The organism is Nocardia altamirensis NBRC 108246 (genome assembly GCF_001612685.1).
Classification (GTDB): Bacteria; Actinomycetota; Actinomycetes; order Mycobacteriales; family Mycobacteriaceae; genus Nocardia; species Nocardia altamirensis.
In genome coordinates this window covers 1-114,199 of the sequence record NZ_BDAY01000041.1, presented here as the reverse complement: position 1 = coordinate 114,199, position 114,199 = coordinate 1, and the positions used below count along the sequence as shown (strand labels likewise).

Here is a 114,199-nt window from a genome sequence, read left to right as displayed (position 1 = left end):
TGTACTCGGATCAAGAGTCGCAAGGCTATTCGGAGCAGCCGGAGGCACCGGCCTATCCTGCTCCGGCACCGTATTCGAATCAGCCTGGTGCGCAGGGGTACCCGGACGCGCAGGGGTACCCGCACGGCGCGCAGGCCTACTCGGAGCAGCCGGAAACCCAGGCCTACGCCGACCCGCAGGCTTACTCGGAACATCCAGGGGCGCAGGCGTACTCGAACGACCAGTCGTACGTCGACGGCCCGGCTTATTCAGACCCGCAGCAGTACGCGACGCGGCGCTTCCCGGATGGACCCGCGGCACCGCCGCAAGCCGACGACTATCCGCCCGATCACTCGGCCACTCAGGTCTATTCGGCCCCCGGTGGCTACTCGCCGCCGGACGCCTCGGCGAATCCGACCGAATTCCTCGGCCCCGCCGCGTATTCCGCGCAGGGCGGCCATGCGCGCGCCGATCATCCGCGGCAGAGCAACTACGCCAGCCAGCGCGACTATCAGGATCAGGGCTACGCGCAGGAGCAGGGTTACCAGGATCAGGGCTACGCGGACGACGACTACTACTACGACGACCCCGACGATCCGTACGCGCCGACCGCCGACCGGTCGAGCAAGACCCGCTCGATCGTGCTGCCGCTGCTCGCCGCGGTGGCGATGATCGTGGTGATCGGCGTGGTCGGCGCCATCGGCTGGCAGGTGTTCAGCTCGCGCAACGTCGCGCCGACGGCGGATCGCCAGTCCGCCGCGCCGCCGCTGCCCGCGAGCCCGCAGGCCGCGCCGCCGCCGGCCACTGCGTCCGCGTCGTCGACGACGCCGCCGGTCACCTCCACTCCGGGTAAGCCGAAGCCAGTCACCTTGCCCGCAGGCGCGAAGGCCTGCGGCCAGGGCGATGCGGTACCCGGTGCTTTCACCCAGTCCGCCACCGGCTCGGCCGCGACGAGTTGTGCGTTCGCCGAGGAAGTTCGGCGCGCGTACGCCGCGGTGAGCACGGCGGGTTCGCGGGAAACGCCGCGCTCGGTGGTGGCGACCAGTCCGGTCACCGGCCGGTCCTACACGATGAATTGCGCCAGCGAAGGGCAGCTCGTCACGTGCAGTGGCGGCGATAACGCGGTGGTTTATGTTTATTGATCGAATCCGTCCGGCTCGTGTCCGAAAAGCAATGGGCTGTGCGGCGTTAGCGGTATTTCTGGTGGCCGGGTGCGGCACCGGTACGGACAAGTCCGACGAGGAACAGACCAGCATCACCCAGGCCGCGTCGCACGCGGATCAAAAGGGCCTGTCCATCACCGTGCCGGGCACCCTGGCGGCGAGCGTGGTCGAGTTGCAGGCCGCTGCCCGTGGACATTTCGGCATGGCGATCATGCCGGTCGGCGGCGACCAGGCGATCACGTTCGGCGACTGGACCACCGGCCCGGCCTGGTCGACCATGAAGGTGCCGTTGACGATTGCCGCGCTGCGCCGCAATCCCGGCACCTCGACCTATGCCGCGCAGGCCGCGATCACCGCCTCTGACAATGTCGCCGCCGACACGCTCTGGCAATCGCTCGGCAGCAATCAAGAGGCCGCCCAGGCCGTGCAGGAGGTGCTGCGCGAGGGTGGCGACACCAAGACCACCGTGCCCGCCACCAGGGCGCGGCCCGAGCATTCGGCCTTCGGCCAGGCGGAGTGGTCACTGGCCGAACAGGTTCGGTTCGCCTCGCGGCTGCCGTGCCTGCCGCAGTCCGGGCCTGTCGTCAACCTGATGGAAGAGGTCCAGCCGAGCCAGCGCTGGGGGCTCGGGGTGTTCTCCGGCGCCGAATTCAAGGGTGGCTGGGGCCCGGACGCCTCCGGTAAGTACCTGGTTCGCCAGTTCGGGTTGCTCTCGACGCCGAACGGACAGATCGCGGTCGCCTTTGCCGCGCAGGCGGACTCCGGTGCGTTCTCCGAAGGCATGACACTGCTGGACAAGCTGGCCGGTGCTATTTCCCAGCACCTCGGCGAGCTCGCTGGCGGCAAGTGTCCGGCCTGATCCAGCACACTGGACCGGGTAACGACTACCCCTGAAATTCCCGACATATCGCATGTAGGTCGCCGGGCCTACCGCTGCGGTGTGCCGGGGTCGCGCACGTGAGGTGGAGGTATCGGGGTGAACGGACCGCCGACGAGGATCGGGACTCGATTCGGTCGCTACCAGCTGCGCTCGCTGCTGGGCCGGGGCGGTATGGGCGAGGTCTACGAGGCATACGACACGGAGAAGGACCGGGTGGTCGCGGTCAAGCTGTTGCCGACCCATCTGGCCAAAGATCCGATGTTCCAACAGCGGTTCCGCCACGAGTCGCAGGCGGCCGCTCGGCTGGCCGAGCCGCACGTCATCCCGATCCACGACTGGGGCGAGATCGACGGCGTGCTCTACATCGACATGCGGCTGGTGCGCGGGCACGACCTGCGCTCGGTGCTGCGCGGGGCCGGGCCGCTGAGCCCGCTGCGCGCCATCGGCATCATCGAGCAGATCGCCGCCGCGCTGGATGCCGCGCACGCCGAAGGGCTGGTGCACCGCGACGTCAAGCCCGCCAACATCCTGGTCACCGCGTCGGATTTCGCGTACTTGGCCGACTTCGGCATCGCCAGGTCGACCAGGGACACCGAGGTGACCGGCACCGGTGCCGCCGCCGTCGGTTCCTACAGCTACATCGCGCCGGAACGGTTCGAGCACGGCCCGGTCACCGGCACCGCGGACGTCTATTCGCTAGCCTGCGTCCTCTACGAATGCCTCACCGGCATGCAACCTTTCCCGGCCAACGCGATGAGTGTGCTGATCCACTCGCATCTTTCGATGCCGCCGCCGCGACCGAGCGCCAAGCGCGCAGGCGTGCCCGCCGCGCTGGACGAGGTGGTCGTGCGCGGCATGGCGAAGGAACCCACCGCGCGTTACGCGACCGCGGGCGGGCTCGCCTCGGCCGCGCGTTCGGCCCTCACCGGGCGCGCCGTCGTCGCGGTGACCGAGTTGCCGACCGATCAGATGATGCGGCCGAAAGCGCCGCCCACCATTGTGTTTCCGGCGCTCGGGCCGGATCGGCTCAGCCCGAATGCGCTCCCGACCGACGCGGTGCCTCGGCAATCGAAGTCGGAACCGGTGCGGCGGGAGCCCCATCGGGTCGGTGCCGACGCGATGGTGACCGGGCAGGTCGGGTCGGGTCCGAGTGTTGGCGGCAGCAGCCATCCCGGCCCCGTCCGCGAGACCACCGGTGGCGGCGTGCGCGAGGAATCGCACCCCGGTGCCGTCCCACCACGCGGCAGCGGCCGAGTCCTGCCGCCGGGGGAGTCGAGCCGCGCCGTGGACGAGCAGGCCGATGGGCGCAAAACCACTCAGCGCGAGTCTGCTCCCGCGGCGCCCGCGACCGCGTCAGCTCGTCCCAAACGACAGGGCAGGCGATTTCTGATGGCCGGTGCCGTCGTCCTGGTCGCGCTCGCGGCGGGTGTCGGGTGGACGATGCGGGATCAACTGCGTGATCAATTCAGCAGCAGCGGCCCCGCCCCGACGACGCTTGCACCGGTGCCGCCCAACGCGGTCGGATGCGAGATCAAATACCCACCGGTCGGTCGCTTCGTGTACTCCGCGATCGGCAACTCAGCCACCACATGTGGGTTCGCCGAGGAGGTCCGAAAGTCCTACGGCCAAGAACCCGAAGCCGACGGCACCCGCAAGGTCGACGCCGTCAGTCCGAGAACACAGCAGACCTACACCTTGGACTGCACCACCCGCGACGGTCTCGTCACCTGCCACGGCGGAGAGAACGCGCTGGTCTACATCTATTGAGCCATCGAGTTCACCCGGGCTTTCCGGGGGTGGGACTGCCGCGCGATGTCCGAAAGGGCAAGATAGCGGCCATGCGCATCGGAGTGTTGACCGGAGGCGGCGACTGCCCAGGGCTGAACGCGGTGATCCGTGCCGTCGTTCGCACCGCGAACGGCCGCTACGGCGACGCGATCGTCGGATTCGAGGACGGTTGGCGTGGTCTGTTGGAGGATCGCAAGATTCAGATCCACAACGACGACCGCACCGACCGGCTGCTCACCAAGGGCGGCACCATCCTCGGCACCGCACGCACCAATCCCGATGTGCTGCGCGCCGGACTCGGCCGGATCAAACGGACGCTGGACGACAACGGCATCGACGCGCTGATCCCGATCGGCGGCGAGGGCACGCTCACCGCGGCCAGCTGGCTGTCCGACGAAGGGGTTCCGGTCGTCGGCGTGCCGAAGACCATCGACAACGACATCGACTGCACCGACGTCACTTTCGGCCATGACACGGCGCTGAGCATCGCCAGCGAGGCGATCGACCGGCTGCACACCACCGCGGAATCGCATCAGCGCGTCATGCTGGTCGAGGTGATGGGCCGCCACGCAGGCTGGATCGCGGTGAACGCGGGCATGGCGGCGGGTGCGCACCTCACCCTGGTGCCCGAGGTGCCCTTCGACGTGGACGCGGTGTGCGCGTTGATCAAGCGCCGCTTCCAACGCGGCGACAAGCATTTCATCTGCGTAGTCGCCGAAGGTTCCCATCCCGCACCGGATTCCGGCTTCGCGCTGCGCGAAGGCGGCATCGACGAATTCGGCCACGAGCGCTTCACCGGCGTCGCCCAGCAACTCGGCGCCGAGATCGAACGCCGGATCGGCAAGGAGGTCCGCACCACGGTCCTCGGCCACGTCCAACGCGGCGGCAGCCCAACCCCTTACGACCGCGTCCTCGCCACCCGCTTCGGTCTGCACGCCGCCGAGGCGGTGCACGCAGGCCAGTTCGGCCAGATGGTCGCCTTGCACGGCGCCGCCATCAACCTCGTCCCGCTGTCCGAGGCCACCAAACAACTCAAGCGGGTCCCCGACGAGCGCTACCGCGAGGCAGAAGCCTTCTTCGGCTAGCCATCGGCTCGGAGAGGAAATCCGCACCGAGCCGGTACGTCTCGTTGACCAGACAGGTGTCCAATTGGTCGGCGGTACTGTTGATCTCATGCGCAGTCATCGGGTCGGAGCGCTGGCGTTGTTCGTCATCGCCGTGCTTGTCGCAGGATGCTCGTCGGATTCGAACCCGCCCGAGCCGACGACCGGGGATTGGCATGGGACGCTGGAGATTCCCGGGGAGCCACTCGAGATCGGGGTGACCTTCTCCGGCCAGGATGCGGGCACCATCGACATACCGTTGCAAGGGGTGAACGCGGCCCCGTTGAAGGACGTGCAGTCCAGCCGCAACGGGGTGTCCTTCGGGATTCCCGACGTGCCGGGTGCGGCGAAGTTCGACGGCCGCTACGACCAAGCCAGCGACCGGATCGCCGGCGACTTCGTCCAGAGCGGACAGACTTTCAAGGTCACGTTGCAGCGCGGCAAGGTCACCCCGCTGAACCGTCCGCAGGAACCGAAACCGCCGTTCCCGTACCAGTCCGAGGATGTCACCTACCGCAGCGGTGACCTCACCATCGCGGGCACGCTGACCAAACCCAGTGGCACCGGCCGCTTCCCCGCCGTGCTGCTGATCACCGGAAGCGGCCCGCAGAACCGCGACGAGGAACTGTTCGGCCACAAGCCTTTTCTGCTGATCGCGGACACGTTGACGCGGGCGGGTTACGCCGTGCTGCGCACCGACGACCGCGGCGTCGGCGGCACCGGCGGCAAGCTGGACGACGCGAACTACACCGACCTGGCCAACGACGCGGCGGCAGGCGTCGGCTTCCTGCGTGGTCGCCAGGATGTCGACCCGGCCCGGGTCGGCCTGTTCGGCCACAGCGAAGGCGGTTACCTTGCGCCACTGGTGGCTTCGCGGCCGGACAGCGGCGTCGCCTTCGCGATACTGATGGCAGGCCCTGGCGTGTCCGGCGCCGAGGTGATCGTCGAGCAGACCCGCGTGATCCTCACCGCGAACGGCGCACCTCCCGAAGAGGTGGAGAAACAGGTGCGTGACGCCGCCGAACTGTCGGCCCTGTTGACGGCGGGCGACCTGGCGGGTGCGAAGGTGTTGGCGCGCAAAGCGAACGAAGCCTTGCCGCCCGATGAGCGCAAACCGGACGCCGAAGTCGACGCGACGATCACGCCGTATCTCGCCGCGCTCACCGCCTACGATCCGGCGCCCGCGCTGTCGGCGCTGCGCATTCCGGTGCTCGCGTTCTTCGGCGGCAAGGACCTCCAGGTGCCGCCCGCGCAGAGCGAACAGCCGATGCGCGACCACCTCGCCGCCGACCCCGACGCCACCGTCCACGTCATCCCCGGCGTCAACCATTTGATGCAGCCCACCGACACCGGCAAGCCCGACGAATACGCCACCATCGAGACGACCATTTCCCCTGAGGTGCTCAGCTACGTCACGGGCTGGTTGGTCGCGCACATCCCGCCGAAGTAGGTGCTGACGCCCACTGCGGCGCCGATCGATGGCTTACATAGACTGTGCAGCATGAGTGCACCCACAGTCGACTTGATGGATTACTCCGATGTCATCGCCCGGTTCGAGCCGGTGCTCGGCATGGAGGTTCACGTCGAACTGTCCACCACAACCAAGATGTTCTGTGGCTGCCCGACCGAGTTCGGCGCGGACGCGAACACCCAGGTGTGCCCGGTGTGCCTCGGTCTGCCCGGCTCGCTGCCGGTGGTGAACGAGAAGGCCGTGGAATCGGCGATCCGCATCGGGCTCGCGCTGAACTGTTCGATCACCCCGTGGGGACGGTTCGCCCGCAAGAACTACTTCTACCCCGATCAGCCGAAGAACTACCAGATCAGCCAGTACGACGAGCCGATCGCCACCAACGGTCACCTCGATGTGCTGCTCGACGACGGCAGCACCTTCCGGGTGGAGATCGAGCGCGCGCACATGGAAGAGGACACCGGCAAGTCCACCCACGTCGGCGGCGCGACCGGTCGCATCCACGGTGCAAGCCATTCGCTGCTCGACTACAACCGCGCGGGCGTTCCGCTGGTCGAGATCGTCACCAAGCCGATCACCGGCGCGGGGGAGCGCGCGCCCGAGGTGGCCCGCGCGTACGTGACCGCGCTGCGTGAGGTGCTGCGGTCGCTCGACGTTTCCGACGTCAAGATGGAGCAGGGCTCGCTGCGCTGCGACGCCAACGTGTCGCTGATGCCGATCGGCGCCAAGGAGTTCGGGACGCGCACCGAGACCAAGAACGTCAACTCGCTCAAGAGCGTCGAGGTCGCCGTCCGGTTCGAGATGCGCCGCCAGGCCGCGGTGCTCGCCGACGGCGGCACCATCGTGCAGGAGACCCGCCACTTCCACGAGTCCGACGGCAGCACCTCGTCGGGCCGCATCAAGGAGACCTCCGAGGACTACCGCTACTTCCCCGAGCCCGATCTGGAACCCGTTGCGCCCGCGGCGGAATGGGTCGAGGAGCTGCGCGGCACCATTCCGGAGTACCCGTGGCTGCGCCGGGCCCGCATCCAGTCCGACTGGGGCCTGTCCGACGAGGTGATGCGCGACCTCGTCAACGCGGGCGCGCTCGATCTCATCATCGCGACCGTCGACGCGGGCGCCCCGGCCAACGAGGCGCGCTCCTGGTGGGTCGCCTTCCTCACCGAAAAGGCCAAGGAGCGCGAGGTTTCGCTGGCGGAGCTGCCGATCACGCCCGCTCAGGTGGCCGAGGTGATCAACCTGGTCGAGGCGAAGACGGTCAACAACAAGGTCGCCAAGCAGGTCGTCGAATTCGTGCTGGCAGGCGAGGGCAGCCCCGCCGCGATCGTCGAGGCCAAGGGCCTCGGCATGGTCAGCGACGACAGCGCCCTGCAGGCCGAAGTCGAAAAGGCGCTTGCGGCCAACCCCGACATCGCGGAGAAGATCCGCTCCGGCAAGGTGCAGGCCGCAGGCAAGATCGTCGGCGACGTCATGAAGGCAACCCGCGGGCAGGCCGACGCCGCCCGGGTCCGCGAACTGGTCATCGCCGCCTGCAGCTGAATTAGCCCTGCCGAGTAGCAGATTCGGTAGTCGCTAGGCACAGCAAAAGGGCCGACTCCGTGGAGTCGGCCCTTTGTGCGCGGCCTAGTCGGGGCCGCCGCCACCTGCCTGCGGCGGCGGGATGCGCACCACGCGATCGTCATTGGGTCCCGGCTGGCCGTCGGTCTTGTTGACGGTGGCCACCCAGATGCTGCCGTCCGGGCCTGCCGTCGCGCCGCCGAGCTGACCGTATTTGTCCTGCGCGGTCAGGGTCGGAGCCGAGGTGACGGCGTGCGTCTTCTCGTCGGCCGCGGCGATGGCCAGTGCCTTGGTTCTGGTCAAGGCGATCGCGACGCCGTCGGTCGCGGCGGCACAGCCCGCGACGCCCGGTCGATCGGGCCAGGTCCACGCGGTGGTCACCGAGCCGTCGCTGCCGAGGCGCTGCAGCCGATCCTCGACCGGGGTGCGGTCGGTGATCCAGATGCTGTCCCTGCTGTCCCGGCAGACATCACCGGCGATGCCGATGCCGGAGACGGCGACCTCCGCGGTCGCGCCCGGTGACGGGGAATTCACCCGCAGCAGCTTGCCCGCCAGCGAGGAGGCCGAGCTCGCGGCGCCTGGATCGCCTGCGTCGCCGGTGAGCACCAGCATCTGGTCGGCGGTGGCGAAGTCGATGGCGCCGTGATTTCCGGTGGGACCCTTCGGGATTCCGGTCAGAATCGCCTTCGGCGGGCCGCCCTGCGCGATCCGGACCACCCGGTTGTCGCTCGGCGTGGTGATGTAGGCGTACATCAGCCCGTCCTCGCGGAAGGTCGGCGAGAGCGCGATGTCGCTGAGTCCACCGTCGCCGGAACCGTCGACATCGATCCTGGTGATCTCGACGGGCGGCATTTCGGGCACCACCTTCATGATCCGTCCGGTGCGCCGCTCGGCGACCAGCGCGCCGTCGCCGACCGCGACCAGCCCGCCGGTCGTGTCCAGGCACGTCGCCACCACCGCCGGGTCGGGGTCGATGCACGGCCCGCTCGGTCTGGTCGTCGACGTCGGCGATTGGGACGGTTTCTTCGGGTCGATGTTCGCCCCACGCAGCGTCGGTTCCGGCGTGAACGGGCTCGACGCGGAATCGTCGAACCGCGCGCACCCACCGACCAGCACGGACCCGAGCAGCACGCTCGCAGCAACGCGACCAACGACAACCAACCTCATAGCACAGACGTTACGGAAATAGCTTCGCGTCCGCCCGTCCCGGGGGGCGCTAGTCGCCCGCTCGGCAAAATCCGGCGGCCCCACGCCGCAAGGTTTGCGGCCCGTTGGGGGGCCGCGCAGCATAGGGTATTGGCCGTGACCGAGAAGCCGAAAGACACAACCGAACCCTCGGCGGCGCAACGTTCGACGCCGACCATGGCCGAGCAGTCGGCGGTGTCGTCCACCGGTCGAGGTGTGAGCGAGCGTAGCGAGCGAACCGACAACACAGCGTCCACTGGTCGCGGCGCAGCCGAGCGCCAGCGAGGCGCAGCCGTGAGTAGCCCGTTCGATTCGCCGACCGAGCAGTTCCCCCGGCTCGGCAAGGACGTGCCGCGCACGGATGATGAACTCGGCCTCGATCCGGGGCCCGATGTGCCGTCCGTCGGCGCGGACACCCCGACGTATGCCTACGCCAGCATCCCGCCCGCCGCGAACGCGCCGAGCGATACCGGCCGGTTGCGCCGCCGCAACGGCGAGAGTCGGCGCGGCACACTGGATCTGGGTCTGTTCCTGCTGCGGCTGATCGTCGGCGGCACCTTCATCTACCACGGCCTGCAGAAGCTGACCGGCTGGTTCCACGGCCCCGGCCTCGACGGCACCCGCGACATGATGGACAACGGCGGCTGGGATCACCCCACCCTGTCGGCCATCCTGGTCACCGTCGGCGAACTCGGCGGCGGTGCCTTACTGGTCCTCGGCCTGGCCACGCCGTTGGCCGCCGGCGCGGTTCTCGCGGTCATCCTGGACGCGTGGGCATGGAAGCAGGGCATGATCCCCGGTTTCCAATACAACGCGGGCGTGAAGTCCGGCGTCGAGCTCGACAGCATCCTGGCCGGGGCCGCCGCCGTCATCATTCTCACCGGCCCTGGTCGTTTGGCGTTCGACCGCAACCGCGGCTGGGCGACTCGCCCGTTCGCCGGTTCGTTCGTCGTCCTGCTGCTTGCCGTAGCGGCGGCCGTCGGCGCCTACTGGTACCTGCACGGCGGCAACCCCTTTACGGGCATCGGCCCGTTCGACTAAACCTCAGTCCGAACCACGGCGCCTCTCGAATATCGAGGGGCGCCGTTCGTCTGTCGATCCCGGAACCAACAGCGCCGCAATCTCATCGGACGTTCGACGAGTGGCACCTCGCGGCCGTGTAGTTGAGGAGGGTTGGGCGACAACGACAACGGCGCCTCTCCTGGGAGAGGCGCCGTCGGTCAGATCAGGTCAGCGTGGTTTACGGCACGTGCCGGACTGCGCCCTTGTCGGCGGAGGTGGCAAGTGCGGCGTAGGCACGCAGCGCCGTGGTGACGGGCCGCTCACGGTTGACCGGCTGCCACGGGCGTTCGGCCGCTTCCATTTTGGCGCGGCGTTCGGCGAGGACCGCGTCGTCGACCAGCACCTCGAGCGCACGGGTGCTGACGTCGATGCGGATCTGATCACCGTTCTCGATCAGTCCGATGGTGCCGCCGCTGGCCGCCTCGGGCGAGATGTGGCCGATGGACAGGCCGGAGGTGCCGCCGGAGAAGCGACCGTCGGTGATCAGCGCGCACTGTTTTCCGAGGCCCGCGCCCTTCAGGAATGCGGTGGGGTGCAACATTTCCTGCATGCCTGGCCCACCCGCCGGGCCCTCGTAGCGGACGACGAGCACGTCGCCGGGCTTGATCTGCTTGTTGAGGATCGCCGACACGGCCTCCTCCTGCGATTCCACGACGAGCGCAGGCCCCTGGAAGGTGAACAGCTCCTCGTCGATGCCCGCCGTCTTGAGCACGGCGCCGTCGGGAGCGATGTTGCCGCGCAACACGACAAGCCCGCCCTCCGCGGTGTACGCGTGCTCGATATCGCGGATGCAGCCGCCCTCCGCGTCGGTGTCGAGCGAGGACCAGCGGTTCTCGGTGGAGAACGGCTCGACCGTGCGCACCCCGCCCGGCGCGGCGTGGAACAGCTCGATGGCTTCCTCGGAGGCCTTGCCGGAGCGGATATCCCAGGTGTCGAGCCACTCGTCGAAGCTGCGCGTGTGCACGGTGCTCACGTCGGTCTCCAGCAGACCGCCACGGCGCAGCTCGCCGAGGATGGCGGGGATGCCACCGGCCCGGTGCACGTCCTCCATGTGGTAATCGGAGTTCGGCGACACCTTCGACAGCGTCGGCACCCGGCGGCTGGTCTCCTCGATCGTGTGCAGATCGAAGTCGACCTCGCCCTCCTGCGCGGCGGCCAGGGTGTGCAGCACGGTGTTGGTCGAGCCGCCCATCGCGACGTCGAGCGCCATCGCGTTGCGGAAAGCCTTGGCGTTGGCGACATTCCGCGGCAGCACCGATGCATCGTCGTCGCGGTACCAGCGGTTGGCGATGTCGACGACCACGGTGCCTGCCCGCTCGAACAGCGCGCGCCGCGCCGCATGGGTGGCCAGCGTGGAACCGTTGCCTGGCAGGGCAAGTCCGAGCGCCTCGGTGAGGCAGTTCATCGAGTTCGCGGTGAACATGCCAGAACACGAACCGCACGTCGGGCAGGCGGATCGCTCGACCTCACTCAGACCCTCTTCGGAGACAGCCTGATTCGCGCTCGCCGAGATGGCGGTGATCAGGTCGGTCGGCGCCTGCGCGACACCGCCGACCACAACGGCCTTGCCTGCCTCCATCGGACCGCCGGACACGAACACCGTCGGGATGTTCAGTCGCATAGCGGCATTCAGCATGCCCGGGGTGATCTTGTCGCAGTTGGAGATGCACACCAGCGCGTCGGCGGTGTGCGCGTTCACCATGTATTCGACGGAGTCGGCGATGATCTCGCGCGACGGCAGCGAGTAGAGCATGCCGCCGTGGCCCATCGCGATGCCGTCGTCGACGGCGATGGTGTGGAATTCCCGTGGTACGCCGCCCGCGGCGCGCACCGCCTCGGCAACGATGTCGCCGACGTTCTTCAAGTGCACGTGGCCGGGCACGAACTGGGTGTAGGAGTTCGAGATGGCGACGATCGGCTTGCCGAAGTCGGAGTCCGTCATGCCGGTGGCGCGCCAGAGTGCGCGGGCGCCTGCGGCATTGCGGCCGATGGTGGTGGTGCGTGAACGAAGCGGTGGCATTGATGGTCCTAAGTCTGGTCGCGGGGGGCTGAGGTGCGACTGTCAGTCCGTGGTGCTCGGGTGTCGCCGCGAGTGGTGGTCGTCGACGCAGACGGTGTCGCCGGAGGTGCCGGACCGTCGGGCCCGCGGGGGAGCGCATCGGATTCGGTTGTCCGACACGTCACCGCATGAGCCGACAACATCCTACCGTCGGCAATTGTTCCGTTTGCTGGCGCGTGCGCTACTCCGCGCTGCCCTTTTCGCCGTTGTCCGCGGTATCGGTGGCACCGTCGTCGGTCGCCTCGCGCTGTTGTGCGGTGTCTTGGGCCGCAGTCTCGTCCTTCTTGGCGCTCGCCGGTTTGTCCTGTGCGGGCACCGCATACGGATCCGGAATGCGCCCGTGCGACGCCGCCGCTAAATCGCGCACCCGGTCATAACTCACCGCCGGCAATTTCACCTCGGTCCCGTCGATCAGATCGGCGCGCACGTATCCACGCTTCGGGATACGGACCCCCTTCAACTGAGACCAGTCCAGATGCCGCGACCCGAACATCGTCCGCAAATCCAATCCGCTCTCGGAGACCGTCGTCTGCGTCCGCCACACCCACACACCGACCAGTACGGGAATCAGCAGCAACCACCACAGCCCGGCGGGCCAGCCGACGAACGCGAAGAACACGCACATCAGAAGGACGAACACGCCTAGGAAGGCCAGGCGTGGGATGCGGATCACACGGGGGGCCGACACGCTACCCGTGTCCGATCCCGCGGTGGCGGTATGGGACGATTTAGCCGGTGGCACGGACTGATGCGGTGATGACACACCACCATCCTCGCATCCTGGTGAACGGACACAAGCAACCGCACTGTCCCACATAATGGGACGCCACGAGTCAGCTGTTTGACTCATCGGTTCACGCCCGCTTAACGTCATGCGCGTGAATCGAAACGAGCTTCTCGTAATCGGCCGGCGCGTCCAGCGTTGAGCCTGACTATCTGAGTCGAATACGTCAGCTCGCGTTGCGACGCGCCACCCTCGAACAGCCATGGCTGTCGGGGGCTTTTTTGTGTTCGGACGAAATGTCCGGCATGGCACGTCGCAAGGACACCGCATGCCAGACACAAATCCGGGGTCAGAACGACAAGCAGTGAGGAACAAGACGGTGAGTGCACCTACCGCACGGCCCGGGCCATCGGCCCGTAGGCCAGCGCCCTCGGCGAATCAGCCGAGCACGCAGGCCGGCAGTTCGACGACAGCGGCCAACCGCCGCCAGGTCCCGCCCGAGCGGGTCACCGGCGCGCAGTCGGTCGTCCGTTCGCTCGAAGAGCTCGGCGTCGACACGGTATTCGGCATTCCCGGCGGCGCGATTCTCCCGGTCTACGACCCGCTGTTCGACTCGACCAAGGTCCGCCACGTGCTGGTCCGCCACGAGCAGGGCGCCGGTCACGCGGCGACCGGCTATGCCCAGGCCACCGGCAAGGTCGGCGTCTGCATGGCGACCTCGGGGCCGGGCGCGACCAACCTGGTGACCCCGATCGCGGACGCGCAGATGGACTCGGTGCCGATCGTCGCGATCACCGGCCAGGTCGGCCGCGGCCTGATCGGCACGGACGCCTTCCAGGAAGCCGACATCTCCGGCATCACCATGCCGATCACCAAGCACAACTTCCTCATCACCGAGGGCATCGACATCCCGCGCATCATCGCCGAGGCCTTCTACCTGGCCGCCAGCGGTCGCCCCGGCGCCGTGCTCGTCGACATCCCGAAGGACGTGCTGCAGATGCAGACGACCTTCAGCTGGCCGCCGGAGATGCGGCTGCCCGGCTACCGTCCGGTGACCAAGCCGCACGGCAAGCAGGTGCGTGAAGCAGCGCGGATGATCTTGGAGAGCAAGTCGCCGGTGCTCTATGTCGGCGGCGGCGTGATCAAGGCCGACGCCTCGCCCGAGCTGCTCGAACTGGCCGAGCTGACCGGCATCCCCGTCGTCACCACGCTGATGGCGCGCGGTGCGTTCCCGGACAGTCACCAGCTCAACATGGGCATGCCAGGCATGCACGGCACCGTCGGAGCCGTTGCGGCACTGCAGCGTTCGGACCTGCTGATCACCCTCGGCGCCCGCTTCGACGACCGGGTCACCGGCCAGCTCGACTCGTTCGCACCCGACGCCAGGGTGATCCACGCCGATATCGACCCGGCCGAGATCGGCAAGAACCGGCACGCGGACGTCCCGATCGTCGGCGACTGCCGCGAGGTCATCATCGAGCTGATCGAGACGCTGAAGGCCGACCCGGCCATCAAGTCGCCGCTGCTCGACCTCACCGAATGGTGGAAGTACCTGGACGGTGTCCGCAAGAGCTATCCGCTCGGCTGGACCGCGCCCAAGGACGGTTCGCTCTCGCCCGAGTTCGTCATCGAGGCGCTCGGCCGGCTGGCCGGACCCGACGCGATCTACTGTGCCGGCGTCGGCCAGCACCAGATGTGGGCCGCGCAGTTCATCAAGTACGAAAAGCCGCGCACCTGGCTGAATTCCGGCGGCCTCGGCACCATGGGCTACGCCGTCCCCGCCGCGATGGGCGCCAAGATGGGTGCGCCGGACAAAGAGGTGTGGGCGGTCGACGGTGACGGCTGCTTCCAGATGACCAACCAGGAACTGGCCACCTGTGCCGTCGAAGGCGTGCCGATCAAGGTCGCGCTGATCAACAACGGCAACCTCGGCATGGTCCGCCAGTGGCAGACCCTGTTCTACGAGGAGCGCTACTCCAACACCGATCTCGGCACGCACACCCTGCGCATCCCCGACTTCGTGAAGCTCGCGGAAGCCCTTGGCTGCCACGGCATCCGGGTCGAGCGCGAGGAGGACGTGGAGGCCGCGATCCGCGAGGCGCAGTCCATCGACAACCGTCCCGTGGTGATCGACTTCATCGTCGGCAAGGACGCTCAGGTGTGGCCGATGGTCGCCGCGGGCACCAGCAACGACGAGATCATGGCCGCCCACGGCATCCGCCCGCTGTTCGACGACGACGAGGCGGCTTCCGAGCCCGCGGTCATCCACGAGGCGATGGTGCACGACAAGAGCAAGGGGTCCGACCAGTGAGCACAACCCACACCCTGAGTGTGCTTGTCGAGGACAAGCCGGGCGTGCTGGCACGGGTCGCGGCGCTGTTCTCCCGCCGCGGCTTCAACATCGAATCGCTCGCGGTCGGCGGCACCGAGATCCCCGAGATCTCCCGGATGACCATCGTCGTCACCGTCGAGGACCTGCCGCTCGAGCAGGTCACCAAGCAGCTCAACAAGCTGATCAACGTCATCAAGATCGTCGAGCAGGACTCCGACACCTCGGTGGCCCGCGAACTGATCCTGGTCAAGGTCCGCGCCGACGCCAGCGTGCGGACCCAGGTGATCGAGGCGGTTACGCTCTTCCGGGCGAAAGTGATCGACGTCTCCCCGGACGCGCTCACCGTCGAGGCGACCGGAACCCGGTCCAAGCTCGACGCGCTGCTGCGCATGCTGGAACCGTACGGAATCCGGGAGATCGTGCAGTCCGGTGTCGTCGCGGTCGGCCGCGGGCCCAAGTCGATCACGGCGACTCGCTGAATCGCGTAATCGCTTCCAACTAAACAACTTTGACCTAAGCACAGTATCCAGAAGGGAACCAACCAGTGGCAGTCGAGATGTTCTATGACGACGACGCCGACCTGTCGATCATCCAGGGCCGCAAGGTCGCGGTGATCGGCTACGGCAGCCAGGGCCACGCGCACTCGCTGAGCCTGCGCGACTCCGGCGTCGAGGTCAGGGTCGGCCTCGCTGAGGGTTCGAAGTCGCGGCCGAAGGCAGAAGAGGCGGGCCTGACCGTCGGTACGCCCGCCGAGGTTTCGGCGTGGGCCGACGTGATCATGGTGCTCGCGCCCGACACCGCGCAGGCGTCGATCTTCACCAACGACATCGAGCCCAACCTGAAGGACGGCGACGCGCTGTTCTTCGGCCACGGCCTCAACATCCACTTCGGTCTGATCAAGGCGCCCGCCTTCATCACCGTCGCGATGGTCGCGCCGAAGGGCCCCGGCCACCTGGTGCGCCGTCAGTTCGTCGACGGCAAGGGTGTTCCCGCCCTGATCGCCGTCGACCAGGACCCGAAGGGTGAGGGCCAGGCGCTGGCGCTGTCCTACGCCAAGGCGATCGGTGGCGCGCGGGCAGGCGTCATCAAGACCACCTTCAAGGAAGAGACCGAGACCGACCTGTTCGGCGAGCAGGCCGTGCTCTGTGGTGGCACCGAAGAGCTGGTCAAGACCGGTTTCGAGGTCATGGTCGAGGCAGGCTACGCGCCCGAGATGGCGTACTTCGAGGTGCTGCACGAGCTCAAGCTCATCGTCGACCTGATGTACGAGGGTGGCATCGCCCGGATGAACTACTCGGTCTCCGACACCGCCGAATTCGGTGGCTACCTGTCGGGCCCGCGGGTCATCGACGCCGACACCAAGAAGCGCATGCAGGACATCCTCAAGGACATCCAGGACGGCTCCTTCGTCAAGCGCCTCGTCGCCAACGTCGAAGGCGGCAACAAGGAGCTCGAGGCCCTGCGCAAGGCCAACGCCGAGCACCCCATCGAGGTCACCGGCGCCAAGCTCCGCGGCCTGATGAGCTGGGTCGACCGCCCCATCACCGAAACTGCCTGAGTTTCATACAGACTGCGGCCCGGCACCTTTCGGTGCCGGGCCGCAGTCGTGCCGGAGTAGCCCGACACCTGGAAAGTGCCGGGCCGTCAGGTTTTAGCTGCTGCCGAACAGCCCACTCGGCCGGTCGTGGCGGAACCGCCAGAACGGGTCGTCGTAGCGGCGATCGAACGAGTCGTCGTCGCAGTACCAGTCCCGGAACAAGAAGTCGTCGCAGTCGCGATCGTGGTTCGGGCGGTGGTGATTCGGCCGGTCATGGTTCGGCCGGTCGCGGTTGCGGCGGTCGTGGTTCGGCCGGTCGCTGACATCGGTGACGCCAGGAATGCCGAGGTTCGTGTCCGCCGAGGCGGGAATGGCCAACGCCGTCAAGGGCATAACGACGATCGCACCCGCGACGGCCGCTCGGGCCAGCACGCGGCGTGCAGTCGTGGACTTGGGTGTGGAGAACAACATGGATCCTTTCACTCTGCGGTGAACAGTTCGTTCACCATCCCCCGCTGCGGTCCGCTCACGGTGTGGCGCACAGCGATCGCCTGCGACACCCGCGAACAGGTCGGGATCGTTCGTGTCGCCGCCGCCTCGCGAAGCGCCCCCGGCAAACCCTGCGGAGCACGACCACACGGCTCCACCCTCGCGCATTTCGCCCGAAACGTCACGGGCGCTATCCCCACCGCCGAAAATTTCACTCTCGGGTACTAGGGGTACACCCCGAGCCGTGACGAGTGGCACACCACGGAGAGGTCTTCTCGCACTTTGCCGCAGCCAGGTGCCACTCGTGGTCAGGCAGGTTTTTGTGCGCCCTCGCGCGTGCGTTTGCGGTCGTGCCAGTCCACTACGAGGGGTGCGCCGACGCCGTGGAGGACGACGCTGCCGACGACGACGACCAGGGTGGTGCCGATGACGAGGTAGGCGTCATTTTCCTGCTGAAGTTTGTTGAATGCGATGAGCGCGAACACGATCGACGCCACGCCGCGCGGACCGAACAAACCGAGTAGCAGCCGTTCGTGCCGCGTGAAGTTCGAGCCGAGCATCGAGATCGCCACCGGAATGCTGCGAACCAGCGTCAGTGCGAGCAGCCCATACAGCAGGACCTGCCAGCTGAGCCACGACAAGCTCGCCGCAGCGACATTGCCGACCGCGAACCACATGGCCAGGCTGCAGAATTCGGTGACGTCCTCGGTCAGTTCCAGCGGCTCACCGGGAACCTCCCGCCGCATTTCGCGGTAGGCGACGCCGGCGAGGAACGCCGCGACGAAACCGTTGCCGTCGAGCCAGACCGCAAGACTGAAGGTCAGTACCGGTACTGCCAGCGTTCCGATGCGGACGGCGCGACCGTCCGTCCACCCCTTGCTGACCGCCAGGTACATGAAGTATCCGGCGGCCGCGCCGATCGGTACGCCGACGAGCACCGATTTCAACACGGCAGGCACCGCCTGCCCGAGCGCATGCATGGCCTGATCCGAGCGTGCGCTGGTCTCCGCGGCCGCCAACGCGAACAGGAAGATCGGTGCCACCAGCCCGTCGTTGAACCCGCTTTCCACATTGAGCGCATGCCGAACCCGTTCGGGCACACGGGGATCCCGGACCAGCGTCTGGGTGGGCACCAGATCGATCGGCACTACGATGCAGGCGATCACCAGGATCAACGGCCACGGACTGCCCGGCAGCAGCACGCCGCCGAGCAGCACCGCCGCAACCAAACTCAACGGGAAGGCGAGGAACAACAGCCGCATGACGCCGGTCTTGCGCTCGGCCAAGCCATTCCGGACCTCGGTGGCGTCGCTGAACAGGAACAGAGCGAGCAAGAACTCGACGATCCGCAGCGCCGCATCGGTGTTGATCGCCGCGGCCAGCCAGTGATCGCTGGTCCAGCCGATCAGCATGCCGACCACCACCATCGCGAGCGGTGCGGTCACCTTCCAGCGGACCATCGACTTCGACAGGCACGACCACACCAGGATGACGGTCATGGTCGCGGCGATCGCGATAAGCATGAGTGGTCCGATCCCTCAGGGGCGCAAGATGAGTCGGATCGGATCGCCCTCCTTGCGGACGAGTCTGTCGACCACCTCGGCCGCCTCGGCCAACGGGAACGTCCCGCTGATCGAGCGCGAAAGGTCGAGGCGGCCACCCTCGGTCAGCCGCACCAGCTCGGGGACGTGCGTGACTTCGGAACCGTAGTGGCCGCGAATCTGTTGCTGGGCAACCACGAACGGCGCGCTCTGCGTGACGGTCAGCGGTGCGTTGACGATGCCGACGAGAACCAGCCTGCCCTGGTAGGCCAGCACGCGGACCACTTGCTCGCGTACGGCAGGCACACCGGCGAAGTCGAACGCGACGGCGATGCCTTTGCCCTCGGTGGCCGCGCGGATCTTTTTCCGCAGCTCGGGGTCGGCGGCGTCGAGCACCAGGTCGGCGCCGAACTCGGCGGCGCGGGCGCGGGCGGCGGCATTCGGGTCGACCGCGATGATCGGGTAGGCGCCGACCGTGCGCAGCAACTGCACCGCGTGCGCGCCGAGCCCGCCGACACCCCACACGCCGACCGCCTGTGCGGGCTTGACCTCGCCGGTGACCGTGATCGCGGCCCACGGCGTCGAGACCGCGTCCGGGATGATCGCCGCCTGCTCGAACGACAAGCTGTCCGGTATCCGGAGCACGGTGCCCGCGGTCGCCAGCGCGTATTCGGCCCAGCCGCCGTCGTAGTCGACGCCCCGGGTGTAGATCACGCCGTCGCGTTCCTCGCCCGCTTGGAGCACGACCCGGTCGCCGACGGCGAGACCGGCGACGTCGGTGCCCAGTTCAGCGACCGTTCCCGCGACCTCGTGGCCGAGCGTGACGGTGTCGCCCTGCAGGAGGCTCGGCTGGATGCTGCCGTCGATGAGGTGCACGTCGGACAGGCACACCCCGGCCGCCTCGACCTTGATCAGGACCTCACCCTGGCCGGGGACCGGCTTGGGGACCTGCGCCATGGACAGGGTGTGCGACGGGATATGCAGGCGAGCGGCGAGCATCGTTTCCATGTGAGTCCTCCGCGGTGCTCGAGGTCGGTGTCGAAGCCGTGCGGGTCGGGCTTCCCAGGCACGTTATCAGCAAGCCTTCGGCGTACTCGGGATGGAAACTCGCCGTATGCGGTCGTGTGCGGCGAAACACTGGCGGTGGTCTGTCGCTCTGAATCGTGCCGCAGCCTGCTCGCTAATCCACCTTGCGTGACCCGCCTTCGATGTTGTCCGGGTCGATGTGCCAGCTCTTCACCCAGCGCGGGTGGATGCGAAGGATGTCGCGGGAGAACCACTCCGGCGCGACCGGCGGTACGTCGACGGTCAACGTCTCCACCACGCCGCGGATCTCGATGCCACGACCCCAGCCCGGCTTCAGTGCCCCCGGCTCGTCCGGCGTCATGTCATCGATGAGCAGGCTGACCTTCGGGTTGCCGAGGATGTTCCGATAGCGTTGCGTCGCAGTGTGATTCGGCCCGCCGATATCGATCGTGTCGTCGTCGTTGAGACGGAAGCCGAGCGGAACGACTTGTGGCCCGCCCACAGCCGAAACAGTGGCCAGTCTGGCGAGTCGCTGGCCGGCGAGATAGGTGCGTTCGACGTCGGTGAAGATCATGCCTCGACCGTAGAACCTCGAGTGCGGTTCAGATCAAGCCCGCGATCTCGCGTGGTCCTAGACTGTCTACTGATGAGTAAGTTCTTCGGCTCCGTCGACGAGGTGGCCCGGCGGCTCACCGATGCCGGCTACCTCCCGTCCACCGACATCGCCACCGCCGTGTACCTCGCAGGTCACCTCGGCAAGCCCCTCCTGATCGAGGGGCCAGCAGGCGTCGGCAAGACCGAGCTGGCCAAGGCCGTCGCCGCCGCGGCCACCGCCGACCTCATTCGCCTGCAGTGCTACGAGGGCATCGACGAGGCACGCGCCCTCTACGAGTGGAACCACGCCAAACAACTGCTCCGCATCACCACCGAGCGCGAAGGCTGGAACGACACCCGCGACCACGTCTTCACCGAGGAATTCCTCCTGGAGCGCCCGCTGCTCGCCGCCATCCGCAACCCGAACCCCACCGTGCTGCTCATCGACGAACTCGACAAGGCCGACGTCGAACTCGAAGGTCTGCTGCTCGAGGTGCTCGGCGACTATCAGGTGAGCATTCCCGAACTCGGCACCATCACCGCGGTCCGCAAGCCGTTCGTCCTCGTCACCTCCAATGCCAACCGTGAGCTGTCCGAGGCATTGAAGCGCCGCTGCCTGTACCTCCACATCGACTATCCGACAGCCGAATTGGAACGGGCCATCGTTCGCATGAAGGTGCCGGAGCTCGATGAAGCGTTGGGTGAACCGGTGGTCAGGGTCGTCGGCGCGTTACGTGAACTCTCGCTGCGCAAATCGCCGTCCATCGCCGAAACCGTTGACTGGGCAAAGACTTTGGTTGCGCTCGGGACGCGCAACCTTTCCAACAGCGTTATCCGCTCCACCCTCGGTGTGCTTTTGAAATACCAAGCCGACCACCGTATTGCGGCCGAACGGTTGGGGTTGTCGGAGTCGCCGAACGATGAAGGTACGGCGAGATGAGTACGGGTCGGCTCGCTTCTGCCGCGGCACAAGCCGGCAGCATCTCGGCCGCATCCTCTAGCAGGAGCGTCGATGAGCAGGCCACATCATGACCCCGCCGTCGCAACCGCCCGAGGCGATGACCGACCGCCTCGTCGAGTTCGTCACGCTGCTTCGCGATCACGGCATCACCGCTGGCCCCAGCGAAACCATCGACGCCGCGGAAGCCATGCTCGCGCTCGGGCTTTCCGATCGAAATCGCCTGCGCTCCGGCATGGCCGCCTGCCTCTTGCGCCGAAACGGTCAACGCGCCGTCTTCGACCAACTCTTCGACCTCTACTTCCTGACCACAGAGCAGCCGCAAGCCGCGACCCCGGCAACCCCGGAATCCATTGAGTCGCTTCGCGATCGCCTGGCGGACGCACTCTCCGCGGACGACCCCGGCGCCACCGCCGACCTCGCCCGCCAAGCCCTGACCGAGCTCGGCGCATACGGGGGAGCAGGCTCCGGCCAATCGACCACCCCCGTCACCACCGCCTCCGGCGCAGGCTGGTCCTCCTACCTGACTCTGAAAACCCTTCGCCCAGAAGACCTCATCGACCGCATCGTCGCAGGCATGCGCCCCACCGGCGAACTCGATGCCACCGTCAACACCATCGAAGCCAACCGCCGCCTCGCGGGCTTCCGCACCGCCCTGCAAACCGAAGCCCGCCTCCGCTCCGCCCAACTCCGCGGCACCGAATACATCGCCCGCCGAGGCGTCCAATCCAGCACCGACCAGGTCGACTTCCTGGGCGCCCGCGAACAAGACCTAGCCGAAATGCGCCGCCTAGTACACCCTTTGGCCCGCAAACTAGCCACCCGCCTAGCCGCCCGCCGCCGCAAATCCGTCCGCGGCCACATCGACATGCGCCGCACCCTCCGCCGCTCCATGGCCACCGGCGGCGTCCCCATCGACCCCGTCCTCCGCTCCCGCAAACACGGCCGCCCCGACCTGGTAGTCCTAGCCGACCTCTCCGGCTCGGTAGCGGGCTTCGCCGAATTCACCCTCCAACTGATCCAAGCCCTCCAAGACCAATTCACCAAGGTCCGCGGCTTCGGCTTCGTCGACACCTGCGACGAAATCACCGACTTCTTCACCCCCGGCGAACCCCCCGCCCCCGGCACCGCCGCCCGAATAGTCCGCGACACCAACGTAGCCCGCTACGGCAGCTCCAACTACGGCGAATCCCTCCAAGGTTTCACCGACACCTACCTAGACGCCATCGGCCCCCGCACCTCCCTCCTCATCCTCGGCGACGCCCGCACCAACCGCACCGCCCCCAACCTCCCTGCCCTCCAATCAATGTGCGCCCGAGCCAAACACGCCTACTGGCTCAACCCAGAACCCTCCCCCTCCTGGACCACCGGCGACTCCGCCGCCACCGTCTACGCCGACCACATCACCATGCACGAATGCCGCAACGTCAAACAGTTGACCGAGGTAATCTCCCGCCTCCTCCCCACATGATGTGGATTCAGCCAATACTTCGTCCCGCAAGGGGATGTGAACGGCTTTCGGGGAGTTGAACCCACAGCTACGAGCCTTTTGGTGCAGTTGCTCCAGCGGATCAACTCACAGCAGTCGCCTCTTCTGTACCCCATAGCGAATATTGATTTTGCGTATTGCTGACAGCAGCAGGCACTTTCTTCACTCGACGCTTTGGTTGGGCCGGATCCGCAGCCTTGCGGTCACGACTGCGCGTCTCTGTTCCGAGTGACTCCATACCTTTCCGGTCACGCTCTTTTGCTGCCTTCAGCACGTCGATGATCGACTCGCCCACTGCCTTCGCTACTGGTGGCGGGAACGCGTTGCCCACCTGGCGGTACTGCGCCGTCTTTCCGCCGTAGAAGTCCCATTCGAGCGGGAAGCCTTGAATGATAGCGGCCTGACGGACGGTGAGCATTGGTCCATCGGGGCCGAAGAGATCCCGACCTTCGCTCTGCTTCTCAGCACAGGTCTTGATGTCGTTGGCGACGCCCATACCTGAGACACCCAGCTGCTTCCACGCGGTTTTTGCTCTACTCGGTCCTAGATCGGCGCCGCCATGCTTCTTTGATCCACCCACGAGTGTGGGCGCGATACCTCCGCCCTTGCCCTTGAGCTCAGCATCGCGATCGTGAGCCTTCTTGCGCCACTGTTCGAAAGCTGCGTGAGCTCGCTCCGAGTGAACCCCGTCGAAGTAGGGTTCGAAGCGCTCACGCATCGACGGTTCAAGGCTTTCCAGAACGCTGACAGGGTTCTTGTGTGTTGCCACAGGCCATTTGTATTCGAGGCCTTCGATCACTTCTTTGCGAAATGCGACCAGGATGGCACGAGGCCTCAGTTGCGGCACACCGAAGTTGGCCGCCTCCAAGATGTCCCATTTGCATACCTTGTAGTCGAGGCGTTCGAGCTCCTTCTCGATCCAGCCGCGGTAGTCCGAGAACTTCGGATCCATGAGACCCCGGACGTTCTCGATCATTACTGCGCGCGGCTCAAGGATCTTGACCAGTTCCAACATTCGAGGGAACAGGTCGCGCTCATCGTGTTTACCGAGCTGCTTTCCTGCGTGCGAGAACGGCGGGCATGGCACGCCGCCGGCCAGCAGATCCAGCCCACGCTGTCGTAGTAACGCAGAGCTCTTGGTCATGACCTTGGCGTTATAGGGATCGAAGTCGTTGACGTCGGCACCGAGGATGTCGCAGTGCTCTCTCTCCCACGCCCACAGCCGGTGGTCTTTGATGTTGAGTCCGAGGGTCTTGACTGCATATTGGTCGATTTCGACCAGCGCCAAATGACCGAATCCTGCCTGGTGCAGGCCGACTGCCTGCCCGCCGGCGCCGGCGCAGATCTCGATCGATGTGAACTCGGGCTGCTTCGTCGCCCTCTTCGATGTACCCCGAGTCATGTCCTCGACCCATCACCGCGCAACAACACGCTCACCATATGATCCGCCATCTCTTCGCCTGTGAGGCTCCGTTTCCTCGCCCAACTCTCTATGACGCGAAGGTCGGTCACGCTGATGCCTTTCGGTACGGAGGGCAAGGTCGAGTGGTGGTGTGTGCGGGAGTATCTTTCCGTACTACACCCGCCTGCCTCGAACTGGGACAGATGTGACTGAGGGACGATCGGACGACGCCAGAAGTAGAGCTCACGAACGTGGCCTCTATCCTGCTCCTCTCAACGAGGGGCGCTCCCGCAACATGCGAGCCAACCGCCGAACCGGCACCAAACCGGAGATTGTGCTGCGGAGTGCACTGCACCGGCTGGGCTACAGGTATCGCAAGGACTTCAGACTCGACCTCGGCTCGATGAAGGTCCGACCTGACATCGTCTTCACTGCCCGCAAGGTGGCGGTCTTCGTGGACGGCTGCTTCTGGCATGTCTGTCCGGAGCACGGCCGTCAGCCTACGACTAACGAATGGTATTGGGCGCCAAAGCTTCGCAGGAACATCGAACGCGATCGCGCCGCGGATGTTGCGTTGGTTGAGGCGGGTTGGCGCGTGGTCCGTCTGTGGGAGCACGAACCCCTCGATGCCGCAATCGGCACAGTGGTGAGAGTCCTCGAGGACAGAACCGAACATGTGAGCGATCCTATTGGACGACCCTGACATGGCGCCGCCGACGCTCCGATTTCGACTGAAGTGCCTGGACGCACACCTGAAGGTTGCTGCTCCCGAACATCGTTAGCGTACCAACGGCAGCTTGTAGCACGACGAACCACGCTTCTGCCCATCCACCGAACGGCAGAGCTCCATCAGGGCGGCCGATAGCCATTGCCATGTCCGATATGCGAGCTATGCTTCGACGACACATCCGGATGCTGGGGAGACATACGATGTCAAGCAGTCAACTGCCGCTCGAATATGCGGGCGAAGATCACGACGCGGAGCTCGACGCCGTTCAATTCGAGCTGTACCGGCTTGATCCGACCGGTGACAGGATCGCCAGGGTCCTTCGGGACACGCTGGATCAACTGTACGACGGTCAGCGGACGGGGCGATGGAACTTCTCGCAGCTTTTCAAGACAGAGAAGACGCATATGGGGACGTTGGTTGAGATCAATCTGCAGCGTGAATTTGAATTCGAAGATGGCGATGCCACCGATTATAGAATTGCGGGAATTGAAGTTGACTGCAAGTACTCGATGAAGTACGGCGGGTGGACCTTGCCGCCCGAAGTAGTCGGTCATATTGCGTTGTTAATCACGGCAGATGATGATCGCGCAACCTGGCATGCGGGACTGGTGAGAGTCAAGGAATCGTACCTCAATCTAGGGCGAAACCGTGATGCTAAGACGACACTTTCCTCGGTAGGTCGAGTGCAAGTGCGTGAGCTGTGGCCGGATGTCAGGTTCTTGGCGCCGAACATCTATATTGAGCTGGATGAGATCACACGAAACCGTATATTCTCGGCTCGGGCGCGATTCGGCAACAGGCATGGTCAGGCCCGCACTAATGAATTGTTTCGATCGGTCCATGGAAGGATTATCAGACGAGCAGAAGTTGCGACAGTGGCGCAACAGGACGATTTTATGAAACGCGCTCGATCAAATGGTGGATCGCGAACTGCTTTGCAATCCGATGGAATCGTTATACTCGGGCACAAAGAACGGAAAGTAGCTGCACAGTTGGGTTTGCCGGTTCCGCGTAATGGGGAGTTTGTTGCGGCTCGTGTGATACCGGCTCGGGCTGATAGAAACGATCCTGTGTCTGAGATCGCCGGTACGATGTGGTCCGTAGCTCGACCCGGCGACCCCACGGTCGCTGCGCCTCCGATGTAATGTGGCTGGTACTGGGCAGGAATAGGTTCGCTGTAGCTAATTCTCCTCATTTACTGCGGATAGACATGCGGATATTGTCAATCAATCATTCGTGCTAATACCCATTTATGCAAGTCGTCGATTAGCTCCTTGTACGAACTGATGCTAGCCAGGCTACCGCCATAGCTTCTACCATGTGCGGTATCGTTTCTGATTTTTATCAAGGTTCCAAGAGACGTACGATTGTTTTCGAGGTCGAGGAGCTGTCCCAGCTCGCTCACCCACTTGTCTCCAAATCTTTCAATTAGTTTCTCCAAGGCGCCTGGATTGAGATTCGGTGCATTTCTAAAGAAGGATAGCGTGAACTCGCGCGCGGCACTGTTTGAAGAGTCGGAAACGTAGGCGCATATTGCTTGATGGAGGAGCTGCTCCAAATAGCCGGATAGTCTTATGCAGATATACAAGTGTAGGTCTTGTTGGAGGGCAATGGGAATGTCGTGGAGAGAATCTGTGTACCGTTGGTAGGTTGCATCAAGTGCTGATTTCATACGATGAATCTCTACACGTGCAGTTTCTCTGCTAGTCGGCATGCTTCACCCTGTGAAAACCTGCAGTACCGAAGTCAATCTATCGCGCACACTGGACCTGTGTGAGGTGCTCTTTTGGGTACTTTCGATATATAGAGGGTCCAGTTCCAGTCTCTGCATTGCGTCGGCGACTCGAAGTGCGTCGAGGGAAGAATCTCGGCGAATGGCGAGAGTCAGACCTGCGAGAATGGAATCTGCTCGCGCTGCATTTATTGTCCTACTTCGTTTCAATGCGTCTTTCCCGTTTGCCTCAACAAGTAGACGGCATGCGGTAGCGAATTCGCTTATTTCTCGTGCCTGAATGCCTTCCGGCATCGTTGTATTCTCGTCGAGGAAATTGCTCATGAATGTGGCCATTGGAGGAGTGAAAGCTACGGCTCCCGCCTCCCCAATTTCTTGGATCTTTTCTGCAACTTGCTTCAGAGAGAGGTATCGCAGTATTAACTCCTGATCCCCGAGGTCGCGATGACGGGGACCGAAAAGTACGCGCCAGTTAGGATCGCTGTTCAGAGTGCGTACTAGTTCTGTGGCATCGCCAGGGAAGATGGCCACGCGTATTTGCTGGTCTTTGAGCTTGGTTCCGCCACTGTTAATTCTTTCGAATAGCGTATATATGGCGATCTTTCCGGCGTCGCCAACCGGAAGAGTAACAGTTGCTTGGATTAGTGCATTATTAAGAACTCGCCTATCGGTCCCCTCAAGGGTTTCGTAGCTCTTACCCTTGAAAGGGGGAGCTGCATATTCCAGTATGAACTCCCGAGAGCCACCCTTTGGGTTTTCTATCACGCCATCATAGAATGCGGCAAGTGTCGTCAGGCGCTGCTGACCATCGAGCACAAGGTATTGACGAGTGGCCAATTCGACCAGAAATATGCCCGGGACCGGGTATCCGAGAAGTACTGACTCTATAAAGCGGTCCATTTGGCGTTTTGTCCATACGAAATCTCGCTGGAACCCGAAATAGCCAGTGCTGCGGTTCTCGGGTTCTTCAGGGTCAAATCGGGGTACAATAAGCTCTTTGCGCCCAAAACGTCTCACCAGTCCTTCGACGTCAAAATCTACACCGAAATATCGCAGGGACTCTTCGGCGGATGGCGGGCCTAGAACAACCTCATCTTCATCCGTCTCGGGATCAAGTACTGGTGTCTCGTTTTCTTCGATGTTTGGGCTGGAGTCATCCAACGCTAGCGCCCTTTCTGGTTGTAGGCTACTTAGTCTTTCGGACAATCCAGGACCAGTCAAGCGAGGGCCCCGCACCGACGGTGAATGTTCTTCTACGATGGCATGATGCGAGCTTTCAATTCGCGCCATGCGCTTGTTCGCCACGAGTTGGCCAACTAACACGTGTGCCATGCTATGAAAGAGAAGTAGTTCAGTTTACGATGGTTGATCATGTTGGACGGTGATCAGGCGACAGCCTTCGCAGACCTGCCGACTGCAGATCTACATGTCGAGCGGCGCTACCTCGGTGGGACTCGGGGGACCAGCGGAGACGATCCGCTCGCTCGCCTCTTGCCCGTTGGGAATCAAGGTGGATTTCGCTACAAGGGTTCGGTGCGCAACGATTCGGTGAAACTGGCTGTGCTGTACACCAGCGGTGAAGAGCTCACGTGGCCAGACAGTCTCGACCCGGAGACCGGCATTTTCACCTACTTCGGTGACAACCGAAGGCCGGGAACCGAGCTGCACGATACGACACGTGCTGGGAACTTGCTGTTGCGCAATGCTTTCGAGCGCGCACACGGCTCAGCGGACGATCGTCTCAGAGTCCCGCCGTTCCTGTACTTCGAGAAGTCCGTACCGGGACGAGCTGTTCGGTTCCGCGGTCTGCTTGCTCCTGGCGCGGCGACGCTGACATCGGATGCGGACCTTTCCGCGATTTGGCGTAACGCCTCCGGCTCGCGATTCCAGAACTACCGCGCGTTCTTTACTGTGCTTGATGTTGGTGTCGTGCCGCGGGATTGGCTGGACGCGGTTCTGAGTGGAGCGCCCACCATCTCGGCTGGATGTCCCGAACCGTGGCGAGATTGGGTGGAAGGCCGTGTCTATCGTGCGCTCGTAGCCCCGCCGACGGTCACGATTCGAAGCAAGGCGGACCAGCTGCCCAGCGACCCCACTGGGCGGGCGATCCTGCAGACCATTCGCGACTACTTCAGCACCAGGCCAACAGATTTCGAAGCCTGTGCCGTCGAGGTCTGGCGCCTCATGGCGCCATCGACCGGTAGCTGTACGGTGACGTCGCCGAGTCGAGACGGCGGGCGTGACGCTATCGGTCAGTACCTACTTGGTCCTAATGCGGACAAGGTCTCGGTCGAGTTCGCGCTCGAAGCGAAGTGTTACGGCCAAGACAGCGGTGTCGGTGTTAGGGAGATGAGTCGCTTGATCTCCAGGATTCGACATCGACAGTTTGGGGTGTTCGTGACACTGTCGTACTTCAATCGGCAGGTATACGACGAGGTGCGGACCGATGGCCATCCGATAGCGATGGTATGCGGCAGGGACGTCGTGGATGTGTTGCGTGACAACGGCTTCAGTGATCGGGCTGCCGTTCAAGCATGGCTCAACAGCCGGTTTCCGGGTGTGACGGATTGATAGTCTGGAGGCCTGCACGGTTGAAGGACGAAGTCCCGCAGTAGCTGGCAATGAGCGGTGTGATCGCTTGGTGACAGTTGTTCGAACGGCCAGGGTTCATCTGCAAGCATCTTGTTTCTGACGATTGTTCACCGTCGTCGAGCGGCCACGTAGCTCACGTTCGATTGGGGACACGGGTGGTACCGCGGGATGTGTCAGACCTATGTCATAGCTTGTGTCCAAGTGGTTCGGACGAACAGAACCTCTGGTCTGAGTGGTTGGTCAAATGAGCACAAGCATCAATGGGGTCGAGGTCGCGCGGTTCTTCGCATCGGGAGGTGACGCAAGGAGACTACTGGACCGGTGGAAGAGTCGGGAGGGACTCGAGTTCGTCGCCGAGCAAGTCCTTGGCCACGTGAGCTCAACTGTGCACACGATCGGTTCTGATGAGATTGCGCAACTGTCGACTACTCATCCTCTCGGCAAGATAGGTCCAGAAGTTGGCTACGCGATTGCACTCATCAAGAACTGGTACCCGGACTTCGCCTTCACTCACTTGTTCCATTTCTGCCTGGAGGAGCTAGGCAGGATCTTCAGTATCGATGAGTTCCGCGAATGGAGCAGTACGGGCGCCGCGCGGGCATGGCTCTGGGAGCCTGCTCAAGTGATGCTTCAGCGGGCAGAAGCTCAAGGGCACTCCCGCGACGCAGCTCGTGACGCGATGCAATGGCGTATCGGCCTGTTCTACTACTCCTTCTTGCGCGAGATCTACGCGGTTGCATCCCTTCGCGAACGTGGACTGTCTATGCTCAGTCACCCTCTGGCTGACGCTTTGTTCCGGGTTGATACGTGGTGCGGCAATACCGTTGTCGAGCTGTTCATCAGCAACAGTGAGTTCAAGAGTGGTAGCAGGGGTAGGAAGAAGACGCCCGCGGACTTCCTTCGCCCTGGTCAGCCTCAGTTCCGCTTCGTACGTCTAGAGATGGAGAAGCGTCACGTTTGGGGGCAAGTGCATCTCCCCAGTGCGGAGGAGATCGATCGGTGCGCGCAGGCGATCCGGGCGAGTCGCTTGGCCTGACGGATCTGGGCTAGCAGCCTACTCGCCGGGCGTTGCCGAATGTCGCCGAACGTTGCCGGACGTGCGCCAGGCATGCTACAAATCTCTGGCTGGTGAGTCCTCTGCCGACATGGACTCGAGCATGATATTGCGCGTTATGCAATCGATGTGGATTGAAGGAGTGAGATGACGACTGATCGACCTTTGTCATCAGGACGACGTGTGGCGGCGTTCATTGCGAGTGTCGGAGAGGGAAACCGCTTTACGAAGATGGAGCTGTTCGAGGCCGTCCCAGGCGTCGCCCAAGCAGATCGCCGGATGCGGGATCTGCGGGAAATGGGCTGGCAGATCGACAACTACAAGATCAATCCCAACCTGTCGCCGGATCAGTATCTGCTACGGAAGGTGGGAATCCGTATAGATCGAGGAGAGAGGCGTCCTGCGACCGCGCGTCGCGGCATTACAGGGGCGAAACGTCGCCGCATCCTCGAACGTGACGGCCGAGCATGCCAGGTCTGCGGCATTGCGGCTGGCCATGCATTCCCCGATGAACCGAGCCGAACCGCGACACTGACAATCGGGCATGTGATTCCCAGGGAGCGTGGAGGGTCGGATAACGACGAGAACCTTCGGGCGGAATGCCAGCGGTGTAACGATGAGGCTCGTGATGTCACAGTTAACCCGCCGGACCCCGAGGAGGTGTTCACTGCGGCTCGAAATGTGAAGGGCGGTCTGAAGAAAAAGGCTGAGCTCTATGGATGGATGCTGGCGGGGCGGCGCGAGCTCGGCGACGTAGAGCGCATCTTTCTCGACTGGTCAAAGCTTCCTATCGAGCAGCGGCGAGACGTAAGGGACAGGCTTGGGCTGGAAGTAGTTAAGGACTCCACCAAGTGATCTCCGAAGCATCGTCAGGCGGACGGCTCCGAGTCGCTCCTCCATCTACTCCGATGATCAGTGGCAATCTTTGATATTTGAGCGAGTCGCGGAAGTCGCGGCTCCGGCGGCTCCGGCTAGCGGCGGACTTCGGTGATTTGGACTGGCCGGCGTTCGGCGCGAGAGAGTTCGCAGGCTTCGGCAACATAGAAGGCTTCGAGGGCATCGGCTGGACTGCAGGGGTTTTCGAGGGTGCCGGTGACTACGGAGACGAAGGCGACTAGTTCTTCGGTGTAGGCGTTGCGGAAGCGGTCCATGAAGCCGGGGTAGGCGGGGTAGGGGGAGGTGGGGTAGTCGGGTTCGACGGAGGTGAGGGGGGAGCGGTCGTCGAGGCCGACGATGGCGTTGGCTTTGGAGCCCAACGCTTCGAGGCGGACGTCGTATCCTGAACCGTTGTAGCGGGTGAGGGAGACGGTGGCGAGGGTGTTGTCGTCCAGGCGGAGCGATACTGCGGCGGTGTCGACGTCGCCGGCGTCGACGAAGAACCGTTCTCCTCGGTTCGCGCCGGTCGTGTAGACCTCGACCACCTCGCGGCCGGTGACCCAGCGGATGATGTCGAAATCGTGGACGCCGCAGTCGCGGAAGATGCCGCCGGAGCGAGGGATGTATTCGGCGGGCGGGGGAGCCGGGTCGAGGGTGGTCGCTCGGAGCGTGTGCAGCCAACCGAGCGAGCCGGAGGCGACGGCAGCGCGGGCAGCGCGATACCCCGCGTCGAAGCGGCGTTGGAAGCCGATTTGTACTGGCACCGAAGAGGATTGGATGTGGTCGAGGACGGCGAGTGTGCCGTCGATGTCGGCAGCCACCGGCTTTTCGCAGAAGACGGGCAGGCCGGCGTCCACCGCCCGAATGATCAGTTCGGGATGCGAGTCGGTGGCGGTGGCGATGATGATGCCGTCGAGGTCCGCGGCGAACAGCGCATCGAGGTCGGGTGCGAATTCGACCTCGAGTTTGGTGGCGGTGGTGCGGGCGCGTTCGGCATCAGCGTCGGCGACGATGACGTTGGCGACGTTGGGGAGGTTTTTGAGGGTTTCGGCGTGGGCGGTGCCGATGCGGCCGGTGCCTGCCAGGCCCAGGGTGACGGCTTTGTGGGATGTCATCGGGTCTCCTCCTGGTGAAAAAGCTACTTGTGGTGGGGATTTCACGTGTGCGCGCGGTCAGTTGCGCGGGGCGCCGGTCGTCGCGCGGACGACGAGGGAAGGTTCGAGGCGGCGCCGGATGGGGTCGGTGCGGTCTTCGCGGAGGCGTTCGACCAGTGCGTCGATAGCCAAGCGGCCCATCTGGATTCGGGGCTGGTCGATGGTGGTGAGGGAGACGTGACGCAGGGCGGCGAGTGAGGTGTTGTCGTAGCCGACTATCGAAACGTCTTCCGGTACGCGCAGACCCACTTCTTCCAGTGCGGACATGGCGCCGACGGCGTTGAAGTCGTTGCCGCATACCAGCGCGGTGGGGAAGTTGTTGCGGGTGAAGAGGTTGAGGAGCTTCTGCACCGCGGCCATGCCAGCGGAGTCGGTGTGCTCGCTCGGGATGATCATGGGCTCCAACGCATGTCGCTCCATGGCGGCCCGGTAGCCCTTGCGGCGGGGCGCGGAGGTGAAGGCGGCGCCGCCGTCGAGGTGCACGATCCGCCGATGGCCGAGGGACACCAGGTGATCGACGGCCAGGCCTGCGCCGACTTCGCCGTCGTCGTTGACGGTGTCGACCTCGGTGATCGTGGACGACCGGGAGACCAGCACGACCGGAGCCTGTTGTGCCGCATCGCGAATCGCGGCGGCGGGCAGGATCGGGGAGAGCAGGATGACGCCGCCTGGACGGAAGGACAGCAGGCTTTCGAGGGCGGTGCGTTCGCGGGCGGCGCTGCGGCGGCCGGTGTTGAGGATGAGTTCGAGGCCGGATTCCTGTGCGGCCGTGTCCATTCCCTCGACGACGTCGGCGAAGAAGGCGTTGCGCAGGTCGGAGACCATGACGCCGACGATGTTGGAGGTTCGGCTGGCCAGCGAGCGCGCCATGATGTGCGGCTGGTAGCCGAGGTCTTTGGCGGCCTCGAGCACGGCGCGGCGGCGATGGTCGCTCACCTTGGGTGAGTTGCGCATGACGAGGGAGACGAGGGCGCGGGAGACGCCTGCGCGTTCGGCGACGTCTTCCATGGTCGGTCGCCCCATGTCGCCTCCGTTCCGCGTTCGTCGATCTGTGCCGTGTCGGACGTTACAAGGTTGGCGCGCGCTAATCAATAGAGCGCTCTAATCAGACATTGTCCCGATAGGAGTTTCCGAAGTTTTGCCTGGAAAACGGCATATTACCTGGTAGTAGCCATATATCCAGCAAAGGACAACCTCTTGACACACTATGACCCACGTTACATAGTTGGAGCGCTCCAATCGCTTGGAGCGCTCCAACTCGACATCGAAGGTCGGAGAAGTCCTGATGACCGAACCGCTCTACCCGCCGCTCGATTCGCTTCGCATCGCGGCCGCACCAATCTCCTGGGGAGTCTGCGAAGTTCCCGGCTGGGGTCACGTACTCGACGCACACACCGTGCTGTCGGAGATGGCCGCGCTCGGCCTCTCCGCGACCGAGCTCGGACCGCCCGGCTATCTGCCGCGCGACCCGGACGAGTTGCGCGCGCTGTTGGGGACGTTCGGGATCGGCTCGGTGGGCGGCTTCCTGGCGATGGTGCTGCATGCTGAGCCGGAAGCCGCGCTGGCCGAGGCGAAAGAGGCCGCCGCGCTGTACGCCGCGACCGGCGGTGATGTGCTGGTGCTTGCGGCCGCCACCGGACTCGCCGGATATGACGCGCGTCCACAACTCAGCGACACCGAATGGCGCACCCTGATCGACACCGCGGCCGCGATCCGCGACATCGCCGAGACATTCGGCTTGCGCACGGTGCTGCACCCGCATGTCGGCACGCAGGTGGAGAGCGAGGCGGAAGTCGAACGCTTCCTTGCCGATTCGGATCTCGACCTCTGCTTGGACACCGGACACCTGCTGATCGGCGGCACCGACCCGGTGCGGCTGGCCGAGCGACACTCCGCCCGGATCGGGCACATCCACCTCAAAGACGTGCGCAGCGCGCTCGCCGACGAAGTGCGCGGCGGCAGGCTGGAATACAGCGAGGCGGTGCGCCGCGGGTTGTATGTGCCGCTTGGCGAGGGGGATGTCGACATCGCCGCGCTGGTGCAGTGCATGAACGCCGCAGGCTACCGCGGATGGTATGTGATGGAGCAGGACACCGCGCTGCAGCCAACCGACTCAGCAGAGTTGCCGAGTCGCAACACCGAACGCAGCCTGCGTCACCTGGCCGGTCTCGCACCGGCCGCCGCACGAAACTAGTTGGGAAGTGATGACAACGATGTCTCTTCGACCTCAACGCGGGACAAGGTGGCGTCGGCTGCTGCCTTGGCTCGCCGTTGCCGCCGTCCTCACCGCATGTAGCGGGCCGGGAGCGGACGCGCCCGCACCGACGGAATCCCCGGTTGCCGCAGGCAAATTGAGTTCAGTCGCCGTCGTGACGCACGGCAGCCCTGGTGACGCCTTCTGGAACGTCGTCAAGAACGGCGCCGAGGCGGCGGGCAAGGACCTCGGCGTCCGGGTCGAGTACAACTCGTCCGGTGATCCCGGCCAGCAGGCGAAGCTGATCGACAACGCGGTGGCGCAGGGCGTCGACGGGCTTGTCGTCTCGATGGCCAACCCGGACGCACTGCGGGTGTCGATCGAAAAGGCGATCAGGGCAGGCATTCCGGTGGTGACCATCAACTCCGGCGAGGACGAGAGCGTCAAGCTGCACGCCGTCGGCCATGTCGGACAGAGCGAGGGACTGGCCGGTCAGGCCGCAGGCAAGCGGCTCGCCGCGGCGAAGAAGACCAAGATGCTCTGCGTCATCCACGAAGCCGGAAACATCGGCGCCAACCAGCGTTGTGAAGGCGCGAGTAAGGCTTTCGGCAACGCGACCACGCTGCAGGTGGACATCAACAACCCGACCGACGCCCAGTCCAGGATCAAGGGCGCCCTGGAAGCCGACCGTTCCATCGACGCGGTGCTCACCCTCAACTCGCAGGTCGCGGCGCGGGCCGTGGACGCCGTGCAGGAATCCCGTTCCGCCGCAACGGTTGCGACCTTCGACCTCAACACGGATGTCGTCGACGCCATCCGCGCGGGCAAGCTGCTGTTCGCGGTCGACCAGCAGCAGTACCAGCAGGGCTATCTGCCGGTGGTGCTGTTGCAGGCCTATCGGACGAACCTGAACACCGTCGGTGGTGGCATGCCGGTGCAGACAGGTCCGGCCTTCGTCGACAAGAGCAACGTCGATGCCGTCGCCGCGCTCGTCGCGCAGGGCACGCGCTGAGGTCAGGAGTGGATGAAATGACTGTTACCACAAAGACACCCGAGGCCGCGCCGGCCTCGCAGCCGGAAGGGCCGACGCTGTGGCAGCGCATGGTCGTCCGGCCGGAGATCGGTGCCGCGCTCGGCGCGCTGCTCGTTTTCGTGTTCTTCTCGATCATCACCGACCGCTTCCTGAGCCCGCTTGGCGTCGCGACGTGGCTGGACGATTCGTCAACGCTCGGCATCATGGCGGTCGCGGTGGCACTGCTGATGATCGGCGGTGAATTCGACCTGTCGGCCGGTGTGATGACCGCGTCGACCGCGCTGGTCACCGCGCTGCTCGCGGTGCACGCGGGCTGGAACGTCTGGTTCGCGCTGCTGGCCTCGCTGGTGCTCGCGCTGGCGGTCGGCGCGTTCAACGGGTGGCTCGTGATGCGCACGGGCTTGCCGAGTTTCATCGTCACGCTCGGCACTTTCCTTGCGCTGCAGGGCCTGAACCTCGGCGTGACCCGCCTGGTCACCGGAACCGTTCAGGTGTCGGGCATTCGGAGCGCGGACGGCTACAACTCGGCAGGCTGGGTGTTCGCCTCGACTTTGAACATCGGTGACGCCCGTATCCAGGCCTCGGTCATCTGGTGGATCGTGCTGACGATCATCGCGGCGATCGTCCTGGTGCGCACCAGGTTCGGCAACTGGATCTTCGCGGTGGGCGGCGCGCTGCCGAACGCACGGGCCGTCGGCGTGCCCGCGGACCGGACGAAGATCGTGCTCTTCATGACCACGGCCTTCGCCGGTTGGGTCGTCGGCTCCTGCGGCATCTTGCGGTTCACCAGCGTGCAGGCGAATCAGGGTGTCGGACTGGAGCTGCACTACATCATTGCCGCCGTCGTCGGTGGCTGCCTGCTGACCGGTGGCTTCGGGTCGGCGATCGGCGCGGCGATCGGTGCGCTGATCTTCGGTATGGCACGGCAGGGCATCGTGTTCGCGCGCTGGGACAGCGACTGGTTCATGCTGTTCCTCGGCGTGTTGCTGCTCGCCGCGGTGCTGGTCAACAACAGATTCCAGAAGCGAGCCGAAAGGGTACGCCGATGAGCACAGCGTCGCAGAGCGATTCGACGAGTGGCGGCCGGGCGGCGAGTGGACAAATCCCACTCATCGAGGCCATCGGCGTCGGCAAGAGTTACGGCGGAGTCGTTGCGCTACAAGACGTGTCGACCGTGGTGAACGCGGGCCAGGTCACGTGCATCCTCGGCGACAACGGCGCGGGCAAGTCGACTCTCATCAAGATCTTGGCGGGCGTGCACCAGCACGATCGCGGTGAACTGAAGATCGACGGCCAGCCGGTCCGATTGTCTTCGCCGCGTGCGGCTTTGGACCACGGCATTGCGACGGTCTATCAAGACCTTGCGGTGGTGCCGCTGATGAGCGTCTGGCGCAACTTCGTCCTCGGCTCGGAGCCGACGGTCGGCTTCGGACCGCTCCGCCTGCTCGACCGCGCCAAGGGCCGCGAGATCGCCCGGCAAGGGCTGGTGGACATGGGCATTGATATCCGCGACATGGAGCAGCCGGTCGGCACGCTGTCCGGCGGCCAGCGCCAGTGCGTCGCCATCGCGCGTGCGGTGCACTACGGCGCCAAGGTGCTGATCTTGGACGAGCCGACCGCCGCACTCGGCGTGAAGCAGGCCGGTGTGGTGCTGAAATACGTGGTGCAGGCGCGTGATCGCGGCCTCGGGGTCATTCTGATCACCCACAACCCACACCACGCCTTCCCGGTCGGTGACCGCTTCCTGTTGCTCAAGCGCGGCACGATGCTCGGTTCGTACGAGAAGTCGGAGATCGACCTGCCCGAGCTCACCAGGCAGATGGCGGGCGGCGCCGAGCTCGACGCATTGCAGCACGAGCTACAGCGGGTGGTGTCGTGATCGGCTCCCGCGCACTGACTCTCCGACCACATCGACGATCAAGCCCATGGAAGCGACGAGAGGCGTTGCGATGACCGACGTGGAAGCGCTGACGATCGGCCGGGTCGGTGTCGATCTGTACCCGCAGCAGAGCGGCGTCGGGCTCGCCGACGTCGAGTCGTTCGCGAAGTCCCTCGGCGGCACCGCAACCAATGTCGCGGTGGCGGCCGCCCGGCTCGGCCGCCGCAGCGCGGTGCTGACCAAGGTCGGCCCGGACGGCTTCGGCGACTACGTGCGAACAGCGTTGGCGGACTTCGGTGTTGACGCGCAGTTCGTGACCACCGCGCCGGATCTGCTGACGCCCGTGGTCTTCTGTGAACTGAACCCACCCGCCGATCCGCCACTGCTGTTCTACCGGGCGCCGATCGCACCCGACCTCACCCTCACCGAGGACGAGGTCCCGTGGGATCTGGTGGATGCGGTTCCGCTGCTGTGGGTTACGGGCACGGGGGTGAGCGCGGAGCCAGGTCGCGCCACCCAGCGCACCATCCTCGAACGCCGGGCCAGGCGCGGACACACCGTGCTCGATCTCGACTACCGGCCGATGTTCTGGCCGGATGTCGAGACCGCCCGCGCCGAGATCGGCTGGATGGTCGATCACGTCAACGTCGTCGTCGGCAACCGCACCGAGGTCCAAGTAGCGGTCGGCACCGCCGATCCCGACGAGGCCGCCGATCGGCTGCTGGCGCGCGGGGTGCGCCTCGCGGTGATCAAGCGCGGCGCCGAGGGTGTTCTCGTCGCCACCGAATACGAACGCTGGACGGTCCCGCCGTGCCGCGTCGACGTGGTCTGCGGGCTCGGCGCCGGTGACGGATTCGGCGGCGCGCTGATCCACGGCCTGCTGTCGGACTGGGAGCCGCACCGCATCGCCACCTACGCCAATGCCGCAGGCGCGCTGGTGGCGTCCCGGCTGGCCTGCGCGGACGCGATGCCGACGGATGCCGAGATCGAGGAATTGCTGTGTCGCTGAAGCGAAGAGCGAACGCGAAACTGGAGGAGCTGGTGCAGGTGGAGGAGCGGGTGCAATGGGAGGTACGACGGTGTATTTGACCGACGAACGCTGGCGTGAACTACTGCGTGTCCGCGCGACGGACCCGGCTGCGGTCGAGCGGGCATACGCGAAACGCGTGCGCCGCCCGAACCTGTTGGCGGACAAGCAGACCCTGTTCCTGGTCGCCGCGGACCACCCGGCCCGCGGCGCCCTCGGCGTCGGCTCCGACCTGACCGCGATGGCGGACCGCCGCACCCTGCTGGAGCGGCTGCTGATCGCGCTGGCCCACCCGGACGTGGACGGTGTCCTCGGCTCACCCGACGTGGTCGAGGAGCTGCTGCTGCTGGACGCGCTGGACGACAAGGTCGTCATCGGCTCGATGAACCGCGGCGGCCTGGCGGGCGCCGAATGGGAGATCGATGACCGCTTCACCGGCTACGACGCGGACTCCCTCGCACGTTTCCGCCTGGACGGCGGCAAAATGCTGCTGCGCCTGGTCGATTCCGACGCGGGCACGGTCCCGACCCTGCAGGCCTGCGCGCAAGCGGTCTCCGAACTCGCGGCCAACGGCTTGATGGCGATGGTCGAACCTTTGCCGTATCACCGCGACGAATCCGGCACCCTGGTCATGAGCAAGGACGCGCCGTCGCTGTCCCGCGCTATCACGGTGGCCTCCGGCCTCGGCGTCACGTCTGCCTATACGTGGCTGAAAATCCCAGCCCCACAAGATATTTCCGTCCTCGACGCGACGACGCTGCCGGTCGTGGTACTCGGCGGTGCACCTTCCGGCGACCCGACAGCCGACCTCGCGTTCTGGGACGGCGCCCTCGGCCACGAGGTGGTTCGCGGCCTGGTCGTCGGCCGCACCCTGCTCTATCCGCCGGACGGCGACGTCGCCGCCGCAGTGGATGCTGCGGCCAAGATGCTGAGCGAGGCTCGATGAGCCGGCGCGACACACCTGCCCAGGACGGGTCCCGATGAAACTGCACCGACCACACGGAAGCCTTCGCGAGCACGATGATCCGATCCGGCTCACCCCGGAGGACGCGGGATGGACCTACACCGGCTTGCGGGTACTGACCCTGCGGGCCGGAACATCCCGGACCATCCACACCGGCGAGTTCGAAGCCTTCGTCCTGCCCCTCGCCGGAGCATGCGCGGTCCGCGTGGACGGCATGACCTTCGAATTGTCCGGCCGGGACTCGGTATTCACCCGCGTCACCGACTTCGCCTACGTCCCTCGCGACGCCGAGGTCGAGCTCACCGCGACCGGCGACCTGGAACTCGCCCTCCCCATGGCCCGTTGCACGAACCGCCTCGCCCCCAAATACGGCCCCGCCGATCAGATTCCGGTCGACACCCGAGGCGCGGGCCGAGCCACCCGCCAGGTCACCAACTTCGGCGTCCCCGGCGTCTGGGACCACGCCGACAAACTCAACGCCTGCGAGCTGATCACCCCGGACGGCAACTGGTCTTCCTACCCGCCGCACAAGCACGACACGGCGAGCGACTGCGAGGTCGTCAACGAGGAGATCTACTACTTCCGTATCGCGGGCCGCGACGGAATCACCCCGTCCCGCGAGGGTTTCGGCATGCACCGGACCTACACCGCCGACGGCACGCTCGACGAGAACGTCGCGGTGCGCGACGGCGACGTCTTCCTGGTCCCGCAGGGCTATCACGGACCGTGCATCGCCGCACCGGGCTACCCGATGTATTACCTCAACGTGCTTGCGGGCCCCGCGCCGGAGCGCTCGATGGCCTTCTGCGATGACCCGGCGCACAGTTGGGTGCGCGGCAGCTGGGACGGCGAAACTCCCGATCCGCGTTGCCCGGTCACCAATCACGAAGGACGGATCGGATGAAACTGACCGCGGCGCAGGCGCTGGTGGCCTGGCTGATCGCCCAGCGCTCGGAGACCATCGACGGCCGCGAAGTGCCGTTGTTCCCTGCTGTTTTCGGCATCTTCGGGCACGGCAACGTGCTCGGTCTCGGCACCGCCCTGCAGGAGCGGCGCGACGAGATCCCGGTCTGGCGTGGGCATACCGAGCAGGGCATGGCGTTGGCCGCCGTCGGGTACGCGAAGGCGACTCATCGACGACAGGTCGGCGTCGCCACCTCCTCGATCGGCCCCGGCGCGCTGAACATGGTGACCGCCGCCGGCGTCGCACACGCGAATCGCCTTCCGCTGCTGCTGCTTCCGGGTGACACCTTCACTACCCGCGCCCCCGACCCGGTGCTCCAGCAGGTCGAGCATTTCGGTGACGCGACCGCAACGGTCAACGACGCGTTCCGCGCGGTGAGCCGCTACTTCGACCGGATCACTCGCCCGGAACAGCTGATTTCCACACTCCCACAAGCAGTTCGAGTGCTCACCGACCCGGCCGAGGCAGGCCCGGTGACCCTGGCCCTGCCGCAGGATGTGCAGGCCGAGACCTACGATTTCCCGGACGCGCTGTTCGAGCCGGTAGTCCACCGTGTCCTGCGCCCCAGGCCGGACAAGCGTTCTCTCGAAGACGCCGCCGCGGCACTGCGCACCTCCATCAGGCCGCTACTGGTGCTCGGCGGCGGCGTCCGCTATTCCGGCGCGGGCCGGACGGTCTTGGAATTCGCTGAACGCCACGGCATTCCGGTTGTCGAGACCACGGCGGGCCGCACCCTGGTACCGCACGAACACCCGCTCAACGCAGGCCCGCTCGGCGTCACCGGCTCGACATCGGCGAACACGATGGCCGCCGAAGCCGACCTGGTGCTCGCGGTCGGCACCCGACTGCAAGACTTCACCACCGCCTCGTGGACCGTCTTTCCCGCCGACGTTCGCCTGATCACCATCAACACCGCACGATTCGACGCGGTCAAACACGGCGCTCTCGCGATAGTCGGCGACGCCGACGCAACAATCCACGACCTGACCGACCACCTCCCGCCATGGCGAGCCGACCCCGAATGGACCGCCCGGGCCTCGGCCCAGCGCAGCACCTGGGACGCGCACATCGACAAACTGCGCGCCCACACCCCGGGCACTCCCACGTACGCCCAGGTCGTCGGCGTCGTCAATGACCTCAGCGGGCCGAACGACTACGTGATGACCGCCTCGGGCGGCATGCCCGGCGAACTCATCGGCGGCTGGCGCGCCACCGGTGGCGCGCCGACCATGGACGTCGAATACGGATTCTCCTGCATGGGTTATGAACTCGCAGGCGCCTGGGGCGCGGCCATGGCCCACACCGACGGCCTGGTCACCACGATGCTCGGCGACGGCTCCTATCTGATGCTGAACTCCGAACTGTTCTCGGCGGCCTTCGCCGGTCACCCGTTCGTCGCGGTGGTCTGCGACAACGACGGCTACGCGGTGATCGCGCGCCTGCAAGAAGGCCAAGGTGGTGCGCCGCTCAACAACTTCTACGCCGACTGCCGCACCACCCACCCCGAGCCGCCTCGGGTGGACTTCGCCGCCAGCGCCCGCGCGCTCGGCTGCGCCGTCGTCACCGCCACCGACCTCGACGAGGTGCGCGAGGCCTACGCTCGCGCGCGGGACCTCGCGATCCGTGAGTCCCGGCCCGCCGTGCTTGTGGTGCGCACCCAGCCGTCGTCCTGGACGGAGGCCGGCGCCTGGTGGGAGGTCGGCGTCCCCGCACACCTGTCCGGCCGCACCGGCTACGACGAGGCGAAGCCGCGACAGGTGCGCTACCTCGGGCGCGACCGTCGATAGAAAACCAGGGCTGCGCGTCCCGCCGGAAAGTCGTAGGATGACTTAGTGCGCTGGTAGCGATGGCCATGCGGCACAAGCCAACTGGTAGCGGTCGAGCAGCAGCGAGCGCCTCGCCGAGAAGGAGAACGCCCGTGCGGACCGAGGCGAGCAGGGCGGTCCGATGACAACCGACCGCGGCGATCACGCCGCGCTCGCGCTGTGGGCGGCCGCGTGCGCGGAGCACGTGCTCCCGCTGTTCGAACGTGAGCGGCCCGACGACGCACGACCGCGCGCGGCGATCGAGGCCGTTCGGGCCTGGGCGCGCGGCGAGCTGAGCGTGGGGGAAGCGCGGATGGCGGCCTTCGACGCACACGAGTCGGCTCGGCTGGAAAAAGACGCGAGCGCCTACGCCGCGCGCTCGGCCGGGCACGCGGCGTCCACCGCCCACCTGTGCGCGCACGCGGTGCACGCGGCGACCTATGCGGTGAAGGCGGCGCAGGCTTATTCGTCGGAGGGGGAGCGCGAGCGCGCTTGGCAAGAATCCCAGCTGTCTGAACGTCTGTTTCGGGTGGTTTTCCCGGATCAGCGCCTGTCAGAGCATGGGAGGTGAGGTTCGAAGCCCCCGGCAAGCGTTGGCTTGCTCACAGTTGGCGGGGCTATTGGTGGCTGAATTCGTCGGATCATGGCATCGTTGATCTACGAGACCAGGGCATTCCATTTGCCAGAATCTGGCTCGTCTACAGAAGGTATGAAATGGCTCAGGGTGTAGTTAAGTGGTTCAACAGCGAGAAGGGCTTCGGCTTCATCGCGCAAGACGGCGGAGGCCCCGACGTCTTCGTGCACTACTCGGCCGTTAGCGGCTCGGGTTTCCGGTCCCTCGACGAGGGGCAGCGCGTGGAGTTCGAGATCGGCCAGGGCCAGAAGGGCCCGCAGGCGCAGGACGTTCGCGTCCTCTGATCTGGATCGCTCCCAAGCTTTCTTGGAAAGCCCCACACCGGCATGGTGCGGGGCTTTTCCCGTTTCCGGGGACTATGCGGTGCGGGTGAAGCGCAGGTGGGTGACCGAGGGGGAGCGGACCACCGACGAGACCGCGTAGCCGGGCAGCGTGCCGAGGTCGTCGTAGAGGCGGGCGCCGCCGCCGAGCAGGAGCGGCACGACGGCCAGGTGCATCTCGTCCACCAATCCCGCGAGCAGAAACTGCCGCACCGCGGCCGCGCCGCCGCCGAGCCGGACATCCTTGCCGTCCGCGGCCTTGAATGCCTGCTGCAGCACCGCCTCTGGAGTGTCGTTCACGAAGTGGAACGTGGTGCCGCCCTTCATCGGCAGTGACGGCCGCGCATGGTGGGTCAACACGAACGTGTCGTGGTGGTAGGGCGGGTTGTCGCCCCACCAGCCCTGCCATTCCTCGTCCTGCCACGGCCCACGGATCGGACCGAACATGTTGCGGCCCATGATGGTTGCGCCGAACCCGACGTTGCCCGCGGCCATGAAGTCGTCGTCGACGCCGGTCGCGCCGCCGTCGGTGCCCACGTATCCGTGCCAGGTCTTCGTCGCGAAACACCACTCGTGCAGGCTTTCACCGCCTTCGCCGAGCGGGTTGTCCGGACCTTGGTTCGGGCCTGCGACGTAGCCGTCCAGTGAGATCGACAAGTTGCGGACGAGGAGTTTCGACATGATGGTGTCCTTTTCTCTACTGCTTGCATTTTGCAATCGCTTGCGCGTCAGATTAGGGGCAACTGGTTGTATATTGCAAGCAGTAGGCGGAAGTTCTCGCGAAGAAGGAGCGGTGGATGCGCGACCATGGACGTTCGGGTTGCCCGATCAACGCGACGATCGAGGTGATCGGCGATCGGTGGACGCTGCTGGTGCTGCGTGACGTGATGTTCGGCAATCACCGCTACTTCCGTGAGCTGCTCGCCGGATCGGAAGAGGGGATCGCCACGAACATCCTGTCCGACCGGCTCAAGCGGCTGGTCGCCGCCGGACTGCTGAGCAGGGAAGACACCAGGCCCGGCCAAAAGGCGGAGTACCGGCTGACCGAACCTGCCATTCAACTGGTGCCGATCATGGCGGCGCTCGGCTCGTGGGGGCTGCGGCATCGGCCGACCACCAAGCGGCTGCGAGTGCGGGCGGAGTTGCTCGAGGCGGGCGGACCCGAATTGTGGGCGGAGTTCATGGACGAACTCCGCGAGTCCCACCTCGGCATCCCCCGCCCCGACCCGGATCGGCCGACGGCCACCGAGCAGCTGGCGCAGGCCTATGCGGCGGCCGTCGCCGAGTGACTAGGCCTGGCAGGCCTCGTCACGGAAGAACTCCGCGGTCCGCGCCCTCGCATAGTCCAGGTCTTGCTCAGCGGTCTTCGGGAAAGCGTCTGCGGCGATGGCGAATTCGGCCTTCAGAAACGTGACGATCGGGGCAGGCACTGTCCCGCTGCCCATTTCGCGGGTCCGCGACTTGAGCTCGGTCAACTCGGCAACGGCCGCAACGAGATCCGAGGGCAGCTCGCACTGGGCAAGCAGTGTCGGCAGGTGCATCGGGGCAACCGCAACACCGGGATGCTCCCGCAGCCAGCGCAAGGCCATGGCCGGACGCAGCGAATAGAACACCTTCTTCAGTGATCGGTTGCGGTCGAACAACTCCCACTGCTTCGCGCCGAGATGCAGGTAGTGCCGCGCCACCCGGTTGCGGTCGGCGACCTCATCGGCCAACGCGCGCAAGTCATCTCGGAACCGCGGGTCGCCGCGGTACACGATCGGCGACATCAGCCACTCGATGAGCACGGCGTTGCCCGCGACCAGCAGCCGCAACGCCTTGGCGAGGTCCCAGCCGTTGACGTCGAGCAGGCCGGTCAACGGCGTCTCGATCACGTCGCGGGTGCGCCACGGCGACAGGTAGGTGTCCAGGCTCGCGACGTAGACGAACCGGCAGTCGTAATCCGAATCGGGTGACGGGAAACCCCAAGCCCGGCTGCCGCTTTCGATGGCGAGCCGCACCGAGACACGTTCGTCTCGCTCGATCCGATCCAACTCGTCGTCGATGGACCCGACCACGGTCGGGTCCATCGAGGCGGGGATGGCGCGCAGGGACATGACGGCGATGCTATGCGCCCGAAGTGCGTCGCCGCATCCCGTTTTCGGCCTATCCCCGCTGTTCAGGTGCGCGGCCGACGGCGCCGATGGCCAGCGCGACGAGCACGAGCGCGCCGCCGAGCCACATCGCCGAGGTGACGCCGAACGCGTCCGCCGTTCGCCCACCGAGCAACGCGCCCACCGCGATCGCGGCGTTGAAGACGCCCGCATACAGCGAGGACGCGCCCTCACGCGCATCGGGCGCGGCGACGAACACCCAATTCTGGGTAGTGACCGAGACGCCGCCGTAGGACAGGCCCCACACCACCATCAACGTCACGGCCAGCCAGAGCGAACCGCCGAGCGCCGGAATCAGCAGCACGGCAACGGCCAACGGCGCGCTGATCGTCAGCAGCGTCCGGCGCGGGTTGCGCACTGCCATCGAGCCCGCACCGAAATTGCCGAGGACACCGGCGATTCCGTACACCAGCAGCACGGTGCCGATGGTGCTCGCGCCGACGCCGGTCACCTTCTCCAGCAGTGGACGGATGTAGGTGTAGGCGGCGAAATGCCCGGTCACCAGGAACGCGACCACCAGCAGCGCGGTGCGGAAGCGGGGCTCCCGCGTCAATCCGAGAACCGCGCGCAGCGGTGCGGCCCGCGTGGCGCTCAGTGTCGGCAGCAATACCCCGAGTGCGATCAGCACCACCAGCGCGAGGCCGGCCGCGATGAGGAATGCGGCACGCCACCCGACGAGCGCGCCGATGTAAGTCCCTGCGGGAATGCCGATCACCGAGGCCACCGCGACGCCGCTGAACACCAGCGCGGTCGCGGCGCCGACCGACTTCGCAGGCACGAGGCGCGCCGCCAGGCTCGGCGCGATCGCCCACACCCCGCCGATCCCGATGCCGACCAGCACCCTGGCCCCCATCATCACGGCGAAGGTGGGCGCCCATGCCGCGCCGACATTCCCGAGGATCAACACCGCGAGCAGCCCGCACAACACGACCCTGCGGTCGATGCGCCCCAGCGCGGCGGTCAGCAGCGGCGCGGAGAGCGCGGCGACCAGCCCGGCGACCGTCATGGACAGCCCCGCCGCGCCCTCGGTGACCCGCAACGCGTCGCCGATCGGGGTGAGCAACCCGACCGGCAGCATCTCCGAGGTGACGACCGTGAATGTCGCCCCCGTCACAGCGCCGACGCCGAGCCATCCGCGCAGCGTCGAACCCTGTTCCGCCGGTGGAGTATCCGTGATTGCGCGCACCTGAGTCATGACTCGAGTCAAGTGATCGACAAGCGTGGAAACAACGGTGAAGCTCTCATCGTTCTATGAGCTGGACTCATCTACGGTGGAGGAAGCAATGGGCAGCCTTGAGGTGCGTGAGCTGGAGGCATTCCTCGTACTGGCGGAGGAACTGCACTTCGGGCGCGCTGGCGAACGGCTGTTCGTGTCGCAGAGCCGGGTGAGTCAGTTGCTGAGTGCGTTGGAGCGGCGGGTCGGTGGTCGGCTCGTCGAGCGAACCAGTCGCAAGGTCGCGCTCACGCCGCTCGGCCAGGACTTCGTGGCGAAGTTGGAGCCCGCGTATGCGGCGCTGCGCGCGACGGTGGACGGCGTGCAGGCCGCCGCGCGCGGGATGGACGGTGCGCTGCGCATCGGTGTGCAGGGCTCGCCGAGCGGGCTGCTGACCGACGCCTGTCTGCTGTTCGATCGCCGATTCCCCTACAGCGCTGCGGAATTGGTCGAGATTCCGCTGTCCGATCCGTTCGGTCCCGTGCACCGCGGCGAGGTCGACATCGTGGTCGTGCTGCTGCCGATGGGGGAGAGCGATCTCGTACTGGGACAGGTCTTTTCGGAGCAGCCACAGCTGCTTGCGGTGCACAGCTCGCATCCGCTGGCACGACGGGCCAGCGCGTCGCCGGAGGACCTCGCCGAGGTCTCGTTGATCGGCGTGCGCGGGCCTGCGCCGGAGTACTGGCGGCGGGCACAGGCACTGGACGTGACTCCGGCAGGCCTGCCGATCCCTGCGGGGCCTGACGTCGGCACGCTGGAGGAAGGGATCGGGTTGGTCGCGGCCGATCGGGGCGCGATGCTGCTGTGCCATCCGACTGCCCACTTCCATGAGCGGCCCGAGGTCACCTTCGTCCCGGTGACCGGGCTTGCGCACTCACGGCTCGGCTTGGTGTGGCATCGCAACCGCGAGACCGCGCAGGTGCGTGCGTTCTCGCAGGCGGTCGCCGCGGTCGCTTGACCGCTCTTGCCTGGAATGGCGGGCGCTATTGTCCGCCAGCTTTTCTCGCTGCCGATCTATTGGTTATTCGGCGGTTGACCGGGGTATTCATGTATCTCACCCTGGTATTTGTCCATGCGATGTTATGAGGAATTCGAGCGCTCCGGGCTGGGTTATTCAGCCCCGTCTTGCATGTCTCATATGTCCGGAGCCAGGCAGCGTGATCACGTTTCTCAACCTGCCCTCAAGCATTTCTTAGACGATCTTTATGTTTGCCGAGCGGACACCTTGCGTGCGGGGTCTGCGAAGGCGAACGTGATGGTCAAGACCTCGACTCTCAGGGCTTATGCGCCAAATGGTCATCTGACCAGGTGTTCTTCGTGATATGACTGTAACCTACGTCACTAAATGGCAGAATTTCGTAACCGCTTTTGCTCGAGCGCCGATGTGCCTTGTGTCAGCCAGTACGACTGGATTGTCTTTCAACGAAGAGGTATTTCAATGATCCCCGTTATCATCGACACCGGCAGCGCTGCCTTCAACGGCTTCCTGGACACCTTCGGTGCCGCTCTCCACGGAATCGTCAACACCCTGTGGACGGGATCCTTCGGCGGCCGCTGAATTAACGTGATGGTCGATTGATCGACCAGGATTCGCGCCGATCGCGCGCGATCCGGAGAGGGCCCCGCACCCGAGTGGTGTGGGGCCCTCCGCGTTGGCGGGGGCCGCGCTCGGCACACCGGACGCGCCCGCTCCCGCGCGACTGACGACGCCCGCCTACCGGGTGGTAGGTAGCGCCGAAATCGCGCCCACTAAGCTGATCGGCGGTAATTACCGACCCCTTTCCCCAGGAGTACTCCACAGTGAGCCAAGGCCGTCCTGTTGTCCTGATCGCCGACAAGCTTGCCCAGTCGACCGTCGACGCGCTCGGTGACGGAGTCGAGGTTCGGTGGGTCGACGGTCCCGACCGTCCCGCTCTGCTCGCCGCCGTGCCCGACGCCGACGCACTACTCGTGCGCTCCGCGACGACGGTCGATGCCGAGGTCCTGGAAGCGGGCAAGAACCTGAAGATCGTCGCGCGGGCAGGCGTCGGCCTCGACAACGTCGATGTGCCCGCGGCCACCGAGCGCGGCGTCATGGTCGTCAACGCGCCCACCTCCAACATCCACACCGCCGCCGAGCACGCCGTCACGCTGCTGCTCGCCGCCGCGCGCCAGATCCCGGCCGCCGACGCCACCCTGCGTGAACACACCTGGCAGCGCAGCAAGTTCAACGGTGTCGAGATCTTCGGCAAGACCGTCGGCGTGGTCGGCCTCGGCCGCATCGGCCAGCTGTTCGCCGCGCGCCTCGCCGCCTTCGAAACCAAGATCGTCGCGTACGACCCCTACGTGTCGCCCGCCCGCGCCGCGCAGCTCGGCATCGAGCTGCTCTCCCTCGACGAACTGCTCGAGCGCGCCGACCTGATCTCGGTGCACCTGCCGAAAACGCCGGAGACCAAGGGCATCATCGGCAAAGAAGCCATCGCCAAGACCAAGCCCGGCGTCATCATCGTCAACGCCGCGCGCGGCGGACTCGTCGACGAGCAGGCGCTGGCCGACGCCATCACCTCCGGCCACGTGCGGGCGGCGGGCCTCGACGTGTTCGCGACCGAACCATGCACCGACAGCCCGCTTTTCGACCTGCCGCAGGTCGTGGTGACCCCGCACCTCGGCGCGTCCACCGCCGAGGCGCAGGACCGGGCAGGCACCGATGTCGCCAAGTCCGTATTGCTCGCGCTCGCCGGTGAATTCGTGCCGGGCGCGGTGAACGTCACTGGCGGCAGCGTCGACGACGATGTCGCCCCGTGGCTGGACATCGTGCGCAAGCAGGGTGCACTGCTCGGTGCGCTGTCCAACGAGCTGCCGGTCAGCGTCGAGGTGCTGGTGCGCGGCGAGCTGGCCGCGCACGACGTTGCGGTGCTGGAACTTTCGGCGCTGCGCGGCGTCTTCTCCGCGCTGGTCGAGGACCAGGTCACCTTCGTCAACGCGCCCGCGCTCGCCAAGGACCGCGGCATCACCGCCACCGTGAACACGGTGCCGGAGAGCCCGAGCCACCGCAGCGTCGTCGACCTGCGCGCCGTGTTCGGCGACGGCCGCACCCTGAATGTCGCTGGCACGCTGACCGAACCGTCGCAGGTGCAGAAGATCGTCAACATCAACGGCCGCAACTACGACATGCGCGCCGAGGGCGTGAACGTCGCCGTGCTGAACTACGAAGACAAGCCCGGCGCGCTCGGCAAGATCGGCACCAAGCTCGGCGAGGTCGGGATCGACATCCTTGCCGCCCAGCTGAGCCAGGACGTCGACAAAGAAGGCGCGACGGTGATCCTGCGCGTCAACAGCGACGTCCCCGCCGACGTGCAGTCCGCGCTCGCCGAATCCGTCGGCGCCGCCAAGGTTGTCGTCGTCGACCTGTTCTGATCGCGTTCGCCGGATGCGACCCGTTCGGGCGCATCCGGCGTTGAACAACGGAGCATCGCAATGAAGCTTGCTGTCATCCCCGGCGACGGTATCGGGCCCGAGGTCATCGCCGAGGCGCTCAAGGTGCTCGACGTGGTCGTGCCCGGCGTCGAGAAGACGGAGTACGACCTCGGCGCCAAGCGCTATCACGCGACCGGCGAGATCCTGCCGGAATCCGTGCTGCCGGAGTTGAAGCAGCACGACGCGATCCTGCTCGGCGCGATCGGTGACCCGTCGGTGCCGAGCGGTGTGCTCGAGCGCGGGCTGCTGCTGCGTACCAGGTTCGCGCTGGATCATCACGTGAATCTGCGGCCGTCCAAGCTGTTTCCCGGCGTCGTCAGCCCGCTGGCAGGCACCCCGGACATCGACTTCGTCGTGGTTCGCGAAGGCACCGAGGGTCCGTACACCGGCACCGGTGGCGCGATCCGGGTCGAGACACCGCACGAGGTGGCGACCGAGGTCAGCACCAACACCCGCTTCGGCATCGAGCGGGTGGTGCGCTACGCCTTCGCGAAGGCACAGGCGCGGCGCAAGCACCTGACGCTGGTGCACAAGACCAACGTGCTCACCTTCGCCGGTTCGCTGTGGCAGCGCACCGTCGACGAGGTCGCCGCCGAATTCCCGGATGTGGCAACGGCTTACCAGCACATCGATGCGGCGACCATTCATATGGTGAACGATCCGGGCCGGTTCGACGTGATCGTCACCGACAACCTGTTCGGCGACATCATCACCGACCTCGCCGCCGCCGTCAGCGGTGGTATCGGCCTGGCCGCCAGCGGGAACATCGATGCGTCCGGCGTCAACCCGAGCATGTTCGAGCCGGTGCACGGCAGTGCCCCCGACATCGCGGGGCAGTCCAAGGCGGACCCGACCGCCGCGATTCTCTCGGTCTCGTTGCTGCTCAACCATCTCGGCAACGCCGAGGCCGCAGGCCGCATCGAGTCCGCCGTCGCGAAGGACCTCGCCGCCCGCTCGGGTGCCGCGTCGACGGTGGAGGTCGGCGACCGTATCGCCGCCATCGTCTGATCCGATCACCTCGCCAAGCCCCGTGTCCGACGGTTGTCCGGATACGGGGCTTGCGCTTTTTCTCGTGAAAGCTGGTGTGCTGCTGGGAAGGCGGGTCAGGCCTTGCCGCGTTGGCGAGTCGGTCGCTGGCTGATGCCGACGGCACGGCGGACGAAACCTACTGTCTCCGGGACGATGTCGGCGTCGGCGCGGCCGGAATCGATGCGGTCGATGGCGCGACCGAGTGCGCCGTCGATCAGATCGGCGGTCAGGTCGGGGTTCGGCGTGCCGAGATCGTTGAGCGCCGCTCGCAACGGGGCGGCCAGATCGTGGTGTGCGTCGGCGAGGTCGCGCCGGGCGGACTCGTCGCGCGGGAGGGTGCTGCCGAGGACTGCGATGCGGTGGGCGCCGGAGGCGGCCAGCGCCAGGGTTGTTCGCACGTAGGCTTCGACGCGGCCCGCGGGCGTTTCGGCCCGTTCGACCGTATCGTGGACGCGCTCACCCCAATCCGCCAACGCATCGGCCACGATCCTGGACAGGATTTCGTCGCCGGACCGGAAGTACTTGTAGACGCTGCTGCGTGCGAGTCCTGCGGCGGCGCCGACCAATGCGGGTGTCACCGCGTGCGGACCGTTCTGGAGCAACACCATTCGCGCAGCGTCGAGTAGCGCGCGCTCCTGGTTCGCACGGTGTTGGGCGACGGTCGGCGCGTCGATCCTCGGCATCGCACTCCTGGTATTGATAGCAACTTGCTTTCTCTACCGTAGCACTTGGCGACGTGATGTCGCTAAATGCGACATCAGTACCGGGGGTACTGAGGTGTCAACGAGTGCGTAGAGGGTCCTGGTTCACTTCGGTATCGCGGCTCGTCGGCTCCGTGGTGTTCGACAGGCCGAACCGGTCGGTCGAGTGAAAGATGTTGTCCCCGAGTTGCTCCCAGCCTTCCCGAGGCTGGTCGCGGAGCGCTTTCGAACAGTGACCGATCGGGCGTGCTGCTGAAAAAGGTGCGATATGCGACAAATCGGTGCCCGCCCCGGTGTGCGGGCGGACACCAATCCGTCAGGGCTGGACGGCTATTCGCCGCGGCGTCCGGTCGGCACCAGCGGGACCGCGGCCACCGCAAGCCCCGCCGCCACGAGATAGGCGGCGGCGAAACCGCTTGTGGCAATGAGCGCTCCGAACGCGGGCGGCACCGCAGCCATCGCCAGATTCTGCCCGGTGTTCTGGATGCCGAGGCCGCGGCCGCTCCAGTACGGTCCCGCGAGCTCGGCGACGGCGGTGAAGGCGAGACCGTTGTCGGAAACCGTGATCACCGACGCGGCGACCAGCAATGGAATTGCCGCCCACCACATGTGGGCCCACGCCGTCACCGCCAACGCGGCCATCGACAGCACGGCGGCGACCGCGACCGTGCGCAACGGACCGAGCCTGCTGCCGACCCGGTCCGACCACGCGCCCGTGCCGATTCGTCCTGCGGCGCCCAAGATCTGAGTGCCGGTCACCAGAATCCCCGCGGCTGCCAACGACCAGCCGGCGTCACGATGCAACCACAAGAGTGCGAAAGTCCACACCACACCCTGCGGTATGACCAGCAGCACAGAGACGGCGTGGATCCGCCACAGCGTGTCGTCGCCGCGATAAGGGTTGGCGCGCAACGCCACATCCGTGGTTCTCGCCGGCCGCGGCGGGTCGACGATCCCGATCAGACAGCCGACGGCGGCGAGGCCTGCCATCGCCGCAGGCACCAGAATGGCCGCGGGCACACCGTATGTCGCGGCGACGGCGGGCACGGCCAGCGCGCCGACGGCGACGCCGAGCGGCTGCGCCGTCTGCCGGATCCCCATCGCCAGCCCGCGCCGATGCGGCGGGAACCAGCCGACGATGAGGCGACCGCTCGCCCCGTTGGTGCTCGCCGCGCCGACGCCGCCGAGGAACAGCAGTGCGCCGAGGGCGATGTCGTTCGTGCTGGCTGCTGCCGCGGCACCCGCCGCGAGCATCAGTAGCGGCCCGCCGATCAGTACTTTTCGCTCGCCGATCCGGTCGACCACGTAGCCCCACGCGATCAGCGTGCACACCAGCCCGACGGTCGGCATCGCCACCAGCAGACCCGCTGCCGCCAGTGACATCCCGCGATCGGTGAGTGCGGGCAACAGGAAGGCGACACCGTTCACGAAGACCGCGCTCGCGGCTTGCGCGAAGACACCGAGGCCGAGCATGGACCACCGTCGTACCTCGTGCAGCTGTGTCACGGTGGTCATCGGCCTCACCTCGGAATCTCATAATTTGGGATAGATATCCCAATGAATGAACAACGAGATTCACGCTACACCCCTGCGGGTACGCGGATCCTACGACCTGGTTGTCGGATCTCTCACAGCGGACGATAGTCGGCGGCACCGGCCGTACTGACCGCCCGGTCGGGCGCGTTCGAGCAGGTGGAAGCGGGTCGATAGACTGCCCGGCATGCGTCTAGGTCGAGTTGCCAGTCCCGATGGGGTCGCGTTCGTCAGCATCGAAACGGAGGGAAGCGACAGCATCGCGAAGGAAATCGCGGAACATCCGTTCGGTACGCCGACGTTCACCGGGCGGAGCTGGCCGCTGGCCGATGTGCGCCTGCTCGCGCCGATCCTGGCGAGCAAGGTGGTCTGCATCGGCAAGAACTACGCGGCGCACGCGGCCGAAATGGGCGGGCCCGCACCGGAAGACCCGGTGATCTTCCTCAAGCCGAACACTTCGATCATCGGGCCGAATGCCCCGATCATCCTGCCGCCCAGCTCCTCTCAGGTCGACTACGAGGGTGAGCTCGCGGTGGTCATCGGCAGGCCGTGCAAGGACGTGCCTGCGGCCCGCGCGCTCGACGTGGTGCTCGGCTACACCGTCGCCAACGACGTGACCGCCCGCGACCAGCAGCGCCACGACGGGCAGTGGACGCGCGGCAAGGGCTACGACACCTTCTGCCCGCTCGGACCGTGGATCGAAACCTCCTTGGATCCATCGGATCTGGAGATCGTCACCGAGCTCGACGGCGAGGTGCGCCAGCGCAGCCGCACTTCACTTCTGCTGCACGACATTCCGAAGCTCATCGAGTGGGTCACCACCGTGATGACGCTGCTGCCCGGTGATGTCATCCTCACCGGAACGCCCGAGGGCGTCGGCCCGGTCCAGGCCGGACAGCAGGTGTCCGTGACCGTGGAGGGCATCGGAACCCTGATCAATCCTGTTGCCGCCAAACACCGCTAGTGACTGCTTGCAGGTCACTCGAAACGATCAGCTAGTGACTGCTTGCAGGTCACTCGAAACGATCAGATAGCGAAAGAGAGCCATGACTGAAGTACGGGTCCGCTTCTGCCCGTCACCGACCGGAACGCCACACGTCGGCCTGATCCGGACGGCGCTGTTCAACTGGGCCTATGCCAGACACCACGGTGGAAAATTCGTCTTCCGCATCGAAGACACCGACGCGGCACGGGATTCCGAGGAGTCCTACCGCGCGCTGCTCGACGCGCTGCGCTGGCTCGGCCTCACCTGGGACGAGGGCCCCGAGATCGGCGGCCCCTACGAGCCGTACCGCCAGTCGCTGCGCAAGGACCTGCATCTGGACGTCGTCCGGCGTTTGCTGGAGGCTGGCGAAGCCTACGAATCCTTCTCCACGCCTGAGGAAGTGGAGGCCAGGCATCGCGCCGCCGGACGGGATCCCAAGCTTGGTTACGACAACTATGACCGAGATCTCACCGCCGAGCAGATCGCGGCATACCGAGATGCCGGACGCCCCGCGGTGATTCGGCTCCGGATGCCCGACGAAGACCTCACCTGGCACGACCTCGTGCGCGGCGAGACCACCTTCAAGGCGGGTACGGTGCCCGACTTCGCGCTCACCCGCGGCACCGGCGATCCGCTGTATACGCTGGTAAACCCGGTCGACGACGCATTGATGAAGATCACCCATGTGTTGCGCGGCGAAGATCTGCTTTCCTCAACCCCGCGCCAGCTCGCGCTGTATGCCGCGCTGCGCCGAATCGGTGTTGCGGACTTCACCCCGGAGTTCGGCCACCTGCCCTTCGTCATGGGCCAGGGCAACAAGAAGTTGTCCAAGCGCGATCCGGAGTCGAATCTGTTCGCGCACCGCGATCGCGGATTCATCCCTGAAGGTTTGCTGAATTACCTGGCGCTACTCGGTTGGAGCATCGCCGACGACCACGACCTGTTCACCATGGCGGAGATGGTCGCGGCGTTCGACATATCGAAAGTAAATTCGAATCCGGCCCGATTCGATCAGAAGAAGGCAGATGCCCTCAACGCGGAGCACATCCGATTGCTGGCGCCCGCCGATTTCAGCAACCGACTGCGCGAGTACCTGACCGTACACGGTCATATCGGCGCCGAAATCGACGACAAGGTGTTCGCCGCAGCGGCCGATCTGGTGCAGACTCGGATCGTCGTGTTGTCGGATGCCTGGGAACTGTTGCGTTTCTTGTTGGCACCCGCCGAACAATTTGCGATCGACCCCACTGCGGGAGCAAAGAATCTCGGCGCAGACGCAACTCCGGTATTGCAAGCCGCTATTACTGCGCTGGAGCCACTGACGCAGTGGTCGACCCCGGCGATCGAAGAAGCGCTCAAAACCGCGCTGATAGACGATCTAGGGCTCAAGCCGCGCAAGGCATTCGCGCCGGTGCGCGTCGCAGTGACCGGATCGCACATCAGCCCGCCACTGTACGAGTCGCTCGAACTACTCGGCCGCGACCTGACTCTCGCGCGACTGCGCTCAGCACAGGAGTGGACCGCGCAGCCCTGAAAACTGTCCGCACAGCGGAAAATGTGGCTTTGACCAGGCGATTTGTAGTTAACCGGTAGCCGTTTGGTAGTCTTCTTCTCGGCCCGGAACGCGGCCTCACAGTCAGCCAGACTGCGAGGCTGAATCACCAGGTCATTGGGGTATGGTGTAATTGGCAACACAGCTGATTCTGGTTCAGCCATTCTAGGTTCGAGTCCTGGTACCCCAGCGGAGAATGTTGTCGAGATCGGTGCGCGGCCGAAATCAGTACAGCAACCGGCGATTTGGATCGCCGGGCCTCGGCCGGTTAAGCTTGCCGAGCCTCCCGATCGAAAGATCAACCAAGGTGCTCCTCGTGCGAACGAGAAGCAGTCCTGGCCCCGTCGTCTAGCGGCCTAGGACGCCGCCCTCTCAAGGCGGTAGCGCGGGTTCGAATCCCGTCGGGGCTACACAGATAGAAGGCTCATGCTCATGGAGAGCATGAGCCTTTTCTGTTCCGCAATGTCTTGCGGGGGCGAAGCCCCCGCAACCCACCCGGCGGGCTTCGCCCCCGGACCCCCGGCTGCGGCGCTGCGCGCGCAGCGCGCGCGTCGCCAAGGGGGCGTAGGCCTCTCGTGGATGTAGACATCCAAAATTGACTCGTGCAGCTCTTTTGATCGTCTGCTGTTGGAAGTCTCGCGCTGCAGGTTTACCGCTGGCCGTGAGCTGCTCCGGATCGCCCCCTGATAGCCCGCTGGAGGACCGCTGCCCGCCGGCGCATCCCAACTAGTGGACAACCTCACTTGCACACCTCACAAGCCCGCTGAGCACCGGATTCGGCCCAACACACAGCGAAGGCCCCCCGGTCATCGACCGGAGGGCCTTTCTCGTCCGACGAGCTACCCGCTCTTGCGCCGGAACTCGCGCTTGTGGCTGGCGTTGCCGTGGGTCGCGGAGGCCTTGGAACGGCCGTCGAGATGGTCGGCGGTTCGGGCGCTGTTCTTGTTCTTCCGCTCCAGCGCCTCCTTGAACTTGCGCTTCACCTCTTCGGCGCTCGAGGCTTCGGGATTGCCTGAGCCGTTGGAACTATCCGCCATCGCCTGCTCCTCGTCGTCGCGGCCGTGCGGCGCACGCCCTTGCGGGCGGCGGTGCCCGGCCGATTCGTGTCGAACGATTCGACGTTAGTCGGCGCGGCGCACGATGTCAGTTCGATATCGGTGCGCGTTCGCTCGGCGTCGAACTCGGTGTCGGAGCAGCTCAGTCGAGTGGGGCCGCGGTGGTTCCGCCGAGCGGGAGCCGGGGGAGGCCGAGCTTGCGGTGATCCCAGCTGCGGATCCGGTCGGGGACGACGCGGATGGCGCTGCGCTTGTGCAGCATGGTTTCGACCATCGGCCTGACCTCTTCGCTATAGGGGCCGGTGTAGCGCTCCCACACGCTGACACCGACCGCGTACAGCTTGTCGGGGTCGTCGACGATCTCGGCGTGCCCTTCGATCGAGACGCCACGCAGCTGGTCGTAGGTCTGGCCTGCTTCGACCATGCAGGTGATGCGCGGGTCACGGCGCAGGTTGACCGCCTTCTGCGATTTCGTCTTCGTCTCGAACCACAGTTCACCGTCGATGAGCGCGTACCACATGGCGGTCAGGTGCGGTGTGCCCTTCGGACCGATGGTCGCGAGCGTCGCGATGCGGCTGCGTTCCAGGAACTCGGTGATCTCGGTGTCGGACATGACGATCTGTGCCCGTTGATTGACTCCCATTCGCTCACTCTAGAGAGTCATTTCTAGAACGTGTTATAGGCGCTTGTGTAGCGCCTCCGCCGCCGCGACCAGGTCCGCCGCCCAGCGCGCGCCGGGCCTGCGGCCCATCCGGTCGATGGGTCCGGATACCGAGACGGCGGCGACAACGGTCCCGGTGGCGTCGCGGACGGGTGCGGACACGCTCGCCACGCCGGATGCCCGCTCGGCCGCGCTCTGCGCCCAGCCGCGCTTGCGCACCTCGGTCAGCGCGCGTTCGCCGAACACGGCGTCGGCGAGGATGGACCGCTGCAGTTCGGGATCGGCCCAGGCGAGCAGGACTTTGGCGGCCGAACCAGCGGTCAACGGCAGCCGCGCGCCGACGGGAACGGTGTCGCGCAGCCCGACCGGCGGTTCGAGGGCCGCGATGCAGACCCGCGCATTGCCGTCCTGGCGGTACAGCTGGACGCTTTCGCCGGTGATCTCGCGTAGCCGGGGCAGGATCGCCGCCGCGGCCTCGAGCAGCGGATCTGTGGCGCCTGCGGCCAGCTCGGCGAGTGCGGGGCCCGGCCGCCACATGCCGCTGTTGTCGCGCGCCAACAGGCGATGCACTTCCAGGCCGACGGCGAGGCGATGTGCGGTCGCGCGCGGCAGTCCGGTGCGGGCGCACAGGTCGTTGAGACCGCAGGGGTGCTCGGCGACGGCGTACAACACCGCCACTGCTTTGTCGAGGACGCCGATGCCGCTATGCTGTCTCATAGAACGATACTAGCGTCTCGGATGTTGGGAATCCACACGGAACCGCCGACACGGGTAATCCGCTCGGACATCCGATCTCGCCTATCCGAAAAACGTGTGCAGCCGCCGCCGTCCTCAGCCCGGAACGCGGAGGCGGATGCTTGTCGAAAGGTGATCGAAAATGGCACAGCCACGCACCATGGCCGAAAAGGTGTGGGAGCAGCATGTCGTCGCCCGTGGCGAGGGAGAGGGCACAGCGCGCGAACCCGACCTGATCTACATCGACCTGCACCTGGTGCACGAAGTGACCAGCCCGCAGGCCTTCGACGGCCTCCGCGCCGCAGGCAGGCCGGTGCGGCGCCCCGATCTGACCATCGCGACCGAGGACCACAATGTCCCGACCGTCGATATCGATAAACCCATTGCGGATCCGATTTCGCGAACGCAAGTGGAAACTCTGCGCCGCAACTGTGCGGAATTCGGTGTTCGGTTGCATCCGATGGGCGATCTGGATCAGGGCATCGTGCACGTGGTCGGCCCGCAACTCGGCCTGACCCAACCGGGCATGACGGTGGTCTGCGGTGACAGTCACACCTCGACGCACGGCGCGTTCGGCGCGCTGGCGATGGGCATCGGCACCTCCGAGGTGGAGCACGTGCTCGCCACCCAGACGCTCTCCCTGCGTCCGTTCAAGACGATGGCGATCACCGTCGACGGCGCCCTTGGGCCCGGCGTTACGAGCAAAGACCTGATTCTGGCCGTCATCGCGAGGATCGGCACCGGCGGCGGTCAGGGTTATGTGCTCGAGTACCGCGGCGAGGCGATCAGGGCCATGTCGATGGAGGCCCGAATGACCATCTGCAACATGTCCATCGAAGCGGGCGCCAGAGCGGGCATGATCGCTCCAGACGAAACAACCTATGAATTCCTCGCCGGCCGCCCGCACGCCCCGCAGGGGGACGACTGGACGGCAGCAGTGGCCTCCTGGGAGTCGCTCAAGACCGACGAGGGCGCGCGGTTCGACGCCGAGGTGCACATCGACGCGCGCGAGCTGACCCCGTTCGTCACCTGGGGCACCAACCCGGGACAGGGCGCGCCCCTTGGCGAATCGGTGCCCGACCCCGCCCAGATCGCCGACGAGACGGCGCGCGAGTCCGCGGAGAAAGCGCTGCGGTACATGGATTTGACCCCGGGAACGCCGCTGCGCGAGGTGGCGGTCGACACGGTATTCGTCGGATCGTGCACCAACGGACGCATCGAGGATTTGCGTGCCGTGGCCGGGATTTTAAAGGGACGCCACGTCGCGGACGGCGTGCGAATGCTGGTTGTACCGGGATCGATGCGGGTTCGCGCACAGGCTGAATTAGAAGGACTCGGTGAGATTTTCGCCGCAGCGGGCGCCGAATGGCGGCAGGCGGGCTGCTCAATGTGCCTGGGAATGAATCCGGATCAGCTCGAGCCGGGCCAGCGCTGCGCGTCGACGTCGAACCGCAACTTCGAGGGCCGACAGGGCAAAGGTGGCCGTACGCACCTGGTTTCCCCGCTTGTAGCGGCCGCGACGGCGGTCCGTGGAACCCTGTCCTCGCCTGCGGATCTGGACTGACCGGACGCGATACCTCTACCGACTCAGGAGAATCAATGGAAGCCTTCACCGTGCACAAGGGGATCGGCGTACCGTTCCGTCGTTCCAATGTGGATACTGACCAGATCATCCCGGCCGTGTACCTGAAGCGGGTGACCCGCACGGGATTCGAGGACGGACTGTTCGCAGCATGGCGCACTGATCCCGACTTCATTCTCAACGTCGAGCCCTACAAGCGGGGCAGTGTGCTGGTGGCCGGACCGGATTTCGGCACGGGATCGTCCCGCGAACATGCCGTCTGGGCGCTGTCTGACTACGGGTTTCGGGTCGTGATCTCGTCGCGGTTCGCCGACATCTTCCGCGGCAATGCCGGTAAGGGCGGCCTGCTGGCGGCCCAGATGTCACAGAACGATGTCGAAATGCTCTGGAAGTTGCTCGAGGAACAGCCCGGTCTCGAATTGGTTGTGGACCTGGAGGACCGCACGGTGACCGCTGGAACCGCCGTGTTGCCGTTCGATATTGATGACTACACGCGGTGGCGTCTGCTCGAAGGATTGGACGACATCGGGCTCACGCTGCGCCGCAGCGACGCGATCGCCGAGTTCGAAAACACAAGGCCAGCATGGAAACCCACTACCCTGCCAGCACATATTTAGAGGCACTAAACACCCCTGGGTGTTAGCTGGATGAACGGGGGGCCGGTAGCTGGACGTGTGCTAAACCACATGAATTTTGGCGTGGCACATAGACTCTTGCCCATTGTGGGTTTACCGTGGTACCTAGTCGGTCCGACGACGGGCCATTAGTCTGCGGAGGATTCAATGAACAAGGCGGAACTGATCGACGTTCTGACCGAAAAGTTGGGTACAGACAGGCGCACGGCCACCGCGGCAGTCGAGCATGTGGTCGACACCATCGTGCGCGCGGTGCACAAGGGTCAGAGCGTCACAATCACCGGATTCGGTGTGTTCGAACAGCGTAAGCGTGCGGCGCGAGTCGCGCGGAACCCGCGCACCGGCGAAACCGTCAAGGTGAAGCCGACTTCGGTGCCTGCGTTCCGTCCGGGCGCGCAGTTCAAGGCCGTGATCGCGGGCAAGCAGAAGCTTGCCGCAAGCGGTCCCGCCGTTAAGCGCGGCGTGAATGCGCCGGTGGCAGCCAAGAAGGCCGCCGCCAAGAAGACGGCGGCGAAGAAGACCGCCGCCAAGAAGGCGACCGCCACCAAGGGCCCCGCCAAGACCACGGCAAAGAAGGCCGCCAAGAAGGCGCCCGCAAAGACGGCCGCTCGCAAGACGACTGCGACCAAGGCCGCCGCCAAGAAGACGGTCGCCAAGAAGACCGCCGTGAAGAAGACGGTCGCGAAGAAGGCTCCCGCCAAGAAGACGGCTGCCAAGAAGGTCACGGCCGCCAAGAAGACGGTCGCCAAGAAGGCTCCCGCCAAGAAGTCGGCCGCCAAGAAGGCGCCGGCTCGCGGTCGCCGCTAGTACTGCGCCAGTACGGTATTGGCGCCGGGTGGCAGCCGGGAGGCTGAATCACCCGCTATACCGATCGAAACGGCCCCGGAAGCACGCTTCCGGGGCCGTTTCGGCTGTCAGGGTCCATCTTTCAGCTGTGCGGTGTGTAGGCCGGTCAGGCTCGTGTCTTCCGGGGCCGTTTCGGCTGTCAGGGTCCATCTTTCAGCTGTGCGGTGTGTAGGCCGGTCAGGCTCGTGTTCTGAGGCCCGGCCCACCTTGCCGCGCAAGGGCGTTACGGCGGCGTCTGGGGACGCTCAGGACGGTACGACGTCCGCCGAGAGTGACCGGTCCAGATGGTCGGCGGCGACGAGCCTGCGATCCGCGAACGACAGTACCCACACACTGCCTTTGCGATTGCGCGCCGACGGCAACGTGATGCCGTCGCGAGTGGCCCACCACTGCAACAGATCCGGAATCACCTTGCCCTGACTGCACACAACGGGAACCCCGGTGTCGGGCACCAGCTCGACCATCCGCTGCCGCGCCGCGTCCTGTGCTGCGGCATAACCGATTTCGGACAGTGTCGGCTCGAGGATGATCTCGCTGTCCAGCTTCTCGGCGAGCGGTGTCACCGTCTGCACGCAGCGCACCGGGTCGGCGGAATGGATCCGGGATGCCCCGAACGCCAACAGATTCGGGACAAGAGCCCGGGCCTGCGCCTGGCCGTTGCGGTCCAGCGGACGCAGCGGGTCCGGCCCGGAGAAGCGGTCGCGCCGACCAGCTTTCGCGTGTCGCACCAGCAGCAGCGTGCGGGTGTCCGCGGGCAGCCTGGTGAACGAGCGCACCACCTGCCGATCCATCGGATAGGACAACTGGTCCATCACCCGATCCAGCGGATACCACTGCAGCACGTCCACTTCGGCGTTGGCGGTGAATTCCCCGCCGACCGTCTCGGCCGACCAGTAGTCGACCCGCTTCAGCTTGCGGTGCCCCGGAACGGGATACGTGACCTTCCCGAGGTAGCGCCCGAGCCTGCAGTCGAGCCCGGTCTCCTCGCGGACCTCGCGGACCGCGGCGAGCACCGGTGTCTCACCGGGATCGAGCTTGCCCTTGGGCAGCGACCAATCCTGATACTTGGGGCGGTGGACGACAGCGATCTCGAGCGTGCCGCCCGGTCGGCGCCGCCACAGCACCGCACCCGCGGCGTGAATGTTGGCAGTCACTCGGGGATCCCAGAAGGGTCCCCCCTCCAGCTCGTACCCCGTGGTGCCGCTCACTGTTGATCGGGCCTCCGCAGCCGCATCAAGAACTCTTGGTGGTCACGTACTTTCACAGCCTCGTCGCCGGTGTGCTCCGGCCACGCCAGCCAGTTTCCATCCGATTGGAGTACCCAGCAGCGGGTGGTGGGATCCAACGCGGAGTCGAAGACCGACCCGAGCTGCTCGGTGAGGCGCGGATCCTTCACCTGCGCCATCACTTCCACGCGCCGGTCGAGGTTGCGGTGCATCATGTCGGCACTGCCGATCCAGTACTGGTCCTGGGCCTGGAAGTGCAGGACGCGGGAATGCTCGAGGAAGCGGCCGAGGATCGAACGGACCTCGATGTTCTCGCTCATGCCAGGCACGCCGGGGCGCAGCCCGCAGATGCCGCGCACCACGATCTGCACCGGGACGCCCGCCTGCGAGGCCCGGTACAGCGCGTCGATGATCTCCTCGTCGACGATCGCGTTGGCCTTCAGCCGGATTCGGGCGTCCTTGCCCTGCCTGGCCAGTTCGGTCTCCTGCTGGATCCGCTCGATGATCCCGGCGCGCACGCCGTGCGGCGCGACAAGCAGGTTGCGGTAGTTCTCTTTTCGGGAGTAACCGGTCAGCGAATTGAACAAATCGGTCAGATCGGCACCGATTTCCGGTGCGGCGGTGAGCAATCCGACGTCCTCGTAGAGCCGCGCGGTCTTCGGGTTGTAGTTGCCGGTGCCGATGTGGCAGTAGCGGCGGATGGTCGCACCTTCGCGCCGGACCACCAGACAGGTCTTGCAGTGGGTCTTGAGGCCGATGAGGCCGTAGACCACGTGCACGCCCGCTTGTTCCAGTGCGCGTGCCCATTTGATGTTGGCCTGCTCGTCGAACCGCGCCTTGATCTCGACCAGCGCGACCACCTGCTTGCCCGCTTCGGCGGCGTCGATGAGCGCGTTGACGATCGGTGAGTCACCGGAGGTCCGGTAGAGGGTCTGCTTGATCGCGAGCACCTGCGGGTCCGCGGCGGCCTGTTCGATGAACCGCTGCACGCTGGTGGAGAACGAGTCGTACGGGTGGTGCACGAGGACGTCGCCCTCGCGCAGCGCCGCGAACACGTTGCGCGGTGTCTCCCGCTCGCCGAACGCGGCCGGAGTGGCAGGCACGTACGGGGTGTCCTTGAGGTTGGGCCGGTCGACCGCGTACACCTGCCATAGGCAGGACAGGTCGAGCAGGCCTGGCACCTGGATGACGTCGCCGGGGTCGACATCGAGTTCACGCAACAGCAATTCGAGCATGTGCTCGGTCATGTCGTCGGAGACCTCTAGTCGCACCGGCGATCCGAAGCGCCGTCGCGCGAGTTCGCGCTCCAGCGCCTGGAGTAGGTCCTCGTCGCGGTCCTCGTCGACCTCGAAGTCGGCGTTGCGGGTGATCCGGAACGAGTGCTGCTCAACCACTTCCATGCCGGGGAACAGCAGATCGAGGTGCGCCGCGATCAGCTCCTCCATCGGAAGGAATGCGCGGATGGGCGAATTCGCGTCGGCACGGCGCACCCGGACGAACCGCTCGACGTTGTCCGGCACCTTGACGCGGGCGAAGTGCTCGCCGCCGGTGGACGAATCCTTCACCGTCACCGCGAGGTTGAGGCTCAGGCCGCTGATGTAGGGGAAGGGGTGCGCCGGGTCCACCGCCAACGGGGTGAGCACCGGGAAGACCTGGTCCTGGAAGTAGCCGGAGAGGCGCTGACGCTCGTCGTCGTTCAGGTCGGTCCAGTCGATGATCGCGATGCCCTCGTCCGTCAGCGCGGGCAGCACCTCGTCGAGGAAGACCCTGGCATGACGTTCAGCGATCTCCTGGGTACGGGCGGTGATCAACTCCAGTTGTTCGCCGGGGGAGCGGCCGTCCGCCGAGCGCACGAGCAGTCCGGTCTCGGCCCTGCGTTTGAGGCCTGCGACCCGCACCATGTAGAACTCGTCGAGGTTCGACGCGAAGATGGCCAGGAATTTGGCACGCTCCAGCAACGGCAGCGACGCGTCCTCGGCCAGGGCGAGGACCCGGGCATTGAAATCGAGCCAGCTCAACTCGCGATTGACGTAGCGATCACGTGGCAACTGCTCTGCCGCCGGGTCGGTCGACACGGGTGTCGCCGCGGGCGGAGGCGTGGGCAGCAACTGCTGTTGCTTGACGGTTTCCGTATCGCTCACGCCACGATCATCCCCTACTCGGCCCGCTGTGTGCAGGTCGACACCGCGATTGACGTGAGCGTCACCTCACCGTGGCGACCTTCTAGCACACCCGGCGAACGTGGTGGTGAACACGATCGGGCCAGCCGATGTCGTGCAGCGCCGCACAGGTCGCGTCGCCCGCGCCGAGCTCGATCGCCAGGTCGAGGTCGTCGGCGGTGTCGACATCCAGGCGCAACCCCGGCCAGTCGCCGTGCAGAGCGACCGCGCCCGCGGCGATGTGTTTGTGCGCCGAACCAGGTCCGAACCGGGGCTCGAGTGGCGCGCCCGGGTCGCGGACAAGTAGCGCCGACGTGCCGGTGCCCGCGTGATCGACGACGACCGAGCGCACACCGCGCGGCGCAACGGTCAGCACGTCGTTCAGTTCCTCCGGTCGCAGTGCGGGCAGATCGGCTTGCAACGCGAGCAGATCGACCGGCCCGTGCCGGTCCCGCAACGCCCTCGCGGCGTCGGCCAGCGCGCTGTTCAGGCCGTCGAGTCCGGACTTGCGTGGCTCGGGATGCACCGCGGCGCCCACCGAGCGAGCCAGGTCGGCGACGGCTGGATCCGGGGTCACCACGGTGACCGAGAGGATCCCGGGAACGGCCGTCGTAGCGGTCACGGTGTCGGCGAGCATGGCGAGGACCAGTCGCGCCCGGTGTTCCGGGCGCAACCGGTCGGCGAGTCGGCTCTTGGCCTGATCGAGGCTCTTGACCGCGATCACGGCATGCACGGCGTGCGGGCGCATGTGCCCAATCCTTCCATGGCATATTGGGCAGATGACGAGGGCGGCAGTGATGGGCGCGGGATCGTGGGGGACCGCGTTCGCGAAGGTGTTGGCGGACGCGGGAACCGAGGTCACGATCTGGGCGCGGCGACCCGAGGTCGCGGAGGTGCTGAACACCGAACATCGCAATCCCTCGTACCTCACCGATATTCAGCTGCCGCCGATCGCGGCCACCCACGATCCCGCAGTGGCGCTGGACGGCGCGGACATCGTCGTGCTCGCGGTGCCGTCTCAGTCGTTGCGGCCGAATCTCGGCGCGTGGAAAGGGCTGATCGGGCCGGACGCGTCGTTGTTGAGCTTGGCCAAGGGCATCGAGACCGGGACGCTGTTGCGGGTGAGCGAGGTGGTCGGCGAGGTCACCGGTGTCGACGCGAGCCGCATCGCCGTCTTGTCCGGACCGAATCTGGCCAGGGAGATCGCTGTCTGCCAGCCCGCGGCCACCGTCATCGCCTGCAGCGACGCCGACCGCGCTGTCGCGCTCCAACAGGCCTGTGCCACCGGCTATTTCCGGCCGTACACCAACACCGACGTGATCGGCTGCGAGATCGGCGGCGCCAGCAAGAACGTGATCGCCCTGGCCTGCGGCATCGCCTCCGGAATGGGCTTGGGGGACAACACCGTCGCCAGCATCATCACCCGCGGCCTCGCCGAGATCATCCGGCTCGGCGTGGTTCTCGGCGCCGAGCCCGCGACGCTGGCCGGGCTGGCCGGGGTCGGGGACCTGGTCGCGACCTGTACCTCGCCGCTGTCGCGCAACCGGTCGTTCGGGCACGCGCTCGGTGCGGGCGGATCGATGGAATCGGCGCAGGAGGCGACCAACGGGCAGGTCGCCGAGGGCGTGAAGTCGTGCACGTCGATTCGCGCGCTCGCGGTCAAGCACGAGGTGGACATGCCGCTCACCACCGCCGTGCATCAGGTCTGCCACGAGGGCCTTTCGGTGCTCGAGGCCATCGCCAACCTGCTCGGCAGGCGCATCAAGCCCGAGTAGTCGCGGTCGTGCCGACCCGAATGGGTGGCGGTGCGAGTCCTGCGCCGTGCCGGGTACGGTTCCGGGCATGACGAACCGGATCCGGGTGGCTGTGGTCTTCGGCGGGCGGAGCAACGAGCACGCCGTTTCCTGCGTGTCGGCCGGCAGTGTGCTGCGCAATCTGGATCCGGAACGCTACGACGTGGTGCCGATCGGCATCAGCACCGAGGGCACCTGGGTCCTCGCCGACGCGGGGATCGCCGCCCTCGGGTTCCAGGATCGCGCGCTGCCGTCGGTCGACGGCAGCGGCACCGCGCTGACGATCACCGCAGGCGCGCAGAACTCGGGCGCGCTGATCGCGCTCGACGATCCAACGGCCGCGCTCGGTTCCGTCGATGTGGTGTTCCCGATCCTGCATGGACCGTTCGGCGAGGACGGCACCCTGCAGGGCCTGCTCGAACTCGCCGGTGTGCCCTATGTCGGGCCTGGCGTGCTGGCCAGTGCGGCGGGCATGGACAAGGAGTTCACCAAGAAACTCCTTGCCGCCGAAGGCTTGCCGATCGGCAACCAGGTGGTGCTGCGTCCTGGCACCGCGACGGTGCGCGAGGGCGATCGGGAGCGGCTCGGTCTGCCCGCATTCGTGAAGCCTGCCCGCGGCGGCTCATCGATCGGCATCACGAAGATCACCGAATGGAGCGCGCTCGACGCGGCCATCGCCGCGGCCAGGGCGCACGACCCGAAGGTGATCGTCGAGGCGGGCATCGTCGGCCGTGAAGTCGAGTGTGGCGTACTGGAATTCCCGGACGGCCGGGTGGAAGCCAGTGTGGTGGCCGAGATCCGGATGCCCGACGAAGACACCGCGGCCGTGGCCCCCGAGTTCTACGACTTCGAGACCAAATACCTTGATGACGTCTGCGAATTCGATATTCCGGCCAAGCTGGACGACGAAATGTCCGACAGCGTCCGGGAACTCGCGGTGCGGGCGTTCCGCGCGCTGGACTGCCAGGGCCTGGCGCGCGTCGACTTCTTCATCACCGCAGACGGTCCGGTGATCAACGAGATCAACACCATGCCCGGCTTCACGCCCATCTCCATGTACCCGAAGATGTGGGAAGCCACCGGCATCGACTACCGGGCGCTGATCTCCACCCTGATCGAGACCGCCCTCGCCCGCGGCACCGGCCTCCGCTAGACCGGCGGACCGACTCAGTTGGGCAGCGGCCCCGGGTCGATCGGCGTGGCAGGGAGATTCGCCGTGATGGCATCGGAGATGCCCTGCAGCGGCGTCGGACCGGAGCCGTCGGGAACGGTCAGCGCGATATAGGTTTCGCGATCGACGGCGAACCAGGTGCTGGCCTTGGCGGTTTGGTCGCGGGCCTCGAACCACTGGACGCCGTTCACGATCTGCAGCACCGACGCACGGTTGAACTCCAGCGGGCGATCAAGGCCGCAGCGCAACACGATCGGATCGCCGCCGTCCTTGCGCTGCCACGCCCAGGTGGCGGGCGGGGACGGTTCCACCAGCGTGGACTTGCTGAACTCGCCCAACGTGATCGGCAGTTGCGGGAGCAGCGTGGTGCAGGCGGTGCCGGTCGCCGCGGGCGCGGCCACCGGGCCGAGCACCAGGGGTTCGCGCTCGACAGGTGCGTTGCGAGCGACGACCGCGGCCACCAGGACACCGACGACGAGCATGATCGGCAGTGCCACTGCTGTGGCGATCAGTGCAGGCGAATACTGGCGCGTGCTCTCGGCAGCCGGGGGGTTCTCCGCCGTACCTGCGTCCGCAGCAGCCTCGTCCGTCGCGGTTTCGGTCGCCGCGGCGTCCTCGCGCGGGGCCGCGACCGCTTCCTCGGCAGCGTCCTTCGATGCCTCGTCCTTCGACGAATCGCGATCCGACGTTGCCGCCGCCATGCGCACCGATCCTTCCTCTCGCGGTGACCGGGCGCCGGTCGGCGGGCCGCAACACTGCGGCGATGCCGTGACCGGCCCGGTAGTACTCGATTGCCCTGGAAAGGGTACCTTCGGGTCGATTCCAGCAAGCAGCGCGCCTGAAAGGACCGGTCATCAGCGAGAGCAAAGGGCCGAGGACGGTACGTGAACTGGGGGAGTTCGCGCTCATCGAGCGGATCAACAAGGGCCGCATTCAGGCGCCTGGCGTGCTGCTCGGCCCCGGCGACGACGCCGCGCTGATCGCCGCGCCCGACGGTCGCTTCGTCGTCACCACCGACATGCTGGTGCAGGACCGGCACTTCCGGCTCGACTGGTCCAGCGCCGAGGACATCGGGCGCAAGGCCATCGCCCAGAACGCCGCCGACGTGGTCGCCATGGGCGCGGTGCCGAGCGCGTTCGTGGTGGCACTCGGCTGCCCGGCCGACGCACCGCTGGAGCTGATCGACGGTCTCGCCGACGGAATGTGGGCCGAGGCGGCGCGCGCAGGCGCGTCCATCGCGGGCGGTGACCTGGTGCGCAGCCGCGACCTCGTGCTCTCGGTCACCGCGTTCGGTGACCTGCGCGGCCGCGCCGCCCGCACGAGAGCCGGTGCGCGGGTGGGGGACACGATCGCCGTCGCGGGCCGCCTCGGCTGGTCGGCGGCGGGTCTCGCGGTGCTCACCGCAGGCGCCGAATCCGCCGAGTTCACCGAAGTGCTTGCCGCCCATCGCGTCCCGCAACCGCCCTATACGTCGGTGTTGGACGCGCTCCAGCTGCCAGGTGCCGACGACCTGCACGCGCTGACCGACGTCTCCGACGGACTGCTCGCCGACCTCGGGCATATGGCCGAATCATCCGGCGTCGCCATGGATCTGGACGCGGCCGCGGTCGCCGACCCGGCCCTCGACCCGATCGCCGCCCTGCTGGATGCCGATGCGGCGCAATGGATTCTGACCGGCGGTGAGGACCATGCGTTCGCAGGGACCTGGGCGGCGGGCGCCGCGCTGCCTGCAGGCTGGCGGCCGATCGGCCGGGTCTGTGCCGGTCACGGCGTTACTGTCGGCGGCGTGCGGTGGTCGGGCAGCGCGGGCTGGGAATCATTCGGCGGGGTGGACTCGGCAGTAGCGGACGAACCACGCTAAGTTGTGCGGTCATGAGCGCGAAACCACTGTCGGAAATCATGGATCCGGGATGGGCGAAGGCACTCGAGTCGGTGGCCGATCGGATTTCGGCCATGGGCGAGTTCTTACGCGAGGAGAATGCCGCGGGCCGCGGCTATCTACCAGCCGGTGACAATGTGTTACGCGCCTTCCAGCGTCCTTTCGCCGAGGTGCGGGTGCTGGTTGTCGGCCAGGATCCGTACCCGACGCCCGGTCACGCGATGGGCTTGAGTTTCTCTGTCGCGCCGGATGTTTCGCCCGTCCCACGCAGCCTGGCGAACATCTTCGCCGAGTACGCCAAGGATCTCGGCCACCCGACGCCGTCCTGCGGCGACCTGAGTCCGTGGTCGGACCAGGGCGTGCTGATGCTGAACAGGGTGCTGACGGTCACGCCGGGCGCGCCTGCCTCGCATCGCGGCAAGGGCTGGGAAGCGGTGACCGAGCAGGCGATTCGCGCCTTGGTCGCGCGAGACGAGCCGCTGGTCGCGATCCTCTGGGGCAGGGACGCGGCGACACTGAAGCCCACCTTGGTCCAGGCCGAGGTGCCCTATATCGAGTCTGCGCATCCGTCGCCGCTGTCGGCGTCGCGCGGCTTTTTCGGTTCCCGACCGTTCTCTCGCGTGAACGAACTACTGGACGAACTGGGTGCCGAACCCGTTGACTGGCGTCTGCCCTGAGCGGGCGTCTGTGTGTGATCTACCGAGATTGAACCGAGTGAGGAGCTTTTCCATGCCAAAGTCCACCGTTCGCGGCGCGCTGCGCGGCACCACCGCCACCTTGGCCCTCTGTGCTGCCCTCGCGGGCGGCGCCGCCACCGCGAGCGCACAGGGGCTGCCGCTCGAGCACGCCACGGACACCACCTCGGCGCCTGCGGACACGTCGACGCAGATCGGTGAGGAGTTCACCTCGAACGGTTCGTCCACGATCTCCGCCTCGGTCAACGCCAAGGTCGCCTGCCTGCTGCAGCGCACCCTCAGCGCGTCCGGCAAGTGGGACTGCTGACATATCCGTTCCCCGGGGTCGAAACTGTAACAAGTTCTATGCGATCCTCGGTTGATGAGTAATGCGAACAATCTGCTGGAGCCGACGCCGCTACTTTTGCGCGGCTCCGGCGGGATCGAACTGGTCGCCGACCAGTTCGGCCCGGTCGAAGGCCCGCTCGTGGTTTTTCTGCACGGCGGCGGGCAGACCAGGCATTCGTGGAAACAGACGGGCGGCAAACTGGCCGCATCCGGCATGCGGGTGGTCACCCTCGACGCCCGCGGGCACGGCGACAGCCAGTGGGCCGACGACGGCGACTACCGGCGCGACACCATGGTGCGCGATCTGCTGCTCGTGCTCGAGCAGCTCGGCGCCCCCGCGGTCGTGGTCGGGGCGAGCATGGGCGGCATCACCGCTCTGCTCGCCACCGCCGTCTCCGGCGGCGCGCAGATCAGCGCGCTGGTGCTCGTAGACATCGTGACCAGGCCGGAAAAGGCCGGCGTGGCACGCGTCATCGACTTCCTGGGCAAGCACCGCGACGGATTCGACAGCCTGGATCAGGTCGCCGACGCGGTCGCCGAGTATATGCCGCACCGGCCGCGGCCGAAGAACACCGATGGCCTGCTGCGCAACCTGCGCGAGCGGGACGGTCGCTGGTACTGGCATTGGGATCCAGACATGCTGGCAGGCCGCGTCGAAGATCCGTCGGACATGATCGTGCAGATGGAAGCCGCCGCGCACGCATTGACGATGCCGGTGTTGCTGGTGCGCGGCATGCAGTCCGACGTGGTGAGTTCCGAAGGGGCCGCGGCATTCCAGGAGCTGGTGCCGCACGCGCAGCTGGTCGAGATCGGCGGAGCTGCGCACACCGCGGCGGGCGACGACAACGACTCCTTCACCGACGCGGTCGCGAAGTTCGTGCTGCAGACGACTCCGTGAACACGGAGTCGTTCGGCAATTACGTGTAGTTCGGCTTCCGCTTCTCGACGAACGCGTCGACACCCTCACGCCCGGTCGCACCGTTCGCCGCGGCGGCGATCGCCTCGCGTTCGCGATCGAGCTGATCGCTCAATGCCGACGAAGTGGACTGCGCCAGCAGTGTTTTGATGCTTGCGTAGGTGGAACGTGGTCCGCCGGCGAGGGTTCGGGCCAGGTTCAGCGCCTCGGCCTGCACCTCCTCGTCGGCGACGAGACGGCTGAGGATGCCGAGCCGCACCGCCTCCTCGGCGTCGAGAACCGCGTCGGTGAGCAGGATCTCGCGTGCCCGGCCGAGGCCGACGATGCGCGGCAGCGTCCACGACATGCCGCCGTCCGGGCTCAGTCCGATGCCGGGGTAGGCGGGACGCAACTTGGTGCTCGGTCCGCCGAGCGCGATATCGGCGGCACACACCAGGCTCATGCCCGCGCCTGCGGCCCAGCCGTGCACGCCGACCACCACCGGAACCGTGGTGGCGTCGATGGCGCGCACGAAGTGGTGCAGATCTGTTGCCAGGCTGTAGATGTGGGCGGCCCGATCCGAGGCCGCCGCGAAACCGCGCACATTGCCGCCTGCGCAGAAGTTCGCGCCGGTGCCCGTCAGCAGCACCGCGCCGACCTCGGAGCCGAGCGAGCGCAGGGCGGCCGTGCCCGCGACGATCCCGGCAAAGTCCATCGAGGTGCCGTTCGCGGCGGTGGCGATGGTGATCTGCAGAACGCCGTCGAAGGTGGTCACGTACCCGGCTTGCTCGGTAGAGGTCATGGCCAGCACCTTACTTGGCGCGGGTGTACGACTCGGATCTCACCGAAGGACGCCGGGTTCGCGCACCATGCGAACCTGGATGGCGGGGGTGAACGCCTCCACCTTGCGGGCCCCGTCCAGTTCGAAACCGTGTTTGCGGTAGAAGGATTGGGCACGCGGGTTCTCTTCGAACACCCACAGCGAGCAGCCGACCTGCGGGTCGACGGCGGCGTTCAACAGATCGTGCGCGACGCCGGTGCCGTACCACTGGGAGCGGACGTACATGGCGTTCAGCTCCATCGGCGGCACCGGTGGGATATCGCGAGTGGCGCTCGCCGTGGCGAATCCGATCACCTGATCGCCGACGACGGCCACCCACGTAGCATCCGGGTACTTCCGCAGCTGGCGCTCCCACTGCTCGGCCCGCCGATCGACGTCGAAGGCGTCGAGCAGCTGGGCGGGCACCAGGCCGCGGTAGGCCTCACGCCAGCAGGCGATATGACATTCCGCGGCGCGGTAGGTGTACTCGGCGGCAAGTGGGGTGATACGCCAGTTCATTGCCCCGCCCATGAGAACAGATGACTACGCCCCGGACAACCCGTGAGGGTGCCGGGGCGTGCGTCGGTCTCGAGTAGTCCGAGGCTGAATCAGCCGCGGACGACCTTGCCCGCCTTCAGGCAGGACGTGCACACGTTCATGCGACGGGTGTTACCCGGCGCGACCTGGGCGCGAACGGTCTGGATGTTCGGGTTCCAGCGACGGTTGGTGCGCCGGTGCGAGTGCGAGACCGACTTCCCGAAGCCGGGGCCCTTGGCGCAGACGTCGCAGACGGCAGCCATAGTCGCGAACTCCTTCATGTCATGTGGGGACCACCGCCCGCGGGCAGTATGTCCGGAAACAATTATCGACCTACCCCTGCCGACTTGACGTCGGCCAGCACGAACCGGCAACGGCCGCGCGAGGCAACCCTGCAAGGGTAACGGGACGGGCGGCGATCCACCAAACCGGGTGCTTTCCGACGTTGCCGGGACACTCATCGGGTACCTCATCATATGTCGGTATCGCCCGCTAACCTGGCGGGCGGCGGTGGCGGACGGGAGAGAGGTGACGGTGCCCGGAGTGCGGGATGTGATGGACGGCACGGCATTGCTGCGCTGGGGGCGAACCTGTGTCGACGGTCTGGCAGACCGGCGCGAGGAGATCAACGCACTCAATGTCTTCCCCATCCCCGACGCCGACACCGGAACCAACCTGCTCGCCACCATGCGTGCCGCGGTGGCCGCCGTCGACCGGAAGGCGAGCATCGCCTCGGCCGCGTTGTCCGTGCACGAGGTCGCCGCCGCGATGGCGACCGGCGCGACGATCGGTGCTCGAGGTAACTCCGGAATCATCCTTTCGCAGGTGCTGCGCGGCATCGCGGAGGCGGTCCGGCACGGACCGTTGACCGCTTCCACGCTGCGTACCGCCCTGCATCGCGCCTCGGCCCTGGTGCGGGAGGCGTTGAGCGTGCCGATCGAGGGCACCATCCTGACCGTTCTGGACTGCGCGGCCGCCAGTGCGGCCGCCTGCCCGGACGATTCGCTCGCCGACGTGGCCCTCGCGGCGGCCGACGGCGCGGCCAAGGCACTGGGTGATACGCCGTCGCAGCTCGGCGTGCTGCGCGAGGCCGGTGTCGTCGACGCGGGAGCGCGCGGGCTCGTCGTGCTGCTGGACAGCCTGGTCTCGATCACTCTCGGCGAGGTCCCCGCCCGGCCGGAGTACACCCCTCGGGAACCGGTCACCGTGCGCGCCGCCGAGCCGAGCGTCAGCGAAACAGGCACGGCGACACCGCAATACGAGGTGATGTACCTCTTGGCCGACACCGACTCCGAGCAGGTGGCGCTGCTCCGCGCCCGGCTCGCCGAGCTGGGTGATTCGGTGGTGATCGTCGGCGACGGCGCACGTTCCTGGTCCGCTCATGTGCACTGCGCGGACGCGGGCGCGGCCGTGGAAGCGGGCATCGCCGCAGGCACGCTCAGTGGCATCCGCATCGAGAGCTTCGCCGCGTCCCACGCCGAGATGCCGTCCGGCCACCTCGTCACCCCCGCGACCCTCGACACCGAGAAGGCGCCCGCCGGTCCCGCCGATCGCGGCATCCTCGCGGTCGCCGCCGGTGCGGGCGCGGGCGTGTTGTTCGAGGATGCCGGAGCGGTGGTGCTCGGCGCGGACGGGGCGGTCTCGGCGGCCGCATTGCTCGCCGCGATCCGGGCGATGCCGAATCGCGAGGTCCTGGTGCTGCCCAACGGCGCATTGCCCGCGCACGACCTGGTCGCGGTCGGCGTCGCCGCCCGTGACGCGCATCGCGACGTGCTGCTGCTGCCGAGCGCGTCCATGGTGCAGGGACTCGCGGCATTGGCCGTGCACGATCGCGGCCGGATCGCCGTCGACGACGCGTTCGCCATGTCGGAGGCGGCCGCGACGACCCGGTGGGGATCGCTGCGGGCCGCGCAGGAGCGCGCGCTCACCATGGTCGGCACCTGCGCTGCGGGCGACGGTCTCGGCCTGGTCGGCCACGACGTGGTGGTGATCGACCACGACGTGCGTGCGGCGGGCCTGACCCTGCTCGATCGCATGCTGTCCTTCGGCGGCGAGCTGGTGACCCTGCTCATGGGTGCGGCGGCGCCGGACGGGCTCGCCGACGAGCTCGCCGCGCACATCGGCGAAAGCTTCCCTGGCGTCGAGGTCACCGTGTATTCCGGTGGGCAGCACGGGGACCTGGTGCAGATCGGAGTGGAGTAGATGGCGACATTGAGCGATCGGCTCGACCACATCCTCGGCGTGAAGGCGGCGGGTTCCCTGGTCGATGCCTTCGACATGCACACGGTGGAGGACCTGCTCCGCCACTACCCGCTGCGCTACGCAACGCAAGGCCAGCCGCTCACCGAGGAAGCTCCCGAAGAGGGCGCGCACATCACCGTGATCGGCCGTATCACCAAGGCCGAGCTGCGTCCGATGCGCAACCGCCGCGGTTCGCTGCTGAAGGTGGTGCTCGACACCGGATCCGGCACGGGGCGCGGTGTCGACGTCACGTTCTTCAACGGTGACAAGGTGAAATACGTTGTCCGCGAGGGGTTGCGGGCGATGATGTCGGGAACGGTCACCTACTGGCGGCCCGGCCAATGGAACCTGAGCCACCCCGGCTATCTGATCCTGCCCGAAGCCGAGGACGACGACGCCTCGGTCGGCTCGCTCACCACCGTGCGCGGCGGCGGTGACCTGCGCGGCCTGGCGCAGAGCGCGAAAGGCGCAGGGGGAGTGGACACCTCGTTCATGGAGCGGGAGTTCATCCCGGTGTACCCGGCCACCGCGAAGGTGCAGAGCTGGGACGTGCTCGCGTGTGTGCGACAGGTACTCGACCAACTGGATCCGATCGATGATCCGCTGCCGGAGGAGCTCAGGGCCGAACGCGCGCTGCTGAACGTCTCCGACGCGTTGCGCCTGATCCACCTGCCGGAGCGCAAGTCCGACATCGACCAGGCCAGGGAGCGTTTGCGTTTCGACGAGGCGCTGGCGCTGCAGCTGGTGCTCGCCGACCGCCGCCACGAGGTGTCCGGCCGTGCCGCGCGGCCGTGCCCGCCGCGGATCGACGGCATCGCCGCCGAATTCGACACGCGCCTGCCGTTCGAGCTCACCGAAGGCCAGCAGCAGGTGATCGCGGAGATCTCCGCCGACCTGTCGCGCAGTCATCCGATGCACCGGCTGCTGCAGGGCGAGGTCGGATCGGGTAAGACGATCGTCGCGCTGCATGCGATGCTGCAGATCGTCGACGCGGGCCAGCAGTGCGCTCTGCTCGCGCCGACGGAAGTTCTTGCCGCCCAGCACTATCGGTCCCTTCGCGGCATGCTCGGCGACCTCGGCAGCGGCGGTGAGCTCGGTGCCGCCGAGCACGCCACCAAGCTGGTGCTGGTCACCGGGTCGATGTCGGCGGCGACCAAGAAGGCCGCGCTGCTGGACGCGATGACCGGCGAGGCGGGCATAGTAATCGGCACGCACGCGCTGATTCAGGACAACGTCGAGTTCTTCGACCTCGGCATGGTCGTGGTCGACGAGCAGCACCGCTTCGGTGTCGAACAGCGGGATGCGTTGCGCGCCAAGGCGAAATCCGGCGCGAGCCCGCACCTGCTCGTGATGACCGCCACGCCGATCCCGCGCACCATTGCCATGACCACCCTCGGCGATCTGGAGACCTCAACGCTCACCCAGCTGCCGAGGGGACGGTCGCCGATCACCTCGAAGGTGGTGCCGCGCAGGCAGCACCCGAACTGGGTCGACCGCGCGTGGGAGCGCATCCTGGAAGAGGTCAAGGCCGGTCGGCAGGCCTACGTGGTGTGCTCTCGCATCGGCGACGACGAAGAGGGTTCCGGCAAGTCCCGCAACGGCAAATCGAAGGCCAAGGAGACCGAGAAGGAGGGCCCGACCACCCAGGCGGTGCTCGACGTCTTCGACATGTTGCGCGCGGGCCCGCTGTCGCAGGTGCGGGTCGGCCTGCTGCACGGCAGGCTGCCCGCGGACGAAAAAGACCAGGTGATGCGCGCTTTCAACGACGGATCGGTGGACGTGCTCGTCTGCACCACCGTCGTCGAGGTCGGTGTCGACGTGCCGAACGCGACCGTCATGGTGATCGTCGACGCGGATCGCTTCGGCGTCAGCCAGCTGCATCAGCTGCGCGGCCGGATCGGTCGCGGCAAGGATCCCGGGCTCTGTCTGCTCATCACCGACGCGGCGCCGGGCGGCTCGGCGATGGCGCGGTTGGACGCGGTCGCAGGCACCACCGACGGCTTCGAGCTCGCCGTGCTCGACCTGCGCACCCGCCGCGAGGGCGATGTGCTCGGCGCCGCCCAGTCCGGCACCGCGCGTTCGCTGCGCCTGCTCTCGCTGCTCGACGACCTCGAAGTCATCACTGCCGCACAGGAACTCGCCCGCGACGTGGTCGAGTCCGATCCCGGCTTGAAGAAGCATCCCGGCCTGGCCGGGATGATGCACGCCGCGGTCGACGCCGAGCGGCTGGAGTACCTGGCCAAGTCGTGATCGCCACTGGGTGCGGCTAGGGTGCCGCGACGGCGGTGATCTGCGTGAGCGCGCACCGCCAGCCCTGCTCGGTCTCGACGAAGACGTCCGTCGTCCATTCGTCGGCGTCGAACCGCTTGCCCTGGTAGTGGGCGATATTGGTGGCCCGAACGGTGAGCACCGCGACGTCCCCGGTGCGCCGGACCCGTGCCTCGCCCACCTGCTGCATCGCCGAATGCGTGAGCGCGCCGGACTCGACGAACGCCAGGAACTCCTCCGCCGTGGCGATGCCGTTCTCCGACACCATGATCCAGTCGTCGGTCATGTACGCGCCGATCCTGGCCGCGTCGTTGGCGACGATCGCCGCCATCCACTCGTCGAGCAGGGCGACGAGCTGATCCGCCAGTGCGCTGTCTGTCATGGTCATGACTGGCACGGTAGCCCCGGCGCCTGCGGTAAGGCTTGGACGAATGGAACACCGAAGCCGGGTATCCGTAGATACCCGGCTTGGTGACGAACTACCTTATGCCGCAACAATTTCAGCGGATGAAGCGGCGCGCTTCGCGTCCTCGCCGCGCGAATTGGCGGTCCACAGGCCGATCGCGGCGGCGCACACCGTGATGATGCCACCGACCAGCAGCGCGAGCTGGAAACCGGAGTTCATCGCCTCGATCGGCGCGTGCCCGGCGGTCAGTCGACTCGTGGTGTGCGAGGTGGCGATCGCGGTCAACACCGCGAGGCCGAGCGCACCGCCGATCTGCTGGCCGGTGTTGAGCAGCGCCGCAGCGAGTCCCGCTTGCTCGCCGGGCACTCCCGCGTTCGCGGCGGTGGTGTTGGCGACGAACACCACACCCATCCCGATCGACATGAACACCATCGCGGGCAGCAGATCGACCAGGTAGGAGCCGTCGGTGGGAATCCGCGAGAGCCAGATGAGCCCGATCCCGGAGACCATCGACCCGCCGACGATCAGCGGCCGAGTCCCGGTCTTGGCGATGAACTTCGACGTCACCCCGGCCACGGCGCCGACGGTCAGGCTGATCGGCAGGTACGCGACGCCCGCCTCGAACTCCCCGTACCCGAGCACTTCCTGCATGTAGAGGGTCACGAAGAAGAACATGGCGAGCATGCCCGCCGCCAGCGTCAGATGGGTCAGGTTGGCGGCCGCGAGCCCCTTGATCCGGAAGATCGCCAGCGGCACCAACGGATCGCCGGTGCGCTGCTCGTTGAGCACGAAGCCGATCAGCAGTGCCACGGCCACACCGAGTTGCGCGATGGTGCGGCTATCGCCCCACCCGAACTCCGGCGCCTTCACCAATCCGTAGACCAGCAGCATCAGCCCGCTCGTTGCCAGCGCGGTACCGAAAACATCGAAGCCGCCCCGTATTTCGTTGCGCCGGTCGTCGGGCACCAGCAGCGGCACGGCGATCAGCACCAGCAGGCTGACGGGAGTGTTGACGTAGAACACCCAGCGCCATCCCGGCCCCTGGGTCAGCACGCCGCCGAGGAAAACCCCTGCCGCCGAAGACAATCCGGCCGTGCCACCCCACATGCTGAGCGCGGTGGTGCGATCGGATCCCTCGCGGAAGCTGGTGGTGAGAATGGACAGCGCCGCGGGCAGCATCAGCGCGGCGCCGACTCCTTGTGCGAAGCGGGCTCCGATCAGCACGCCGCTGGTTTCGGCGAGACCGCCGGTCGCCGAGGCGACGCCGACCAGGAGCGTGCCGACGATCAGCACCCGCCGCCTGCCGAGCAGGTCGGCGAGCCTGCCGCCGAGCAACATCAGGCCGCCGTAGGTCAGCAGGTAGCCGCTGGTGATCCATTGCAGCGTCGACACCGACAGCCCCAGCTCGTGCTGGATGGTCGGCAACGCGACGTTGACGATGGAGGCGTCGGCGAAGTCGAGGAAGGCGACCAGGCACAGCAGCGCCAGGGTCAGTTTGCCGCGACGGGTCGTCAGAAACGACGGTGATTCGGTGGGTGCACGCACTGCGATGTCCTCTCTCGGGTGCGGACGAGGTGTCATCCGTTGCCCACTGAGACATCCGGGCGTCGCGAGACGTGACATCGGGAGAGGCAGCTCACATTTCGGGCGGACATGTCACGGTTCGCCGCCCGCGGCCCTCTCAGAGCAGCAAGATCCGCCATAGGAGGAGCGATGATCGACAGCGTGGACCGCGACGCGACCGAGGTGTTCGCCGACCATCGGGAACTGCTGTTCTCGATCGTCTACAACATGCTCGGCAGTGTCGCCGACACCGAGGACGTGCTGCAGGACACCTGGCTGGCCTGGGCGGCGCGCAACCGGGCAGGCGGCGCCGAGATCGAGCACCCGCGCGCCTATCTGGTGCGCATCGCGGTCAATCACGCGCTGGCCAGGCGGGCCGCCATCGCGCGAAGGCGGGAAACCTACGTCGGCCCTTGGCTGCCCGAGCCGCTCGTCGCCGACGAGCCTGCGGACCGCGACAGCGCGGACGAGCCGTTGCTCCGCGCCGAGGCCGTGTCGATGGCGATGCTTGTCGTGCTGGAAACGCTCTCCCCGCTCGAACGGGCGGTGTTCGTGCTGCACGAGGTGTTCGGCTTCCCGCACCCCGACATTGCCGACATGCTCGACCGCAGCACCCCGGCCGTCCGGCAGCTCGCGCACCGCGCCCGTGAGCACGTGCACGCCCGCAGGCCACGGCAGCCCGCCGACCCGAGGGTGCAGCGCGCGGTGACCGAGAAGTTCCTTGCCGCCCAGCTCGGCGGCGACCTGCCTGGCCTGCTCGCCTTGCTTGCACCCGATGTGACGTTCTGGACCGACGGCGGCGGCAAGCGCCGCGCGGCATTGCGCCCGATCGACGGCCGCGCCAAGGTGGCCAGGCTGATCGCCAGTCAGATCGTGCGAAGTCACGTGCCGGACATGGCGATTCACTACCGATGGGTGAACGGCGACCCGTCGGCCGTGGTGTTCTCCGGTGCCGCGCCGTTCGCCGTGGTGGTCCTCGACATCGATGCGAGCACCGAGCAGATCATCGGCATCTACGCGGTGGCCAACCCGGACAAACTCACCCACCTGCAGCCCGCCACGGAGGAATAGTGGACTGCGGCAACGGAACTCGCGGGGTCAGTCCGGCGAGCCGACGCGGGGGTAGGGCAGATCGGTGCTGGTGAGCTCGTCGATCGCGAGCGGGCTGCCGATATTGGGGAAGGCGCGCTGCGGGCACGAGGGGCGTTCGCAGACTTTGCATCCCGCACCGATCTGCACCGCCGTCGCCGGGTCGTCGAGTTGCAGGCCGGACGAATACACCAGCCGCTCGGCGTATTCGATGTCACAGCCGAGGCCGATCGCGAAGTTCTTTGTCGCGGTGCCGAATCCGTGCGGCGCGGTCATCGCGGTGCGCGCGATCCAGAGGTAGCGGCGCCCGTCCGGCATCTCCGCGATCTGGGTGAGGATCCGGCCGGGGTGGGCGAAGGCCTCGTGCACCACCCACAGCGGGCAGCTGCCGCCGACCCTGGAGAAGTGGAAGGCGGTGGCGGACTGGCGTTTCGAGATGTTGCCTGCGCGATCGGTGCGGACGAAGAAGAACGGGACGCCGCGCTGGCTCTGGCGTTGCAGCGTGCTCAGGCGATGGCAGATGGTTTCGAAGCCGACTTCGAAGCGCAAGCCGAGCAGGTCGATGTCGTAGTGCAGTTCTTCGGCCGAGCGCAGGAATCGCCCGTACGGCAGCACCAGCGCGCCCGCGAAGTAGTTGGCGAGGCCGATGCGCGCGAGGGTGCGGGATTCGCCGGTGAGCGAAGGGGTTTCGGCGAGGACACCGTCCAGTTCGGTGCTGTACAGCAGGAACGCGAGGGTGGTCGCGATCTGGAAGGCGCGCTGGCCGGGTCGCAGCCGCCGGGCCAACGTCAACGTCCGGCTGTCCGGGTCGTAGTGCCGCTTCGGGATGGTGGGATCGGCCCCGTCGCCGCGGACAAGCACGGTCACGCCTGCGCGTTCCTCGGCCACCCTGGCCAGCTGGCGATCCAGCGACCCGATGGTCAGGCCGGACTGCTCGAACAGCTGCTCGGCGGCGATATCGAGCTGCGGGATGTGGTTGTGATGGTCGTAGAAGAAGTCCCGCACATCCTCGTAGGGCATCGGAACGCCGGGCACGCCGGTCGGCGCGGACACCCTGGCCGAGAGCAGATCGAGCTGGTCGGTGGCGGCGCGTAGTCGGCGGTGCATGGCCACGACGATCCTGGCGACCTCGGGCTGCCTGGTCGCCAGCTCCTCCACCTCGGTCAGCGGCGCGGTGTGCCCGCCCGCCGCGTCGATCAGCACCTCGTGCAGATCGGACACCAGGCGGGCGTCCGAGTCGGCGGCGAAGAATTGGACGTCGAGATCGAAGGTGGAGTTGAGTTTCAGCAGCACCGGGATGGTGAGCGGCCGCTGATCGCGTTCGAGTTGGTTGAGATAGCTGGGCGACAGATCCAGCGACTTCGCCAAAGCCGCCTGGGTGAGTCTGCGCTCCTCGCGCAACCGCCGGAGCCGGGCGCCCGCGTACATCTTCCGCACCAGCAAGATGGTAGTCCCAGATCTTCGCAATCATCGCAATATCAGCGGTTGTTTCCCACAGAAATATGCCGCTGCGAGGTATTTTGCGCGAGATTTCAGGTGCGTAGCGTGCGAAGGGAGGTTCTTTCACCGCTCCGATTTGGAGGATGCATGAAGTCACACATCGTACGCGCCCGCTCCGCCGCCGAGGATTTCCCGCGCGCGGAACACCTGGCGACCAAGGTTGCCGAGGTTGCTGCCGACCCGGTCGAGGTCACCGCGGAGGTCGCCGAGATGATCGTCAACCGGATCATCGACAACGTCGCCGTCGCGGCCGCGTCGCTGACCCGCCGACCGGTGACCAGCGCGCGTGCACAGGCGCTCGCGCAACCGTATCGGCCGGGACCGGGCCGCTCGGGCGCGACGGTGTTCGGACTGCCCACGCCGCGCTGGGTGTCGCCGGAGTGGGCAGCCTGGGCCAACGGTGTCGCGGTGCGCGAGCTCGACTTCCACGACACCTTCCTGGCCGCGGAGTACTCGCATCCCGGCGACAACATCCCGCCGATCCTCGCGGTCGCGCAGCACCTCGGCCGCAGCGGCGCGGAGCTGATCCGCGGCCTGGCCACCGGATACGAGATCCAGATCGACCTCGTGCGCGGAATCTGCCTGCACGAGCACAAGATCGACCATGTCGCGCACCTCGGTCCGTCCGCCGCCGCGGGCATCGGCACGCTGCTCGGGCTCGACACCGAGACGATCTATCAGGCGGTCGGGCAGGCGCTGCACACCACCACCGCGACCAGGCAGTCGCGCAAGGGGGAGATCTCCAGCTGGAAGGCCTACGCGCCCGCGTTCGCCGGGAAGATGGCGGTCGAGGCGGTGGACCGCGCGATGCGCGGCGAGGGTGCGCCCGCGCCGATCTGGGAGGGCGCCGACGGCGTGATCGCCTGGCTGCTCGGCGGCACCGGCGCGGAATACGCTGTGCCACTGCCAGGTCCCGGCGAGGCGAAGCGCGCGATCCTGGACACTTACACCAAGGAGCATTCCGCCGAGTACCAGAGTCAGGCGCCGATCGACCTGGCCCGCCGGATGCGTTCGGTCATCGGCGATCTCGACCAGATCGCGTCAATTGTGTTGCACACCAGCCATCACACGCACGTGGTGATCGGCACCGGGTCGGGGGATCCGCAGAAGTTCGATCCGCATGCCAGCCGCGAAACCCTCGACCACTCGGTGCCCTACATCTTCGCGGTCGCGTTGCAGGACGGAACCTGGCATCACGAGCGGTCTTACGCGCCGGAGCGTGCGCAACGACCCGACACCGTCGAGCTCTGGCGCAAGATCTCCACCGTCGAGGATCCGGAGTGGACGCGGCGCTACCACGCCACCGACCCGAACGAAAAGGCTTTCGGCGCAAGGGCGGTGGTGACGCTGAAGAGCGGGGAAACCATCGTCGACGAGCTCGCCGTCGCCGACGCGCATCCGCTCGGCGCGCGGCCGTTCGCCCGTGCGCAGTACATCGCCAAGTTCCGCACGCTCGCCGAGGGCGTGCTCGATCCCGCCGAGCAGGATCGGTTCCTCGACGCGGCCCAGCGCACCGCCGAGCTGGCGCCCGGCGAGCTGGATCAGCTCACGTTCACCGTGTCCGACGAGGTGCTGCGCCGCGCGCCCGAGGTGCCGGAGGGGATCTTCTGATGCGGTCGCTACTGAGGTCCCCACACGACCGCTTGGGCCGCAATGACATCGGTGCCGTTGAAGGTGACCGACGGCGAGCCGTGCAACAGGTACCCCTCGTCGAGCAGTGCGCTGATCCGCTCGCAGAAGGCGGCGTCGTCCTTGCCGGTGATCAGTCGGTAGGGCATGGGGCGTGCGTCCTCGGTCATCCCGTCAGCTTAAAACGATCAAGCACCTCGACCGGATCGAGCACTGCGCGGTTGCGGGCGACGTCCGCAGGAAGGTGGGTCGAGTGACCGGGCTACTAGCGGCGGCGACGAGCGCGGCCGACAAGCGAGTGGCGCTGCGCGCCGGGCTGACGTCCGGGCGCATTCAGCGGCTGCCCGGCGCCTTCAATCCCTTGGTGGCCAAGCTGGTTCAGGAACTCGGCTTCGAGGGCGTGTACGTCTCCGGCGCGGTGGTCTCGGCCGAGCTCGCGCTGCCCGACATCGGGTTGACGACGCTCACCGAGGTCAGCGCGCGCGGGCAGCAGATCGCCGGTGTCACCGATCTGCCGGTGCTGATCGACGCCGACACCGGCTTCGGCGAACCGATGAACGCGGCACGCACCATCACCGTGCTCGAGGACGCCGGGCTGGCGGGCTGTCACATCGAGGATCAGGTGAACCCCAAGCGCTGTGGGCATCTCGACGGCAAGGCCGTGGTGCCGGTGGCCGACATGGTGCGCCGGTTGCGCGCCGCGGTCTCGGCGCGGCGCGACCCGAACTTCGTGATCTGCGCACGCACCGACGCCCGCGGCATCGAGGGGTTGGACGCGGCCGTCGATCGGGCCAAGGCGTACGCGGACGCCGGCGCCGACCTCATCTTCACCGAGGCGCTGGCCGATGCCGCCGAGTTCGCGAAGTTCCGTGCGGCGGTGGATGTTCCGCTGCTCGCCAACATGACCGAGTTCGGCAAGTCCGCGCTGCTGTCCGCGGCGGAGCTCGACGAGCTCGGCTACAACGCCGTCATCTATCCGGTGACCACGCTGCGGTTGGCCATGTTCGCGGTGGAGCATGGGTTACGCGAGATCGCCACCAGCGGAACCCAACTCGGCCTGCTCGACCGAATGCAGCATCGGTCGCGCCTGTACGAGCTGCTGGATTACCAGCGGTACAACGACTTCGACTCCGGAATCTTCAACTTCACCCGTAGTGAGTGAGCAGATATGACCGAGATCAAGAAGGGCCTGGCCGGCGTGGTGGTCGACACGACCACCATCTCCAAGGTGGTGCCCGAGACCAATTCACTGACCTATCGCGGCTATGCGGTGCAAGATCTTTCGCAGCACTGCTCGTTCGAGGAGGTCGCCTATCTGCTCTGGTACGGCGAACTTCCCGATGCCGCGCAGCTTGCGCTGCTGTGCCAGCGCGAGCGCGCGCAGCGGCGCGTCGATCGGTCAGTCCTTTCGCTGATCGAGAGGATGCCTGCCTCGTGCCATCCGATGGACGTGGTGCGGACGGTGGTCAGCTATCTCGGATCCGAGGATCCGGAGGAAGATCTCGGTGCCGCGCCGTCGCAGCGGGCCTTGCTGGCCAAGGCCTTGCGGCTCACCGCGGTGTTGCCGACGGTCATCGCCGCCGATATGCGCCGCAGGCGCGGCCTGGATCCCATTGCGCCGCACTCGCATCTGGGTTTCGCGGAGAACTTCCTGACCATGTGCTTCGGTGCGGCGCCCGATCCACGGATCGTTCGTGCCTTCGAGATCTCGCTGATCCTGTACGCGGAGCACAGCTTCAACGCCTCGACCTTCGCCGCGCGCGTCGTCACCTCGACGCAGTCGGACCTGTACAGCGCGGTCACCGCGGCCATCGGCGCGCTGAAGGGGCCGCTGCACGGCGGTGCGAACGAGGCGGTGATGCGCACCATGCTGGAGATCGATGCGCCGGAACTGGCCGCGGAATGGTTGCGCGCCAAGCTCGCTGCCAAGCAGAAGGTGATGGGGTTCGGGCATCGCGTCTACAAGAACGGTGATTCCCGGGTGCCGACCATGCGGGACGCGCTCGAGCAGGTCGTCGAGGTGACCGGTGGGCAGCGCTGGCTGCGCATGTACGCCGAGCTGGAACGGACGATGGCCGAAACGACCGGCATCAAGCCGAATCTCGACTTCCCTGCGGGTCCGGCCTACTACCTGATGGGCTTCGACATCGAGATGTTCACGCCGATCTTCGTGATGAGCCGGATCACCGGCTGGACCGCCCACATTGTCGAGCAGTCCGCGTCGAACGCGCTGATCCGGCCGTTGTCCGAGTACACCGGTGTGCCGCAACGAGAGTTGGCGGTCAGCGGCAGCCGCTGATTCCGGTGAGCGGAACTGTCGCGGGCGAGATTCGCAAACCCGCCCCCACCTAGCAAGTGCTTGGTTGAATCGGAGGCGGTAGGACGCCGCAGGCGTCGTCTCGGTATCAGGAAGCGAGCAACGCCCATGCCAACCCCCGACGAACTCGTCCGCGACATGTGCCGCAGCTGGTCCGATCCCGACCCGGACCGCATCAGCGCCTTCTTCGCCGAAGACGCTGTCTACCACAACATCCCGATGGAGCCCCTCATCGGCCGCCCCGCCATCCGCGACTTCATCGCAGGCTTCCTCACCACCTTCGACGCCATCGACTTCGACATTCACCACCAGGTCGCCAACGGCAACATCGTCATGAACACCCGCACCGACACCCTCCGCGGCGCAGGCCGAACCACGCCCCTTCCGGTCATGGGCTTCTTCGAAGTAGCAGGCGACACCATCACCACCTGGCACGACTACTTCGACATGGCCACCATCAACCGCGCCTTCGGCCTGGAGGGCTGACAGCCGAATCCACGGAAATTTCCTGGGGATATAGCGGAACCGAATGGAAGCTTCGCGCGTCGAAGACTTGTATCAGGGGATTTCGGGTTGGGTCATGATGTGCGAGGAGGGGTAGACATGGATCGCTGTCCGGGGTGTCATACGGCGTGGCGGCGGGGGATGAGCTCCAGGTCGCAGCAGCAGCCGGTCAAGCGGGCCGCGGAGCCATGCGAGAGGTATACGTCGCGGCGGCGACAGCGCCCGCGTCCTGAGCCTGAAATCGATTGAGCGGCGGGGATTTCGAGGAAAATGGTCGGTGCCCCCTCTAGCTGGGGCGGAGGGGGCACCGACCGCTGGATCAGCGCACCGCGGCGGCCGCGGCGACCATGTTGCGCAGTGAGGCTTCCACCTCGGCCTGACCGCGGGTCTTCAGGCCGCAGTCGGGGTTGACCCACAACCTTTCGGCGGGAACGGCTTTCAGCGCCGCACGCAGCGAGGTGGTGATCTCCTCAACGCTGGGCACCCGCGGCGAGTGGATGTCGTAGACGCCGGGACCGACGCCGAGGTCGAAGCCTGCGGCGTTGAGGTCGTCGAGGACCTCCATCCGCGAGCGAGCCGCCTCGATCGAGGTGACGTCGGCATCCAGCCCCGCGATCGCGTCGATCACCTCGCCGAACTCCGAATAGCACAGGTGGGTGTGCACCTGCGTGGCGTCCGAGACGCCGGACGTCGCGAGCCGGAACGACTGCACCGACCAGTCGAGGTAGGCCCGCTGGTCGGCCTCGCGCAGCGGCAGCAGTTCGCGCAGCGCGGGCTCGTCGACCTGGATGATCCGGATGCCCGCCGCCTGCAGGTCCACCGTCTCGTCCCGGATCGCCAGCGCCACCTGCCGCGCCGAATCACCGAGCGGCTGGTCGTCACGCACGAACGACCAGGCCAGAATGGTCACCGGCCCGGTGAGCATGCCCTTGACCGGCTTGTCGGTGAGCGACTGGGCGTAGGTGATCCATTCGACCGTCATCGGCGTCCGCCGCGTCACGTCGCCGAACAGGATCGGCGGCCGCACGCAGCGGGTGCCGTAGGACTGCACCCAGCCGAGTTCGGTGGCCGCGAAGCCGTCGAGCTGTTCGGCGAAGTACTGCACCATGTCGTTGCGCTCCGGCTCGCCGTGCACGAGCACGTCCAGGCCCAGCTGCTCCTGGAGCGCAACGACATCGGCGACCTCCGCGCGCATCCTGCGGACGTACTCGGCCTCGTCGATCTGGCCCTTGCGCAGTTCGGCGCGGGCCACCCGGATCGCCGAGGTCTGCGGGTACGACCCGATCGTCGTGGTCGGCAGCGTCGGCAACTGCAGCCGATCCTGTTGCAGCACACGGCGTTCCTCGGCGGGCGCCCGCTTGACGGCGTCCGGGCCGAGTGCGGCGAGCCTGGCGCGGACCTGTCCGTCGTTCAGTCGCGGGTCGGCTTGCCGGGAGGCGAGCGCCGCCCGCGCCTCGGCGAGTTCCGCGCCGATCGCGTCGGGACCTTCGGTCAGTCCGGTCGCGAGCAGGCGTACCTCGGCCACCTTCTCGTTGCCGAACGCCAACCACGACCGCAGCGCGTCGTCCAGATCGGTTTCGACGGCCAGGGTGTAGGGCACGTGCAGCAGCGAGCACGAGGTGGACACCGCCACCGACCCGGCGGAACCGAGCAGGGTGCCGAGAGTGGCCAGCGACTTGTCGAGGTCGGCGCGCCACACGTTGCGTCCGTCGACGACGCCCGCGACAAGCAGCTTGCTCGCCAGCGCAGGCACCGAGGCGACATCGGAAACATCGGTGCCGGAGGTGAAGTCGAGCGCGACACCCTCGATGTCGGTGTCCGCCAACGCGGTCAGCGCGCCGTCGGAGTGCCCGAAGTAGGTCGCCACCAGGATGGCAGGCCGCTCTGTCGGCGCGGTCAGCTCGGTGTACGTGCTACGCACCAGCGCGATTTCGTCCGCCGTGAGATCGGTGACCAGCACCGGCTCATCGATCTGCACCCAGCTGACGCCCGCCGCGGCGAGCCGGCCGAGCAGGTCGCGGTAGAGCGGAACGAGTTCGGCGAGCCGATCCAGCGCGGCGCCGCCGGTGGCCTTGGCCAGCTTCAGGAAGGTGATCGGGCCGACCACCACTGGCCGCGCGGAGACGCCGAGCTCGAGCGCCTCCTGCACCTCGTGCAGCAGCTTCTCCGGGTTCAGCGAAAACGCGGTGTCCTCGCCGATTTCGGGCACCAGATAGTGGTAGTTGGTGTCGAACCACTTGGTCATCTCCAGCGGTTCGACCCCCGCTTCTAGATCAGACCCAGCGTTGCCGCGCGCCGCGGCGAAATAGCGGTCGAGCGGATCGGCGATCCCGGCCACCCGCGGCGGCAGCGCGCCGAGCAGCAAGGCGGTGTCGAGCACCTGGTCGTAGTACGAAAAGGTGCCGACGGGAATCGAATCCAGGCCCGCCGCTTGCAGTTCGGTGAGTTGGGCGGTCCGCAGCTCGCGTGCAACGGCGTGCAGCTGATCGGCGTCGATCTTGCCTGCCCAATAGGCCTCGGTGGCTCGTTTGAGCTCACGCCGCGGCCCCACCCGAGGTAGCCCGAGAACCGTTGCGGTGAACGGTGTCTTCTGTACAACAGTCACGATGTTTCTCCAGTGCTGAGGTCGTCGCGAACCATCGCCACAGGGCGGTGCGGTTAGACCAAGTGACACGCCAGAGAATCCCGGCAGGAGAGCCCGACATATCAGCACTGGTAGAACCGCGCGCCCAAATCCACGAGGCGGTGGTCGCCGGATACGGCGTATCCGGCACAGTTGGCAGGTCTTCGGACTCACAGGCACCGGCCGTATCGGCCGACCTACTGGCCGTCGCTTCCCAAGTCGGTGAACTCAGTGCGTCTGACGGCGGTCGTTCCTGCATACCGCTGCGGGACAGTCCCGGATTCTCACCGGGTTCCCTCTCACCCGCCCACCCGTTTCCGGCTGACCGAGCTCGACTCCGTTGCGCGACGTCGGGGCTCCATCTCGCGCGCACCGGTGAACCAGCTGCATCCACGAGCATAGGCCGCCGCGCGGCGGGCCGATGTGACGGCACCGTGAACGCAACTTCGCAACGCTGTCCGACCGGGTTGTGAAGATGCCTGCGAAGGGCCCTTCCGTGTCTGTGAGGTGGGCGGGGGCGGGTACCTTAGGCCAATGTTCACGAAAGTCTTGGTAGCCAATCGCGGCGAGATCGCCATCAGGGCCTTCCGCGCAGCCTACGAGCTCGGCGTAGGGACGGTGGCGGTCTTCCCCTACGAGGATCGCAACTCGGTGCATCGGATGAAGGCGGCCGAGTCCTACCAGATCGGTGAACAGGGGCACCCCGTCCGGGCGTACCTCTCGATCGACGCGATCATCGACGCGGCCAAGTCGGCGGGCGCCGACGCGGTGTACCCCGGGTACGGCTTCCTGTCCGAGAACCCGGATCTTGCGGCGGCCTGCGCTCGTGAGGGCATCACCTTCATCGGTCCCTCCGCGGACGTGCTCGAGCTCGCGGGTAACAAGGCGCGGGCCATCGAGGCCGCCAAGGCGGCAGGCCTACCGGTGCTGCGCTCCAGCGCGCCGTCCGCCGACGTGGACGCCTTGATCGCCGCGTCCGAGCAGCTCGACTATCCGATCTTCGTCAAGGCGGTCGCCGGTGGTGGCGGCCGCGGCATGCGCAGGGTCGCCGCCGCCGAGCAGCTGCGCGAGTCCATCGAGGCCGCGTCCCGCGAGGCCGAGTCGGCGTTCGGCGATCCGACGGTGTTCCTCGAGCAGGCCGTGGTGAACCCGCGCCACATCGAGGTGCAGATCCTGGCCGATCAGCACGGCAACGTGATCCATCTGTTCGAGCGCGACTGTTCGGTGCAGCGCCGCCACCAGAAGGTGATCGAGCTCGCGCCGGCGCCGAACCTGGATCCCGCACTGCGCGACCGCATTTGCGCCGACGCCGTCTCCTTCGCCAAACAGATCGGCTACAGCTGCGCGGGCACCGTCGAGTTCCTGCTCGACGAGCGCGGCAACCATGTCTTCATCGAGATGAACCCGCGCATCCAGGTCGAGCACACGGTGACCGAGGAGATCACCGACGTCGATCTGGTGCAGTCGCAGCTGCGGATCGCGGCGGGCGAGACCCTCGAACAGCTCGGCCTCAGCCAGGAGGCGATCACCATCCGCGGCGCGGCGCTGCAGTGCCGGATCACCACCGAGGATCCGGCCAACGGCTTCCGCCCCGACACCGGCCGCATCACCGCCTACCGCACCCCGGGCGGTGCAGGCATCCGGCTCGACGGTGGCGCCAACCTGGGTGCGGAGATCGGCGCGTACTTCGACTCGATGCTGGTGAAGCTCACCTGCCGCGGCCGCGATTTTCCCGCGGCGGTGTCGCGGGCCGCTCGGGCACTCGCCGAGTTCCGAATTCGTGGTGTCACCACCAACATTCCGTTCTTGCAGGCGGTGCTCGAGGATCCGGACTTCCGTGCAGGCCGGGTCACCACGTCGTTCATCGATGAGCGCCCGCAGCTGCTCACCTTGCGCGGTTCCGCTGACCGCGGCACCAAGATCCTGAACTACCTGGCCGACATCACCGTCAACAAGCCGCACGGCGAGCGGCCGACCACCGTCTACCCGCACGACAAGCTGCCGTCCATCGACCTGACGGTGCCGCCGCCGGACGGTTCGCGGCAGCGGCTGCTCCGTCTCGGCCCCACCGGTTTCGCGCAGGATCTGCGGGCGCAGAAGGCCGTTGGCGTCACCGACACCACCTTCCGCGACGCGCACCAGTCGTTGCTCGCCACCCGGGTGCGCACCAACGGCCTGCTCGGCGTCGCAGGGCACGTGGCTCGGCTCACGCCGGAGCTGCTGTCCATCGAGGCCTGGGGCGGCGCGACTTATGATGTGGCGCTGCGCTTCCTGTACGAGGACCCGTGGGAGCGGCTGGCCGCGCTGCGCGAGGCGGTGCCGAACATCTGCCTGCAAATGCTGCTGCGCGGTCGCAACACCGTCGGTTACACGCCGTACCCGGAGCAGGTCACCCGCGCGTTCGTCTCGGAGGCGACCGCCACCGGCATCGACATCTTCCGCATCTTCGATGCGCTCAACAATGTCGACCAGATGCGCCCCGCCATCGACGCGGTGCGCGAAACCGGCACGGCCCTCGCGGAAGTCGCGCTGAGCTACACCGGTGATCTGTCCAACCCGGACGAGACCCTCTACACCCTCGACTACTACCTGAAGCTGGCCGAGCAGATCGTCGACGCGGGTGCGCACGTGCTCGCCATCAAGGACATGGCCGGGCTGCTGCGCGCCCCCGCGGCCGCCACCCTGGTGACGGCGCTGCGCAGCAACTTCGATCTGCCGGTGCATGTGCACACCCACGACACCCCCGGCGGCCAGCTGGCGACCTACCTGGCCGCCTGGCAAGCGGGTGCCGACGCGGTGGACGGCGCGAGTGCCGCGATGGCCGGAACCACCAGTCAGCCAGCGCTTTCCGCGATCGTCGCGGCCGCGGCGCACAGCGAATACGACACCGGCCTGAACCTGGGCAACGTGTGCGACCTGGAGCCGTACTGGGAGGCGCTGCGAAAGGTGTACCGGCCCTTCGAATCCGGGCTCCCCGCACCGACCGGCCGCGTCTACACCCACGAGATTCCCGGCGGCCAGCTGTCGAACCTGCGTCAGCAGGCGATCGCGCTCGGCCTCGGCGATCGCTTCGAGGAAGTGGAAGCGAAATACGCTGCGGCGGACCGGTTGCTCGGCCGCCTGGTGAAGGTGACCCCGTCGTCCAAGGTGGTCGGCGACCTGGCGCTCGCGCTGGTCGGCACCGGCGTCGACATCGAGGATTTCGCGAGCGATCCCGGTCGCTACGACATCCCCGACTCGGTGATCGGTTTCCTGCGTGGCGAACTCGGCACCCCGGCGGGCGGCTGGCCGGAACCGTTCCGTAGCCGCGCGCTGGCAGGCCGCGGTCCGGCCAAGCCGGAGACCCCGTTGACCGCTGCCGACGAGGCCGGGCTGGCAGGCACCTCCGAGCAGCGCCGAGACACGCTCAACCGGTTGCTGTTTCCCGCACCCACCGCCGAATTCCTCGCGCACCGCGAGAAGTACGGCGACACCATGGGTCTGTCGGCGAACCAGTTCTTCTACGGTCTGCGCCAAGGCGAGGAACACCGCGTCCAGCTGGAGAAGGGCGTCACCCTGCTCATCGGCCTGGAGGCCATCTCCGAGCCGGACGAGCGTGGCATGCGCACCGTCATGTGCGTCCTCAACGGCCAGCTGCGTCCCGTCGCGGTCAGGGACCGGTCCATCGCCAGCGACATCCCGGCTGCTGAGAAGGCGGACAAGGGCAACGCGGGCCACATCGCCGCGCCGTTCGCCGGCGTCGTCACATTGGCGGTGTCCGAAGGCGATGCGATCGCCGCGGGTGACACCATCGGCACCATCGAGGCGATGAAGATGGAGGCGGCGATCACCGCGCCGCGCGCAGGCACCGTCGGCCGGGTCGCGATCGGCCAGGTCCAGCAGGTCGAGGGCGGCGACCTGCTGATCGAAATGGCCCTGCGCGAGTCTTCGGGCGAATGACCCGGATCGTCGCGGGAACCGCGGGCGGGCGGCGGCTACGGGTGCCGCCCGCCGGGACCCGTCCCACCTCCGACCGGGTTCGGGAGGCCTTGTTCAGCGCGCTCGACGCGCGGATCGATTTCGACGGGATCCGCGTGCTCGACCTCTACGCGGGCTCGGGTGCGCTCGGGCTGGAGGCACTGTCCCGCGGCGCCGCGCACGCGTTGCTCGTCGAAGCCGATCGCAAGGCGGCGGCGGTGGTGCGCGGCAACATCGCCGACCTCGGGCTGCCCGGTGCGGAACTGCGGATCGGGACCGTCGCCAGCGTGCTGGCTCTGGGCGGCGCAGGCGAATTCGATCTCGTCCTCGCCGACCCGCCCTACGCGGTCGACACCGACGCGGTGCAGGCCGACTTGCGCGCGTTGACCGCGGGCTGGCTGCATCCCGGCGCGCTGGTGGTCATCGAGCGCAGCAGTCGATCGCCGGAAATCGAGTGGCCGGAAGGCTATTCGGCGACCAAGCCGCGTAAGTACGGCGAAACGCGGCTCGAGCTGGCGACATTCGACTGACATTGTGCATCGGCACACCCTCCCTGGTGCCGGACCAGGGCCCCACGATAGCGTCTGACCATGGCAGGAGCATTGTGCCCCGGGTCCTTCGACCCCGTGACCAACGGACACATCGACGTCTTCAACCGGGCCGCCGCCCAGTTCGACGAGGTCGTGATCACCGTTTCGATCAACAAGAACAAGCAGGGCATGTTCAGCGTCGAGGAGCGCATGGAGATGCTGCGCGAGTCGACCACGCACCTGCCCAACGTCCGGGTGGAGTCCTGGTACGGCCTGACCGTCGACTTCGCGCGGGAGCAGGGCATCACTGCCATCGTGAAGGGCCTGCGCGACGCCACCGACTTCGGCTACGAGCTACAGATGGCCCAGATGAACAAGAAGCTCTCCGGCGTCGACACCTTCTTCATCGCCACCAATCCCGCCTTCAGCTTTTTGTCCAGCTCGCTGGTCAAGGAGGTGGCATTCTTCGGCGGCGACGTCACCGACATGCTCCCTTCGTCGGTGCACAAGCGCCTGCTCGACCGCTTGGCCGAGCGTCGCGGCTGACTGCCGAATCAGCCAAGACCCAAATCAGCCCCGGTTCCGGAGAACGGAACCGGGGCTGATCTGTGGTGGGCTGCGGTAGTGGTTCTCAAAAGACCAAGCCGCGCAGGGCGAGGAAGCGCATGCCGCCGACCGCCGCGGTGATGCCGAGGACGGCGCTGGCTTCGGCGGGACCGCCGATGGCAGGGGCCCAAACGTCAAGGGCCGCAAGTCCCGCGGTGGTGATGGCGAGGCCGACCAGTGCCAAGCCGCCGCCTTCCCACTGCGCGGTGAACCAGCCGACTCGGCCGCGTGCGTGGAAGGTGAGCTGGCGGTGCAGTTCGTTGGCGATCACGGTGCTGACGATCGAGCCGACCACGTTGGCGATCAGCGAGCCGATGCCGTGCATCGCCAAGAAGAGAAGGACGTAGGCGATATTGCTGAAACCGCCGACCAGCGCGAAGCGAATCAGCTGGGCGAAGGCCCGGTCACCGCGCAGGTAGGCCATCATCTGCTCGAACCGTGCGGTCGTCGACGCGCCGGGTAACACCGGGTACGGGCCGACGAGCGGCATGAAGAAGCTGGTGGGGCCAACTCCCGCCGGTCGCTCTAGATCCAGAACAGTCATGGGTTTTCCGATCGAACATGAGCCTTCGATGGGGACAACAGCGAGGGTGATCGCTTGCTTCCCATCGAATCTCGAAAGGTTCCGGTTGTACTGCTTGTTCAGCATGTACTGAACACTCAAAACCTGTCAATACTCGATGGACGGCGTTGTCCGTTCTCTCGGGCTTCTGCAATCCCGCAGGCCCGGTGGGGCCTGCGCTCGAAGCCGAAGACCTTGTCGATCTTCTGAACTAATTTAACACCAAGTGGAGGCAGATCCTCCACTTGATTTATGTGGCGTACGAGACACTGGCACGACACACCGGACGATGACTCGGCACAAGCCGTGACGAGGGGCACACTGGGTCTCGGCGGAGGTTCGCCAAGAGTCGTACGAGAGTGGGGTAGTGAGCATGTATCGCGTATTCGAAGCACTCGACGAGCTGGTCGCCATCGTCGAGGAAGCGCGTGGCATCCCGCCGACGCGCAGCTGTATCGTGCCGCGCGGCGATGTGCTCGAACTGCTCGACGACGTGCGCGACGCGTTGCCCGGCGAGCTCGACGACGCCCAAGACGTCCTCGACATCCGCGACAAGATCGTCTCCGATGCCCGCTCCGCCGCCGAAGTGACGGTGAGCAGCGCCAATGAGCAAGCCGCACATGCCATCGGCTCGGCCCGCGAGGAGGCCGATCGCATCCTCGCCGACGCCAAGGCGCACGCCGACCGGATGGTCGCCGAGGCAGGTGCGCACGCCGATCATCTCGTGAACACCGCCCAGGCCGAGGCCGACCGCGTCGTCGCCGACGGCAACGCCGAATTCGAGGCCGTCACCAGCAGGGCCAGGATGGAATCCGAGCGAATGATCGAGGCGGGCAAGGCTTCCTACGATCGCTCCGTCAAAGACGGCGAGGTCGAGCGGGACCGGCTGGTCGCGCAGACCGAGGTGGTCCGCGCCGCGCACGCCGAATCCGCGCGGGTGATCGACGCCGCACACGCCGACTCCGACGCGATGCGCGAGGAATGCGACCACTACGTCGACAGCAAGCTCGCCGAGTTCGAGGAGACCCTCACCAGCACCCTGCGGACCGTCGGTCGCGGCAGGCATCAGCTGCGCGCGGGCGCAGGCGCGCCCGACTATGCGACGGAGTACCGCCGCTGATCGCGATGGCGTGCGGTTTGGGTTGACGCACCCGCCTCGCGTATCGTGGTGTGGTTGCCCAATCCCCCCTAATTGTGAAGTGAGTTCGTGATGCCCGCCGGATCCGGTTCTGCCTCGCGTCCGCGCTCGGCCTCGCGCCGGGAGCCGGACGCGGCCTTCGTGCTGGACGTCCGCAGCCTCGGCCGCAGGCCGGGCACCATGCGTGAGCTGCGGCGCACCGTCACCACCGTCAACAGGATCGGCCTCGATCTGATCGGTGTCCCGGTCGGCGCCGAGGTCAAGCTCGACCTGCAGCTGCAGGCCGTCTCCGAGGGCGTGCTCGTCACCGGCACCGTCGTCGCGCCGATCGAGGGCGAGTGCTCGCGCTGCCTCGAGTCGTTCACCGACGAGCTGGACGTGCACCTCACCGAGCTGTTCGCCTACCCGGACAGCACGACCGAGCAGACCACCGATGACGACGACGCCTACCGGATGATCGACGACACGATCGACCTGGAACCGGTGATCATCGACGCCATCGGCATCGAGCTTCCGCTGCAGCCGCTGTGCACGCCCGACTGCGCCGGATTGTGTGCCGAATGTGGCGTACGGATGGCGATTGCGGGTTCTGACCACTCGCATGAGATACTTGACCCTCGCTGGGCCGGGCTGGCGAAATTTGCCACCGCATCGCCCGGCAACGGCAGCCCCGACACGGGCGCGGCCACAGCAGCAGACCAGTCAGCCGATATGGCAAGTAATAGGACAGAGGAGAAGTAGTCGTGGCCGTTCCCAAGCGCCGGATGTCCCGTTCCAACACCAGGTCGCGGCGCAGCCAGTGGAAGGCCACCGCGCCGACCCTGATCACGTGCCCGAACCGCGCCTGCGGTGAGAAGACCCTGCCGCACATCGCATGCCCGTCGTGCGGCACCTACAAGGGCCGTCAGGTCACCGCAGCTGTCTGACCGTTCAATAACCTGTCGTACAGACGTGACCGAATCCGACTCGTCCGATGAACACGCGAGCTTGCTCGCGGCGCTCGGTGTCGAGGTGCAGCCGGATCTGCTGCGCCTCGCTCTGACGCACCGGTCGTACGCATACGAGAACGGCGGGCTGCCGACCAACGAGCGCCTGGAATTCCTGGGCGACTCCGTCCTCGGGCTGAGCATCACCGAGCGGCTGTACCACGAGCATCCCGGCAAGTCCGAGGGTGAGCTGGCGAAGCTGCGCGCGAGCGTGGTCAACATGCACGCGCTCGCCGAGGTGGCGCGCCAGCTCGGCGAGGGTGGGCTCGGCGTGCACCTGCTGCTCGGCAAGGGCGAAGAGCTCACCGGCGGCAGGGACAAGCCGAGCATTCTCGCCGACGGCATGGAGTCGCTGCTCGGCGCGGTGCACCTGGAGCACGGCATCGACGTGGCCCGCAGCGTGGTGCTGCGGCTGTTCGCCGATCTGCTCGAGCGTGGACCACGCATGGGCGCCGGGCTCGACTGGAAGACCAGCCTGCAGGAGCTCACCGCCGAGCGTGGCCTCGGCGTGCCCAGCTACGAGATCACCTCGACGGGCCCCGATCACGACAAGGAATTCACCGCGACCACGGTGATCGGCGGCCGTGCCTACGGGCAGGGCGTCGGTCGCTCCAAGAAGGAAGCCGAGCAGAAGGCTGCGGGCACCGCCTACCAGGCGCTGACCGCCGAAGCCTGACGTGCCCGAACTTCCCGAGGTCGAGGTCGTCCGTCGTGGCGTCGCCGAGCATGTGGTCGGCCGGGTCATCGAGTCGGTCGCTATCACGCATCCGCGTTCGGTGCGCCGTCACCTCGAAGGCGCCGCCGATCTCGCCGCCCGACTGACCGGACTGAAGGTCCAGTCCGCGGAGCGGCGCGGCAAGTACCTCTGGCTCACCTTCGACGAGCCGGACACCTCGCTCGTCGTGCACCTCGGCATGAGCGGTCAGCTGCTGGTGCAGCCCGCGGACGCGCCGCTGGAGAAGCACGCCCACATCCGGGCGACCCTCGGCGACGGCACCCAGCTGCGCTTCGTCGACCAGCGCACCTTCGGCGGCTGGGCGCTCGCGCCACTGGTCGAGGTGGACGGCACCCTGGTGCCGGAACCGGTCGCGCACATCGCGCGTGACCCGCTGGATCCCCGCTTCGACACCGACGCCGTCGTTGCCGCGGTCCGCGCCAAACAGACCGAGATCAAACGGATTCTGCTCGACCAGAGCGTCGTTTCCGGCATCGGCAACATCTACGCCGACGAATCCCTGTGGCGCGCAAAGCTGCACGGCGCCCGTCTCGCCTCCGGCCTGTCCAGGCCAGCCGTGCGCGGCCTGCTCGCCGATGTCGGCGCGGTGATGGGGGAGGCGCTCGCCGCGGGCGGCACCTCGTTCGATGCGCTGTATGTCAACGTCAACGGACAATCCGGCTACTTCGAACGGTCGCTTGCCGTCTACGGCCGCGAGGACGAACCGTGCCGCCGATGTGGCGCTCCCATCCGGCGTGAGAAGTTCATGAATCGTTCCTCGTATTCTTGCCCGCGGTGCCAACTGAAGCCTCGCGATCGTTAGCGGGAGCGAGTTACCTTTCTTGTAGGCGGTTCGGGTTTCAGGCCGGCCGTGGAGGAAGGACACATGCGCAAACTCACGTACTACGTAGCGTCGACCATCGATGGCTTCATCGCCACCGACGACGGATCCGTCGATTTCTTTCCGGTCGGCGGTGATCACGGCCCGGCGATCACTGCGCAGTACCCAGAGACGTTGCCGACCAAGGTGCGCGAGTCCCTCGGCATCGACAAGCGCAACCGCTACTTCGATACGGTGCTGATGGGTCGCAAGACGCACGACTTCGGGGTGCGGACCGGGACGTCGAGTCCGTACGCGCATCTGAAGCAGTACGTGGTGTCGACGACCTTGCCGGAGAACCCCGACCCCGACGTCGAGCTGATCGCCGCGGACCCGCTGGCGAAGGTGCGCGAACTCAAGCGGGCCGAGGGTCTCGGCATCTGGCTGTGCGGTGGCGGCGAGCTCGCCCAGGTGTTGCTGCCCGAGATCGATCAGATCTTCCTCAAGCTGTATCCGGTGCTGCTCGGCCAGGGACGTTCGCTGTTCGGGACCGGTCCTCGGCTGCCCGATGCGGCCAAGTTCCGGGTGATCACGAGCCGAGTGTTCGAGGACGGTGTCGCCTTCATGAAGTACAGCCGGATTCGCTGACCGCGGTGGCCGACGACGATGCGACCGCAGCCGACCGGGCCACCGTGCCAGGCCCGGTGGAAGTGCTGCGGGAGATCGGCTTCTGGCTGGAGCGTTCGCGCGCCGAGACCTATCGGGTGAAGGCCTACCGGCGTGCCGCCGATATCGTCGCCGAGCTGTCGGACGACGAGCGCGCGGCGCATCGCGCGGCCCGCAGCTGGCGCGATATCGCCGGGATCGGGCCGAAGACCGCGACCGTCATCGAGCAGGCGTATTCCGGTGTGCTTCCGCAACTTCTGCTCGACCTGCGCGGTGCGGCCAAGCCGATCGGCGCGCCGGGCAAACCGCTGCGCGCCCAGCTGCGCGGTGATCTGCACACCCACTCGGACTGGTCCGACGGCGGCAGCCCGATCGCCGAGATGATGGGTGTCGCCGCGGCCCTCGGCCACGAATACTGTGCGCTGACCGATCATTCGCCGCGGCTGAAGGTGGCCAACGGGTTGTCCGCCGACCGGCTGCGCAGGCAGTTGGACGTGGTCGCCGAGCTCAACGACCGGATGGCGCCGTTCCGCATCCTCACCGGCATCGAGGTCGACATCCTCGACGACGGCGCCCTCGACCAGCAGGCGGAGCTGCTCGCCGAGCTGGATATCGTGGTGGCCAGCGTCCATTCGCACCTGCGCGACGACAGCGCGACCATGACCAAGCGGATGGTCTACGCCGTGGCCAACCCCAACGTGGACGTGCTCGGCCATTGCACGGGACGGCTGGTCGAGGGCGGCCGCGGCACCCGGCCCGAGTCGAGCTTCGACGCGGAAGTGGTGTTCGAGGCGTGCCGGACGTTCGGCACCGCGGTCGAGATCAACAGCAGGCCCGAGCGCCGCGATCCGCCGTCGCGGCTCATCCAGCTCGCGGTCGAGATGGACTGCCATTTCTCCATCGACACCGACGCGCACGCGCCGGGCCAGCTGGACTGGCAGGGCTACGGCTGCGAGCGCGCGCTCGCCAATGGTGTTGCGGCCGAACGGATCATCAACACCTGGCCGCTGGCCGATCTGCTGGCCTGGACCGAGGCGTCCGCGACCTGATGACCGTCGGGTTAACGGTTGCCGAACAGTTCCACTGATCTCACTCCAACGACCGTTCGCACCTGAAAATGGTTGCCACAGAGATCGTGTGGGGGAACTAGTTGGACGACTTTCCAATCGAGATCGTGCTCGCGGTGATCGGCATCGCGGTGCCGATTGCGGCGTTCCTGTGGGAGTTCGTGTTCATCGGGCGCAAGCGGCTCGGCTATCGCGTGCAGATGGACACACCGGTCACCGGCGAGGTGGAATCGGTGTTCCCCGGGGTGCTTCCGCAGTTGCGGCCGAGTCTGGACGGCGCGAGCCCGGACCTCAAAGATCTCTCGGTGGTCTTGGTGCGCATCGAGAACAGCGGCGCCACCGATATCGATACCAGTGACTACAAGGCGCCCGAACCCGGTCGGATCGGTCTGCACCTGCGCTTTCCGCAGCGCCGGGTGATCGGCATGGCGGTGACCGAGCTGAGCGATCCCGGTCTCGCCGACAACCTGGACGTGGACTCGGGAATCACGGTGCGCGAGGACATCAATGGGCACATCGGCGTCATCGACCTGCCCAAGGTGCCGCTGGATCGCAACGAGCACTACAAGATCCTGGCGATCCTGCAGCGATCCGAAGGCGCGGGTGACTACCCTGCGCCGGTGCTGCTCGGCGGGATCAAGGGCGGCCGACTACTCGAAACCCACAGTCGCACAGGCATTCCCCGAATGATGCTGGCACTGCTCGTTTTTCTCGTGCTGGTGATCGTCGTCCAGCTGGTTGTCACCGCCGTCGAGCCGGTGCCGACGCCGCTGGAATGTGCCTCTGGCACGCTCACCGTGGTCGGGTCCTCGGCGTTCGCGCCGGTCATCAAGGAAGCCGCCGCGCAGTACGGGAAGCGCTGTACCGACGCGCATTTCGCGTTCGGCTTCGAGGGCACCGAGCGCGGTCTCGATCGGCTCGCCGAGGGCGGCAAGGACAACCCTGGATTGCTCACCATCAGCGACGGGCCCAAGGGCACCGGGTATCCCACGCTGGTGTATCGCCCGCTGGCGGTGTCGCTGTTCACGGTGATCGTCAACAAGGATGTCGGGGTGCAGAACCTCACGGCCGACCAGATTCGCCTGGTGTATCGCGACCAGGTCACCAATTGGCGCGAGGTGGGCGGACCCGACCTGCCCGTGGTGCTCGTCAACCGGAATCCTGGGTCAGGCAGCCGAAACACGTTCGAGCGCAGGCTACTCGACAACAGGCAACAGCCGGAGCGGACGCACACGAGCTGCACTGCGATCAAGGGGACGGTGATCTCGGCCGCGCAACACTGTGAAGTGCAGGTCACCGCCGACATGCTGAAGGCCGTCGGCGAAATCCCCGGCGCCATCGGCTATTCCGAGTTCTCCGAGGCGGTCGCCGCGGACCTGCCGACCGTCACGATCAACGGTGTCGGCGCGGGCCGGGACGCCGCGATGGATCGCACCTACCCGTTCTGGGGTGTCGAGTACGCCTACAGCAGCGGCGAGCTGCCCGGTGACTCGCTAGCCGCGAGCTTTGTGCGCTTCCTGACCGATCAGGCAGGCAAGGACGTCCTCCGCGCGCACGGCAACACGCCGTGTGCCGATCTGCCGGATCCTGGCAGGTGTCTGCCGGGGTCGTGACTGGTTGCCCCTTGATGTCACACTCCGCGCACTAGTTTCGTCTTCTCGATAGACACCATCGAGGAAAGGACGACAACGTGCCACGAATGAAGCTCGCGACGGTTGCCCCCGAGGTCTACAAGGCCTGGTTCGCGGCCGAGGCCGCCATCCGGCGCGGCCCGCTCGATCCGGTCATCCGTGAGCTGGTGAAGATCCGCGTCTCCCAGCAGAACGGCTGCGTGTACTGCATCGACCTGCACACCACCGATGCTCGGCTGGAAGGTGAGACCGAGAAGCGCATCTATCAGCTCAATGCCTGGCGGGAGTCGGCGCTCTACACCGAGCAAGAACGCGCGGCCCTCGCCTACGCCGATGCGGTGACGAAACTCGGCGAACACGGCGTCAGCGACGAGGTGTGGGCCGATGTCGAGAAGCACTTCGACGAGGGTGCGGCGGCCGGTCTCGTCGCGGTCACCGCGATGGTCAACCTGTGGAACCGGATCGGCGTGCCGATGCAGATGCGGCCGGGTGACTGAGCGTCGGCGTCAGTTGTCCGGTGGCAGTATCGGCCGGGTGAAGTAGTCCTCGACCGGCAGCGGTCCGGTGTACCGACGGCACGGGCACCGGACCCATTCCCACACCGAGGGGGCGACCGACCTGCGGATGTCGGTGTGGCATTCGCCTGCCTGTGGGTCGTGCATGGCCAGATCGTGGCCGCAGCCGCACTGCGCGAGGCTCGCCGCCGACTTCCGGCCCGGCGCGCCGCGGTGGCCGTAGCGTCCGATCGCCCAGCCCGCGCCGACGATTCCGGCTCCGACAGCCAGGGTGATGGGATCGAACATGCGACCATTGTACGTATACGTATGCGCGGATAACGCCGGACTGGCCCGAATTGTCGGTGCCATCGGCGAAGATAGCAGGTATGACGGAACTATCGCTGCGTGAGCTGAACCGAACCCTGCTGGTACGTCAGATGTTGGCGCAGCGGGTCGCGATGACACCGTTGGAACTGGTCCGGCATCTGGTCGCGGTACAGGGGCAGGAACCCAATTGGCCCTATGTCGGATTGTGGTCTCGTCTGCAGAGTTTCGAGCACGACCAGCTGGCCAGATTGCTGCGGGAGCGAAAGCTGGTGCGCTCCACCATGATCCGCCGCACGGTGCACCTGGCCGACGCGGACGACTTCCGCTGGCTGCGCCCGACGGTCCGCCAGATCGTGCATTCCGCGCTGCAGGCGCCGTACTACCGCGACGAGATCGATGGCGTCGATCTGGACGAGCTCACCGTCGCGGGCCGAGAACTGTTGTCCGGTCAGATCATGTCGCGCACCGAGCTCGGAAACCTGCTCGCCGAGCGCTTTCCGGACCGGCTGCCGCGCAGGCTGGCCGAATCGGCGGAGCTGCTGGTGCCGATGGTGCACAGCCCGGTCACCGGCGCCTGGGGCAAGTGGCGCAATCGCTCGGTGACCGTCGCCCTCGCCGAAGAGTGGATGGGCGTGCCGATGGAGACGGAGCCGCAGGCCGAGACCCTGGTGCTGCGCTACCTCGCTGCGTTCGGGCCCGCCACGGTCGCCGACATGCAGGCGTGGGCAGGCATCACCCGGCTTGCCGAGGTGGTCGACGAAATGCGCGGCAGCCTAAGGGTTTTCACCGATGATCAGCACCGGGTGCTGTTCGATCTGCCGGAAGCTCCGCTCGCCGACCCGAATCTCGCAGTGCCAGTGCGCTTCCTGCCCGCCTTCGACAATGCGCTGCTCGGCCACAAGGACCGGCGCCGGATCATCAGCGACGAGGATCGTCAGCGGATCGCCAGGGAGGCGTCGGTGGGCGTGGCGATGTATCTGGTGGACGGCTTCGTGCACGGCCGGTGGACATTGGACGACAGCACCATTCGGGTGACCCCCTGGCACCCGTTCACCGCCGCCGACGAGGCGGAGGTACGCGCCGAGGCCGAGCGGATGCTCCCCTTCGTGGTCCCCGGGCAGGACGGAAAGATCGTCATCGAGGGCTGAACCGGGGTGTCCACCCCCGTAGACATAGTCGGGTAGGGCCGCAAAGGCGGCCCTCATCGGCCGATCTCGGCTATCGATCAGTTACATACTCGAGTCCATGGTTTGGGGCCGCCGCGTAGAGGTACATCACAGGCGGCCCCCCTGCTCACATTCCCACGTGACCAGGCCAACCAAGCCCCATGGACGGCGGTGCGACCGAGCTCCACCTCCGCTGCGGGGGCCACCAGTTCGAGTTCGGCGCCCCGCGCCTCGGTGTGCTGGGTGGATGCGAGTGCTAACCGGTTGTGCCCCTTGAAAGGAGGGTCATGAGTGCGTTACCCGTGCCGACTTCGGCGCAGAAAGCCACATCCGATCTTCTGTCGATCGACCACGTCGGTACCCGATTCCGGATCGCGATGGTCGTTCCGCCGTATTTCGATGTGCCGCCCAAGGCTTACGGCGGTGTCGAGGCTGTTGTCGCCGACCTGGTCGACGCACTGGTGGCCAGAGGCCACGAGGTGACCCTGCTCGGCGCGGGGGAACCGGGGACGAGGGCGAAATTCGTTCCGCTGTGGGATCGTACGGTGCCCGAGCGGCTCGGCGAGCCGTTCCCCGAGGTGATGCACGCGCTGCGGGTACGGCGCGCGATCCAGGAACTCGCCGCGACCGGCAGCATCGATCTGGTGCACGAGCACACCTTCGCCGGCCCGCTCAACGCGCCCGTGTACCAGGGCCTCGGCCTGCCGACGGTGCTCACCGTGCACGGCCCGGTCGAGGACGATTCCTATGAGTACTACCGGGAATTGGGCGACGAGGTCGCGCTGGTGGCGATCAGCGACCGGCAGCAGGAACTGGCCCCCGATTTGAATTGGGTAGGGCGGGTGCATAATGCTCTGCGCACCGAGGAGTGGCCGTTCCGTGCCGACAAGGACGACTACGCGCTGTTCCTCGGCCGGTTCAACGAGTGCAAGGCGCCGCATCTGGCGTTGGAGGCCGCGCATGCCGCGGGCATGCCGCTCGTGCTGGCCGGCAAGTGCAGCGAGCCGCCCGAGCTGAAATATTTCGACGAGCAGGTGCGTCCACTGCTCACCGAAAACGACCACGTGTTCGGGCTCGCCGACGCGACCGCCAAGCGGAAGTTGTTGGCGGGCGCGAAATGTCTGCTGTTCCCGATCCGCTGGGAGGAACCGTTCGGCATGGTGATGATCGAGTCCATGGTGTGTGGCACACCGGTGGTCGCGTTGCGCGGCGGTGCGGTGCCCGAGGTGATCGTCGACGGCGTGACCGGCCGGGTCTGTGACGACCCAGGGCAATTGGCCGCCGCCATCGCCGAGGTCCAGACGATGGATCCGGCCGCGTGCCGCGCCCACGTCGAGGCGAACTTCGGCGCCGACCCGCTCGGCCGCGGCTACGAGCAGGTCTACTACAAGTTGATGCGGCGGCGGAAGCGGCCCGACTATCGGTGGCGCACCAGCGAATCCGTCCGGTTGCCGCTCGCCGCCAGCGGACTCGCGTGACGGTGGACCTCACCGCCGCACTGAGCCCTGCCCCGCTGAATTCGGGTGAGCCAACCGGATTCGGCGGGGCGGGCGCGGTCACCCTGGTCGAGGGCGGCACCTTCTGCCTGTCGAACCGGCTCGGCGATGTCGAGCCGGGGCGGCCGCACGGCCTGTTCTTCCGGGACGCGCGGGTCGTCTCCCGCTGGGAGCTGCTGGTGGATGGCTGTCCGCCCGAACCACTTTCGGTGCTCAGCCCCGAGGCCTTCGCCGCCAGATTCGTGTTGCGAAGACCGCCGTCGGCGGGCTTGGCCGACAGCACCCTGCTCGTGCTGCGCGAACGTGTCATCGCCGATGGCATGCACGAGCTGCTCACGCTGGAGAACATGGGGCGCGAACCCACCGCAGTCACACTGGAATTGCATGTCGACGCCGATTTCGTCGACCTGTTCGCGGTCAAGGAAGGACGTGTCGGACATGGCAGAGCCGAGGTGGCGGTCACCGATGGCGAACTGCTGTTTCATGATCGGACCGACCGCATGCGCGGGCTCTCGGTCTCGGCAACCGTCGAACCCGTCGTCCTGCCTGGCACGTTGATGTGGCGGGTGGTGGTGCCGGTGGGCGGTAGCTGGCAGACCGAAATCATCGCCCAGCCGACGCTGGGCAATCAGCGGTTTCAGGCGCCGCTGGCTCCGGGGGAGCATTACGGGGTCAGCGCGCCGGGACGCAAGATCGAAGCGTGGCGGCACACCGCCACCGACATCACGGCCTCGCATCCCGAGCTGTCACAGGTGTTGCGCCGCAGCGAAAGTGACCTGGGCGCCTTGCAGATTCACGACGAGACGGGGGAGAGCAGGCCGTTCGTCGCCGCAGGCGCGCCATGGTTCATGACATTGTTCGGGCGCGACAGCCTGCTGACCGCGTGGATGGCGCTGCCGCTCGAGGTCGACCTCGCGGTCGGCACGCTGCAGCAGCTCGCCGAGTTGCAGGGGCAGTGCGTCGATCCGCTCACTGAGGAGGAGCCGGGGCGCATCATGCACGAGATGCGGCGCGGACCGGCGGGTGGGCAGGTGCTCGGCGGCAACATCTACTACGGAACCGCCGATGCGACACCGCTTTTCGTGATGCTGCTGGCCGAATGTCATCGCTGGGGCGCGGATCCGGCGGTCATCGAACGGCTGCTGCCCGCGGCCGACGCCGCGCTGCGCTGGATCCGCGACTACGGCGACCGGGACGGCGACGGGTTCGTCGAGTACCAGCGGGCCACCGACCGCGGACTGGTCAATCAGGGGTGGAAGGACAGCTTCGACGGCGTCAACGACAGCGGTGGGCATCTCGCCGAGGCGCCGATCGCGCTGTGCGAAGTGCAGGGTTACGTGCATGCCGCGTTACTCGCCCGCGCCGAGCTCGCTGACGCCTTCGATGACGCGCGGCTGGCGGGCAAACTGCGCGATCAGGCTGCTGAACTGCGCATCAAGTTCGCCGAGCAGTTCTGGCTGCCGGAAAAGGGCTGGTACGCCGTCGCTCTCGACCGTGGCAAGCGGAAAGTCGATGCGCTGACCAGCAATCCGGCGCACTGCCTGTGGTCGGGGATCGCGACCGACGAGCATGCCGCCGAGTTGGTGCAGCGGCTGTCCGGGCCGGAGATGGACTCCGGCTTCGGGTTACGCACCCTGTCCTCGGCGATGGGCGCTTACAACCCGATGAGCTACCACTGTGGCTCGGTGTGGCCGCACGACACGGCGATCGCGGTGGCCGGGCTGCTTCGCTACCGGCAGGTGCCGGGGGCAGTCGAGCTGGCCGGCCGACTCGCGAACGGATTGCTCGACGCCGCAGCGGTTTTCGACGGCAGGCTGCCCGAGCTGTACTGCGGGTTCCCGCGCTCGCGGTTCCCGGCGCCCGTGCCGTATCCGACGTCCTGCTCGCCGCAGGCGTGGGCGAGCGCCGCGCCGCTGCTGCTGGTGCGCTCGTTCCTCGGTCTCGATCCCGACGTGCCGGCGCGCACCCTCACCGTGCGTCCGCTGGTGCCGCCGCAGTGGGGCCGAATCACGTTGTCCGCGTTGCGTCTCGGCCCGATCACCGTCGACCTGGAGGTGGAAGGCGCCACCGTGACCGCGGCCAGGCTGCCGGACGACTGGGAGCTGATCACCAGATGACGATCATGGCGTGAATGGAGCTCGTTCGGGTACTCCTCGCACAGAAGCACTGCGGCAAGCCGCTCGGATCGAAAGACCACGCAGGCTGGAGGTGCACGATGCAGACATCGTCCGATATGCGGGACCTGTGGAACGCGCGACACCGCGACTGCACGATCGACCCGATGGATCTCGACCTGGAACTAGCGCAGTTCGTCCGCAGCACCCATGCGGGCCACGGGCCTGGTTGTCAGCAGTATCTGGCGGCCTCGGCCTACTGCTTCGGGCACGCCGACGTCGGCTGACCAGTCCGCGGCAACGATGACGAAAGTCTGACGCTGCGGCGTTGCTGGTGCTCGAGTGGGCGTTGAACAGGCACGATCGTCCTATGACAGCAACGATCGGGCAGATCAGTGCCGAGCCGGGACGGCGGGAGTGCGCATGCGGGTGCTGCTGACCGGGGCCGCTGGATTCATCGGGTCCCATATCCGCCGTGACCTTATCGCCGCGGGACACGAGGTGATTGCCGTCGACCTGATGCTGCCCGCGGCGCACGGGCCCGGTGCACCGGTGCCCGAGGGGATCCGTCAGGTAGACGTGCGCGACGGCGCGGCCCTGGATGTGTTGCTGCACGGTGTCGATGTTGTCTGCCACCAGGCCGCGGTGGTCGGCGCCGGAGTGAGCGCACAGGATGCGCCCGCCTATGCGAGCCACAACGATTTCGGCACCGCGGTGTTGCTGGCGGCGATGGACCGGACAAGGTGCCGTCGCTTGGTGCTTGCCTCCTCGATGGTGGTGTACGGCGAGGGTCGCTACCGTGGCGTGCGGTGTGGCACGGTCGACGTGGATGTTCGTCGCCGGGAAGATCTCGCCGCCGGGATGTTCGAGCACCGCGACCCGGCCTCCGATGAGGTGCTGACCTGGGAGTCGGTCGGCGAGGATGTGCCGTTGCGCCCCCGAAGTCTCTATGCGGCAAGCAAACTCGTGCAGGAGAACTATGCCTCGGCATGGGCGGCAGTGACCGGCTCCAGCGTTACCGCGCTGCGCTACCACAACGTCTACGGCGACGATATGCCGAGAGACACCCCGTATTCCGGTGTCGCGGCGATCTTCCGGTCTGCCCTGGAATCCGGTCAGCCGCCGCAGGTCTTCGAGGATGGCAGGCAGACAAGGGATTTCGTGCATGTCACCGACATCGCTGCTGCCAACGTCGCCGCCGTCGAACAGCCGCTGCCCGGGTTCCTTCCGCTCAACATCTCCTCCGGCCGCCCGATCACCATCGGTGAGGTCGCCGCGACCCTTGCCGCCGCCCGCGGTGGGCCGGAGCCGGTCGTCACCGGCCGCTACCGTCCAGGCGACGTCCGCCATATCGTCGCCGACCCCGACCGGGCAAGGCGCACCCTGGGTTTCGTTGCGCAGGTAGACCCGATCGCCGGTCTCACCCAGTTCGCCTTCGCGCCGCTGCGCGACTCCGCGGGGGTCTACGCGCCGACGTTGTGAGCGACGTCGGTGGCTCGGATGGCATCGATCACCTTTGCCTTGACGGGCCAAGGTATTTACCCTTACCTTGGAGGTCCAAGGTAAGGGGGAAGTGATGAACAGAAGAACCACGATTCCGTCGATGACCGACCTCGCAGCGGCGCTGGGGGTCCAGATTTGCAACGTGACACCACCGCGCGACGTCTTCTACTCCCGTACGGGCTGCCGGTTGCACGGACTCGACTGGGGTGGATCAGGACCCGAGGTGCTACTGCTGCACGGTGGCAGATTGACCGCGCACACTTGGGATTTCGTCTGTCTCGGCCTGCGCGGAGAAGCGCGACTCGTCGCGCTCGACCTGCGCGGCCACGGTGACAGCGGCTGGTCCGACGACTATCGGATCGCCACCATGGCCGACGATGTCGTCGCCGCGGCCGACCATCTCGGCTTCGACCGGGTGCGGCTGGTCGGCATGTCGCTCGGCGGTCTGGTCGCGGCCCGCGTCGCCGAGGTGTATCCGGATCGCGTCGAGCGGCTGGTGCTTGTCGACGTCGCGACCGGCGCCGACTTCGAGAGCACCAAGCGGATGCGGGACTTCATCCTCGGGCTCGGTCCCGTCGGCGAACTCGATTCGGTGGTGGACGGCGCGCTGCGGGTCAGCCCACTGGCCGATCGCGCGGTCCTCACCTATCGGATGAGCAAGCTGTTTCGCCTTGGGACAGATGGTGCTTGGGTGCCGCGGGCCGATCCGCGTACGCCCGACTTTCCCGCGCTGCTCGCCGCCATCGAGCTGTTCGCGGAACAGCTCGCGGGCCTGCCGGTGCTCCTCGTGCGCGGCGGGCGGAGCAAGGTGCTCCCGCAATCCGCTGCGGAGCGTCTGGTCGAGCGGCTACCCGAGGGGGAACTGGTGGTGGTGCCGGACGCGGGACACAATGTGCAGGAAGACAATCCGGCGGATTTGGTCACCGCGCTGCGCGCTTTTCTGGTTCGCTGAGCTCGGTCGTCGAATTGTTCAGTCGCAGCACGCGCATTCGGGACCGGCCGTACCAATGGCGTTGGTGGCGCAGCATGTTTCGCCGCGCCACGCGTTGATGCCCTCCCTGACCGCAATGGCGGCAATGACCAACGCGGCGAGCGGATCTGCCCACGACCAGCCGAACATGCTGTTGAGCAGCAACCCGATCAGCAGGACCGCCGACAGGTAGGTGCACAGCAAGGTCTGCTTGGAGTCGGCGACCGCGGAGGCGGACCCGAGCTCCCGTCCGGCCCGCCGTTGCGCCGCCGACAACACCGGCATCACCGCCAAACTCGCTGCGGCCAAGGTGATGCCGATCGGGGAGTGCTGTGCTTCCGCTGCGCCGAGCAGTCCGCGGACCGAATCGGCGGCGACGTAAACGGCCAGCGCGAAGAACGAGAACGCGATGATCCGCAGCGCGACCTTCTCCCGCGCCGCGGGATCGCGCCCGGCGAATTGCCAGGCCACCGCCGCCGCCGAGGACACCTCGATCACCGAGTCGAGCCCGAATCCGATCAGCGCCGTCGACGAAACGCGAGCGCCCTCGCTGAGTGCGACGGCCGCCTCGATCACGTTGTAGGAGATGGTCGCCGCGACGAACCATCGAATCCGCCGCGCCAACACTGCCCGCCGCTCCGGCGTCGGGCCCACCGTGATCGATCCGAGCGAGGGCATCCCCAGCGGCGCGGACATCAGCAGCACCCTTCCGAATCGGCGGCCGGGCAGCACGCCGGATCGACCGCGAGCACCAGGCCGAGTAGATCGTCGAGTGCATGTCCGATGCGCACATCGGCCAGCTCGTACCGGCTCCGGCGGCCCTCTGGTACGGCAACCACCAGCCCGCAACCACGAAGGCAGGCAAGGTGATTCGACAGAATCTGCCGGGAGACGCCGATCTGCTCAGCGAGATCCGAGGGGTACCCCGGCGCACTGCGCAAGCTCAGCAGAATTTGCGTACGCGTCGGATCCGACAGCGCATGCCCGAACCGAGCCAACGCGTCCCTGTGTATCACCGTCTCCACGCCGTGACGGTACATCAGAATCTGTATTCATGAAACCCTGAACAATCCGCAGTCGGCTCCGTCAGCATCGGACACGATCGCGAAGCGGTCCACCGCGCCAACGGCGTGAAGTCACCGTGGGATGGGCCTGGTCGGGGCCTCGGAGTTGTTGTCTCTGATCGTGCGCGGCGCCCGTGGTTGCGCCGGGAATCCAGGGAGGCCGGTCGGGCCAGGTCGCTGCGGCGAACCCTGAGTAGTGTTGTGCCCCTTGCCTGGTCGATTGTCCTCGAGTGCGGTGATCTGCTCGGTCACCGGGTCGGTGATCGGTGTGGTCTGCACCAGATCGGTGACCGCCCCGCTCGGGTGTTCGTGCGCCAGAATGGGTTCACCGAGGCCGATTTTCTGTTGGATCTTTGTCATCCACCGCGGCGCCCACCAGCAGTCGTCGCCGAGCAGCTTCATCGTCGCGGGCACCAACAGCATGCGCAGCACCGTCGCGTCGATGAACAGAGCGGCGATCATGCCGTAGGCGATGTACTGCATCATCACCAGCTTCGAGAACGCGAACGCGCCGGTGACCACCAGCAGGATCAGCGCTGCCGCGGTGATGATGCGGCCGGTGTGTGCGGTGCCGATCCGCACTGCCTCTGTGGTGGAAGCTCCGGCCGCGCGTGCTTCCACCATCCGCGACATCAGGAAGACCTCGTAGTCGGTGGACAGCCCGTAGATGATCGCGATGATCAGCACCAGCACGTTCGCCTGAATCGGTTGCGGGGTGAAGTTCAGCAGGCCTGCGCCGTGGCCGTCGAGGAAGATCCACGTGAGGATGCCCAAGGTAGAGCCGAGGCCGAGTGCGCTCATCAGCGCGGCTTTGATCGGCAGCACGAGCGAGCCGAACGTCAGGAACATCAGCAGCGTGGTGAGCAACAGGACCACGGCCACCATCAACGGGATGCGGATGAGCAGGGCGTCGATGCTGTCCTTCTGCAGCACCGGGATGCCGCCGACCAGCATGGTCACTCCGTCCGGCAGCTCGATCGAGCGTAGATAGTCGACCGTCGCGCCTGCGTCGTTGAGGTTCACCAGGCTTGCCGATGTGCGGTGGATGTCGCGTCGGGCCTGCGGATCGTCGGGCCTTTTCGGTGGCTCGAACTGAGTTTTGAGGCCGGGCGCGTTGTTGGCTTGCTTCAACACCGACCCGATGGCAACGGTGTCCTCGGCGACGAAGATCAACTGGATCGGGTCGGACCTGCGCAACGGGAACAAGGTGTCGATCTGTTCCTTCGCCAGTCGGACCGGATCATTTGGCGGCAGGTACTTTTCACTGAACCCGCCGAAGACCAGGTTCTGCACCGGCAAGATCAGTAGTAGCAGCACGACGCACAGCGAGATGCTGATCTTCAGCGGATGTTTCATCACCCACACCGGGAACCGGCCCCAAAAGCCGTTCTCGACTTCCTCCGCGCTCTTCGTCCTGCGGAATCGTTTGAGCCCCAATGCATCCACCCGTTTGCCGAGGACAGCGAGCATCGCAGGCAAGATGGTGATCGCGGTCAGCGCCGCCAACGTCACCGTCGTAATCGCGCCGTAGGCCATGGATTTGAGGAAGCCCTGCGGGAAAAGCAACATGCCGCCGAGGCTGACGATGATCATCGTTGCGGAGAACACCACCGTGCGGCCTGCGGTCATCACCGTGCGGCGCACTGCGGCAGGGGTGGCGTAGCCCTCAGCGACCTCCTCCCGGAACCGGCTCACGATGAACAACCCGTAGTCGATGGCGAGCCCGAGGCCGATCATCGTCACCACCGACGAGACGAACGAATTCACCTCGGTGAAGGTGGTGAAAATACGCATGATCCCCATGGCGCCGAGCATCGTCAGCCCGCCGATGGCCAGCGGCAGTGCGGCAGCGACGACACCGCCGAAGATGAAGAACAGGAGCACGCCCACCGCGGGTAGCGCGATCGCCTCCATGCGCCGAAGATCCTGGGCCATAGTGTCATTCAGCGAGCCTGCGATCGGCTGCAGGCCGCTGACTCGGACGTCGACGCCAGGGATGCGGAAGACGTTCTGGACCTTGCGGTAGTTGCGGACCATCTCGGTGTCGCTCTCGCCGCGAATGGCGATCAACGCGATGGCATGCTTTTTGTCTTTGGTCGCCGCCGCTGCACCGCTCACCTTGCCGGTTTCGGTCCGCCAGTATGCGGCGTTGATACCCGTGATCTGGTCGGGGTGATCGCGCGGCAGGGAATTGAGGTTGTCGATGATTTTGCGGCTGAAATCGGGATCGTCGACAGTCTTGCCCTCGGGGGCGGTGTAGAGGACGGCGACGTCCACGCTGTGGTCACGACCGAACGCGTCATCGGCGAGTTGGCCTGCCAGGGACGACTCCGAGTTCGGATCGAACAGACCGCCGGAACTGAGGTGGTCCTCCAGCCCGAATCCGTAGGCGCCCAACGCTAGTAGTCCTGCTACCGCGATGCCGATGACCGCGAAACGCAGCCGATGGACAACCGTTCCCCACCACGTGAACACCCTTAGAACTCCCCATTTCCGGACGTATGGAACGCACTGAGTGACCGTGATACCCAGACATCAGGGGATTCGAGTGGCGAATCCCATGTTGTTGCCGGGGCGATGGTCGAGGTGCTGCGTCCACTCACATCCCGCGAGTATGCCTGCGTCGCCGTCATTTTCCGATCATGGCTGGTTGCCGGACCAGGGGGGAACGCGATGATCGGCCGATGAGTGCTCGGTGAGGGTGGCTGGTGAGAGGGCCGTTGTGTCGTGTCGAGGCTGCCATTGACTGCCAGACTGCCAACTTTTGGAATCGGTGTGAAATGGCTGGTAGTGCATGGTTTTCGTGGGTAGGCTTCGAACATGTCTTCGAGTAGCGTGACTGTCGCTGATCCCGGTGTGGAGGCGGCGTTGTGTGCGCTCGAGGCTGGGCTTGCTCGGTTGTGTGAGGTGCGGACTGATGCGTTGTCGAATCTGGATCGGCTGGTGGTGATGCAGCGGTTGGAGACGGTGGTGCGTGCGTTGCCGGGGGTGGGGTTGGAGTTGGTGGCTCAGATGCGGGAGCAGTGGTCCAATGATGATTTCGCGACGCATTCGGTGATCGATACTCTGGCTGATGGGTTGCGGATCAGTCCTGCTGAGGCGCGTGCGCGGTGGCGTGCTGCGGATGATTTGGCGCCGCGTACCGGGTTGGATGGGCAGGTTCTGGAGCCGGTGATGCCGGGCACGGCTGCCGCGCAGCGGGAGGGGGTGATCGGGGGTGCGCATGTGAAGGTGTTGCGGGACTTCGTCGGGCATTTGCCCTCGTGTGTGGATAGTGTGACTCGTGATCAGGCCGAAGCTGAATTGGCGGGG

The 114,199-nt window shown here is 66.6% G+C and carries 105 protein-coding genes, 2 tRNA genes, 1 pseudogene and 1 riboswitch (1 of these 109 cut by a window edge); of the genes and pseudogenes, 71 read left to right on the top strand and 37 right to left on the bottom strand.

Annotated features, from left to right (window positions below):
- From NA11_RS45755 to gatB, 6 genes and pseudogenes are all read left to right on the top strand, one after another.
- Positions 1-1,121, top strand: a pseudogene (locus NA11_RS45755) (hypothetical protein) (its annotated part extends 258 nt beyond the left edge of the window); the annotation flags it as partial.
- A 61-nt stretch (positions 1,122-1,182) separates the two neighbouring features.
- Complete coding sequence (locus NA11_RS22305) at positions 1,183-2,001, top strand: serine hydrolase (RefSeq protein ID WP_245746046.1); 819 nt, start codon at positions 1,183-1,185, stop codon at positions 1,999-2,001.
- 117 nt (positions 2,002-2,118) lie between these two features.
- Positions 2,119-3,789 (top strand): serine/threonine-protein kinase, encoded by a 1,671-nt coding sequence (locus NA11_RS22300; protein ID WP_069163896.1) that lies wholly within the window; start codon positions 2,119-2,121, stop codon positions 3,787-3,789.
- 71 nt (positions 3,790-3,860) lie between these two features.
- The gene (locus tag NA11_RS22295; protein ID WP_069163913.1) at positions 3,861-4,895 is read left to right on the top strand and encodes an ATP-dependent 6-phosphofructokinase; all 1,035 of its coding nucleotides are present in this window, start codon (positions 3,861-3,863) and stop codon (positions 4,893-4,895) included.
- Between the two features lie 88 nt (positions 4,896-4,983).
- Positions 4,984-6,363, top strand: coding sequence for an alpha/beta hydrolase family protein (locus tag NA11_RS22290; protein WP_069163895.1), 1,380 nt, complete (start codon positions 4,984-4,986; stop codon positions 6,361-6,363).
- A 51-nt stretch (positions 6,364-6,414) separates the two neighbouring features.
- On the top strand, positions 6,415-7,920 hold the full coding sequence (gene gatB, locus NA11_RS22285; RefSeq protein ID WP_069163894.1) for an Asp-tRNA(Asn)/Glu-tRNA(Gln) amidotransferase subunit GatB: 1,506 nt from the start codon (positions 6,415-6,417) through the stop codon (positions 7,918-7,920).
- An 84-nt stretch (positions 7,921-8,004) separates the two neighbouring features.
- Here the strand turns inward: gatB and NA11_RS22280 are convergent, their stop codons facing one another.
- Positions 8,005-9,105: a PQQ-dependent sugar dehydrogenase gene (locus tag NA11_RS22280; RefSeq protein ID WP_069163893.1), complete on the bottom strand. Its 1,101-nt coding sequence runs from the start codon at positions 9,103-9,105 to the stop codon at positions 8,005-8,007.
- Positions 9,106-9,300: 195 nt separating this feature from the next.
- Between NA11_RS22280 and NA11_RS22275 the strand changes: the two genes are divergently transcribed.
- On the top strand, positions 9,301-10,164 hold the full coding sequence (locus tag NA11_RS22275) for a DoxX family protein (RefSeq protein ID WP_084654941.1): 864 nt from the start codon (positions 9,301-9,303) through the stop codon (positions 10,162-10,164).
- 199 nt (positions 10,165-10,363) lie between these two features.
- Here the strand turns inward: NA11_RS22275 and ilvD are convergent, their stop codons facing one another.
- Both ilvD and NA11_RS22265 read right to left on the bottom strand, forming a co-directional pair.
- Complete coding sequence (ilvD, locus tag NA11_RS22270) at positions 10,364-12,205, bottom strand: dihydroxy-acid dehydratase (RefSeq protein WP_069163892.1); 1,842 nt, start codon at positions 12,203-12,205, stop codon at positions 10,364-10,366.
- 220 nt (positions 12,206-12,425) lie between these two features.
- Positions 12,426-12,917 (bottom strand): PH domain-containing protein, encoded by a 492-nt coding sequence (locus NA11_RS22265; protein ID WP_245746044.1) that lies wholly within the window; start codon positions 12,915-12,917, stop codon positions 12,426-12,428.
- Between the two features lie 430 nt (positions 12,918-13,347).
- Between NA11_RS22265 and NA11_RS22260 the strand changes: the two genes are divergently transcribed.
- From NA11_RS22260 to ilvC, 3 genes are all read left to right on the top strand, one after another.
- Positions 13,348-15,279: an acetolactate synthase large subunit gene (locus tag NA11_RS22260; protein ID WP_069163890.1), complete on the top strand. Its 1,932-nt coding sequence runs from the start codon at positions 13,348-13,350 to the stop codon at positions 15,277-15,279.
- Positions 15,276-15,779, top strand: a complete 504-nt coding sequence (gene ilvN, locus NA11_RS22255; RefSeq protein ID WP_069163889.1) for an acetolactate synthase small subunit — start codon at positions 15,276-15,278, stop codon at positions 15,777-15,779. Before NA11_RS22260 ends, ilvN begins: the two co-directional genes overlap by 4 nt.
- A gap of 77 nt (positions 15,780-15,856) precedes the next feature.
- Entirely contained in the window at positions 15,857-16,858 is a 1,002-nt protein-coding gene (ilvC, locus tag NA11_RS22250; protein ID WP_174567710.1) for a ketol-acid reductoisomerase, read from the top strand.
- 93 nt (positions 16,859-16,951) lie between these two features.
- Here the strand turns inward: ilvC and NA11_RS22245 are convergent, their stop codons facing one another.
- From NA11_RS22245 to NA11_RS22230, 4 genes are all read right to left on the bottom strand, one after another.
- Positions 16,952-17,308 carry a hypothetical protein gene (locus tag NA11_RS22245; RefSeq protein ID WP_141717763.1) on the bottom strand — a complete coding sequence of 119 codons (357 nt, stop codon included), beginning with the start codon at positions 17,306-17,308 and terminating at the stop codon, positions 16,952-16,954.
- 326 nt (positions 17,309-17,634) lie between these two features.
- On the bottom strand, positions 17,635-18,849 hold the full coding sequence (locus tag NA11_RS22240) for a cation:proton antiporter (protein ID WP_069163886.1): 1,215 nt from the start codon (positions 18,847-18,849) through the stop codon (positions 17,635-17,637).
- A gap of 15 nt (positions 18,850-18,864) precedes the next feature.
- Positions 18,865-19,875 carry a zinc-binding dehydrogenase gene (locus NA11_RS22235; protein ID WP_069163885.1) on the bottom strand — a complete coding sequence of 337 codons (1,011 nt, stop codon included), beginning with the start codon at positions 19,873-19,875 and terminating at the stop codon, positions 18,865-18,867.
- Positions 19,876-20,047: 172 nt separating this feature from the next.
- Entirely contained in the window at positions 20,048-20,467 is a 420-nt protein-coding gene (locus tag NA11_RS22230; protein WP_069163884.1) for a PPOX class F420-dependent oxidoreductase, read from the bottom strand.
- 72 nt (positions 20,468-20,539) lie between these two features.
- Here NA11_RS22230 and NA11_RS22225 point away from each other — a divergent pair, with 72 nt between their 5' ends.
- Entirely contained in the window at positions 20,540-21,427 is an 888-nt protein-coding gene (locus tag NA11_RS22225; protein ID WP_069163883.1) for an AAA family ATPase, read from the top strand.
- Between the two features lie 88 nt (positions 21,428-21,515).
- Positions 21,516-22,916, top strand: a complete 1,401-nt coding sequence (locus tag NA11_RS22220) for a vWA domain-containing protein (RefSeq protein ID WP_069163882.1) — start codon at positions 21,516-21,518, stop codon at positions 22,914-22,916.
- A 100-nt stretch (positions 22,917-23,016) separates the two neighbouring features.
- Here NA11_RS22220 and NA11_RS22215 read toward each other — a convergent pair whose 3' ends face one another.
- A complete protein-coding gene (locus tag NA11_RS22215) occupies positions 23,017-24,336 on the bottom strand; it encodes a DNA cytosine methyltransferase (RefSeq protein ID WP_069163881.1) in 1,320 nt (439 codons plus the stop codon).
- A gap of 205 nt (positions 24,337-24,541) precedes the next feature.
- On the opposite strand from NA11_RS22215, the gene NA11_RS22210 reads away from it, so the two are divergent.
- Both NA11_RS22210 and NA11_RS44005 read left to right on the top strand, forming a co-directional pair.
- A complete protein-coding gene (locus tag NA11_RS22210) occupies positions 24,542-25,039 on the top strand; it encodes a very short patch repair endonuclease (RefSeq protein WP_069163880.1) in 498 nt (165 codons plus the stop codon).
- Between the two features lie 227 nt (positions 25,040-25,266).
- On the top strand, positions 25,267-26,211 hold the full coding sequence (locus NA11_RS44005) for a NaeI family type II restriction endonuclease (RefSeq protein ID WP_084654937.1): 945 nt from the start codon (positions 25,267-25,269) through the stop codon (positions 26,209-26,211).
- Positions 26,212-26,288: 77 nt separating this feature from the next.
- Here NA11_RS44005 and NA11_RS44945 read toward each other — a convergent pair whose 3' ends face one another.
- Positions 26,289-26,738, bottom strand: a complete 450-nt coding sequence (locus NA11_RS44945; RefSeq protein WP_141717762.1) for a HEPN domain-containing protein — start codon at positions 26,736-26,738, stop codon at positions 26,289-26,291.
- A gap of 45 nt (positions 26,739-26,783) precedes the next feature.
- Entirely contained in the window at positions 26,784-27,959 is a 1,176-nt protein-coding gene (locus NA11_RS44000) for a DUF262 domain-containing protein (RefSeq protein ID WP_167837702.1), read from the bottom strand.
- Between the two features lie 210 nt (positions 27,960-28,169).
- Here NA11_RS44000 and NA11_RS22200 point away from each other — a divergent pair, with 210 nt between their 5' ends.
- The 3 genes from NA11_RS22200 to NA11_RS22190 all read left to right on the top strand — a co-directional run bounded on the left by NA11_RS22200 (position 28,170) and on the right by NA11_RS22190 (position 31,299).
- Positions 28,170-29,369 carry a restriction endonuclease gene (locus NA11_RS22200; RefSeq protein ID WP_069163878.1) on the top strand — a complete coding sequence of 400 codons (1,200 nt, stop codon included), beginning with the start codon at positions 28,170-28,172 and terminating at the stop codon, positions 29,367-29,369.
- A 265-nt stretch (positions 29,370-29,634) separates the two neighbouring features.
- A complete protein-coding gene (locus tag NA11_RS22195) occupies positions 29,635-30,426 on the top strand; it encodes a hypothetical protein (RefSeq protein ID WP_069163877.1) in 792 nt (263 codons plus the stop codon).
- Positions 30,427-30,591: 165 nt separating this feature from the next.
- Positions 30,592-31,299 (top strand): HNH endonuclease, encoded by a 708-nt coding sequence (locus tag NA11_RS22190; RefSeq protein WP_084654927.1) that lies wholly within the window; start codon positions 30,592-30,594, stop codon positions 31,297-31,299.
- Between the two features lie 116 nt (positions 31,300-31,415).
- Here NA11_RS22190 and NA11_RS22185 read toward each other — a convergent pair whose 3' ends face one another.
- Positions 31,416-32,435 carry a Gfo/Idh/MocA family protein gene (locus NA11_RS22185; RefSeq protein ID WP_141717761.1) on the bottom strand — a complete coding sequence of 340 codons (1,020 nt, stop codon included), beginning with the start codon at positions 32,433-32,435 and terminating at the stop codon, positions 31,416-31,418.
- Between the two features lie 57 nt (positions 32,436-32,492).
- A complete protein-coding gene (locus NA11_RS22180) occupies positions 32,493-33,497 on the bottom strand; it encodes a LacI family DNA-binding transcriptional regulator (protein WP_069163875.1) in 1,005 nt (334 codons plus the stop codon).
- A 262-nt stretch (positions 33,498-33,759) separates the two neighbouring features.
- Here NA11_RS22180 and NA11_RS22175 point away from each other — a divergent pair, with 262 nt between their 5' ends.
- The 10 genes from NA11_RS22175 to NA11_RS22130 all read left to right on the top strand — a co-directional run bounded on the left by NA11_RS22175 (position 33,760) and on the right by NA11_RS22130 (position 43,258).
- The gene (locus NA11_RS22175; protein WP_069163874.1) at positions 33,760-34,668 is read left to right on the top strand and encodes a TIM barrel protein; all 909 of its coding nucleotides are present in this window, start codon (positions 33,760-33,762) and stop codon (positions 34,666-34,668) included.
- Positions 34,669-34,687: 19 nt separating this feature from the next.
- Positions 34,688-35,680: a sugar ABC transporter substrate-binding protein gene (locus NA11_RS22170; protein ID WP_069163873.1), complete on the top strand. Its 993-nt coding sequence runs from the start codon at positions 34,688-34,690 to the stop codon at positions 35,678-35,680.
- A gap of 17 nt (positions 35,681-35,697) precedes the next feature.
- A complete protein-coding gene (locus tag NA11_RS22165; RefSeq protein ID WP_069163872.1) occupies positions 35,698-36,750 on the top strand; it encodes an ABC transporter permease in 1,053 nt (350 codons plus the stop codon).
- Positions 36,747-37,580 (top strand): ATP-binding cassette domain-containing protein, encoded by an 834-nt coding sequence (locus tag NA11_RS22160; protein WP_218023362.1) that lies wholly within the window; start codon positions 36,747-36,749, stop codon positions 37,578-37,580. The genes NA11_RS22165 and NA11_RS22160 overlap by 4 nt, the downstream gene beginning before the upstream one ends.
- A 70-nt stretch (positions 37,581-37,650) precedes the next feature.
- A complete protein-coding gene (iolC, locus tag NA11_RS22155; RefSeq protein ID WP_069163871.1) occupies positions 37,651-38,589 on the top strand; it encodes a 5-dehydro-2-deoxygluconokinase in 939 nt (312 codons plus the stop codon).
- 55 nt (positions 38,590-38,644) lie between these two features.
- Entirely contained in the window at positions 38,645-39,553 is a 909-nt protein-coding gene (locus NA11_RS22150) for a Cgl0159 family (beta/alpha)8-fold protein (protein ID WP_141717760.1), read from the top strand.
- A gap of 34 nt (positions 39,554-39,587) precedes the next feature.
- The gene (gene iolB / locus NA11_RS22145) at positions 39,588-40,475 is read left to right on the top strand and encodes a 5-deoxy-glucuronate isomerase (protein ID WP_069163869.1); all 888 of its coding nucleotides are present in this window, start codon (positions 39,588-39,590) and stop codon (positions 40,473-40,475) included.
- The gene (iolD, locus tag NA11_RS22140; RefSeq protein WP_069163868.1) at positions 40,472-42,322 is read left to right on the top strand and encodes a 3D-(3,5/4)-trihydroxycyclohexane-1,2-dione acylhydrolase (decyclizing); all 1,851 of its coding nucleotides are present in this window, start codon (positions 40,472-40,474) and stop codon (positions 42,320-42,322) included. Before iolB ends, iolD begins: the two co-directional genes overlap by 4 nt.
- Before the next feature lie 160 nt (positions 42,323-42,482).
- On the top strand, positions 42,483-42,911 hold the full coding sequence (locus NA11_RS22135; RefSeq protein WP_069163867.1) for a putative immunity protein: 429 nt from the start codon (positions 42,483-42,485) through the stop codon (positions 42,909-42,911).
- Between the two features lie 143 nt (positions 42,912-43,054).
- A complete protein-coding gene (locus NA11_RS22130; protein ID WP_040708909.1) occupies positions 43,055-43,258 on the top strand; it encodes a cold-shock protein in 204 nt (67 codons plus the stop codon).
- A 72-nt stretch (positions 43,259-43,330) separates the two neighbouring features.
- Here the strand turns inward: NA11_RS22130 and NA11_RS22125 are convergent, their stop codons facing one another.
- Positions 43,331-43,975: a dihydrofolate reductase family protein gene (locus tag NA11_RS22125; protein ID WP_069163866.1), complete on the bottom strand. Its 645-nt coding sequence runs from the start codon at positions 43,973-43,975 to the stop codon at positions 43,331-43,333.
- A 116-nt stretch (positions 43,976-44,091) separates the two neighbouring features.
- On the opposite strand from NA11_RS22125, the gene NA11_RS22120 reads away from it, so the two are divergent.
- A complete protein-coding gene (locus NA11_RS22120) occupies positions 44,092-44,583 on the top strand; it encodes a winged helix-turn-helix transcriptional regulator (protein ID WP_069163865.1) in 492 nt (163 codons plus the stop codon).
- Here NA11_RS22120 and NA11_RS22115 read toward each other — a convergent pair whose 3' ends face one another.
- Positions 44,584-45,390 carry a nucleotidyltransferase domain-containing protein gene (locus tag NA11_RS22115; RefSeq protein ID WP_069163864.1) on the bottom strand — a complete coding sequence of 269 codons (807 nt, stop codon included), beginning with the start codon at positions 45,388-45,390 and terminating at the stop codon, positions 44,584-44,586. It lies immediately after the preceding gene.
- Positions 45,391-45,439: 49 nt separating this feature from the next.
- Entirely contained in the window at positions 45,440-46,642 is a 1,203-nt protein-coding gene (locus NA11_RS22110; RefSeq protein WP_069163863.1) for an MFS transporter, read from the bottom strand.
- Between the two features lie 88 nt (positions 46,643-46,730).
- Here NA11_RS22110 and NA11_RS22105 point away from each other — a divergent pair, with 88 nt between their 5' ends.
- The 4 genes from NA11_RS22105 (at position 46,731) to NA11_RS22095 (ending at position 51,124) form a co-directional block, all read left to right on the top strand.
- Positions 46,731-47,618 carry a LysR family transcriptional regulator gene (locus NA11_RS22105; protein ID WP_069163862.1) on the top strand — a complete coding sequence of 296 codons (888 nt, stop codon included), beginning with the start codon at positions 46,731-46,733 and terminating at the stop codon, positions 47,616-47,618.
- Positions 47,619-48,005: 387 nt separating this feature from the next.
- The gene (locus tag NA11_RS44940) at positions 48,006-48,218 is read left to right on the top strand and encodes a hypothetical protein (RefSeq protein WP_141717759.1); all 213 of its coding nucleotides are present in this window, start codon (positions 48,006-48,008) and stop codon (positions 48,216-48,218) included.
- 242 nt (positions 48,219-48,460) lie between these two features.
- Complete coding sequence (gene serA / locus NA11_RS22100; protein ID WP_069163861.1) at positions 48,461-50,056, top strand: phosphoglycerate dehydrogenase; 1,596 nt, start codon at positions 48,461-48,463, stop codon at positions 50,054-50,056.
- A gap of 60 nt (positions 50,057-50,116) precedes the next feature.
- The gene (locus NA11_RS22095; RefSeq protein WP_069163860.1) at positions 50,117-51,124 is read left to right on the top strand and encodes a 3-isopropylmalate dehydrogenase; all 1,008 of its coding nucleotides are present in this window, start codon (positions 50,117-50,119) and stop codon (positions 51,122-51,124) included.
- A 95-nt stretch (positions 51,125-51,219) separates the two neighbouring features.
- Here NA11_RS22095 and NA11_RS22090 read toward each other — a convergent pair whose 3' ends face one another.
- Together NA11_RS22090 and NA11_RS22085 are read right to left on the bottom strand one after the other, a co-directional pair.
- Complete coding sequence (locus NA11_RS22090) at positions 51,220-51,828, bottom strand: TetR/AcrR family transcriptional regulator (protein ID WP_069163859.1); 609 nt, start codon at positions 51,826-51,828, stop codon at positions 51,220-51,222.
- A gap of 348 nt (positions 51,829-52,176) precedes the next feature.
- Entirely contained in the window at positions 52,177-53,361 is a 1,185-nt protein-coding gene (locus tag NA11_RS22085) for an MFS transporter (RefSeq protein WP_069163858.1), read from the bottom strand.
- Between the two features lie 205 nt (positions 53,362-53,566).
- Here NA11_RS22085 and NA11_RS22080 point away from each other — a divergent pair, with 205 nt between their 5' ends.
- The 4 genes from NA11_RS22080 to NA11_RS22065 all read left to right on the top strand — a co-directional run bounded on the left by NA11_RS22080 (position 53,567) and on the right by NA11_RS22065 (position 56,326).
- The gene (locus tag NA11_RS22080; RefSeq protein WP_069163857.1) at positions 53,567-54,343 is read left to right on the top strand and encodes a fumarylacetoacetate hydrolase family protein; all 777 of its coding nucleotides are present in this window, start codon (positions 53,567-53,569) and stop codon (positions 54,341-54,343) included.
- 82 nt (positions 54,344-54,425) lie between these two features.
- Positions 54,426-55,898, top strand: a complete 1,473-nt coding sequence (gene gltX, locus NA11_RS22075) for a glutamate--tRNA ligase (protein WP_069163856.1) — start codon at positions 54,426-54,428, stop codon at positions 55,896-55,898.
- A 136-nt stretch (positions 55,899-56,034) separates the two neighbouring features.
- Positions 56,035-56,106, top strand: a tRNA-Gln gene (locus tag NA11_RS22070).
- A gap of 147 nt (positions 56,107-56,253) precedes the next feature.
- Positions 56,254-56,326, top strand: a tRNA-Glu gene (locus NA11_RS22065).
- A gap of 429 nt (positions 56,327-56,755) precedes the next feature.
- Here the strand turns inward: NA11_RS22065 and NA11_RS22060 are convergent.
- The 3 genes from NA11_RS22060 to NA11_RS22050 form a co-directional block, all read right to left on the bottom strand.
- Positions 56,756-56,953 (bottom strand): DUF5302 domain-containing protein, encoded by a 198-nt coding sequence (locus tag NA11_RS22060; RefSeq protein WP_069163855.1) that lies wholly within the window; start codon positions 56,951-56,953, stop codon positions 56,756-56,758.
- 160 nt (positions 56,954-57,113) lie between these two features.
- A complete protein-coding gene (locus NA11_RS22055) occupies positions 57,114-57,614 on the bottom strand; it encodes a PPOX class F420-dependent oxidoreductase (RefSeq protein ID WP_069163854.1) in 501 nt (166 codons plus the stop codon).
- A gap of 33 nt (positions 57,615-57,647) precedes the next feature.
- A complete protein-coding gene (locus NA11_RS22050) occupies positions 57,648-58,349 on the bottom strand; it encodes an IclR family transcriptional regulator (RefSeq protein WP_069163853.1) in 702 nt (233 codons plus the stop codon).
- A gap of 160 nt (positions 58,350-58,509) precedes the next feature.
- Here NA11_RS22050 and leuC point away from each other — a divergent pair, with 160 nt between their 5' ends.
- The 3 genes from leuC (at position 58,510) to NA11_RS22035 (ending at position 61,391) form a co-directional block, all read left to right on the top strand.
- Positions 58,510-59,931: a 3-isopropylmalate dehydratase large subunit gene (gene leuC / locus NA11_RS22045; protein ID WP_069163852.1), complete on the top strand. Its 1,422-nt coding sequence runs from the start codon at positions 58,510-58,512 to the stop codon at positions 59,929-59,931.
- Positions 59,932-59,966: 35 nt separating this feature from the next.
- Positions 59,967-60,566, top strand: a complete 600-nt coding sequence (gene leuD / locus NA11_RS22040; RefSeq protein WP_069163851.1) for a 3-isopropylmalate dehydratase small subunit — start codon at positions 59,967-59,969, stop codon at positions 60,564-60,566.
- Between the two features lie 165 nt (positions 60,567-60,731).
- Positions 60,732-61,391 carry an HU family DNA-binding protein gene (locus NA11_RS22035; protein ID WP_069163850.1) on the top strand — a complete coding sequence of 220 codons (660 nt, stop codon included), beginning with the start codon at positions 60,732-60,734 and terminating at the stop codon, positions 61,389-61,391.
- Positions 61,392-61,675: 284 nt separating this feature from the next.
- Here NA11_RS22035 and NA11_RS22030 read toward each other — a convergent pair whose 3' ends face one another.
- The 3 genes from NA11_RS22030 to cofC all read right to left on the bottom strand — a co-directional run bounded on the left by NA11_RS22030 (position 61,676) and on the right by cofC (position 65,563).
- Positions 61,676-62,584, bottom strand: a complete 909-nt coding sequence (locus NA11_RS22030) for an NUDIX hydrolase (protein WP_069163849.1) — start codon at positions 62,582-62,584, stop codon at positions 61,676-61,678.
- Positions 62,585-62,634: 50 nt separating this feature from the next.
- Positions 62,635-64,797 (bottom strand): RNA degradosome polyphosphate kinase, encoded by a 2,163-nt coding sequence (locus NA11_RS22025; protein ID WP_069163848.1) that lies wholly within the window; start codon positions 64,795-64,797, stop codon positions 62,635-62,637.
- A gap of 82 nt (positions 64,798-64,879) precedes the next feature.
- Complete coding sequence (cofC, locus tag NA11_RS22020) at positions 64,880-65,563, bottom strand: 2-phospho-L-lactate guanylyltransferase (protein ID WP_069163847.1); 684 nt, start codon at positions 65,561-65,563, stop codon at positions 64,880-64,882.
- A gap of 31 nt (positions 65,564-65,594) precedes the next feature.
- Between cofC and NA11_RS22015 the strand changes: the two genes are divergently transcribed.
- Together NA11_RS22015 and NA11_RS22010 are read left to right on the top strand one after the other, a co-directional pair.
- Positions 65,595-66,590, top strand: coding sequence for an NAD(P)H-dependent glycerol-3-phosphate dehydrogenase (locus NA11_RS22015; protein WP_069163846.1), 996 nt, complete (start codon positions 65,595-65,597; stop codon positions 66,588-66,590).
- Between the two features lie 67 nt (positions 66,591-66,657).
- Positions 66,658-67,761 (top strand): D-alanine--D-alanine ligase family protein, encoded by a 1,104-nt coding sequence (locus NA11_RS22010; RefSeq protein ID WP_069163845.1) that lies wholly within the window; start codon positions 66,658-66,660, stop codon positions 67,759-67,761.
- Between the two features lie 14 nt (positions 67,762-67,775).
- On the opposite strand, the gene NA11_RS22005 is transcribed toward NA11_RS22010, so the two are convergent.
- Positions 67,776-68,480, bottom strand: a complete 705-nt coding sequence (locus NA11_RS22005; protein WP_084654923.1) for a DUF3515 domain-containing protein — start codon at positions 68,478-68,480, stop codon at positions 67,776-67,778.
- A gap of 152 nt (positions 68,481-68,632) precedes the next feature.
- On the opposite strand from NA11_RS22005, the gene NA11_RS22000 reads away from it, so the two are divergent.
- From NA11_RS22000 to NA11_RS21985, 4 genes are read left to right on the top strand one after another with little or no spacing between them, the layout of a single operon-like run.
- Entirely contained in the window at positions 68,633-69,640 is a 1,008-nt protein-coding gene (locus NA11_RS22000) for a thiamine-phosphate kinase (protein ID WP_084654921.1), read from the top strand.
- 11 nt (positions 69,641-69,651) lie between these two features.
- Positions 69,652-70,335 carry a uracil-DNA glycosylase gene (locus NA11_RS21995; protein WP_069163843.1) on the top strand — a complete coding sequence of 228 codons (684 nt, stop codon included), beginning with the start codon at positions 69,652-69,654 and terminating at the stop codon, positions 70,333-70,335.
- Positions 70,336-70,387: 52 nt separating this feature from the next.
- Positions 70,388-70,660 (top strand): hypothetical protein, encoded by a 273-nt coding sequence (locus NA11_RS21990; protein ID WP_069163842.1) that lies wholly within the window; start codon positions 70,388-70,390, stop codon positions 70,658-70,660.
- A 54-nt stretch (positions 70,661-70,714) separates the two neighbouring features.
- Positions 70,715-71,578 (top strand): alpha/beta fold hydrolase, encoded by an 864-nt coding sequence (locus NA11_RS21985; RefSeq protein ID WP_069163841.1) that lies wholly within the window; start codon positions 70,715-70,717, stop codon positions 71,576-71,578.
- A 19-nt stretch (positions 71,579-71,597) separates the two neighbouring features.
- Here the strand turns inward: NA11_RS21985 and NA11_RS21980 are convergent, their stop codons facing one another.
- The 3 genes from NA11_RS21980 to rpmB all read right to left on the bottom strand — a co-directional run bounded on the left by NA11_RS21980 (position 71,598) and on the right by rpmB (position 73,195).
- Complete coding sequence (locus NA11_RS21980; protein WP_069163908.1) at positions 71,598-72,377, bottom strand: enoyl-CoA hydratase/isomerase family protein; 780 nt, start codon at positions 72,375-72,377, stop codon at positions 71,598-71,600.
- 39 nt (positions 72,378-72,416) lie between these two features.
- Entirely contained in the window at positions 72,417-72,914 is a 498-nt protein-coding gene (locus NA11_RS21975) for a GNAT family N-acetyltransferase (RefSeq protein ID WP_069163840.1), read from the bottom strand.
- Between the two features lie 89 nt (positions 72,915-73,003).
- The gene (gene rpmB, locus NA11_RS21970) at positions 73,004-73,195 is read right to left on the bottom strand and encodes a 50S ribosomal protein L28 (RefSeq protein WP_011210730.1); all 192 of its coding nucleotides are present in this window, start codon (positions 73,193-73,195) and stop codon (positions 73,004-73,006) included.
- 292 nt (positions 73,196-73,487) lie between these two features.
- Between rpmB and NA11_RS21965 the strand changes: the two genes are divergently transcribed.
- Positions 73,488-75,134: a DAK2 domain-containing protein gene (locus tag NA11_RS21965; RefSeq protein WP_069163839.1), complete on the top strand. Its 1,647-nt coding sequence runs from the start codon at positions 73,488-73,490 to the stop codon at positions 75,132-75,134.
- Positions 75,135-77,423: an ATP-dependent DNA helicase RecG gene (gene recG / locus NA11_RS21960; protein WP_069163838.1), complete on the top strand. Its 2,289-nt coding sequence runs from the start codon at positions 75,135-75,137 to the stop codon at positions 77,421-77,423.
- A 16-nt stretch (positions 77,424-77,439) separates the two neighbouring features.
- On the opposite strand, the gene NA11_RS21955 is transcribed toward recG, so the two are convergent.
- Together NA11_RS21955 and NA11_RS21950 are read right to left on the bottom strand one after the other, a co-directional pair.
- On the bottom strand, positions 77,440-77,829 hold the full coding sequence (locus NA11_RS21955) for a nuclear transport factor 2 family protein (protein WP_069163837.1): 390 nt from the start codon (positions 77,827-77,829) through the stop codon (positions 77,440-77,442).
- A 96-nt stretch (positions 77,830-77,925) separates the two neighbouring features.
- Entirely contained in the window at positions 77,926-79,392 is a 1,467-nt protein-coding gene (locus tag NA11_RS21950) for an MFS transporter (RefSeq protein WP_245746041.1), read from the bottom strand.
- 168 nt (positions 79,393-79,560) lie between these two features.
- On the opposite strand from NA11_RS21950, the gene sigJ reads away from it, so the two are divergent.
- Complete coding sequence (sigJ, locus tag NA11_RS21945; RefSeq protein ID WP_069163835.1) at positions 79,561-80,481, top strand: RNA polymerase sigma factor SigJ; 921 nt, start codon at positions 79,561-79,563, stop codon at positions 80,479-80,481.
- A gap of 27 nt (positions 80,482-80,508) precedes the next feature.
- Here the strand turns inward: sigJ and NA11_RS21940 are convergent, their stop codons facing one another.
- Positions 80,509-81,936 carry a short-chain fatty acyl-CoA regulator family protein gene (locus tag NA11_RS21940; protein WP_174567709.1) on the bottom strand — a complete coding sequence of 476 codons (1,428 nt, stop codon included), beginning with the start codon at positions 81,934-81,936 and terminating at the stop codon, positions 80,509-80,511.
- Positions 81,937-82,086: 150 nt separating this feature from the next.
- Here NA11_RS21940 and prpD point away from each other — a divergent pair, with 150 nt between their 5' ends.
- A complete protein-coding gene (gene prpD, locus NA11_RS21935; protein ID WP_069163834.1) occupies positions 82,087-83,610 on the top strand; it encodes a 2-methylcitrate dehydratase PrpD in 1,524 nt (507 codons plus the stop codon).
- Positions 83,611-83,618: 8 nt separating this feature from the next.
- Here the strand turns inward: prpD and NA11_RS21930 are convergent, their stop codons facing one another.
- The gene (locus NA11_RS21930) at positions 83,619-83,798 is read right to left on the bottom strand and encodes a DUF1737 domain-containing protein (RefSeq protein WP_069163833.1); all 180 of its coding nucleotides are present in this window, start codon (positions 83,796-83,798) and stop codon (positions 83,619-83,621) included.
- 83 nt (positions 83,799-83,881) lie between these two features.
- Here NA11_RS21930 and prpB point away from each other — a divergent pair, with 83 nt between their 5' ends.
- From prpB to NA11_RS21915, 3 genes are all read left to right on the top strand, one after another.
- Entirely contained in the window at positions 83,882-84,790 is a 909-nt protein-coding gene (gene prpB / locus NA11_RS21925; protein ID WP_069163906.1) for a methylisocitrate lyase, read from the top strand.
- Positions 84,791-84,796: 6 nt separating this feature from the next.
- Complete coding sequence (locus tag NA11_RS21920; RefSeq protein ID WP_069163832.1) at positions 84,797-85,927, top strand: bifunctional 2-methylcitrate synthase/citrate synthase; 1,131 nt, start codon at positions 84,797-84,799, stop codon at positions 85,925-85,927.
- A gap of 126 nt (positions 85,928-86,053) precedes the next feature.
- A complete protein-coding gene (locus NA11_RS21915; RefSeq protein WP_069163831.1) occupies positions 86,054-86,431 on the top strand; it encodes a nuclear transport factor 2 family protein in 378 nt (125 codons plus the stop codon).
- Between the two features lie 337 nt (positions 86,432-86,768).
- Here the strand turns inward: NA11_RS21915 and metE are convergent, their stop codons facing one another.
- On the bottom strand, positions 86,769-89,057 hold the full coding sequence (gene metE / locus NA11_RS21910) for a 5-methyltetrahydropteroyltriglutamate--homocysteine S-methyltransferase (RefSeq protein WP_084654935.1): 2,289 nt from the start codon (positions 89,055-89,057) through the stop codon (positions 86,769-86,771).
- A 153-nt stretch (positions 89,058-89,210) separates the two neighbouring features.
- Positions 89,211-89,417, bottom strand: a riboswitch (cobalamin riboswitch).
- Positions 89,418-89,606: 189 nt separating this feature from the next.
- Here metE and NA11_RS21905 point away from each other — a divergent pair.
- The 3 genes from NA11_RS21905 to coaD are packed head-to-tail and all read left to right on the top strand — an operon-like array spanning position 89,607 to position 94,105.
- Positions 89,607-93,011, top strand: a complete 3,405-nt coding sequence (locus tag NA11_RS21905; RefSeq protein ID WP_069163829.1) for a pyruvate carboxylase — start codon at positions 89,607-89,609, stop codon at positions 93,009-93,011.
- Positions 93,008-93,559 carry a 16S rRNA (guanine(966)-N(2))-methyltransferase RsmD gene (gene rsmD, locus NA11_RS21900; protein ID WP_069163828.1) on the top strand — a complete coding sequence of 184 codons (552 nt, stop codon included), beginning with the start codon at positions 93,008-93,010 and terminating at the stop codon, positions 93,557-93,559. Before NA11_RS21905 ends, rsmD begins: the two co-directional genes overlap by 4 nt.
- Before the next feature lie 60 nt (positions 93,560-93,619).
- Positions 93,620-94,105 carry a pantetheine-phosphate adenylyltransferase gene (gene coaD / locus NA11_RS21895; protein ID WP_069163827.1) on the top strand — a complete coding sequence of 162 codons (486 nt, stop codon included), beginning with the start codon at positions 93,620-93,622 and terminating at the stop codon, positions 94,103-94,105.
- Positions 94,106-94,190: 85 nt separating this feature from the next.
- Here coaD and NA11_RS21890 read toward each other — a convergent pair whose 3' ends face one another.
- Complete coding sequence (locus NA11_RS21890) at positions 94,191-94,709, bottom strand: GtrA family protein (protein WP_084654933.1); 519 nt, start codon at positions 94,707-94,709, stop codon at positions 94,191-94,193.
- Positions 94,710-95,100: 391 nt separating this feature from the next.
- On the opposite strand from NA11_RS21890, the gene NA11_RS21885 reads away from it, so the two are divergent.
- The 9 genes from NA11_RS21885 to NA11_RS21845 all read left to right on the top strand — a co-directional run bounded on the left by NA11_RS21885 (position 95,101) and on the right by NA11_RS21845 (position 102,247).
- Positions 95,101-95,847 (top strand): DivIVA domain-containing protein, encoded by a 747-nt coding sequence (locus tag NA11_RS21885; RefSeq protein WP_069163826.1) that lies wholly within the window; start codon positions 95,101-95,103, stop codon positions 95,845-95,847.
- A gap of 90 nt (positions 95,848-95,937) precedes the next feature.
- On the top strand, positions 95,938-96,606 hold the full coding sequence (locus NA11_RS21880) for a YceD family protein (protein ID WP_069163825.1): 669 nt from the start codon (positions 95,938-95,940) through the stop codon (positions 96,604-96,606).
- Between the two features lie 2 nt (positions 96,607-96,608).
- Positions 96,609-96,791, top strand: a complete 183-nt coding sequence (gene rpmF, locus NA11_RS21875; protein WP_014987105.1) for a 50S ribosomal protein L32 — start codon at positions 96,609-96,611, stop codon at positions 96,789-96,791.
- A gap of 25 nt (positions 96,792-96,816) precedes the next feature.
- A complete protein-coding gene (rnc, locus tag NA11_RS21870; protein WP_439957088.1) occupies positions 96,817-97,527 on the top strand; it encodes a ribonuclease III in 711 nt (236 codons plus the stop codon).
- Between the two features lies 1 nt (position 97,528).
- A complete protein-coding gene (mutM, locus tag NA11_RS21865; RefSeq protein WP_069163824.1) occupies positions 97,529-98,389 on the top strand; it encodes a bifunctional DNA-formamidopyrimidine glycosylase/DNA-(apurinic or apyrimidinic site) lyase in 861 nt (286 codons plus the stop codon).
- Positions 98,390-98,452: 63 nt separating this feature from the next.
- A complete protein-coding gene (locus NA11_RS21860) occupies positions 98,453-99,034 on the top strand; it encodes a dihydrofolate reductase family protein (protein ID WP_069163823.1) in 582 nt (193 codons plus the stop codon).
- 5 nt (positions 99,035-99,039) lie between these two features.
- Complete coding sequence (locus tag NA11_RS21855; RefSeq protein ID WP_084654917.1) at positions 99,040-100,101, top strand: PHP domain-containing protein; 1,062 nt, start codon at positions 99,040-99,042, stop codon at positions 100,099-100,101.
- A gap of 101 nt (positions 100,102-100,202) precedes the next feature.
- Positions 100,203-101,732, top strand: a complete 1,530-nt coding sequence (locus tag NA11_RS21850; RefSeq protein WP_069163822.1) for a PstS family phosphate ABC transporter substrate-binding protein — start codon at positions 100,203-100,205, stop codon at positions 101,730-101,732.
- Between the two features lie 86 nt (positions 101,733-101,818).
- On the top strand, positions 101,819-102,247 hold the full coding sequence (locus NA11_RS21845) for a carboxymuconolactone decarboxylase family protein (RefSeq protein ID WP_069163821.1): 429 nt from the start codon (positions 101,819-101,821) through the stop codon (positions 102,245-102,247).
- 9 nt (positions 102,248-102,256) lie between these two features.
- Here NA11_RS21845 and NA11_RS21840 read toward each other — a convergent pair whose 3' ends face one another.
- Positions 102,257-102,553: a hypothetical protein gene (locus tag NA11_RS21840; protein WP_245746040.1), complete on the bottom strand. Its 297-nt coding sequence runs from the start codon at positions 102,551-102,553 to the stop codon at positions 102,257-102,259.
- 80 nt (positions 102,554-102,633) lie between these two features.
- Between NA11_RS21840 and NA11_RS21835 the strand changes: the two genes are divergently transcribed.
- The 6 genes from NA11_RS21835 to NA11_RS21810 all read left to right on the top strand — a co-directional run bounded on the left by NA11_RS21835 (position 102,634) and on the right by NA11_RS21810 (position 109,805).
- Positions 102,634-103,722 carry a winged helix DNA-binding domain-containing protein gene (locus tag NA11_RS21835; protein ID WP_069163819.1) on the top strand — a complete coding sequence of 363 codons (1,089 nt, stop codon included), beginning with the start codon at positions 102,634-102,636 and terminating at the stop codon, positions 103,720-103,722.
- 395 nt (positions 103,723-104,117) lie between these two features.
- Positions 104,118-105,218 (top strand): glycosyltransferase family 4 protein, encoded by a 1,101-nt coding sequence (locus NA11_RS21830; protein WP_141717765.1) that lies wholly within the window; start codon positions 104,118-104,120, stop codon positions 105,216-105,218.
- Between the two features lie 2 nt (positions 105,219-105,220).
- On the top strand, positions 105,221-107,353 hold the full coding sequence (locus tag NA11_RS21825) for an amylo-alpha-1,6-glucosidase (RefSeq protein ID WP_439957089.1): 2,133 nt from the start codon (positions 105,221-105,223) through the stop codon (positions 107,351-107,353).
- A 98-nt stretch (positions 107,354-107,451) separates the two neighbouring features.
- Complete coding sequence (locus tag NA11_RS21820) at positions 107,452-107,637, top strand: hypothetical protein (RefSeq protein WP_141717758.1); 186 nt, start codon at positions 107,452-107,454, stop codon at positions 107,635-107,637.
- Positions 107,638-107,773: 136 nt separating this feature from the next.
- Positions 107,774-108,832 (top strand): NAD-dependent epimerase/dehydratase family protein, encoded by a 1,059-nt coding sequence (locus tag NA11_RS21815; protein ID WP_069163901.1) that lies wholly within the window; start codon positions 107,774-107,776, stop codon positions 108,830-108,832.
- A gap of 121 nt (positions 108,833-108,953) precedes the next feature.
- Positions 108,954-109,805, top strand: coding sequence for an alpha/beta fold hydrolase (locus NA11_RS21810; protein ID WP_167837701.1), 852 nt, complete (start codon positions 108,954-108,956; stop codon positions 109,803-109,805).
- A gap of 18 nt (positions 109,806-109,823) precedes the next feature.
- Here the strand turns inward: NA11_RS21810 and NA11_RS21805 are convergent, their stop codons facing one another.
- From NA11_RS21805 to NA11_RS21795, 3 genes are all read right to left on the bottom strand, one after another.
- Complete coding sequence (locus NA11_RS21805; protein WP_069163900.1) at positions 109,824-110,519, bottom strand: cation efflux transmembrane domain-containing protein; 696 nt, start codon at positions 110,517-110,519, stop codon at positions 109,824-109,826.
- The gene (locus NA11_RS21800; RefSeq protein WP_069163899.1) at positions 110,519-110,848 is read right to left on the bottom strand and encodes an ArsR/SmtB family transcription factor; all 330 of its coding nucleotides are present in this window, start codon (positions 110,846-110,848) and stop codon (positions 110,519-110,521) included. The genes NA11_RS21805 and NA11_RS21800 overlap by 1 nt, the downstream gene beginning before the upstream one ends.
- A 111-nt stretch (positions 110,849-110,959) precedes the next feature.
- Complete coding sequence (locus NA11_RS21795) at positions 110,960-113,362, bottom strand: MMPL family transporter (RefSeq protein WP_084654916.1); 2,403 nt, start codon at positions 113,360-113,362, stop codon at positions 110,960-110,962.
- Between the two features lie 447 nt (positions 113,363-113,809).
- Here NA11_RS21795 and NA11_RS21790 point away from each other — a divergent pair.
- On the top strand, positions 113,810-114,199 hold a 390-nt coding region (locus tag NA11_RS21790), incomplete at its 3' end, for a DUF222 domain-containing protein (protein ID WP_218023361.1).

Excerpts from the sequence above, each read along its gene's own strand:
- NA11_RS44940 (WP_141717759.1), top strand. The coding sequence starts at position 48,006 with ATGGCAGAATTTCGTAACCGCTTTTGCTCGAGCGCCGATGTGCCTTGT.
- leuC (WP_069163852.1), top strand. The coding sequence starts at position 58,510 with ATGGCACAGCCACGCACCATGGCCGAAAAGGTGTGGGAGCAGCATGTC.
- NA11_RS21820 (WP_141717758.1), top strand. The coding sequence starts at position 107,452 with ATGCAGACATCGTCCGATATGCGGGACCTGTGGAACGCGCGACACCGC.
- NA11_RS22015 (WP_069163846.1), top strand. The coding sequence starts at position 65,595 with ATGACGAGGGCGGCAGTGATGGGCGCGGGATCGTGGGGGACCGCGTTC.
- NA11_RS22225 (WP_069163883.1), top strand. The coding sequence starts at position 20,540 with ATGAGTAAGTTCTTCGGCTCCGTCGACGAGGTGGCCCGGCGGCTCACC.
- NA11_RS22035 (WP_069163850.1), top strand. The coding sequence starts at position 60,732 with ATGAACAAGGCGGAACTGATCGACGTTCTGACCGAAAAGTTGGGTACA.
- NA11_RS22240 (WP_069163886.1), bottom strand. The coding sequence starts at position 18,849 with ATGCTTATCGCGATCGCCGCGACCATGACCGTCATCCTGGTGTGGTCG.
- rsmD (WP_069163828.1), top strand. The coding sequence starts at position 93,008 with ATGACCCGGATCGTCGCGGGAACCGCGGGCGGGCGGCGGCTACGGGTG.
- NA11_RS22055 (WP_069163854.1), bottom strand. The coding sequence starts at position 57,614 with ATGGGAGTCAATCAACGGGCACAGATCGTCATGTCCGACACCGAGATC.
- NA11_RS22095 (WP_069163860.1), top strand. The coding sequence starts at position 50,117 with ATGAAGCTTGCTGTCATCCCCGGCGACGGTATCGGGCCCGAGGTCATC.
- NA11_RS21930 (WP_069163833.1), bottom strand. The coding sequence starts at position 83,798 with ATGACCGAGGACGCACGCCCCATGCCCTACCGACTGATCACCGGCAAG.
- NA11_RS21905 (WP_069163829.1), top strand. The coding sequence starts at position 89,607 with ATGTTCACGAAAGTCTTGGTAGCCAATCGCGGCGAGATCGCCATCAGG.
- NA11_RS21885 (WP_069163826.1), top strand. The coding sequence starts at position 95,101 with ATGTATCGCGTATTCGAAGCACTCGACGAGCTGGTCGCCATCGTCGAG.
- NA11_RS22115 (WP_069163864.1), bottom strand. The coding sequence starts at position 45,390 with ATGTCCCTGCGCGCCATCCCCGCCTCGATGGACCCGACCGTGGTCGGG.
- gatB (WP_069163894.1), top strand. The coding sequence starts at position 6,415 with ATGAGTGCACCCACAGTCGACTTGATGGATTACTCCGATGTCATCGCC.
- ilvC (WP_174567710.1), top strand. The coding sequence starts at position 15,857 with ATGTTCTATGACGACGACGCCGACCTGTCGATCATCCAGGGCCGCAAG.
- NA11_RS21965 (WP_069163839.1), top strand. The coding sequence starts at position 73,488 with ATGGACGGCACGGCATTGCTGCGCTGGGGGCGAACCTGTGTCGACGGT.
- NA11_RS22085 (WP_069163858.1), bottom strand. The coding sequence starts at position 53,361 with ATGACCACCGTGACACAGCTGCACGAGGTACGACGGTGGTCCATGCTC.
- gltX (WP_069163856.1), top strand. The coding sequence starts at position 54,426 with ATGACTGAAGTACGGGTCCGCTTCTGCCCGTCACCGACCGGAACGCCA.
- NA11_RS21810 (WP_167837701.1), top strand. The coding sequence starts at position 108,954 with ATGACCGACCTCGCAGCGGCGCTGGGGGTCCAGATTTGCAACGTGACA.
- NA11_RS21845 (WP_069163821.1), top strand. The coding sequence starts at position 101,819 with ATGAAGCTCGCGACGGTTGCCCCCGAGGTCTACAAGGCCTGGTTCGCG.
- NA11_RS21840 (WP_245746040.1), bottom strand. The coding sequence starts at position 102,553 with ATGTTCGATCCCATCACCCTGGCTGTCGGAGCCGGAATCGTCGGCGCG.
- leuD (WP_069163851.1), top strand. The coding sequence starts at position 59,967 with ATGGAAGCCTTCACCGTGCACAAGGGGATCGGCGTACCGTTCCGTCGT.
- NA11_RS21835 (WP_069163819.1), top strand. The coding sequence starts at position 102,634 with ATGACGGAACTATCGCTGCGTGAGCTGAACCGAACCCTGCTGGTACGT.
- NA11_RS44005 (WP_084654937.1), top strand. The coding sequence starts at position 25,267 with ATGTCAAGCAGTCAACTGCCGCTCGAATATGCGGGCGAAGATCACGAC.
- recG (WP_069163838.1), top strand. The coding sequence starts at position 75,135 with ATGGCGACATTGAGCGATCGGCTCGACCACATCCTCGGCGTGAAGGCG.
- NA11_RS22245 (WP_141717763.1), bottom strand. The coding sequence starts at position 17,308 with ATGTTGTTCTCCACACCCAAGTCCACGACTGCACGCCGCGTGCTGGCC.
- NA11_RS22090 (WP_069163859.1), bottom strand. The coding sequence starts at position 51,828 with ATGCCGAGGATCGACGCGCCGACCGTCGCCCAACACCGTGCGAACCAG.
- NA11_RS21955 (WP_069163837.1), bottom strand. The coding sequence starts at position 77,829 with ATGACCATGACAGACAGCGCACTGGCGGATCAGCTCGTCGCCCTGCTC.
- NA11_RS21995 (WP_069163843.1), top strand. The coding sequence starts at position 69,652 with ATGAGCGCGAAACCACTGTCGGAAATCATGGATCCGGGATGGGCGAAG.
- iolB (WP_069163869.1), top strand. The coding sequence starts at position 39,588 with ATGAAACTGCACCGACCACACGGAAGCCTTCGCGAGCACGATGATCCG.
- NA11_RS21880 (WP_069163825.1), top strand. The coding sequence starts at position 95,938 with ATGCCCGCCGGATCCGGTTCTGCCTCGCGTCCGCGCTCGGCCTCGCGC.
- prpD (WP_069163834.1), top strand. The coding sequence starts at position 82,087 with ATGAAGTCACACATCGTACGCGCCCGCTCCGCCGCCGAGGATTTCCCG.
- iolD (WP_069163868.1), top strand. The coding sequence starts at position 40,472 with ATGAAACTGACCGCGGCGCAGGCGCTGGTGGCCTGGCTGATCGCCCAG.
- NA11_RS22275 (WP_084654941.1), top strand. The coding sequence starts at position 9,301 with ATGGCCGAGCAGTCGGCGGTGTCGTCCACCGGTCGAGGTGTGAGCGAG.
- NA11_RS22220 (WP_069163882.1), top strand. The coding sequence starts at position 21,516 with ATGACCCCGCCGTCGCAACCGCCCGAGGCGATGACCGACCGCCTCGTC.
- NA11_RS22215 (WP_069163881.1), bottom strand. The coding sequence starts at position 24,336 with ATGACTCGGGGTACATCGAAGAGGGCGACGAAGCAGCCCGAGTTCACA.
- NA11_RS22060 (WP_069163855.1), bottom strand. The coding sequence starts at position 56,953 with ATGGCGGATAGTTCCAACGGCTCAGGCAATCCCGAAGCCTCGAGCGCC.
- NA11_RS22280 (WP_069163893.1), bottom strand. The coding sequence starts at position 9,105 with ATGAGGTTGGTTGTCGTTGGTCGCGTTGCTGCGAGCGTGCTGCTCGGG.
- NA11_RS22125 (WP_069163866.1), bottom strand. The coding sequence starts at position 43,975 with ATGTCGAAACTCCTCGTCCGCAACTTGTCGATCTCACTGGACGGCTAC.
- NA11_RS22150 (WP_141717760.1), top strand. The coding sequence starts at position 38,645 with ATGGGAGGTACGACGGTGTATTTGACCGACGAACGCTGGCGTGAACTA.
- cofC (WP_069163847.1), bottom strand. The coding sequence starts at position 65,563 with ATGCGCCCGCACGCCGTGCATGCCGTGATCGCGGTCAAGAGCCTCGAT.
- NA11_RS21805 (WP_069163900.1), bottom strand. The coding sequence starts at position 110,519 with ATGTCCGCGCCGCTGGGGATGCCCTCGCTCGGATCGATCACGGTGGGC.
- NA11_RS22005 (WP_084654923.1), bottom strand. The coding sequence starts at position 68,480 with ATGGCGGCGGCAACGTCGGATCGCGATTCGTCGAAGGACGAGGCATCG.
- NA11_RS22165 (WP_069163872.1), top strand. The coding sequence starts at position 35,698 with ATGACTGTTACCACAAAGACACCCGAGGCCGCGCCGGCCTCGCAGCCG.
- NA11_RS21980 (WP_069163908.1), bottom strand. The coding sequence starts at position 72,377 with ATGACCTCTACCGAGCAAGCCGGGTACGTGACCACCTTCGACGGCGTT.
- NA11_RS22185 (WP_141717761.1), bottom strand. The coding sequence starts at position 32,435 with ATGACATCCCACAAAGCCGTCACCCTGGGCCTGGCAGGCACCGGCCGC.
- NA11_RS22120 (WP_069163865.1), top strand. The coding sequence starts at position 44,092 with ATGCGCGACCATGGACGTTCGGGTTGCCCGATCAACGCGACGATCGAG.
- NA11_RS22290 (WP_069163895.1), top strand. The coding sequence starts at position 4,984 with ATGCGCAGTCATCGGGTCGGAGCGCTGGCGTTGTTCGTCATCGCCGTG.
- NA11_RS22160 (WP_218023362.1), top strand. The coding sequence starts at position 36,747 with ATGAGCACAGCGTCGCAGAGCGATTCGACGAGTGGCGGCCGGGCGGCG.
- NA11_RS22195 (WP_069163877.1), top strand. The coding sequence starts at position 29,635 with ATGAGCACAAGCATCAATGGGGTCGAGGTCGCGCGGTTCTTCGCATCG.
- NA11_RS22175 (WP_069163874.1), top strand. The coding sequence starts at position 33,760 with ATGACCGAACCGCTCTACCCGCCGCTCGATTCGCTTCGCATCGCGGCC.
- NA11_RS21860 (WP_069163823.1), top strand. The coding sequence starts at position 98,453 with ATGCGCAAACTCACGTACTACGTAGCGTCGACCATCGATGGCTTCATC.
- NA11_RS21915 (WP_069163831.1), top strand. The coding sequence starts at position 86,054 with ATGCCAACCCCCGACGAACTCGTCCGCGACATGTGCCGCAGCTGGTCC.
- NA11_RS22105 (WP_069163862.1), top strand. The coding sequence starts at position 46,731 with ATGGGCAGCCTTGAGGTGCGTGAGCTGGAGGCATTCCTCGTACTGGCG.
- NA11_RS22110 (WP_069163863.1), bottom strand. The coding sequence starts at position 46,642 with ATGACTCAGGTGCGCGCAATCACGGATACTCCACCGGCGGAACAGGGT.
- NA11_RS21985 (WP_069163841.1), top strand. The coding sequence starts at position 70,715 with ATGAGTAATGCGAACAATCTGCTGGAGCCGACGCCGCTACTTTTGCGC.
- NA11_RS22235 (WP_069163885.1), bottom strand. The coding sequence starts at position 19,875 with ATGGAAACGATGCTCGCCGCTCGCCTGCATATCCCGTCGCACACCCTG.
- NA11_RS21990 (WP_069163842.1), top strand. The coding sequence starts at position 70,388 with ATGCCAAAGTCCACCGTTCGCGGCGCGCTGCGCGGCACCACCGCCACC.
- NA11_RS22230 (WP_069163884.1), bottom strand. The coding sequence starts at position 20,467 with ATGATCTTCACCGACGTCGAACGCACCTATCTCGCCGGCCAGCGACTC.
- NA11_RS22200 (WP_069163878.1), top strand. The coding sequence starts at position 28,170 with ATGTTGGACGGTGATCAGGCGACAGCCTTCGCAGACCTGCCGACTGCA.
- rpmB (WP_011210730.1), bottom strand. The coding sequence starts at position 73,195 with ATGGCTGCCGTCTGCGACGTCTGCGCCAAGGGCCCCGGCTTCGGGAAG.
- sigJ (WP_069163835.1), top strand. The coding sequence starts at position 79,561 with ATGATCGACAGCGTGGACCGCGACGCGACCGAGGTGTTCGCCGACCAT.
- NA11_RS21890 (WP_084654933.1), bottom strand. The coding sequence starts at position 94,709 with ATGACTGTTCTGGATCTAGAGCGACCGGCGGGAGTTGGCCCCACCAGC.
- NA11_RS22130 (WP_040708909.1), top strand. The coding sequence starts at position 43,055 with ATGGCTCAGGGTGTAGTTAAGTGGTTCAACAGCGAGAAGGGCTTCGGC.
- NA11_RS21830 (WP_141717765.1), top strand. The coding sequence starts at position 104,118 with ATGGTCGTTCCGCCGTATTTCGATGTGCCGCCCAAGGCTTACGGCGGT.
- NA11_RS22295 (WP_069163913.1), top strand. The coding sequence starts at position 3,861 with ATGCGCATCGGAGTGTTGACCGGAGGCGGCGACTGCCCAGGGCTGAAC.
- NA11_RS22010 (WP_069163845.1), top strand. The coding sequence starts at position 66,658 with ATGACGAACCGGATCCGGGTGGCTGTGGTCTTCGGCGGGCGGAGCAAC.
- iolC (WP_069163871.1), top strand. The coding sequence starts at position 37,651 with ATGACCGACGTGGAAGCGCTGACGATCGGCCGGGTCGGTGTCGATCTG.
- NA11_RS22180 (WP_069163875.1), bottom strand. The coding sequence starts at position 33,497 with ATGGGGCGACCGACCATGGAAGACGTCGCCGAACGCGCAGGCGTCTCC.
- NA11_RS21920 (WP_069163832.1), top strand. The coding sequence starts at position 84,797 with ATGACCGAGATCAAGAAGGGCCTGGCCGGCGTGGTGGTCGACACGACC.
- NA11_RS44945 (WP_141717762.1), bottom strand. The coding sequence starts at position 26,738 with ATGAAATCAGCACTTGATGCAACCTACCAACGGTACACAGATTCTCTC.
- NA11_RS22170 (WP_069163873.1), top strand. The coding sequence starts at position 34,688 with ATGTCTCTTCGACCTCAACGCGGGACAAGGTGGCGTCGGCTGCTGCCT.
- NA11_RS21975 (WP_069163840.1), bottom strand. The coding sequence starts at position 72,914 with ATGAACTGGCGTATCACCCCACTTGCCGCCGAGTACACCTACCGCGCC.
- NA11_RS21815 (WP_069163901.1), top strand. The coding sequence starts at position 107,774 with ATGCGGGTGCTGCTGACCGGGGCCGCTGGATTCATCGGGTCCCATATC.
- NA11_RS22080 (WP_069163857.1), top strand. The coding sequence starts at position 53,567 with ATGCGTCTAGGTCGAGTTGCCAGTCCCGATGGGGTCGCGTTCGTCAGC.
- coaD (WP_069163827.1), top strand. The coding sequence starts at position 93,620 with ATGGCAGGAGCATTGTGCCCCGGGTCCTTCGACCCCGTGACCAACGGA.
- NA11_RS22190 (WP_084654927.1), top strand. The coding sequence starts at position 30,592 with ATGACGACTGATCGACCTTTGTCATCAGGACGACGTGTGGCGGCGTTC.
- ilvD (WP_069163892.1), bottom strand. The coding sequence starts at position 12,205 with ATGCCACCGCTTCGTTCACGCACCACCACCATCGGCCGCAATGCCGCA.
- NA11_RS22050 (WP_069163853.1), bottom strand. The coding sequence starts at position 58,349 with ATGAGACAGCATAGCGGCATCGGCGTCCTCGACAAAGCAGTGGCGGTG.
- NA11_RS22135 (WP_069163867.1), top strand. The coding sequence starts at position 42,483 with ATGACAACCGACCGCGGCGATCACGCCGCGCTCGCGCTGTGGGCGGCC.